The sequence below is a fragment of the Edaphobacter sp. FHG110511_03 genome, from assembly GCF_059115365.1.
In genome coordinates this window covers 2182668-2292019 of record NZ_JBZYWL010000001.1, presented here as the reverse complement: position 1 = coordinate 2292019, position 109352 = coordinate 2182668, and the positions used below count along the sequence as shown (strand labels likewise).

Below are 109352 nucleotides of genomic sequence, written 5' to 3'. Positions count from 1 at the left end.
CGACAACACCTTCGTAATCGCCGCCGTCAGCGTCGTCTTGCCGTGATCAATGTGCCCAATCGTCCCAATGTTCACATGCGGTTTGGAACGATCAAATTTCTCCTTCGCCATTGCTCTCTCCGTATTTCTTGAACTTCTTCAGTTCTTCAAAACTGCGTTACCGACTGATGACTCAACCGTCGAACTAAACCTTGGCTTCCTTGCCCTGTACCTTGGCAATGATCTCTTCCGAGACCGACTTCGGAGCCTCTTCGTACTGCTTGAACTGCATTGAATAATTTGCACGGCCTTGCGTTGAAGAACGCATGTGGGTCGCGTAACCAAACATCGTGCTCAGCGGTACCGTCGCCTTGATTGCCTGAGTTCCGCCAACCATCTCCATGCCTTCGATACGACCACGGCGAGAGTTCAAGTCACCGATGATTGTTCCCATAAACTCTTCAGGAACCGTAACCTCGACATCCATCACAGGCTCAAGCAGAACCGGCTTCGCCTTGCGGGCGGCCTCCTTGAAGGCCATGGAACCGGCGATCTTGAATGCCATTTCGTTCGAGTCGACGTCGTGATAGCTTCCGTCGTACAGCGAAACCTTGATGTCGACCATCTCGTAGCCGGCAAGCACGCCGCGAGTCATTGCGTCCTGAATGCCCTGGTCGATCGGCTTGATGTACTCCTTGGGAATCGTGCCGCCCTTGATGTCATTCGAGAACTCGTACCCTTTGCCCGGCTCATTGGGCGAAATGCGGATCTTGGCATGACCGTAGTTACCCGAGCCGCCTGTCTGACGGATGTACTTGCCCTCCGCCTCAGCGTTCGAGCGGATTGTCTCGCGATAGGCCACCTGCGGCTTACCGACGTTGGCCTCGACCTTGTACTCACGCATCATGCGATCGACGATGATCTCGAGATGAAGCTCACCCATTCCGGCGATGATTGTCTGACCCGAGTCAGGATCGGTGTGTACGCGGAAAGTGGGATCTTCCTGCGCGAGCTTCGCCAGCGCCATACCCATCTTCTCCTGATCAGCCTTGGTCTTCGGCTCAACCGCGAGCTCGATAACCGGGGCCGGAAAGTCGATCGACTCGAGCACAACCGGAGCCTTGTCGGTGGAGATAGTGTCACCGGTAACGAGATTCTTGAGACCAACTGCCGCGCAGATATCGCCCGCAAGGATCTCGGTGATCTCTTCGCGCTTGTTGGCGTGCATCTTCAAAAGACGGCCGATACGCTCGGTCTTGCCAGTGCGGGGATTCAAAACCGAATCGCCGGTCTTCAGCGTGCCCGAATAGACACGGATGAAGATCAGCTGGCCGACGAACGGGTCGGTCATGATCTTGAAACCGAGCGCAGCAAAAGGCTCATTGTCGTCGGTCTTGCGGATGATCTTCTCCTCCATATTGTCGGGGTTCGAACCCACGATCGGAGGAATATCCAGGGGACTGGGCAGATACTCAACCACAGCGTCGAGCAGTGTCTGCACGCCCTTGTTCTTGAAGGACGAGCCGCACAGAACCGGGAAGATCTTCATCCCGATGGTCGCTTTGCGGATGCCAGCCTTGAGCTGCTCCACCGTCGGCTCCTGACCCTCGAGATAGAGAGCCATAAGATCATCGTCATGCTCAGAGACCGCTTCGATCAGGAAGTGACGCGCTTCGTTGGCCTTCTCGAGCAAATCAGCGGGAATCTCTTCAACCGAATACTCCGCGCCCATCGTCTCGTCGTGCCAAAGAATCGCCTTCATCATGACCAGGTCAACAACACCGGCAAACTTCGCCTCCGCACCGATCTGAATATTGATCGGCACCGCGCGAGCGCCCAAGCGATCAACGATCGTCGAGGTTGCATAGACGGCATCTGCGCCTGCTTTGTCCATCTTATTGATGAAGCAGATACGGGGAACCTTGTACTTGGTGGCCTGGCGCCACACCGTCTCCGACTGAGGCTGCACACCAGCAACCGCGTCGAAACAAGCAACCGCACCGTCGAGCACACGGAGCGAGCGCTCCACCTCGGCCGTGAAGTCCACGTGGCCGGGGGTGTCGATGATGTTGATACGGGTGTTCTTCCAGGTGCAGGTCGTCGCAGCGGAGGTGATTGTGATGCCGCGCTCCTGCTCCTGCTCCATCCAGTCCATGGTCGCAGTGCCCTCGTGCACTTCGCCGATACGGTGGGTAATGCCCGTATAGAAGAGAATGCGCTCGGTCGTCGTCGTCTTACCGGCGTCGATGTGCGCCATAATCCCGATGTTCCGGCAACGATTTAGAGGTGTAGTGCGTGCCACGATTGATCTCTCATCTGCGGGATTTCCCCGCGGTAAAACTGCGTTGAACCTAAAACTTCAAACAAAACGAATTCTGCCCAGAGAATCTTTCTTTACCACCGATAATGCGCGAAGGCCTTGTTCGCCTCTGCCATACGGTGAACGTCTTCCTTCTTCTTCATCGCCGCGCCACGGCCATTCGCCGCATCCAGCAGCTCGGCAGTCAGCTTTTCAACCATGCCCTTCTCTCCGCGAGCGCGACCGTAGGTCACCAGCCAGCGAATCGCCAGCGAGGTGCGGCGCTCGGGGTTGACCTCGATCGGTACCTGATAGTTGGCACCGCCCACACGACGGCTCTTTACTTCAAGCAAAGGCTTTACATTCTCGACGGCCTTCTTGAAGAGCTTCAGGGCCTCGTCTCCGCCCTTCTGCTCGAGGTTCTGCATCGAGGTATAGAAGATGCTCTGCGCGGTTGACTTCTTTCCGCCCCACATCATCGAGTTGACGAACTTCGTCACCAGGGTGGAGTTATAGACCGGGTCGGCAGCGACCTCACGCTTTGCGATGTAACCTTTTCTCGGCATTCCTTCTTCTCTTCTTCCTCCAGGACCGTGAACCTCTCAAGACCTGGACCTGTTATCTATGTAGAACTTCAAAACTTCTGACAACTACGACCTACTTCGCCGCAGCCTTAGGACGCTTCGCTCCATACTTCGAGCGGCTCTGCTTGCGATTGGCCACACCAACCGAATCCAGCGTTCCACGCACAACGTGATAACGAACGCCCGGCAGATCCTTCACACGACCGCCGCGGATCAGCACAATCGAGTGCTCCTGCAGGTTATGGCCGATGCCCGGGATGTAGGTCGTTACTTCGATGCCGTTGGTCAGGCGAACACGGGCAACCTTGCGGAGAGCCGAGTTAGGCTTCTTCGGCGTCTGGGTATAGACGCGGGTGCAGACGCCACGGCGCTGGGGCGAACCCTGCAAAGCTGGGCTGGCAGTCTTATAACGAGTGGGCGTGCGGCCCTGCTTGACGAGCTGATGAAACGTAGGCACTCGAACTCCTTGATGTTGCAAAACCTAAACATTTGTCAGGCGCACACATAAGTCTCTCGCGCCACCCTGCGACACACACGCAAAAGTGACTCGCGAAGGACCCTGCTTCGCGTCTGTAAAAACCCTTTACAACCAGACGAAAACAGTCGACGGTGGCCGGGTCTGCCGACACAATCAAGGCCTTAGCCTCTCAGGTCTGCCCAACTCCGTTTCGCTGCTCCGGCCCGCATAGCCCATCCTAGGTGGAGGGTGTCGCAGGCACGTAATCGATGGGCCGCAGGCCCTTTGCTTCCTAAATTTAGGTCGCCCCTGCGGTTTCTCTTTATTCTTGTATCCAGTATAGCGCAAATCTGCGTTTCCCATCCTTATACGAGACGGGGAAATCGTTGGACTTGCCTGGGCTTTTCTCCGCCCCCGCGCTTTTGTTGCCTTCTGCGCGTTCCGGATACTCGCGGAACCTTATGAGAATAGCAACTTCCTCGTGTAGCGTCAACTTTTCCTTCCTTCCGCAGCTGCGGAAGGATAAGCCAGCCCTCTTTCCCGATATCTGTGACGGTCTAAGCCAGCGGGAACGGGACCCCTCCCCCATACTTTTTTTCGCAAAGTCTTATATCAAAACAATTTAGCCTGGTACTTCCTGTTGCCTGGATGGGCGAGGCTCCCGGTCGGCGAGGGGCAGGGGCACCCTTTTTCGAAGAGGTGTTTTGTCAAGTTTCGCGGATCTGGTCCGTGCTAGCCTTCGTGAATGGTTTTCGTACGTTCTCGCACCAGCTTTCTGCTGTCGTCCTGTCTTCTCTTTGCCTCTGCAGCCAGCCTTTCAGCCCAGAAAGAAAGCCTTCCTCATCCTAGAGATGAGCGCATCGGCTCTCTCCTGGCTCAGCTGGGAGCTACGCGCAATCCTATGGAGGCGGCTATCTCGCCTGACGGCAAGACTGTTGCATGGTCCTTCCACAGCTCCGAGGGATACGAGCTCCATTTAAGCCAGACTGATAGTTCAGACCCCGCGAAGAGCACCGTGATTAAACCTGCGGGTGGAACTTCGAGCTGCGGCAGCGATTCTCCGGTATGGTCGCCAGACGGCAAGACACTTGCGTATGCCTCAACCTGTACGTCCGAGCAAAACAGTCAGCCACAGATCTTTCTGTGGTCGAAGAAGACTGGAGAGTCGCGACAACTAACCCACGTGATCGGAACCATCGATGACATGGCGTGGTCGCCCGATGGCAAATCGATCGCGTTTCTGTTTGTAGAAAACGCAACACGCTCCGCTGGAGCGCTTGCAGCTATGAAGCCGTGGGCAGGTGTCATTGGCGAGGATGGCGTCGAAGTGCAGCATGTCGCTGCGGTCGAAGTCGCCAGTGGCTCTTTTGCACAAGTCACCCCGGCGAAGCTGCATGTCTATGAATTCTCGTGGTCTCCCGATTCAAAACATCTGGCCTATGTTGCAGCTGCACCGCCTGGCGAAAATAACTGGTGGGTTGCAAAGCTGTACACCTCAGACTTCAATCACGAAATAACAAAGAATGGCGACGTCAACCTTCATCCCGTAGACCCAGATGTGCGCGCGATTCTGGACACGCAACATATCTCCGGCCCGCTTCACGGGCTGCAGATCGCTCTTCCGCGCTGGTCTCCTGACGGCAGACAAATTGCTTTTATCGGCGGCCTGATGAGCGATCAAGGCTCGACCGGCGGCGATATCTGGGTCGTTCCTTCGAACGGTGGTGAGCCGAAGGACTTGACGGCGAACCGTCCTTCGACGCCGGCTTATTTTGGATGGATCAACGACAAGACGCTCAGGATCTCGGAGCATGTTGGCGGAAGCTCGCGCATCGTGGTTTATCACATCGACACCGGCGAGGATGATCCTAAGGAGACGGTGACCTTTCCTGAGTCGATCGGTTCGGGAACCTCGGTGATGAGCGTCTCGATTGCGCACAACGACGATATCGCCCTCGTTCGTAGCTCGTTCGAGCATCCGCCTGAGGTGTGGGCAGGGCCGATGGCAAATCTAAAGCAGATCTCTCATCTGAATGACTCGGTAAAGCCCCTGTGGGGCAAGACTGAGAATGTGGACTGGACGAACGAGGGCTTTCACGTTCAGGGCTGGCTTCTTTATCCGACGAACTACGATCCCTCGAAAAAATATCCTCTCCTTGTCAGTGTCCACGGTGGCCCGTCCTCCGCCGTCACTCCCCACTGGCCGGGGGTCGGCTATGGCGCGGTTCCCTTCTCGGCGCTCGGCTACTTCGTCTTCATGCCCAATCCTCGCGGCAGCTACGGGCAGGGTGAAAAATTCACGCAGGCCAACGTCAAGGACTTCGGGTACGGCGATCTGCGCGACATCACTGCCGGCATGGACACCATCGAAGCTCGCCTTCCCATCGACAAAAATCGCGAAGGCCTCACCGGATGGAGCTATGGAGGCTTTATGACCATGTTTGCCGTCACGCAGACAACGCGTTTTCATGCCGCCGTTGCCGGGGCCGGGATCAGCAACTGGAAGAGCTACTACGGAGAGAATTCCATCGACCAGTGGATGATTCCGTTTTTCGGTGCAAGCGTCTACGACGATCCGGATGTTTATAAAAAGAGTTCGGCGATCGAGTTTATCCAAAAGGTCAAAACTCCAACACTGGTCGTCGTCGGAGACCGCGATGGAGAGTGTCCGGCTCCCCAGAGCTTCGAATTCTGGCACGCTCTCCGAGCGGAGGGAGTAAAGACGCAGCTCGTCGTTTACCCCGGCGAAGGCCATGCCTTCCGTGCTCCCGAGCATCGAAGAGACGTGCTCGAACGCGCCCTCGACTGGTTCGAAACCCAGATGCCGGCGAACTGAAAGACACAAACTACGCGGCAGCCGAAACGAGCGAGTAGCTGCCGCGTCCAAAAAGACAGCTCTGTCATTTGCTTCCGGGACTTTCGCTTTATACACTGAAGCCTCGGGAATTCCAGCGTCTGCGGTGAAACCGTTCAGCTCGTGTTCCGGTTGAACGGGGAGGTTCAATGCGTCGGTTTGTTACTCTAGCAAGTTTGTTTCTCTTCTCAATCCCATTCGGCATCTCTATCTCGGGCTGCGCCAAGGGCGGTACCAAGGCGGTCTTCTGCGGCGGCGGCGACACTGGCCCCATCGTCGGCACGGTCAATACAATCACGCTGACCCCCAGGATCTTCGGCATCTCGCTTAACCAGGGACAGATCGGGCAGGTCACCTCGCCTCAGGCAACGGACTGCAACGGCAGTTCGGTTACCGTGTCCTCGTATACCTATGGTGTCTTCGACGCCAACGGTCATCAGTCGAACGATCTGTTGCAGATCGCTGACGTCGTTCCGTCCGGTGTCAACGCTGGCAAGCTTTGCGGCGGCAACTGGAACCGCAATACCGGCGGCGGAATTCCTGACTTCACCACCTGCAACCAGACCGGAAAGTCTGGCCAGGTTTACATCGTTGCCAGCGGCGGCGGCGCCACCAGCAATCCACTGCCGATCTTCGTGCATCCGAAAGTGACCAGCGTCGTCCTGGGCAATCCAACGACCGCCTGCGCCGCCACCGACAGCGACGTTGAAGCCCAGAATCAGTCTTCTAACTGCTGCGCTCTCTCGAAGCAGGCGACCGTCACGGCCGCTCCTTACGATGGTGTCTCCTGCATCTCACAAGGCCAAAGCCGCCAGCTGGTCGGTCGTGCCTTCGATATCAATGGAGCTAACATCACCTGCAGGGTAGGCCATCTTAACTTCGCAGCGCAGTTAGCGACAACCGCCACGATTGACGAAAATGGTATCGTCACCGCGCAGCAGCCCGGCTCTACCGTCATCAGCGCCGACTTGACTCAAGCAGGTTCCAGCGCAGGATTCTTCTCCACCTGCCCACCGGTTTCCATTGATCTCACGGTTCCCGGCGCGAGCGGAGGCGTACGCAGTGCGACCGTTAACCAGAACACCCCGCAGCCGCTCAACGCAATCGCCACAGATCAGAACGGTACGATCCTGACCGGCCTTAGCCTGAACTTCGTCTCCACCACTCCGATCACCATTCCAGTCGCGTCTACTGGAATCATCACCCCCGCCTTTCCTGGAGCGGCATCGATCACAGCAATCTGCCAGCCTCCTACCTGCAATCCATCGCCCCAGAACGCGATCGGACTCTTAGGGAACGGCAAGCCCATCGCGTCGGGTCCGGTGAACATTACGACGCCGGGCGCTAACAGCACCCAGCTCTGGATCGGAAGCACTCAATCGCGTTACATTCTGCCGATCGACTTCACCAACCCCACGCTCGGGGCTCCGGTACGGCTTCCCTTCGCTCCCAACTCGATGGTGATCTCCAACGACGGCTCATCCATCTATATGGGAACCCCAACCGAGTTGATGATCTTCAACGCCGGAACGAACAGCCTCTCGCGCGAAGACGTCTCCGTGGCCGGTCAGGTACTGGCGGTCTCCCCGGATGGCTCCTCGCTGGTGATCTCCGACCCGCGCAAGCAGCTTATCTACCTCTACTCAACGGCCGCAGCAACCGGAACGGGAACTGGGAGCGGAACAACAACGACACCCACGGCTACATCGAACTATGGCGGCGTAGCCACACACGCGCAGTTCACCCAAGACAACCAAACCGTTTACATCACGATGGGAACGCCCGACCCTACCGATCCCACGAACCCCGATAAGATCACCCCAACGAATCAGATGCTGGTCCACTCGACCTTCACCGGCTGGTCGCAGATCACGCTCCCTAACCCCGCCTCAGATGTAGCCATCACCGTTCCCAACGTTGGAGCCTATCTCGCCGGATCGCCCACCACCGGCCGCACCTACTGCTCCAGCACCACCATCTCCGGAACCGGCTCAAATCAAGTCACCAGCAACGACTTCTATCCGCTGGCTGACACCGAAAACGCAACCACTGACCGAGTTGTTGCAACCAACGATGGATTGCACATCCTAGGCGCGACCATCTCCAATGGCGGTACCTTGTCCGATCTCACCTTCAACAAGGCACTCCCTCCGCCACCGCCGGACAGCGCGAACGGCACCATAGGCGCTTGCCCATCCGGAGTCGTAGACCCCGCCTACTTCACCCCGAACCGTGGCTCCCTGAATACGCATCCCCTGGGCGTGACCGCTGACAGAATCACCAGTCTCATTCCCACTTCGAGCTCCAATCTGGCCTTCATCACTTACACCGGCAGCGGATCGCTTCCGGTTTACACTCCGGCCAGCCAAGCTGTGACCCAGGTGACCCTGACGGGGGCAACCGCACCCGTGGCAGGCACCATCAGTTCGGACAACCTGACCGTCTACATCGGCACATCGGGTGACAACAAGGTTCACCTGATCAACACCCAGAACCTCACGGACGATCCAACCAAAGCCATTACCCCCAACCTGCAGCTCTTCATCAACAATAACGACGTTCCGTCCACCATCGTGACTCCCAACCTGATTGTCCAGCATCCGCGTAAGGCGACCTCGTAAGAGGTCACCGCACGCAGTCACAGAAAACAAAAAGCCCTCTCATAACGAGAGGGCTTTTTACTGCTTCTGCTCTGAATGCGTGCTCGTCAGGCGAGTCGCTGTTTCAGTAGATCGCGCGCAATTGCATCCAGCACGCCATTCAGGAATTGGATCGACTCCGGCGCGGCATACCGTCGTGCCACTTCAAGCGATTCGTTGATGATGATCGCCGCCGGTGTGTTTGGGCTACCGAGCATCTCGGCCACAGCGGCGCGGATCAGGTTGCGGTCGACCACCGCCATACGCTCAAGCCGCCAGTTCTGTGCATGCGCCTCGATCAGCTTATCGATCTCCGGCTGCTTCGCTGTAGCCACGCGGTAGATGTCTTCGGCAAATGCTCGAGTATCGTCGTCTACGTCATCTCTGGTATCCCAGAAGAGCTTCGCAACCTGCTCCGGCGTCTGCTTGCCCAGGTCACCCTGAAAAAGCATCTGCATGGCTAGTTCGCGGGATTTGCGTCGTGTCCCCATTACTTCCCGTCCTCTTCCGCGCGAATCTTCCGCTGAATCGAGACCATCTCGATAGCTGCAATCGCCGCCTCAAATCCTTTGTTCCCCGCCTTGACTCCGGCGCGGTCCAGCGCCTGCTCGAGGTTTTCGCAAGTCAAGACGCCAAAGGCGTGAGGAATGCCTGTCTCCTGCTGCGATTGTCCGATTCCACGTGCGACCTCGTTGTAAATCGCCTCATAGTGCGCCGTCTCTCCGCGCAGCAAACAGCCCAGGGTCACGATGGCGTCAAATCGTTTCGTCTCTGCCAGCGTTCGGGCCGCCGAAGGAATCTCCCACGCGCCAGGCACACGCACAATCTCGACGTCCGCCTTCACAGCGCCGCTGCGGTACAGACCATCCAGCGATCCCTGCAGGAGACGATCCGTGATCACCGCATTCCAGCGTGCAGTCACAATCGCAAAGCGCATTCCCTGCGCCGAAAGATCTCCCTCAATGGCCACTGGCTTGCCGTGCAGCGGATTCTCCGACTGCCAGAAGCCAAGCACCAGCCCATCCGAAGGCCCATCCTGCAGTTTTACCGTGAATAGCCTGCTGTTCCAGTCCGTCAGCTCGGGCGAGGTCAAAAGCATGGGGACCTCTTCGCTGCGATAGTTGGCCAGCATCCACCTCTCCACCTCTGCATGAATTGCGTCGAGCCCTACGACCTCGATCAAAACAGGGGGCACAGCGGGTGTTCTTCCCGTCATCAGTTCCAGATTTCCCATAGGAGCCAGAAGCGCCGTCCCGCGCCCAGTCTCGTCCTGCCATCCCTTTCCCTGTTCAAAACCGAGAGCCAGCATAAGGCGGCCAAATTTGTCGAGAGCGTCGGCGGAGGCCACCTCGCGAACCAGCGTCATTCCCTTGATCATGAATTCGATTGTATCGTTATCGTTCAAAGGCCCGGTGCGCTCGCGGCCAGGCATCTCAGACGCTCACAAATGCTCGAAACTGGAGGAAATCCATGTCCCACGCCATCATCTCTGAAACCCTCCTCTGCGAGATTGAAGACCGGGTTGCTCTCGTCACTCTGAACCGGCCACAGGTCCTCAACGCCCTAAGCGCCCAGGTCTTCACCGATCTGAAGAGCATCTTCTCCGAGCTGGCCGACGACGACGAAGTCCGCGTCATCCTTCTCACCGGCAGCGGAGAAAAAGCCTTTGCCGCCGGCGCCGATATTAACGAGCTCGTAGGGACCAATCGGGCAACGGGACAGGCGTTGTCACGCCGCGGGCAAAGTATCTTCAACGAGATTGAGACCTGCGGCAAGCCCGTCATCGCTTTGATCAACGGCTTCGCACTCGGAGGGGGATGCGAGCTTGCCCTTGCCTGCACCTTTCGAATCGCAGCCGATACGGCGAAGCTGGGCCAGCCGGAGGTCAGGCTGGGATTGATCCCCGGCTATGGCGGAACGCAGCGCCTCCCGCGGCTGATCGGCCCCTCGAATGCCCTTAAGCTGCTGCTCACCGGTGCTAGGATCGACGCCGAAGAAGCATTGCGGCTGGGACTGGTCGACGAAGTCGTTCCTCTCTCGGATCTCCTTGCTCGGGGAAGAGAGCTTGCCCGCTCCATCCTTCCCATGGCCCCTCTCGCCGTCGCTGGCTGCCTCGAGGCTGTCTACAAAGGCGCAGGCCACGAGCTGGACGCCGCACTCCGCACCGAAAGCCGAATCTTTGGCCGACTTTGTAACACCTCCGATAAAGCCGAAGGAACCCGCGCCTTTCTTGAGAAGCGGCCTCCTTCCTGGACTGGCCAATGACCGGTACCCGGTGCCAGATGGGCAAAAAAAGCCCGGATCTTGGTATGCTGATACTCGATATGCAGACTTTCACTGGCCGATTCTCTCTTCCGATCGTCCTCGCCAGCGCCCTCGTCTTTCCAGCCGTCCTGATCGGCTGCAGCCGGAACTCCGCCTCCGCCCCCCCTACCTCTGCCGTGACCGAACCGAGACAGGATGCCCTCGATGCGGCGCGCCAGCAGCTGGATCTGATTCCGCCACCGTCGAAGACCCGCTATATGGCCGTACACAGTCTCACCTCCTGGGAGAATCCCTACATCACCGTGCAGGGCGGGATGGTCACGCTTCACGTCCTCATGGCGGATGCCAACACGAGCGCGCTCGGACAGGGTGGAATGCTGCGGCCCGTAGGCGCTCGCCGCCAGAATCTCGACATCCGCATCAGCGATCTTCCTACAGCGCTCAACGCCATCCCCCAGAGCGCATGGCCCTACGGTCGAGTCATCGCCGTCGAAGAGGCCCATGAGATCCCGGTAAAGGCCCGGCCTCCGGTACGACGCAACGTCGAAACGGTTCTCAAAACTCTCGGCGACCTCGGTGTCGTCGCTTACGAATGGACCGATAACGGCCGTGGGCTTTAGCCCATCCTCGTCTCGAGAAGCTCGTCCTCTGAGCGAAGTCGAATGGGAATCTCTATATTTTCTGCCCTTCGCAGATTTTCCAGCTTTGAAGAATCCACGAATGATCATCCCTTCCCTAAAGCGTGAATGCTTTGATGGGATAGGATTCTTGTTAGTTCAATTCACACGGGAGTACCGCTGATTGCACTCAACCGCGCTCGCTGTCTTCTGCCTCTTCTTTTTTCTGGTCACCCTGGCAGGCTTCTGGGCAGCGAGGTGGCGGCGTCCCGCCTCCGGCATCGCCTCGCTTGAAGAGTGGGGACTGGCAGGGCGCAGCTTCGGGACCTGGATCACCTGGTTTCTCATCGGCGGCGACCTCTACACCGCCTATACCGTCATTGCCGTGCCGGCAGCGCTCTACGGAGCCGGGGCGATGGGATTCTTCGCGGTACCTTATGCCGTCATCGCCTATCCCTACATGATGGTGGTGCTTCCCCGCCTGTGGCGCGTCTGCCATCGTCATGGCTATGTGACCTTCGCCGATTTCGTCAGCGGCCGCTACGGCAATCGCTGGCTGACCATCGCCATCGCCCTTACAGGCGTTCTGGCTTTGATGCCCTATATCGCACTGCAACTGGTTGGAATGAGGGTCGTCATCTCCGCCATGGGTCTGCACGGCGAATGGCCTCTGGCTGTGGCCTTCATCATCCTCGCCGCTTACACTTACTCGAGCGGCCTGCGCGCACCGGCCGTCATCGCCGTCGTCAAAGACGTGATGCTCTACATCATGGTGCTGGCCGCGCTGATCGTCATCCCGATCAAGCTTGGCGGCTACGCACACGTCTTTCAGCTCGCGAATCAGGCGCTCGCGACCCACACTCCCGCAGCGACCATCTATCTGAAGCCCGGCCAGTTTTTAGGTTATTCCACGCTTGCGATCGGATCGGCGCTTGCCCTCATGCTTTATCCGCACACCGCGACGGCAGTCCTTTCGGCGAACAGCGCCAACGTCGTCCGTCGCAACGCCGCGATGCTTCCCGCTTATAGCTTCCTGCTCGGACTGATTGCCCTTTTGGGCTATCTTGCACTCGCCGCAGGCATCCACACTACGGATACCAGCTCTGCGGTCCCGCTGCTCTTCCTCCAGTCCTTCCCTGAATGGTTCGCGGGTTTCTGCCTCGCTGCCGTCGCGATAGGCGCGCTGGTTCCGGCAGCAATCATGTCGATTGCCGCCTCCAATCTCTTCACCCGCAATCTCTACGGCGAATTCGCAAGCCGCAAGATGAAGCCCAGCGAAGAGTCCGCCATGGCCAAAATCGTCTCCCTCGTCGTGAAATTTGGAGCCCTGGCCTTTGTCCTCTATCTCCCCACTCCTTACGCCATCGAGATGCAGTTGCTGGGCGGCATCTGGATGTGCCAGCTGGTTCCGTCCATCGTCATCGGCGTCTTCTCGCGGTGGTTCCATCCCTGGGCTCTGGTCATCGGATGGGCCGCTGGAATGGCCTCGGGAACCGCAATGGCCGCCTCGCTCCACCTCAAGAGCTCAGTCTACCCCTTGCATCTGCCTGCGTGGCTCGGTGGCACCTGGGCGATGTACGCGGCGATTCCTGCGCTGCTGCTCAACTTTGCGATCTCGGCGCTCCTGACACTCGTCTTCCGCGCTGCGGGCCTACGTTCCGGCATCGACTCCACCGATGCCTCCGCTTACGTCGGATAAACTGCGATACGGCAAGTTTCAACCCCATGCACAGCCAGTACAATCGCCAACGCATCCTACTAGCCTGATATCGCCTGTCGAGGTGAACACCAGTGAGCACACGAAACAGATCCATAGCTAAAGGAGCCATCGCCGGGCTCCTGGGAGGACTTGTTGCAACGGCGGCCAAATCCTACGTCGAAAAGATCTTTCCTCCCCGCACCCATCGCGAGCCAGAGCCGCCCGCCATACTCACGCGCAAGCTTGGGGGACGGGAGCTTACGGTTCAGCAAAAGCGTGTAGCGCAGGAGACGATGCATTGGGGCTTCGGGGCGACGATGGGAGCCGCCTACGGAGCGCTGGCCGAGTTCTACCCTCCCGCGACTTCGAAACAGGGAGCCAGCTTCGGCATGGCGCTTATCGCGTTGAGCCATGACAACGCGCTTCCGATTCTCGGCCTCAAGGCAAATCCGGAGGCGCAAACCAGACGCGAACGCACCAGCGAGCTCGCCTCTTATGTTGCCTACGGTGTTGTCACCGAAACCGTACGCAGCATCGTCCGCCGCATGATTAACTGACCTCTTCCCGCGGGATCACTGCGCTGGAAGATGATCTCTGGTGTCGCTCCAATGGGCGACGAGCGCATCCACCACAACATGAGCCACTCTGTAGGCCGAGTCCAGCGACGGCATATACGCGCTGTACTGTCGAATCTTCGTCTCCGCCAGACTCTCCGCCGCAGTCGCGCCTTCGCGCTGCTGGTCATAGTTTGAAGCAGTTCGAAGCACCAGCACCCGGTTGATGTCGACCTTGCCCGCCCTTGCCAGCCACGTAAGCGACTGCAGCGTTCCTGTGTCTTCCATCCCGCAGACCGCGTATGTGCTCTCTCCATCTGTCTGGTACTTCACCCAGTCGTGCGCCCACTCGCTCATCAGCTTGCCATGCCAAAAAGTAGAAGCCGAGAGATTACCTCCCCGCAGCACAAAGGGAGCACGCTTCGCCGCCTCCGGCGCAAACTGTTGCCTTCTCTCGCGCATCGCCAGAGTATCTTCCAGCTTGATCTCCTTCGTCATCGCGAAGGCCCAGTCCACCAGGCTGGAGTTCAAACGATAGACGTTTCCATCGTCGCCGAATCGCGCCTGCCGAGGCTCTTCGTAGGGTACTGACTTCCCCAGCGGGACATACCCGGTCTTCCATTCCTTCGGGATCTCGCGGGCGTCGATCTCATGCGCCAGGTCGCCATCGACGACGTAATCGGCCCACACCGCAGATCCCAGCGAGCCCATATGCGGATCAATCCCTGCGATACCTGCAACCACAAAATAGGCATGGCTCAGATCGAAGCGAGAATCGCTTCCCAGCGCCATGATCGTAGCCGCCGCTCGTGCCGTTCCCACTCCTGTCAGCACACCCAGCACACCGTCTCGATTCATCCGCAGGTCGTGATAGCCCGCCGGGAAGGGCAACACGGTATCGAGATGCTCGCGCTCCACCCAATACTGGTGCTCCCCGGGAACGTCGCCGGTATCGGCACCTACCTCAAACATATTGACGACAACCACTTTTACTTCAATGGGCTTCGTCGGAGCCTGTGCAAGAGCGCACGAAGTCGCCGCAATCAGCAGAACAGTAGAAAATATGCGCATAAAGACAATGCTAGCGCATGAATCCTGTGTATTCCTCTCGCGAAAATAACAGAAAACAAACTTTTGGCCGTGATCCCGCGGCATAGACTGTCGCCATGTTTTCAGGATCGCGCAGCAGGGACATCGGTCTGATACCGTTTTTGTTTGCGCTGCTCTGCATCAACCCCATGCTTTTTGCACAGGGTACGCCGAGAACCGCATCGGACATGGAACTGCCGCTGGCGGCGGAACAGACCGCCCAGGCCCTCGGTCTCAAGCCGTTGTTCGACCGACTGCACATGCTCTCAGCTCAGCCAAATCCTTCCGACCGTTGGGAGTTGCTCTTTCTGCAGCAGCAAGCCCTTTTGCAGGTTACCTCCGCCTCATTGCAGGTCGATGCGTCAGCCGAACAGGTCGACTCGGAGATCGCCGAGATCAGGGAGCTGGAAAACTACATGAGCTCGCGTCGCGACTCCAGAATCGCCAGGCTGAATCTGACCGCCTTGATCATCGGGGGCGCAGCCGGTACAGTCAGCTCCGCCCTGGGCTTTACCTCGCACGACTACGCAGCAGCGGCGATCGGCGTTGCGGGAGGTCTTGCCGCCACAGCCATCTCTTTGACGGGCCTTCATGTCAGCCGCGGAGAATCGCGCGAGTTGCTCGCCCAGAGCAACATGCTCAGCAAGGTCTTCGCGCATCCCTCGGATGCGAATAATGTCTATCCGCAGGTCGTCGTCTCCTTTATGGACTCTATTGCTCCAAACGATGAAGACGGCCTGTCGCGGCAGGATCGGCTGATTCGCAACTGGGTTGAGGTAGGAAGAATCCCCGATCCAAAGTCCTCCCGGGGCCAGGAGAAGATCGACCGCCTCACCAGCCTGCCAGGGGAGAAGGTTAAACAATCCATCTCCGACCTGGAGGACCGACAGGCGATGCTCTACGACCTGCGCGTCCGGCTGAACTATATGAAGCTGGACCTGGCAATCCTGTTAGCCAGTCTTCCTACGATCAAGCTTCCTGCAGAGACGGAATCTACCCTGCTCACGCCATCCCACACAACGGACAGCCACTAAACGCCCTTCTTCTGCGGCTCCCAGATGAACTTGTGAATCTGCAGCGAAAGCCGCGCCGGCAATCCGTCCTCCAGCATCCAGTCGACCAGCTTGCGAGGATCGAGCGTCATATTGTCGGCGGTACGCAAGGGGCTCGGAAGCTTCTGAAACGCGGGAGAGAGCAGAATCTGCCCTGCTTTGTGCTCAAGCGCATGGTCGCGAATGAACTCCCGTGCAAACTCGTAATCAGCGCGATCCGAAAGGACGAACTTCACTTCGTCGCTCTTCGTCAAAGCATCCAGATTCTCGATACGGAAGCTGTTCGCCGCACTGCCCGCACCGGGACACTTCACATCGACAATCTTGTGCACCGCCTCGGGAACCTCTCCCAGAGGACGCTCGCCAGAGGTCTCGATCATCAGGGTGTACCCCTCGGCCAGAAGACGCTCCATCAGCGGAAGAAGCTCACGCGACTGCAGCATGGGCTCTCCGCCGGTGAACTCAATCAACTTACACGGGGCAAGGGCTTCAATCTCAGCTACGATCTGGTCCTGCGCAAACGGCTTGCCGCCGGTGAAGGTGTACTCGGAGTCACACCAGGCGCAGCGCAGGTTGCATCCGGCCAGCCGCACAAAAATGCACGGAACCCCGGCGAAGGACGATTCGCCCTGGACGGATTTATAGAGCTCAATCAGGTACATGGTGTAGCTACTCTTCCCGGCTATTCGTAGAAACGCGCGAAGCTCGTATCCGTCTCGTAGAGCGTGCAGTCCTTCACCTTCACACGGCCGGAGGTCATCTCGCGAAGCTGCTTCGCTGTCTCGTGGTAAAAATACCGCGCCAGATTCTCGGCGGAGGGATTAATCGTCGTAAACGGCTCCAGATCGTTGATCATCTGGTGATCGAGATAGTCCACCACCGGCCGCATCACCTGCTTCAACAGCTTGAAGTCCAGGAGCAGGCCAGCCTCATCCAGCTCCTCGCCAATCAACGTGACGAAGACCTTATAGTTGTGGCCGTGCGGATTCTCGCACTTGCCGCGATAGTTGCGCAGGTAGTGGCCGGAGGAGAAGCCGGCTTCTACGGTAACCTCGAACATGGTGTTTCCAATACCTTTCAGCGGGCTGCTGGAAAGAAGACAGAGCAGTCTGGCCTCTTCCCATTGTACCGGTTCCGCGGCTGGCTCACTGTTTGCGGCGCCGAAGGCGGTCTTCGTCGGCACGTCGCTCCGCCTGCTCGAACAGCGAGGAGAGGATGCCTGCGAGCGCAACTACCAGGCCCACCACCATCAGCGCGAGGCCGGTTGTTCGCCATAACGACATATCCCCCGGAGAGCCCGGCTGCTGCGCGATATTGGTGTACGCGATGCCGCAGGAGACGAGCGCGAGAACGAAGAGCGTTGCGGCGAGAATGTACAGGTTGCGTCCCATCGGTGTCTCTATTTTACGGCGGGATCAAAGAACCGCTCGACCTCGCCGATGTCATCCGTTCGACGATACGGAGGCAGACTGTCGAGAAAGATGCGCCCGTAACGCTGCCGCTGAATGCGCGGGTCCAGCAGCATCAGCACTCCTCGGTCCTCAAGCGAGCGAATCAGACGTCCGAAACCCTGCTTCAAAGTAATGACTGCATTTGGAACCTGGTAGTCGAAAAACGGCTTTCCTCCACCTTCCTCGATGGCGCGCATCCGTGCCTCGACCACAGGGTCGGTCGGGACCGCAAATGGAAGCCGGTCGATGATCACGCAGCTCAGCTGCTCGCCCTGCACGTCCACTCCCTGCCAGAAGCTCGATGTGCCGAAGAGGACTGCGTTCGGCGTCTCACGGAACTGCTGCAGAAGAACATGGCGCGGCGCTGTGCCGTGCAGCAGCAGCGGATAAGGCAGCTCGGCCAGCATGCGCTCATAGATAATGCGCATCTGGCTGTAGCTGGTGAACAGGCAGAAGGCGCGGCCCTTCGTGATCTCAAGCACGCGACGGATGCGCTCCGCGGCACGATCGGTGAAGTCAGGGTCACGAGGATCCGGCATCGTTGGCGGCAGATACAGCAGAGCCTGCCGTTCGTACTGGAAATGCGAGGGCACGATCAGCTCGCGAGCCGTCAGCAGGCCGAGACGCTTTCGGATGTGATCGAAGCCACCCGAGACCGTCAAGGTTGCCGACGTCAGCACCACGCTTGAATAGTTGTCGAACAGCGCGGTAGAAAGCAGCTCGGAGACATCGATCGGCGTCGCCTGCAGATGCGTATTCAGCGCAGCATGGCCGTGGCCTCGCGCCAGGCTTCGTACTCCGCCGACCGCACGCCGCTCGATCCAGAAGACCGTGTTGTGGTCGGTCGACTCAAGCAGGAAGGCTAAATGCGCGCGAATATCCGCGGTGCGCTTTCGCAAACCGGAGGATTCTTCGACGTTCTTCACGCGCTCCAGCTCCCCTTCGAGCCTCGTGAGCGCGTTGAGCGTTGCGGTGTAGTAGTCGCCGCTCTCCTCAAGGAAATCCGGACGATTCAGGAATGGCATTCGCCCCGCACCATTCGTGCCTTCCGGAAGTGCCGAGAAGAACATACGCGAGCGATTCTGCAGGGTCGAGCAGGCGCTCTCGATGGCTGACGTGGAAGCCTGCTTCGCCCGCAGCATGATCTCAACATCGCGCACCAACTCATCCACGCGCTGGGTGCTCAGTCCGACCCCGAAGTAGTTCGACGCCACTTCTTCGAGCTCGTGCGCCTCGTCGAAGACTACCGCTGCGGCCTCCGGCAGAATCCCGGCATCCGGCGCGTTCGCGGCCTGCTGCTTGATGCTGAGGTCGGCGAAGAAGAGGTGATGATTGACGATCACGATGTCCGACTCAAGCGCCTTGCGTCGCATCGCCGTGATGAAGCAACGCTCCCAGTCCGGACAGCTCTGACCGAGACACGCTTCCGTGCGAGCATCGATCTTGTGCCACAGTGCAGAGGTCTCGGGCAGGGCGTCGATCTCGGCGCGATCCCCGGTCTCGGTCGTCTTCTCCCACGCCGCGATATGGTGAAACTGCTCGATTTCTTCGAGGCCGTTGAGCAGCGGATTGTCGCGCAGAGCATAGAGTTTGTGACGGCAGAGATAGTTTCCCCGGCCCTTCATGTAGCAGACCTTCAAGGGTCCCAGCAGTGACTCAAGGAAGGGGATATCTTTGAAGAAGAGCTGTTCCTGCAGGTTCTTCGTTCCCGTCGAGATGATGATGCGCTGCTGATTCTCTCGCGCCTTGCGCAGCGCGGGCAGCAGGTAGGCCAGCGTTTTCCCGGTTCCGGTTCCGGCCTCGACGATCAGGTGACGCTTGTCTTGGAAGGCCTTCTCGACAGCGCGGGCCATCTCGTACTGCCCCTTGCGGTGCTCGAAGGCGAGCGAGGAGCGCGAGAGGATTCCTCCGGGCGCGAAGAATTCGTGCAGCGACGGCAGCCGCTCTCCGGGTTCGAGGGGCGGGGGGAGGATCGTGATGGGCGAAGGCGCGGACATAAATGACTGAATCAGGGGCGAAGAAGCGGCAAAAGGCGCGCTGGTTTCTATAATAGACAGGTTGCATTGCGCCGCTACCTAAGTGGCGATTTTGGAATGGTCTCGCCGCGACCTGCGGCGAGGAGAAAGCTGGAACCACGGTGGCAAATAAAGATCAGAAGCGGCTCGGCAAAAAGCACCGTCAGGCCAGTACACGACCCAAGAAGGGTCGGGCTCCCAAAGCCACCCCAACCACCGGCGCCGTCGATCCCCGGAAGCGGAAGCAGCTCTCTGCCAAGAAGGCTGCGGCGGAGAAGCTGAAACGCGTTCCGAAGAAGTCTCCCGAGCGCGAATCGCGTGTGACCCTACGGGGAGACCAGAGGCGGCCTCCAGCGAGCGTAAGGCCGGCACCCGCCCGTCCCGCAGCCAGCGAAGATGCGGACGACCAGCGCGACTGGCGTGAGGCCGAGTTCGAAGCGACGCGTTACACCACGAGTGCCGCGCGCAGCCAGGATTCGGCCGACGTGACGGACGTTAAATTACCGCTGATTGCAATCTGCGGTCGTCCGAACGTCGGCAAATCGACGCTCTTCAATCGCCTGACCGGCTCGCGACGTTCCATCGTCGGCGATGAGCCGGGCATCACCCGTGACCGCATCTACGGCGAGATCGAGTGGGCGGGACGCGATGTTCGCGTCGTCGATACCGGCGGCGTGGTTCCCGATGACGAGGCCCTGATTCCCAGCGAGATCTTCCGCCAGGCCCAGGTCGCGCTGGGAGAAGCCGACGCCATCGTGATGGTCGTCGATGGCCGCACCGAGCTGGTCGCGCCCGACATCGAGCTGGCTCGTCTGCTGCTGCGGGGCGGCAAACCGGTGTTCCTTGCCGTAAACAAGATGGATTCGGTCGAGCTGCTGGCTGGAGCGGAGAACTTCCGCAGCCTTGGCTTTCGCAACGTGCTTCCGGTCTCGGCGGAACACGGAACCGGCGTGGGCGACCTTCTGGATGAAGTCTTCGCAGCCTTGCCTCCTGAGACCGTTGCCGAAGAACCAACCGAAGTCATGCTTACCGCCGAGGACGAGATGGCGGAAGACGAGGACGGCCCGGCGCCTGCCCGCAAGCTGCGCACACACGGCGAGTACGAGCAGAGGGAGACGAAGATCGCCATCATCGGACGTCCGAACGTGGGCAAGTCCACGCTGCTGAACGCGCTGACGGGGACGAAGCGCGCGATTGTCTCGCCCATCGCGGGGACGACGCGCGATGCCGTGGACGAGGTGGTCGAGCGCGGAGGCCACAGCTTCCGCTTCGTCGACACGGCGGGAATTCGCCGCAAGGGCAAGACGAAGCTGATGGCGGAAAAGCTTTCGGTCATCATGGCGCGCAAGCATCTGGAGGCTGCGGACGTCTCCCTGCTGGTGATCGATGCCACCGAGGGCGTAGCTGCGCTTGACGCCAACATCGGCGGCTATGCGCACGAGAGCGGACGATCCGTCATCATCGTCGTCAACAAGTGGGACGCGGTGACAACCGGAAGGGCCGACGGAAAGGAACCAGCGGATAAGAAGGTCTACGAACAGCAGGTTCGAGACGCTTTGAAGTACCTCGACTACGCTCCGCTGCTATTCATCTCGGCGGCGGAGGGCAAGGGCATCGACCAGGTGTTCAAGAAGGTCGAGCTGGTGGCTCGCGAGCGGCGCAAGCGCGTCTCAACCGGGAACATGAATCGCTTCCTGGAACGGGTGGACTTCCAGAAGGCTTCGGTTCCGATGTCAAAGCGGGTGAAGATCTACTACATGACGCAGGCTGCCGTCGCTCCTCCGACCTTTGTGCTGTTCACGGACAAGGATGTGAAGCTGCATTTCAGCTTCGAACGATTCCTGGCCAACCAGATCCGGGACAGCTTCGGGTTTATCGGCTCGCCGATCTGGTTCAAGGTGAAGGCACGGAACAAGAAAAAGACGGAATAGGAGGGTAGACCGGCCCCCTACCAAACTTGCGCAAAGTCTTCCATCCAGATGGTTTAGCTTCGGACCTCTGATTCAAGTTCTTGCATTGACAAGGCTTACATGCAAAGTATTGGAATCAGAGGTTTTATTTCACCCCATCTCATCTTCTCGATTCGACTTGGGATAGTTTTATTTTAGCAATCGTGGCGAAACCGATCGGCAACATTATCCTGCTTCTTATCTGCACTTTAGGTGCAATCTGCCCTTGACAGCTGCAATACGTCCCAGGAACAAATGGTTGCAGTCCTTAGGATTCCGTGGATAAATGGTTCAGCTTTGAGGTCTTGAGGCTCCCCGCCTTCCAAGCCTCGCTGAAACCTCAAAGGCGCGTGTGTCTTACCGGGCCCGGGTTCTATTCCGAATCTCCAATCCTTTGAGGTAGGCAGATGAATTTTGCAGGTCTTGTCACGGAGTTGATCGCAGGCGGCGTAGGCGGAAACATCGCCGGGGTTGCGCTGAAGAAGTTCAATCTTGGGCCGGTTGGAAACACAGTCGCCGGGCTGGTAGGCGGAGGTCTGGGCGGACAGCTGCTGAGCATGATGCTCTCCGGCGGAGGTGCGGCAGCCACAACGGCGATGGCGAACGGCGGCGGGATGGACATGTCGTCGATGCTCTCGAGCATAGGCGGAGGCGGCGTGGGCGGAGCGATTGTGATGGTGATTGTCGGCCTGATCAGGAACCAGATGGCCAAGAGCAGCACGTAAGCAAGAACGACTGCGGAGTATCCTTCGATTCGCATCCGACCGACCCAGGTTCCTGAGATGGGACTTGGGTCTTTAAGGAGACTACAGATTCGAACGAGGGAGACAAGCAACGGCAAGAACAAAGGCGAAATACAGGGATCTCTCCGCTGCGCCGCGCGATGAAGCTGCGCGGCTCCGGTCGAGATGACGTGGTGGTTGAGTTAGGTTATCTGCTGTGTGATGAAGCTGCGCGTCTCCGGTCGAGATGACGTGGTGGTTGAATTATCTGCTGTGTGATGAGGCTTCGCGACTCTGGTCGAGATGACGAGATTTTTTGAAGTATTGAACAGCTCGTAAAAACAGGGATACAGGAGCTAACCGTTATGAAGAGAGTTCGGATGCTGTTGTTTGCGATGGGCATCGCCTGCGCACTGCTCCTGGTTTGCACGGCAGCAATGGCACAGGACACCGCCATCGATGTCTCCGGTACATGGACGATTCATTCGCGTGGAGAAGAAGGTAAAGAGGCGGAGCAGACCGTGATGCTGAAACAGAGTGGCACCGCTCTGACGGGACACTTCAAAGGCCCGCACCAGTCAGGAGCGGTTTCAGGAGAAGTCACCGGAAATCATGTTTACTTCATGACGAAGACTCGCGAGGTGCTTCACTTCCGAGGCGTATACGAGAACGGCGGGATGCATGGGACGGTGGGGATTCGCGGAAAGACCGGAACGTGGACGGCTACGCGTACGGAGCCTGCCTCGAAGTGATGGTTTTGAGTGAGGGGTATAGGTTCGAGCTGCGCTCACATGCCTGCGTTTCGTGACGGTAATAAACCGCAGGTCTCGTTCGGCTTCGCTCAAGGCAGGCTCTTCGACTGCGCGGCTTCGCCGCTTCGCTCAGGATGACACTTTTATGGCAGGTGGGGTGGGTTGAAGTGCTCATCTTTTTTGGCGGATGGGTGTGCCCTAATTCTTGTGCAATTCACGTGCAGTTTTCTAAATGTTTAAGCAACCCATTGCATACTTGTCGCAGAAAGCCCAAATCCTGCACGAGGTGACCGACATGCGTGAAAGCAGAGTTCGTGTGATCGTGGTGTGTCTGCTTGCAGTGATCTCCGTTAGAGCATCGTGGGCGAAAGACATGCCTGGGAAGCGAGATCTTTCTGTTGTCGATCCAAACCCGGAGGAGCTGATTCGGGATACGGTTTACAACGAGCTTCACGACCATGAACGGCATGGATATTGGCAGTATGTCATTCGCAAACATACCTCGAATGAAGTGGATTCCTTGAAACAGGTGGAGACCACGGACGGCCCTGTGCAGAGGTTGATGGCCGTCGATGGAGAGCCGCTGACAACGCAGCGTCGACACGACGAGGAGCTTCGGCTTAAGGAACTGCTGTCGAACGCAGGAAAACAACGCAAAGTGCGCGAGCAGTATGCCGAGGATGAGAAGCGTATTGGACGCATCATGCAACTGCTACCGGTTGCTTTTCTGTACGAGTACCTGGGCGTTGAGGGAGAGAACTATTGCCTGGGCTTTCGGCCGAATCCTGCGTTTCATCCACCGACGATCGAGGCCAGAGTGTTCCACGCGATGCAGGGAAAGATCTACGTGAATATTCGTTGGAAACGTCTCGCGCGCCTGGATGGACATCTGGTGGACAACATCGACTTTGGCTACGGTCTTCTGGGGAGACTTTACAAGGGAGGCTGGTTTAACCTGGAGAGAGTGCAGGTGAGCGAGACGGACTGGAAGACGAAGGTGCTCGAGGTGCATGTGGCCGGCCGCGCCGTGCTCTTCAAAACCATTGCGAAGGATACTCGTGAAGAACGTTCGGGATTTCGCGAGGTGCCTCGGGATATCACGATGAGTGAGGCCAAGCGGATGCTGGATATGGACTACACCATCGTAAGCAGAACGGATCCTAAAATCTGGCTGGCGCCATAGAACAGAGAAAGCATCGTTCTACCATCCTTCTGAACTGTTTCGTAACGACCTGATGATAGAGTGGTGCGCATCTATGCGGAACATCGTAGTTGGATTGCTGGCGGGAGTGATGGTGGGCGCGCCCGTGGTGGCGCGGGCTGCGGATTGTGCTGGATTAGCGAACCTGAAGGTGCCACAGGGCGAGATCACGATGGCCGCGGTGACGGAGGCGGGCCGGTTTGTGAGTCCGTATGGACAGCCGCTGCGCGCTGAGGTACCGACGTTCTGCAGGGTGGCGGGTGTGCTGCGGCCGACAGCGGATTCCAACATCCGGTTTGAAGTCTGGATGCCTGCTTCCGGCTGGAATGGGCGATTGCTGGGTGTGGGGAACGGTGGCTTTGCCGGGTCCATTGGTTATGACCAGATGGGTGGCGCACTGAAGCAGGGATATGCGACGGCGGGCACGGATACCGGACATGAGGGACAGGCGGAGGATGCGAGCTGGGCCTATAAGCATCCGGAAAAGATCGCTGACTTTGGCTGGAGAGGGCTGCACCTTACGGCAGTGGCTGCGAAGGCGGTGATTGCTGCGTACTACGGCGATGGAGCGAAGAAGAGCTACTTCGATTCGTGCAGCGATGGCGGGCGCGAGGCGCTGATGGAGGCACAGCGGTTTCCGGAGGATTATGACGGGATACTGGCGGGTGCTCCGGCGAATAACTGGACCAGGATGCTGAGCAGCGGTCTGGATATTACGAAGACCGTTGTCGATCCGGAGGCGTATGTGAGCTCGATGAAGCTGCCTGCGATTACCAAGGCGGTGCTGGAGCAGTGCGATGCGCAGGATGGGGTGAAGGACGGCGTGCTGAACGATCCGCGGACGTGCCACTTCAATCCCGCGGTGCTGCTGTGCAAAGGTGGAGATTCGCGGGAGTGCCTGACGGAGAAGCAGGTCAGCGCAGTACGGAAGCTCTATGCAGGTGGCGTGGATGCAAAGGGGCATTCGCTCTTTCCGGGATATATGCCCGGGGATGAGTGGACGAGCTGGGCAACGTGGGTGTTGGGGCCTTCGGCGGGAAGCGGGAGCGGTGTGTCTTATATGCAGAACTACTTCCGCTATATGGTTTTTGACGACCCGAAGTGGAACCCCTTGACGGCCGATGTCGATGCGGCGCTGCGGACGGCGGAGGCAAAGACGGGGAAGGATGTGAACTCGGTGAATCCGGACCTGACGGCATTTGCGGCTCGGGGCGGGAAGCTGGTGATGTATCACGGATGGGACGATCCGGCGATCTCTCCGCTGAATTCGATTGCGTACTACGAGAGTGTGCAGAAGAGGATGGGCGAGGAGAAGGCGTCGAGCTTTGTGCGGCTGTATATGGTGCCGGGGATGGAGCACTGCATCGGCGGGCCAGGCGCGAATCTGTTTGGGCAGTTAGGCGCTCCGAGCGCGAAGGGGCCGGGGACGGGCGCGCTGTCGGATTTGCAGGAGTGGGTAGAGACGGGGAAGCCTGTAGGCGAGATGACTGCCGTGAAGCTGGGGGCTGACAATAAGCCGGCGATGACGCGGCCGCTGTGCCCGTATCCGCAGGTGGCGAAGTACAAGGGCGACGGAGAGGTGAAGGACGCGGCGAACTTTGCTTGTGGAACGGAGTGAGCGTTCTGCGGAAGCGAAACTGATACCGATATTTTAAAGGCTCGCATGGAGCCACTGATCCCATGCTTCGAGAGCGCGCTCGCACTGGATGCGGTGGCGCTCTTTCTTGTCGCGGACTTTTTTGCGCAGCTCCTCTTCGAGCGGGAGGAGGAGGTCGAAGGTGATGTTGGCGGGCTGGAAGTTTTTGGCCTCGCTGTGGGTGATGTAGTGGATCAATGAGCCATGCGCGGTGAGACGCGGCGGAGGAATCGGGGTGCGACCCTGCGCGAGGGCGGCGGCGAAGCGTCCGGCGAGGAGGCCGCCAGCGATGGATTCGGTGTAGCCTTCGACTCCGCTGAGCTGTCCGGCGATCAGGATGTGCGGATGGGAGCGGAGCTCAAGGGTTTCTCCCAGAACTGTAGGGGAGTTGATGTAGGTGTTGCGATGGATCTGGCCATAGCGAAGGAACTTTGCGTTTTCGAGGCCGGGGATGAGGCGAAGGACACGGGCCTGCTCTCCGTACTTCATGTGGTTCTGGAAGCCGACGAGGTTGTAGGAGTCGGCACGGAGATTCTCCTGGCGGAGCTGGACGGCGGCGTAGGGCCATCGGCCTGTCTTTGGATTCGTAAGCCCGGCGGGCTTCATGGGACCGAAGCGTAGAGTGTCGCGACCACGGCGGGCGGTCTCTTCGATGGGGAGGCAGCCTTCAAAGTATTTCGGTTGAGGGCCGTCGCTTGTGGCGCTTCCACCGGGTTCGGGGAGTGAGGTGGGGATCTGCTCCCACTGCTTTGCCGGGACGGTTTCGGCGATGGAGAGGGCGTCGATGAAGCGGTCGTACTCTTCTTTGGTGAAGGGGCAGTTGATGTAGTCGGCGGTGCCCTTGTCCCAGCGAGCGGCGAAGTAGACCTTCTCCATGTCGATGGTGCCGGCATCGACGATGGGGGAGATGGAGTCGTAGAAGGCGAGGTGCTGGGAGCCGGTGAGTCGCTGCAGTTCGGCGGTGAGGGCAGGAGAGGTGAGAGGGCCGGTGGCAAGGATGGTGATCTCGTCGGCGTTCTCGTTGAGCGTGGTGACTTCTTCACGGACTACGGTGATGCGGGGGTGCTGCTCGATGAGCTTGTGGACGCGGGCGGAGAACTCGGTACGATCGACGGCGAGGGCGTGGCCGGCGGGGACGGCAGAGGCGTCGGCTGCGGCGAGGAGGAAGGAGTTGGCGCGGCGCATCTCCTGCTTGAGCAGCCAGGGTGCGGAGTTTTCGCTCTCGGACTTGAGGGAGTTGGAGCAGACGAGCTCGGCGAAGTTGGAGGTTTCGTGGGCTTCGGTGGAGCGTGTGGGGCGCATCTCGTAGAGAGTGACTTCGCAGCCGAGCGATGCGGCTTGCAGGGCTGCTTCGGGGCCGGCGAGGCCGCCGCCGATAACTTTAATCTTCTTCATTGGTTCTATTGTCTCGCGGATGCGAGGATGCTTGCCGGTGTGCTGAGTAAGGAACCCCTTTAGACGCTCGAGTCGAGCATCCAGCGATGGCATGCTACTCTGGCATTCCTCTCCAACTTCTCCGGGCCCCGTATTTATCCTCAGGAGGAAATAATGCATTCCTTTAGCGAAGTTCCGGCTGCCATCGTGGCAGCCCGGCCTAGTAAGCGTGTGTTAGCGCGCTTGAAGTTGCTCGCATTCACGGCCGTAACCATTGGCCTTGTTGCGGCGCCGTCTGTGGCGAGAGCCGATTCCTATGCGTTCTCGTTTAATGGTGGGGGCCTTAGCGGTTCCGGCATTCTTACGATTTCGACAACAGAGGTTCCCGGAGTTCCGGGCGGGTATCAGATTACCGGGATCAGCGGCACCTTCTCGGATGCAAATGCAAACTTCTCCGGCGCGATTACCGGGGTTCAAACAACGTCTCTTCCTTCCGGCATCGGCGCAGACGGTACTTTCATCCCTCCCGGCAGCCAGGCGGATGGATTTGGATTTTCTTACGACAACCTGTTCTTTCCGGGTGGAAACTCTCCCGCGGTGTGCCCTCCTCCGCTCCCGGGTGACCCACATGATCCTTACCCGTTTGGTGGCGGCCTGTTCGACATCTACGGAGTGCTCTTCAACGTAGAGGGCGGATACACCGTAGACCTGTGGAGCAATGGCGTGCTTCCAGGCTTCGGTTTGACTTACGGAGTGGGCGATGCGCTGAATGGCACTGTGCTCAATACCTGGGGAGAGCCGTTTGACGGAACCAGCGTGAACGTGAGTGTCGCCGCGACTCCTGAGCCGGGTTCGCTGTTGCTGCTAGGCACGGGCCTGACTGGTCTGTTCGTAGGGCTGAAGCGAAGGATCAAGTCTTCCACGATGCTCGACGCGTAGACTCTGCGCGGCTGAGGGATGGATCACGGATTTTCACGGACAGATACGAAACCAGCTTCTCTTTCTTTTTGTCCGCGGAATCCGTGATCCTGTTTCTGCAAAAGAAATCGGTTCAGGTGAGTCTTATTGGGTTCCGTATTTGTTGCGGAGATAGCTTTCCACTCGCGCCGCCTCCTGGCTGGAGAGCACGCGGTTATAAACCAGGATCTCGCTGATCTCACCGTTGAAGTACTTGTTGTTGATCCCCAGGCCGATTGTGCCGGCGCCGGTTACGCCGCTGAGTGAAGATAGTTTTCCACCCTGCGAGAAGACCCGAAGGCCGTTGACATAAATCTGGTCGGTATCGTTGTTATGCACGGCACGGGTGATCGTAAAGTCCTGGCCAATGCCGCTTGCCGGCCTTGTGTAGCTGAGATTATTGCCGACCTGGGTGGTTCCGAAGCGCGAATAAACGTGCGTCTGGTAGGGGCTTACAAAGGTATTCCCCCAGAGTGCATCCTCGGTCCACAGGATAGCGGCGGCTTCTGAAAAGTAAGTGTCGCCGGGAGGGTCTTTTGCGGCGTTCGCAACGAGAAAGACGGTCATCTCTCTCCAACCCGCGATCGGCAGGCTGAAATCAAAGGAGGACGAGCCATTGAACTGCCAGGTAAATTGGCAGGTTCGACCGTCCGCGGTCAAACTGGGTTCGTGGCCGAGTGTGGGCGTGGCATCGTGGCCATTGCCCGACTGATCCTGCCAGATGCGCGTACCGGATTGGGAAAAGAAATTGAAGTTGGTGCCCTTGTCTGACCGAAGCCACTGCTTGAGGCCGTCGGTTGGAATCGAGCTTGCGGGGTCCGGTGCCGACGTCGATTGGACGCGTACGTTGGAAAAAGTGACAGAGTGAAAAAACTCCGTCGGGGATCCCGGGAACGCTAAGGATGCCGTCTGAAAGGTCGTGTCCAGCCCCACCATTTGAAGGACCTGACTCCGCGGAACAAATATGTCAGAGGTATATCCGCCGGCTGTTGTGGTGAAAGCAGGCAAGTTGATTGGGCCTCCACCGTCACCTTGCTGCAGGTTATAGGCGTATTGGAACCGGCCCTGAGGGTTTTGGGCATTCACACCAAGGCCCATAATGGGCTGGCTGAAGTTGAGTATCAGTGCGGTTGCCCCACTGCCTGGTACGCCTGGGAAACCGTTCAGAGTAAGCGTCCCACCGTTTACTGAGTAGGCTGGCGTCACGGGCGCTGTCGGGTTTGCCGCGGTTAGCGGAGGAATCGTAATTGTGACCGTAAGTCCCGGCACACCAACGACCGGCAGAGTAGCCGTAACCTGAGGCGATGGCGAGCTTCCTTGAAGAGGAGGTGCCGCCGGGAGACTTGAGAAGTCGATGTAACCATCGGGATGAAGGCCCGAGGCGCAATAGAGTCCGTTGGGCGGAACCTGTCCATATGCGGGGTTGTAGTTGAGCAGAAAGCTCGCGATGAGAATGAGGACGAGAAGCGTTGATTTGCGCACGGCTGTCTCCACGGGTGGAATGCAATCTGTAGGGATTGGGCCCAGAGCCGGACTGGGAGGGGAGGTTGCACTTCAGCGGGTCAACACTGCGAAGGCCTGCTAAGCAGCGCCTCAAACGTAGAGTGGTTGGGAATTTGCGTCAAGCGTCATCTTCCGCCGTGTCTGTCGTGCCGTGGGTAATTCAGCGGCTAATCTGCGGCTATGTGGAGACAGGGCGAACGGAGTGCGTCATGCAGGTTGCTCCTGTTGTCGGGACGCCATGCGAGGTGACCTTGCTCGCTAAGGCGTGAAGCGCTTCGCAGCCAAGGGATACGGCCTGGAGGGTTGTTTCCGGACCGTCGAGACCTCCGCCGATAACTTGATCTTTTTCGTTGGTTCTGTTGTCTCTCGGATCGATCTTGAGCTTCTACGGATGCGATTTAAGGGAACCGGTGCGGGAGGGAGGACGTATTTCTGTACCGTGCGCATGATTATGCGCCGATTACGAGGTCGTTATGCTTTGCCTGATCTTACTGATCCTCTTTTTGAGCACACGCCGCCGCTGGTACGGTTACGGGTACTATCCCTACGGCTACGGAGCTTACCCTTATCCATATCCGTATGGCCATTACACGCCGTACGATCCTTACTGGCGGACGCGGTATTACTGGGATGGATACGGATACCGCAGGCGCTACTGGTAGACGGCAAGTCAGGCATCTGAGCTGGCTAAAGCTTTGAGAGCTTCGCCGTCGATGCGCATGATGCGCCACTCACTTAACATGTGGGCTCCCATGGATTCGTAGAAGTCGATGGCGAGCTGGTTCCAGCCGAGAACGTGCCACTGGAAGCGGTCGCCGCGTTCGAGCGTGATCTGGGCGAGGCGAGCGAAGAGGGCTTTCGCGATGCCCTTGCGGCGAAACTGCGGGCGGACGAAGAGGTCTTCGAGGTGGATGCCGGCGTTGCCGCGCCAGGTGGAGTAGAAGGGGAAGTAGAGGGCCATGGCCGCAGGCTTCCCTTCCCATTCGGCGATGAGGCACTGAAAGAGCGGATGTGGACCGAAGCCGTCGCGGAGGAGGTCTTCAGCCGTGGCTACGGCGGCTTGGGGAGCGCGCTCGTACTCGGCGAGCTCGCGGATGAAGGCGAGCATTTCGGGAACGTCATCGGGTGTGGCTGGACGGATGAGGAGTTGCGCGCCGGAAGGAGTGGCTGAATCGGCTGTGGGACGCTCGGAAGTGTTCATAGGAGATTTAGGGTGTGGCTTTCGAGTCGGACTTCGATGCGGCCTGGGCGGTCTTCTGAGCGGTGAGCCACTTGTTGAAGGGGATGGAGAAGGCAAAGAGCTCCTTGCCGCCTGAGGTGTGGATCATCTTGATGTAGATCTCGGCGTCTTTGAGGGGCGGTTCGTCGAGGTCTTTGATGTCGTAGAAGAGGTAGCCGGCCAAGGTGGAATGAGCGGTTACCGTGGTCGATTTGAAGCCGAAGTCATCGTCGTCCGCGGTGATCTTCTTGTCGATGGGGGTGCGGCGCCCGGGAATGGGGATGGGAACGATGGGGACTTTGCGGCCTGCGGCCTTTTCGGCGGAGAAGAGACGGCGGTTGAGGTCGTCGAGGGTGGCAGCGGGAAACTTGTCGTGGTTGGCGGAGATGAACTGCATGCGGGCGTCGTTAAGGTCGAGGGGAGAGTCGGAGTCGTTGGTGATGATGACTCGGACGGGAATAAGGGAGTGGCGAATGTAGGGGAGGCGGAAGAAGTCGCAATCGCTGGGATTGGTGCAGGGGTCGATGGCGACGGTGACGTGCTCCTGGGGGTGGGAGTCGACGGCGACATATTCGCGTGCGGGGCGTGGGGGTGGGGCCTTTTTACCCCCTGCGTGGATGGGCAGAGGAAGGGTGCCAGCGAATAAAACAAGCAGAAGTAACGTTCGTAACCTGCGGAAAGTGTGGGACTTCATGGGTAAGTTGATTATCATCTTCGCTGGGATACCTGGTAAAGCGCTTCGCTGGGACACCCGGAAACAAGGGGACGAATTGTTTGATTCTGGCGGTCTATAGCACTCTGCTGGCGTTGGCGTTGGTGGCTGGCGCACCGTGGTGGCTGGCCCGCATGGCAACCAGTGGACGATATCGCGCGGGCCTGGCAGGGCGGCTGGGCGTCATACCCACCGGCATGCAGGAAGCGGTCGCCGGGCGTAAAGTTGTGTGGTTGCATGCGGTTTCCGTAGGCGAAGTGATGGCGGCGACGGAACTGGTGCGGGAGATGCGCAGAGCGCTGCCAGGATGGGTTATTGCTGTCTCCACTACGACTGAGACGGGGCAGCGGCTGGCGCGTGAGCGGTTCGGCAGCGAGTCACCGGTGTTTTACCTTCCGTTGGACTTCGCGTTTCTGGTGCGGCGGTATGTACGAGTGCTGCATCCGGAGCTGCTGGTTTTGATGGAGAGCGAGCTGTGGCCGAACCTGATGGATGTATGCGAAGGGAAAAATGTGACGGTTGCGGTCGTGAATGCGCGGGTGTCGGACCGGTCTCTTCCGCGCTATCTGCGCCTTAGGAGGCTATGGAAGCCGATTCTGCGGCGTGTCTCGCTGTTTCTGGCGCAGAGCGAGGAGAATCAGGCGCGACTGGCGCGCATTGGGGCTCTGCCGGAACGGATTCGTATAAGCGGGAACCTGAAGTATGACGTGAGGGTTGCGGGCGAAAGCGAGATGACCGCGCTGCTGCGAAAGAAGATTCCGGAGGGCGCTGAGGTCGTGGTAGCGGGAAGCACGCTGGAGGGCGAGGAGAAGATTCTGCTGAAGGCATGGCCGCAAGTGCTGGAGAGGGAGCCGAATGCGGTGCTGGTGATCGCCCCTCGGCGTCCGGAACGATTCAACGTCGTGGCGGGGCTGGTGGAAGGAGCCGGGTTCGACGTGGTGCGAGCGAGCGAGTTACGGTCTGGCGCGCATGTGATCGGGCGCGAAGGAGTTGTTCTGCTGGACACGATCGGAGACCTTGCCTCGGTGTATTCGCTGGGTACAGTGGCGTTTGTGGGAGGGAGTCTGGTGCCTGCGGGAGGACACAATCCTCTTGAGCCGGCGCGGTTCGGGATTCCGGTGGTGATGGGACCGTCAAGCGAGAACTTTCGCGAGATCGTGGAGGCAATGCGAGGCCCAGGAGCGATACGGATCATCGAATCTACAGGACTGGCGGAAGCGATGATCGATTTGCTGACGGACGGAGAGAAGGCCCGGGAGATGGGCGAACGAGGGTGCAAGGTGTTTGCGGAGCAGGCGGGGGCGACGGCGCGGACCGTGGATGCCCTGCTGGGTCTGCTGAACAGGACATCGGCATGAGCGCGCGCAGGGGCTGGCTGCTCCCACTATCGCCGCTCTATGGAGCGGTGGTGGTGGCGAAGCGGTGGATGTACGGGTTGGGCTGGCGAAAGCAGAGGCGGCTGCCATCGCCGGTGATCAGTGTGGGGAGCGTCTCGGTTGGAGGCGCGGGGAAGACCCCAGTGGTGGCGATGCTGTCGGGAATCCTGCGACGAAGGGGCTATGCGGTCAGCATCCTGACACGAGGATACGGACGAACCTCAAACCTGACCGAAAGGGTGGATCCCTATGACGATCCGGCGTGGCATGGGGATGAGCCGGTTCTGCTGGCGCAGCGATCGGGATCGCCGGTGTTCGCCGGCGTGGACCGCTACCGCGCGGGCCTGCTGGCGGAACAGGACAAGCGCGGCGACAGGGTTGGGGTGCACCTTCTCGATGACGGCTTTCAGCACCTGAAGCTGGCGCGCAGCGTGGATATCGTTCTGCTGACGCTGGAGGATGTGGAAGATTCCCTGCTGCCAGCGGGAAACCTGCGCGAGCCGATCGCTGCCGTCAGCGAAGCAGACGTGGTTATTGTGCGGGAGGATGAAGCGTCGCGGATGAAGGGCGTACTCGAAGCACTGCAGGAGAAGGGCGACGGATTTTCGGTATGGATGATCCGCCGCAGCCTGGTGCTGACGGAAAACGACGAGAAGCTGCCTACCCTTCCCCTGGCGTTCTGCGGAATTGCCCGGCCGGACAACTTCACGCGGATGCTGACGGGATCGCGGTACGAGCCGCTGGAGACGGTGACATTCCCGGATCACCACCCTTACAGTGAGCGCGATATGACGCGGGTGCTGGAACGCGCTCGGGAGCGCGGCGCCAACGGTTTCGTGACGACCGAGAAGGATGCGGTCAAGCTGACGCCGGCGATGCGTGAGCGCCTGGAGACGGTGGGACCGGTGATCATCGCACGGCTGAAGATAGAGCTGGTCGATGAGAAGGAGGCCATGGCGCAACTGGTGAGAATGGTCTCGGAGATGGACCGCAGAAAGGCCCCGGAGCGGCCATGAGAAAATGAGCGCTTGGCGACACGGGACCATTCTTTAGCCGACGTTGGCGAGGGCCGGCGAGTACTGATCGTGCGCATCGGCGCGATGGGCGATGTGTTGCATGCGATGCCGGCGGTGGCGGCGCTAAAAAAAACGCATCCGGAGTGGAGGATCGGCTGGGTGGTGGAACCGAGATGGATTCCCCTTCTGAAGGCCGTCAGCGGGGATTCCGCAGCGACACCGCTGGTGGACCAGACCTATATCGCCGCTACCCGAAGATGGAAGCAACGGTCTGTCTCCCGGGAGACGCTGGGGGAGATCGCTTCCTTGCGGCGAGAGCTACGGGACGGCAGATTCGATCTCTGTGTGGATATGCAGGGATCGATCCGGTCGGCGGTGATCGGAAGGATGGCGGGAGCACTAGAGTTCGCGGGTCCTGCCGATCCCCGGGAAGGTCCGGCGCGATGGCTGTATAAAAGAGCTTTCGGCGTGACTGCTCCGCATGTGATCGAGCAGGGATGCGAGTTGCTGGGTGCCGCGGCGGGATTGAAGCTGCGGCCGGAGCCGATTGGTTTTCCTATCGATGTGGCAGCGGAGCAGACCTGCGACACGACGCTGGAGCGATTGCTCCCCCAAGGCGGACCCTTCGTCCTGATCGCCCCTGCGGCGGGATGGGGAGCGAAGCAGTGGCCGGCGGAGCGGTTCGGCGCAGTTGCGGCAGAGCTGGGGCGTCGAGGGATCCGCGCTCTGGTGAACTCGGCAGGCGGAAGCGATCCCGTTGCCGACGAGGTGGTGCGATCGAGCGAGGGCTATGCCGCCGCGACTGGAGGAGACCTTCCGCAGTTGGTCGCGTTGACGAAGAGAGCGAGCGTGGTGATTGCGGGGGATACGGGTCCGCTGCACCTGGCTGCGGCTCTGGAGCGACCTGTGGTGGCTCTGTTTGGGCCCACCGACCCTGCACGCAATGGGCCCTATGGAACGCGAGCGTGGGTGCTTCGTCACGGTGAGGAGCGGCGGGATCATCGGCGGCTGGCCGAGCCGGAGGCAGGCTTGCTGGCGATTACTGTGGATGAGGTTGTGGCGGCTGCTTTGGAGCTGCTGAGGGCCCCCAACTCACGATAGGTTTGGTTGCTTCGGTCGGCGTGGCGAAATACAACCGCAGGTCCCGTTCGGCTTCGCTCAGGGCAGGCTCTTCGACTGCGCTGCGCTCCGCTCAGGATGACACCTTTGTGGTGCGAGTTTTTTTGTGGTGCGAGTTTTAGCAAAACGGAGTTTTTCAGCATGGTCCTATGCCTGGGGGTCGGGACTGGCAGTAAACGAGATAAGGTAGAGGAGTGAGCGAACGAAGCAGTTGGCAGCGCATCGCCCGGCGGATCCGCGTGCCGCTGGGGTTTCTGTTTGCGGCAATGTTCCTTTGGCTGGCGCGGCCGACATGGAAGCTGATGCTGCTGAGTCTCCTTCTGGTGGCGCCAGGAGTATGGTTGCGCGGCTATGCTGCGGGGTACGTGAAGAAGAACGCGGAGCTGACGCGCACAGGGCCGTATGCATATACGCGCAATCCGCTGTATCTGGGCTCGATGATGATCGCTTTCGGATTTGCATGGGCGTCAGGGAGCTGGGTGATCTTCCTCGCGCTGGCGGTGGGCTTTCTGGCTATCTATCTTCCGACGATCCGGTCGGAGGAGGAGTATCTGAGGACGCACTTTGAAGGATTCGACGATTATGCCCGGCAGGTTCCCCGGCTTCTTCCTCGCCTGACCCGGGCGAAGAGCGACCTGCCTCCGGGACGGTTCTCTCGCGAGAGATATCTCCACCATCGCGAGTACAATGCATGTATGGGCGCTGCGGCACTTTATGCGGCGCTGGCTGCGCGTCTCCTGCTTCCGCGATAGCGGAATACGGGACGCCCTGAAGACTGCCAGAGAGCAGCCTGAGCCTGATCTGGAATTTTAATTTGCAAGCGATGCCGGTAGACGAATTGCACAGCGGGTTTTATCTTTAACCGTTCCATTCCAAATCTGTGAGTTAGCCCTGTCGAAACGTTCCCCGGTATTTTGTCTCCCGATTCTTCTCTGGCTGTCGTGTCTGGCATGCACGGCACAGTCGCTGTCGCAACGATTCTTTCCTCCTCCACAGCCGGTTACGATTCCAACGCTGGAGCCTCCTCCTGCGGGGTACACCTTTCCGACGAAGCAGGCGCTTACCTACACGGTCGACTGGCGCGTGTTTACGGCCGCCGTCGCGACCTTCCAGGTGGAACAGCAGGGGACAACGCAAAAGATTACGGCGAGCGCCGATACGGTCGGCGGAGTCACGATGCTGTTTCCGGTGGCAGACAAGTTTCAATCTGCCTTCGATAACAAGACGGGCTGCTCCACGGGATTCTCGAAGCAGACTCTTGAGGGGCGCAGGAAGATCTCAAGCGATCTGAGCTTCAACTACAGCCAAGGCAAGCAGACGCTGGTTGAACGCAATCTTGTAAAAGGCACGACCAAGCAGCTGACGGCTTCGATTCCGGCGTGCGTGACCGATTCCCTGTCGGCGATTTTTTATGCGGGGTCGCATCCGCTGGTGGTGGGTCAGGATTTTCGGTTCCCGCTGGCTGACTCGATGCGAACAGTCACGGTGACGATGAAGGTGGAGGCCAAGGAGGAGATCAAGACCCCGGCCGGAACCTTCCAGACGGTACGGGTGCAGCCGACCGCCGATGAAGGCGTGGTGAAGAACCGGGGAAAGATCTGGATCTGGTATACGGACGATGCCCGGCACATCCCGGTGCAGGTGCGGGCGAGCCTGTTCTGGGGCACGATTACCGCAAAGCTGCAGTCGTATGAGACGAAGTGAGGGACAGCGATGGATGATTTGACCACAACAGAAGCGTTTGAGCCGGACCGGATGGTAACCGTGGCTCGGTTCGAAGACCCGGTGGAGGCGCAGATGGCGAAGGGAATGATCGAGTCCGCCGGGTTTGAATGCTTTCTGCAGGGAGAGAACGCCAATCATCTGCTGGGCGCCGCGTTTCGCGCGAGACTGCTGGTGCATAAGAAGGATGAGAGCGCGGTTCGCGAGCTTTTGGCAACCCGGGATGCAGAGGACGGGGAGCCGGAGGAAGCTTCGGAAGAGTCGGAGGACGAGGCAGAATGACGGCTGCAAACGATACGAATCTGCGCCCCAAGGCGGTGCTTTGCCTCTCCGGAGGTATGGATTCCACGGTGTGCGCAGCGCTGGCGGCGAAGGAGTATGACGTCTATGTGCTGCACTTCAGTTATGGGCAGAGAACCGAGGAGAAGGAGCTGGCGTCGGCGGAGCAGATTGCGCGGCTGACCGGAGCGAAGGAGTTCCTGCCCCTGAAGATGGATCTGTTCCGGAGGATTGGAGGATCGGCACTGACGGATGAGACGATTGCCGTCCCGGACGCTCCAGCGGAGGAGGCGGCCATTGGAGCTGAGGTCCCGGTAACGTATGTTCCGTTCCGCAATGCGCACTTTCTTTCGGCGGCCGTGAGCTGGGCCGAGGTTGTGGGAGCGGGAAAGATTGTTATCGGTGCTGTGGAGCAGGACAGTTCGGGCTATCCTGACTGCCGCCCTGCGTATTACGACGCATTCAACGAGTTGATTCGTCAGGGGACGAAGGCGGGCGATATCCGGGTGGAAACACCGCTGATTCATATGAAGAAGAGCGAGATCGTGCGGCTGGGAGTTGAACTGGGCGCTCCCTTCCATGTAAGTTGGTCATGCTATTCCGGTTCGCGGGAGGCATGCGGGGTCTGCGAAAGCTGCGTCCTGCGCCTGAGGGCATTTCGCGAGGCCGGGGCCACAGATCCTATACCCTATGCCGGCTCAAAAGCGGCATCTAACGTTTAGCAACAATCCGCAAAGTTTTGAGAATCAACCATGACCGGCTAATGGCAGGTCAGCCGAGAACTGAAACCAGGAGAACGAACGATGAATCGTATTGGAAGAAAGTGGAGCGTGGGGCTGGGAGCCTGCCTGGCGCTTGTGCTCGCTGTCGCGGCACAGAACGGATGGGCACAACCGGCACCGGCCAGTGTTCACGGACATGTAAACAACGCTGTCGGCTCTCCGTTGCCCAAAGGCCAGGTCAAGCTGACGCAGGATCGAAGCGGCGACGAGAAGAGCCGCAAATATACAAACACCTTTGAGATCGACCCGTCGGGAAATTTCAAGGGTTCGGGGATTGCGCCGGGAAGCTACGTTGCGATCGTCTTCGTCGATGACAAGAGCGTGGATTTTCTCGACAACATCACCTTTGCCGCAGGCGAGGATCATCCCCTGAATTTCGATATGACCCGTAAGGAGTACCTCGACAAGATGACTCCGGAGGAGAAGAAGCAGCTGGAGGAGTTCAAGAAGAAGAACTCCGAGGCGTCGGCAGCCAATGCGAAGATCGCGAATCTGAATACACTTCTGACCCAGGCGCGCGCGGACACGAAGGCGGGGAACTTTGAACCTGCCATTACCGCAATGCAGCAGGCGACCACGCAGAAGCCGGATGAGGGCATCCTGTGGGTAGCGTTGGGCGATGCGCAGCTTGGCTCGGCTGATGCGGAGGCGAAGACGGCCAAGGCAGCAGGCAAGCCGACGGATCCGGCGGTCCAGGCCAAGTACACGGAAGCAGCCGCTTCGTACAAGAAGGCCGTCGATGCCAATGCGGCGTCGAAGAAGCCGAATATTGAAACCGCTGCTGCCGCCTACAACCAGATGGGACAGGCGCTGGCGAAGGGCGGCGATGGTGCGGGAGCTTCCACCGCGTATGAGGAAGCTGCCAAGGCTCAGCCCGCGAACGCCGGCATGTACTTCTACAACGAAGCGGCCACCCTGTATAACGCAGGCAAGCTGGACGAGTCGGCCGCGGCGGCCGATAAGGCCATCGCTGCCGATCCAAAGCGCGCCGATGCGTATTACATCAAAGGCCAGGCGCTGATTCCAAAAGCCACGGTGGATCCGAAGACGCAGAAGATCACTGCGCCTCCGGGATGCGTGGAAGCCTATCAGCAGTATCTCGAGCTGGTGCCGGACGGTCCTCGCTCGGAAGAGGTAAAGGGCATTCTTTCGGGAATTGGAGCTGAAGTTAAATCCAGCTACAAGGCAGGCAAGAAGAAGTAGATTCCTCGACTGCAGAACAGAGGCCTCGGCGCAAAGCCGGGGCCTTTGCTTTTGCGATAAGCTGGGCTTTGCCAGGGAAGGATTTGAGGATGCGATCGGCCAGTGTGCGCGGCGGGGGGCACGATGAGCGCGTGGTGAGCTTCGATGAGGCCATGACCACGGTTTTGTCGCAAGCGGCAAACGTCGGGCGACAGGCGATTGAGACCGTGGCACTCACCGAATCCATGGGGCGCGTATTAGCCACTCCTGTGTTGGCGGATCGCGATCAGCCGCCCTTCGATCGTTCGACGCGAGATGGCTACGCCGTCCGAGCCGAAGAGGTTATGACGGGAATGTGGCTGGAGGTGGCCGGCCAGGTTCAGGCGGGGAGGCGGTGGGAGGGCTCGCTGGCTCCCCATCAGACGCTCGAGATTATGACGGGAGCACCGGTTCCCACTGACCTGGATGCGGTGGTGATGCTGGAGCACGTGGAGCGAAACGACTCGCTGGAGAGGAAGGCGATTCGCTTGACGGACGGTCGTCGAACCGTTGCGGGCGAGAATATCGTTCCCCGCGGAAGCGAGGCGAGGGCAGGCGATATCGTGCTGGCAGCAGGCACGGAGATGGATGCTGCTGCCGTTGCACTCGCCGCAGCGTGCGGAGCGGCGATGCTTGAGGTATTTCAAAAGCCCGGCGTATCCATCCTCGCAACCGGCGATGAGCTGGTGGATGTGCTGGAGACCCCAGGCCCGGAGCAGATACGCAACTCCAACAGCTATGGGCTGGCAGCGCTGGTGGGCCGGGCTGGAGGACGCCCCCTGCGGCAACCGGTCGCTCCGGACCGCCGCGAAGAGCTGGAGCATGCGATCCGGAGGGCGCGAAGATCCGACCTGATGCTGCTTACGGGAGGCGTCTCGATGGGCGAATACGATCTTGTGGAAGAGGTGCTGCTGTCGTTTGGAGCCGAGTTCTTCTTTACCGGCGTGCGAATGCAGCCGGGCAAGCCCGTGGTCTTTGGGCGCCTGCCCGAGCTGGATGGAATGCCCCCTGTACCCTTCTTCGGACTGCCGGGAAATCCGGTCTCCACGCAGGTCACCTTCACCTGCTTTGTAGAACCGATGCTGAGAGCGCTGCGTGGAACGAAGGTCGAAGGACCTTGTTTTGTGCAGGCAACACTGGCCGACGATGTTCCGGGCAAGCCAGGATTGACGCGGGTTCTGCCTGCAAGGTTAACCCCAAACAGAATACGACCCGAGGTGAGGCTGGTGGTCTGGCAGGGCTCGGGGGATATGGCGGCGAATGCTCGAGCAAATTGCTATGCGGTCCTGCCTGATAAGGTCGAGAGCTTCAAGCCCGGCGATGTGATTACCGTTCTTCTGCGCTAAGCGATCGCAGCTGGCATCCCTGTACTCTTACGATGTTTTGGAGGCATTTCAAGAAATGAAGTTATCGCACTATGACGATGAGGGCCAGGCTCACATGGTGGACGTGGGTGCGAAGCCCGCGACCCGGCGCGAGGCGAAGGCCCGGGCTTTCGTGGAACTGTCGCCGGAGGCTCTCGCGGCGCTGCCCGAGAACCCGAAGGGAAACCCGCTTGAAGTAGCGCGATTTGCGGGAATCCAGGCCGCGAAGCAGACCGCCTCCCTGATTCCGATGTGCCATCCTCTGGCGCTGAGCTTTGTCGACGTCGAGGCAAGGATTGTTGAGGGAGGCGTCAAGATTGAAGCGACCGCAGCAACTGTGGCAGGCACCGGCGTGGAGATGGAGGCGATGACTGCCGCCTCCATCGCCGCGCTCACGGTCTACGACATGACGAAGGCCCTCGACAAGGGAATCCGGATTCGCGAGGTTGAACTCGTCAGCAAAAGCGGCGGCAAAAGCGGAGAGTGGCGAAGAGCGTGAAGCCCTAGATCGCCGTCGCCAGACTCACCGCGAAGAGATGCCTGGAGTTATCCCAGGTTTGGGTTAGCGCGAAGCCTGCTGACTGGAGCAGTTCGCGGATACGGCCGGGAGTGAACTTATGGCTGTTCTCGGTATGAATCGTTTCTCCGGCGGCGAAATGGATCTTGAGCGCGGGACCTGCAGAGTTGGCCGGGATATGGACCCGCTGTTCAGCGCGGGAGACAAGATGCATCTCGATGCGGGATTCAACGGCGTTCCAGCGCGCATCATGTTCGAAGGCATCAAGTTTGAAGTCACAGCCTAACTCGCGATTGAGCCGGAGGAGCACATTGTGGTTGAAGTCAGCGGTTGTTCCCGAGGCATCGTTATAGGCTGCGAGGAGCTGGGCAACACTCTTTCCCTCTCCAGGAGCCAGATCGGTACCGAGCAGAAGTTTGTCTCCGGGAAGAAGCTGCGCGCGAAGGTTGCGGAGAACGTCGCGGGCGTCACGCGGTGAGAAGTTACCGATGCTGGAGCCAATGTAAAGCGCGAGCGTTCGGGTATTGGGAAGGCGATTCAACGGCAGGGCCTGGGTTGTATAGTCGGCGACCTGGCATCGCACGGTCACCCCGGGAATATTGGATCGAATATTTTCGGTGGCTTCGGCAAGCGCCGTATCGGAGACATCGACCGGCTGATAGACGACGGTGCGCTGGCGGCGAACCGCTGCAGCGAGAAGAATGCCAGTCTTGGTGGCGGTACCTGCTCCGAGCTCGATGAGTGTAAGCATCGGCGCGGGATCGGTTCCAGTAGGTTCGGCTGCGAGCCCGATGATCTCATCCGCATGTGAGGTGAAGAGATGGCGCTCGGCGCGCGTGAGGTAGTACTCCGGAAGCTCTGTGATCTGCTCGAAGAGACGGGAGCCTTGCTCGTCGTAGAAGAGCCAGGGAGAGAGAGTCTTTGGAGTGCTGGTGAGACCGGCGCGAACCTCGGCGGCGACAGCGTCTGCGGGCGATGGGGAGAATAACGACTCGCGAAATGGAGAAAGCGAGTCAGAGACCGCTGGGGTAGTAGGCACTATGAAAAATTCCCTTCCCTATGTTCTGCGGTCTGAACCGCTCAGTCGTTGGATGCAGGTTGGTACCAGGAGGCAACCAAAAATCGGCATCCTGCTGACGCCAGGTGTCAGCAGTGCGTCAGGGATGTTGCAAAGCCGTGAAAGGAGAGCCGCCGAGGTTCACGGAGAAGGCCTCGTGCGTGGATGGGTTGAACGCGATGGCATAGGGATGATCCAGATCGCGATAGGTCCGGCTGACGAGGCGCGTCTTTGTATCGATTACAGTTACGGTATTTTGCTGGGGGCTGGCTGCATAAAGAAGACCCGTGTCTTCGTCCAGCGTAAGTGCCTGTGGATGAGCTGAAACCGCTACGGTGGCTAATCTTCTGTCCTTGTCGAGGATACTGACTGTACCGTCGGCATAGTTGGCGACGTAGACTAGCCCCGTCGTCTTGCCGACTGCAATCGCGCATGGCATGGCTCCGGCAGGCAAATCAAGTACTGCATGGCTTTCCAGGTCGATGGCGGCGATATTCGCATCCTGAACGTGGGATATGTAAAGGGTCTTCCCTTGCCGAGCCATTCCCCAGAGATGCATGGCTCCGCCTGGAAGCTTTGTCAGGGCTCCTGTAACAGAATTGAGCTCTGTGAGGGTATCGCTCTCGTACCCGAGGAGATAGACGCGCTTACGATCAGAGTCCACAAGAATGGCATCGGCTGAGCCAGTCCGAAGATTGGTTGCCGTATCGTTCTGGCCATCGATCACCGTAAGCATGTCGCTGAAGGTATTTGAGACGTAGACTTTGTTTGCTGCCTCGTCGACCGCGATTGCATAGGGACGTGCCGCGGTGGGGATCGTAGCAATCGTTTTATCCGTGCGGCCATCGATGACCGATACAGAACGGCTGGCGGAGTCGACCACATAGATCTTTTCAGTGCGAGGGTTCAGCGCGAGGGCAATGGGCTCGCTGCCGACTTTGATCTTCACTGGAGGTTTTGCGGGAGCAAGAACGACCACTGCGTCGTGAGAGGAATCGACGAGATAAATCTTTCCGGTCTTCTGATTGTAGACCGAAGCATCGCGGTTGATGAGCCCGGTCTGCGGTGGAGACATCTGCGCGGAAGCAGCGCCGCCAGCCAGCATGCACAATGCCATCAAAACGCTCAGGGAACGATGCCGCATCCAGGTCCTCTCGTTGCAGACGCGGAGATTGTGTTTATGAAGCAAACGTTTGTCTACAATGGAATACGATTTTAGCAAGTTATGATCCTGCTTGACCGCCGTCTTGCAGCTGAAGCTTATCTCACCCCATGAGGTCTCTCGAAAGATGCGAGGGTTTTGCTGGCGCGTGACCGCCTTGATGATGATCGCCTGTGCCGCCTCGACGGTTGCGCAGGGGAACGACAACGCCACTGCTCACGCACAGCAGGCGAAGTTTCATGTGCTTGCGTTTTATTCGGAGACCGTTGAACACGATCACGTGGACTTTGCTCATCAGGCGATCCAGTTCTACAAAGATGCTGGCGAGAGAGACAAATTCGAGTTCGCGACAACCACGAACTGGGACGACATGAATGCCGCAAAGCTGGCGGGATATCAGCTGATTGTTTGGCTGGATGATTTTCCACATACGCCACAACAGCGAAGCGCATTCGAGCAATACATGGAGCATGGCGGGGGATGGCTCGGGTTTCATATCGCCGCCTATAACGACAAAGATACCCACTGGCCATGGTTCGTCAGCTTTCTTGGGGGCGGAGTCTTCCATGGCAATAACTGGCCTCCGATGCCAGTTACTCTTACAGTCGACGATCCCAAGGATCCGGTGACACGGCATCTTCCCGCGAGCTTCGCCGCGCCTGCGAACGAGTGGTATATCTGGCAGCCGTCACCGCGCCAGAACAAGGACGTGAAGGTTCTTCTGACCCTGTCGCCGTCGAACTATCCGCTGGGCATGAAGGATGTCGTACGCGGCGGAGATCTTCCGGTGATGTGGACCAATACGCGCTATCGCATGCTTTACATGAACATGGGGCACGGCGACAGAATCTTCACCAACGATATTCAGAATCGCCTGATGGAAGATGCGATGGTGTGGGCAGGAACGACGCCGCACAAATAATCCATGAGGCCCGGGCCGGAACGAAGTCCGCCCCGGGGATATCGAGTTTTTCTGTTTTAGCGATTGACCGCGGCGCCGACAAGATCGAGAACATCGGCGATGACGCGCGTGGTCGGGTCATAGGCTACAACATAGCCGTCGTAATAGCCATATTGATAACCGGGTGGCGGCGGGACCTGTGCGTAATAGGAACGTGGAACAGCCTGGAAGTGATAGTTACCTGGGATGCGCTCGCCACGTTCGAAATGGGGCCGCCCATGAGAATTGTGCTGCCAACGGTTAACGTCTTTCTGGTAATGCGGAGCGAAGTGACCCCGATCCTGGTCGTGAAACCGGAAGTCCTGGCCGTGTTGATCATGTTGATTGTCGTGCTGATCGTGATGGTCGTCGTGATCGTCATGATGATCGTGGCCCTGGCCCTGTGCGACGCTGGTGGAGATGGCGAAGACCAGAACTGGAATGCACACACCTTGTAGAAGCTTACGCACGATGAAACTAGCTTTCATTTATTCCCCTTTAGCGACATGGGTATGTCCCTGTGTTGAGATGCTAAAGGAGGTGAGGAAAACTCCCGTAAAAATTGAAATATATTCAGTTACGGGTTGCATTGCCTTTTTTAAAGGCAAAACGGCATCGAGTTACGATGCCGTTTGAAAATAAAGACAGATCGGTGTGACTTACCTGGCGACGTCCCGGGCCAGGCGGAGACCCGAGAACTGCCAGCGAGTGACCGGCGCGAAGAAGTTGCGGTAGGTGGGGCGGATGTGCGTTGCAGGCGTAACACAGGAGCCTCCACGCAAGACCATCTGCGAGCTCATGAATTTTCCGTTGTACTCGCCAAGGGCTCCGGGCAACGGGGCATACCCGGGATAGCCCGTGTAAGGGCTGGCCGTCCACTCCCAGACATCGCCAAACATCTGCTGGAGGCCCGCAAGATGGCTTGCAGCGGAAGGGTGGAGGTTGCCGCTGTCGAGCAGGTTGGCCTGCGTCGTACCGGAGGATCTTGCTTCAGTCTCAGATCGAGAAGATTCCCTGTGAAGCGGCGAGGCCTGCACCGCTGCATATTCCCACTCAAACTCGGTGGGGAGACGATGACCGATCCAGCGAGCGTAGGCATCGGCTTCGAAGAAGCTGAGATGGCAGACGGGGGTCTCGGAGAGGTCTTCAAGAGGGATGAGGCCACGCAACGTATAGATCGACCAGCCGGATTTGGTCTCCGAATCGCGCTGCCAATAGAGAGGCGCCTGCCATCCTTCGGAGTGAACCGTGGTCCATCCTTCTGAGAGCCAAAGCTCGGGCCGGTTGTAGCCGTTCTGGTCGATGAAGGCGAGGTATTCGGCGCAGGTGACCAGTCGCGTAGCGAGACGGAAGGGCGCAATGTAGACCGGGTGGCGCGGCACCTCGTTGTCGAAGGCGAAGAGTTCGGTCGAGGAGGCATCGGGGGTGAGGCCGATTTCCGTGAGGCCGGGAGCAAAGTCGATCCATTCAAGCGGTGGAGCGATGGTTGTGGCGGACGCCGGCACGAGACGTTCGATGTAGGCCGGATGGAGCGGATTGGTGAAAAGCCCATGCTTGATATCGGTGGCGATGAGCTCCTGATGCTGCTGTTCGTGCTCGATGCCGAGGGAGATGCGACGGGCGGCTTCATCTTCTACAGGGTGCTGGAGAAGCTGCTCGATCGAGGAATCAACGTGAGCGCGATAGGCGAGGATGAGATCGAGAGGGGGGCGGGAGAAGGAAGAGCGGAGCTTCTTTTCCGGCATCTCTCCCAGGGAGTTGTAGTAGCTGTTGAAGAGCCAACGGAAGTCTGCGTGAAAGGGAGTGTAGGTGGCGAGGAATTCGGAAAGTACAAAGGTCTCAAAAAACCAACTGGTATGAGCAAGATGCCACTTGACCGGGCTGGCTTCCGGACAGGACTGCACCATCATGTCTTCAGGGGAGAGGGGTCGACAGAGCGCTTTCGTAGTATTCCGGACCGCCTTGAAACGGTCGAGGAGAGGGGGGGCGGCATTTTCGGTGAAGGCTGGCATATTGGTCCTTTTACGTAATCATGGGATGGGTTCGGAGCGGCTTTTGTTGCTTTTTTCTGCTCAGCGCGGCATCGAACGGCCAGCTCGATTTATTCACTCTTATCGCGAGATCGCCTTAAGTCGAGTGATTGAGAAGGCTGGCTAACAGGTAAGCAGCAGCCGCAGCTGTTCCTCCAATAAGGACAGTCTGGGTGGCGCTGCGGAGCCCGCCGGTTCCGACGATTCTTCCCTTCAGCGCGCCGAAGACCGCGAGAGCCACCAGCGTGATCACAACGGAGAGCCGGAGCGCAAGTCCGTTGTTCGAGACCAGCATGTAAGGAAGCAGGGGAACCAGTCCGCCGGTAATGTAGGACGCTGCGATGGTAAGGGCGGAACGGGGAGCGCGGCCAGGCTTTGGCTCCTCAAGACCGAGCTCGAAACGCATCATGAAATCAACCCATGCGGACGGATTCTGCTTGAGGGCTTCGAGAACAGGGGCGGCATTGTTACGGGGGACCGAGTACTGCTCGAAGATTTCGTAGATCTCTTCTTCCTCGTCGCGAGTGCGCTCCACCACTTCACGCTCCTCACGCCTCTTCTCTGAGACGTAGTGCTCGGCATCGCTGCGCGCGGCAAGATATCCACCGAGCCCCATGGCGATGGATCCAGCGGCGATCTCGGCAAGACCCGCGACGACAACGATGCGTGAAGAAGCGACGGCGCCGGAGAGTCCCGCCGCGAGCGCGAACGGAACGGTCAGACCATCGGAGAGTCCGATGACGATATCTCGGACAGTCGCGCTGGACTCGAAGTGGCGTTCTACGTGGGGCGGGGTGCTGTGCGGAGAGAGGGCTGAGCCTTCGGATGGGCTGGCGTATTCAGGCATGGCCGTAGTGTAGACCGTGGGCTCTGATGATCCTGTTGGAATGTGGTTTTTTGTCACTTCACAGCGTCTTTCAGCGCAAAGACGCGTCTGTATCAACACAGGTCGGATCGGCGAGGATATACGCAGATGAGAACGAGGTTGGGGCGGTATCTTTTGACCGCTGCGGTTGTTGTTGCAAGCGCTGGAACTTTGGTTGCGCAGGACGGTCCAGCAGGCGACGGCGCTGCCTTTGCGCGTGGCCCCATGGTCCGCGGAACCGTTACGGCCACGGCGGCGGACCAACTGACCATCAAGACCGATTCGGATGAGATCTATGAGATTGCACTAACGCCGAATACACGCCTGATGAAAGACCGACAGCCGGTTCCGCTTGCCGAGGTAAAGGTGGGCGATGGCGTAGGGGCGATGGGCGAGCTGGATGCACCGAAGAAAACTTTGCACGCCCTGTTCGTAGCAGTAGTCGATGCCGAGCAGGTAAAGAAGATGCGCGAGGACCTGGGGAAGACCTACATCACAGGGAAGGTTACGGCAATCGACGAGGTGAAGCTGACCGTGATGAGGCCCGACCACGTAAGCCAGGTGATCGAGGTCGACGAGACAACCTCGTTCCGCAAAGGGAGAGGCCGCCGCCGCGGCGCGACGACGCCTGACGGAAGTGCGTCGATGGCACAGGGCAATGCCGCAGCTGCCGCGGATGGCAGCGGAGAGATGGTTACGCTTGCCGATGTAAAGGTGGGCGATATGATCGCGGGCCGAGGTTCTGTGAAGCATGGCACGTTTGTTCCGACGAACCTCGCCATTCTGCCGCCAGGTGCGGCGGGAGCGATGGGAGTGCGACCACGGCGTAGCGGAGACGGCACATCAACGAGCGAGACCGCAACGCCGGCTCCTCCAACGAAGCAATAGTTTGTCCTCTTGATGGTCTGGCGATTCGGCTTGAAAGATTGGAGCGAGGTCTCTGTGGAAAGAGCGTTTCTAAAAGCAGCACTGTGCGTGTTCGCGGCGGGCGGGATGTGCCTGGGAACTTTGAAGGGTCAGGCGCAGGATGCGCAGCCTGCTGCCGTAACCGCACAAGCTGCGCCGAACGGCGGCACACTCAAGGGGACAGTGAAGGCGGGCGCGGTTCCTCTGCCCGGCGTTGCCATCACCGCAACGAATACGCTGACCGGAAAGAAGTATGCGACGACGACCGACATTACGGGCTCGTTCGCCATGGTTATTCCACGAAATGGCCGTTACGTCGTGCGGGCGGATCTCGCTGCCTTTGCCGGTGAGACGAAAGAGGTGCTGATTAACGCTGCGGGAGAGAACGGCGGCAAGCCTGATCAAGCCGCCGATTTTACGATGCAGCTGGCATCCCGAGTGGAACAGCAGCAGGAGCAGCAGCAGAACCAGCAGGGCGCCACGGCGAGCGCTCTTGCGGGAGCCCTCGGACGCGGCATGCAGTCGCTGAGCGTGACAGGGGGCGGCACCGACCTGGCCGATGCAAGCGCTGGCATAGGAAACACGGGAGCCCAGATGCCGACGATGGCGGGCCCAGGCAGCGATGCTGCGTCGACAGATTCAGTCGCCGTAAGCGGGCAGATGGGTCAGACCAACGGACTCGCAAATTTGAGCGAGGATGAGATTCGACAGCGCGTCGAGGAAGCGATGTCACGGGCACGACAGCAAGGTGGCGCGAATGGGGACGTGGCCAATGCGGTAGCGGGAATGCTGGGCGGGATTATGGCAGGTGGCGGTGGTGGCGGGCGCGGCGGATTTGGCGGAGGCCCGGGTGGTGGGGGCGGAGCCTTCACGGTACGTGGAGGAGGGCGAGGAGGCAGAGGCTTCAACCCGACCCAGCCGCACGGCGCCATCTTCTATCAGGGAGGGAATGGCGCACTCGACGCGACGAACTACTCTCTTACAGGAGCTCCGGTTGTAAAGCCTGCTTACAGCACGAATCAATTTGGCGTAACTTTTGCGGGATCGCCCTTCATTCCTGGCTTGATCAAGCCCAGCACAAAACAGTTTGTGTTTTTCAACTTTACCGGGCGCCGCAATACAACTCCTCAGAATCTGTATGCGACGGTTCCTACTGAGGCCGAACGCAGCGGCGATTTCTCGCAGCTCAATACGCCGATCTACGATCCTGCAACCGGACAGCAATTCCAATGCAATGGCGTGGTGAATGTCATCTGCGGCAATCGCATCTCGTCGCAGGCAAACTCCCTGCTGAAATACTATCCAGCACCGAACATAGCCGCCGTGGGCCAGCAGGGGTACAACTACCAGACCATCACGTCCGCCGGGCAGAACAGCACCAGCCTGTCCAGCCGCTACGTTCGCAACTTCGGCCAGAACGCAGGGATGGGCCAGTTTGGAGGACGGCGTCAGCAGGCCAATGGACCGAAGACATTGCGCCAGAACATCAACCTTGGCTTCAGCTACAGCCATTCGGCCAGTGACCTGCCGAATGTCTTCCTGCCGCTGGGTGGATCGAGCGCATCGGAGGGCTACAACGTCTCCGCGGGATACACCATCGGCTATGGAAGACTTACGAATAATGCGACGGTTACCTGGAATCGCTCGCACGCAACAACGCTGAACTTTTTCACCAATGGCACTCTCAGTCCTGCAGCAGACGCGGGTGTGCTGGTCGGCAATGCCTCAATTGCGGCAAACCCTTTCTACTATGGCGTCCCTTCGCTTACCTTCTCGGGACTTACCGGGCTGAACGAGACTTCACCCAGCGATGCCATCAACCAGACCATCTCGATTACGGATTTCGTCAGCTGGAACCACAAGAAACATAACTTTCGGTTTGGCGGAGATTATCGCCGCGTTCATGCCGACAGTCTGACGGCTCCTGGAAATCTACAGAGTGGCGCGAGCCCTCTGGGTGCATTCACCTTTACCGGCTACGCGACGCAATCCGCGCAGGCAGGCGGCTTCAGCTTCGCCGATTTTCTGCTCGGGCTGCCCCAACAGGCCGCCGTGCAGGCCGGACTTGCGAAGAGTTATCTGCGAGCGAACGTGTGGGATCTCTATGCGAATGACGACTGGCGCATTCTGCCAAACCTGACTCTGAACTATGGCCTTCGTTACGAATACTTTTCGCCTTATGCCGAGAAGTACAACCGCCTGGTCAACCTCGACCACAATGCGGATTTCACGCAGGTTGTACCGGTAACTCCAGGAGAGAGCGGACCCTTCAGCGGAGCGTTTCCGAATACCCTGGTGAACCCCGATCGCACGATGTTCTCTCCGCGATTCGGCTTTGCATATCGGCCAAAGGGGAGCTGGTTCAAAGAGACTGTCATTCGGGGCGGATACGGCATCAACTACAACACGCAGCAGTACAGCAGCTTTGCGCGGCAGCTTGCGTTCCAGCCTCCGTTTTCAGTAACGCAGACCAATATAGCTACTCGTCAGGGTTGCGGCGTATTGCAACTGGCTAATGCTTTCAACTGCTCCACGGCAGCGGTGCAGAACAACTACAGCGTCAATCGGGACTATCGTCTGGGCCATGTCCAAATCTGGAATCTCGACATTCAGCGCACGTTGCCGATGGATATCGTCCTGAACATTGGCTACAACGGAGCGATGGGCGGAGATCTCGATATCGTGAGAGCGCCGAACCGCACTGCCGCAAGTGTCCTCAATCCCACGGCGCAGCCGTTCAACTATGAAGACTCGTTGGGGTTCTCCCGATTTCATGCTTTGAGCGTCAATGCGCGTAAACGCATGCAGAAAGGGATCTCGCTGCAGGCCACGTATCAGTATGGGCACTCCATCGACAACGCCTCCTCCATTGGAGGGTCAACGGCGGTGCCGGCGCAGAACGATCTCAATTTGAACGCCGAGGAAGGCAACAGCTCCTTCGACATCCGTCAGAAGCTAACGGGCAACTGGGTCCTGGAGCTTCCCTTCGGCCCGAATCGGGCGTACTTTTCGAAGGGTGGATTCTGGTCGAAGGCGCTGGATAATTTCTCCCTGTCAGGCGACTTCACCTTCGCCACGGGAACGTACTACACGCCGCACTACGTTGCGACGGTTGCAGAGACGGCTACTGGAACCAACAACTCTCTGCGCCCGGACCGTATCTTCTCGCAACCGATCTCCGGGTCGGGAACGATTCTGAACTGGTTCAACCCAGCGGCGTTCACGACCCCGGCGAACGTCTTTGGCACCGCCTCACGCGGCTCGATTATGGGCCCCGGAACGGTCGCCGTGGACGCTTCGCTCTCGCGGACGATTCCCCTGGGCGAGACTCGCTCCTTCGAGATGCGGATGACCGCCAATAACGTCTTCAATACAGTGCAGTACTCGGGCATCGATACCACCCTAAACTCGCGCACCTTCGGGCAGGTGACATCGACAGCGAATATGCGACGTCTGACCTTCATCGCACGATACAGGTTTTAGGAGAGGCAAGAAAAATGCGCCGAATCACGGCAGCGATATTGGCGGGAATCTTAGCTGGCATTCCTGGCTATGGCAGACCGGCAGCAGCGCAGCAAGCTGCTGCCGACGGCACCTTCACACTGAAGGTGCAGAGCAATATCGTGCTGACGAATGTCGTGGTGCGCGACAAGAAGACAGGCGCGGTGGTGAAGGGTTTGACGACCAAAGACTTCACCGTCCTCGAAAACGGCAAGCCGCAGAAGATTGAGAGCTTTGATTTTCAGAGCGTCGACGAAGCAGTTGCGCTGCATGAGAATGCAACCGTCAGCGGCAAGAGCTCTATCGCAGACCTGGTCAATCGCAACTTTGCCGCTAATCCTGCCCAGCTCAAAGACCACAGGCTGATCGTCATGTTCTTCGACCTGAGCAGCATGCAGCCAGAGGATACCGATCGCGGAGTCGAGGCCGCGCAGGACTACATCAACAAGAAGATGCAACCGGCCGATTTGGTGGCGGTGGTCAGCATGGGCACGGGATTGAGCCTCGATCAGGATTTCACAGCCGACAAGGCCGCATTACTGAAGGCGGTGGGAAAGTACAACGGCACCGAAGGCACGGGCTTTGCCAATGGAAATGAGGGCGGCAACTCAGGCGGAACGTCGGATGACGCATCCAGTTTTACCGCGGACGATTCCGAGTACAACGCCCTGAACACAGATCGCGAGCTGTATGCGATTCGCACGATTGCCAAGAGCCTGGAAGGCGTCGATCAGCGCAAGAGTATGCTTTATTTCTCCGGCGGCCTTACGCGTCAGGGGGTCGAGAACCAGGCCAGCATGCGTGCCGCGACCAACGCCGCGGTTCGCGCAAATATGGCGATCTACAGCGTGGACTCCCGTGGCCTGCAGGCGCTGCCGCCGGTCGGCGATGCCTCGAAGGGAAGCCTGCGCGGAACCGCCGCCTACAGCGGAGGCGCGATGCAGAGCCAGCTGGATGCCAACTTCGGCTCGCAGGAGGTGCTGGCCACGCTCTCGACCGATACGGGAGGCAAGGCGTTCTTCGACTCCAATGACTTCGCCCCGGCCTTCGAGCAGATTCAGCACGACACGGAGGCCTATTACATTCTTGGTTTCCGCTCCACCGACACGGCCCGCGATGGAGGCTACCGCAGGCTGACGATCAAGCTGAATCGCAATGATGTGAAGCTGGATTACCGTCCGGGATACTATGCGCCGGCAGACTTCCAACACCAGAAGAGCGAAGATCGTGAGCTGGCGCTGACGGAGCAGATGCGCAGCGACCTTCCCGCCACCGACGTTTCGATCTATCTGCAGGCGCTCTACTTCCGCACCGGGGACAACCGTTTCCTTGTCCCGGTATCTCTGATCGTACCGGGCTCCCAGATCCCGTTTCTAAAGAATGGCGATCGCGACAAAGCGAGCCTGGATATTCTGGGACAGGTAAAGAACGCCCAGGGCATCTCGGTCGGAGACGTGCGCGACACCGTGAAGCTGGCGCTCGATTCCACACAACAAGTGTCTCGAAAGAACATTCAGTACTCGACGGGATTCAGTCTTGCCCCCGGCCGATACCATCTGAAATTCGTCGTGCGCGAGAACCAGACAGGGCGCATGGGAAGCTTCGAGACCGACCTGCAGGTCCCCGATCTGAAGAAATCGCCTCTAAAGCTCAGCTCCATCGTGCTCGCAAGCCAGCAGACGCCCAATGCCGGAAAGAAAACGACGAATCCCCTTGTTCGCGATGGCGTCGAATGGATCCCGAATATCGCTCACGTCTTTCGCCAGGATCAGCATCTCTACTTCCTCTACGAGGTTTACGATCCTACGCGCGAGAAGGAAAACGGTTCCTCGCCGAAGCCTTCGCCAGGCCTGACGCGGCGGCCCTCCGGATCAGTAAAAGTGCTTACCAGCATTGAGTTTCTGAGCGGTGGAGTCAAAGTCTACGAGACGCCGCTGATTTCGGCGAATAGTGTCAACGTACCGGATCGCGGAGCCGTGGCCTTCCAGTTCGATGTGCCACTAACCCAATTGAAGCCGGGAACATACGTGTGCCAGGTCAATGTTATCGACGACGCGGGCGGCAGCTTCAGCTTTCCACGACTCGCTCTGCGAGTTGAGCCTCCAGCCCGGCCCGCGCAACAGACTGCTGCAACTGGCGCTGGAGGGCAGGAATAACCCGATTCCGGTGACGAGTGGACATTGACAGTCGTGCATCCGAAGCAGATGATGTGGGCGTACCTCGTGGAGGTATGCCATGGGACGCCCGGGTCGCTTCTCTCTCTTCTCAATCTTCCTCGTTATTCTGCTGCTCATCAGCGCAAAGGGACTCGCGCAAAGGACGATAAGCCATGAAGAGGCGCGCGCACTCGATCACCAGAATCCAACCTGGAGTTCTGTTCGCGCCCATCTGCCCGATCCGGGCATCGCGTCCGCGGAAAAATTGGAATCAGCGGCCGATATTCTGCGGGCCAGACGATTCCTCGAAGATGCACTCGACTATTACGGATTCGCCCTGACGCGCGGCGGTGATCCGGTCCATCTTATGAACAAGATGGGCGTAACCCAAATGGAGCTGCGCGATATGACGGCGGCACGCGCCTACTTTCAACGCGCAGTTAAGATCAACAAAAAAAGCCCGGAGGGCTGGAACAATCTTGGAGTGATCGAATACCTGGGCGGACGCTACGATCGAGCCATCGGCAACTACAAGCGTGCGATCAAACTGGATAAGACCTCTGCCACCTATCACTCCAACATGGGGACTGCCTTCTTCGACAAGAAGGAGTTCGATCGAGCTCGCAAAGAGTACGACACCGCGTTGAAGCTTGACCCGGAGATGTTGCAACATCATGGAAGCCTGGGCATCACCACGCGGATGCTCTCTCCCGAAGACCATGCGCGGTTCTGCTTCGAGTTGGCCCGGCTCTATGCGCAGCGCGGCGACGAGACGGCAATGCTGCGCTATCTGACAACCGCGAGCGAGTCCGGTTTTGATATCGCAAGCGCCATGAGCGCCGACTCGGTACTCTCGCAGTACCGCAAGGACCCGCGAATCCTCGTGATCATAAAGAACGGCAAAGACCTACACAGCAAGGGCACGAATATCGCGGAAGGGCTGGGCCCGCTTCCCCCACTGCCGCCAGAAAAACATTGATTCGCCTGCTTATTTATAAGGACAGTGACGACAGTTCGAGTTGCAGCAGTAGCCCCGCTTGAGATGGTAGGCCGCTGTGAAGACGAGATAAGGTCCCTCGTAATAGAAGTCCTCCGGAGCAAGCGATTGCGCTGTATCTCGTTCCTCGCCAGGCAGCGAAGGTGAGTTCTTGTCGGAAGAAGGCTCGCGATTCGACATGATCAGAAGAGCGGAGCAATCGCAGCGGCCTGTGGCTGCGGCATTGCTGCATAGATAGAGTCGGTGGGGATCGGTTCAGGGTCTGGGGAACCTTCGCCGAAGAGCTTTCCGTTGCAGTAGCGAACCTGCCTGCCGGGGATGGAAGGAACTCGCTCACCTGGCAGGACGATTCCCGCGAGGTTCGTGGGGTCGGCGCCCGCAACGGCGATCACGGTTTCACTTTCGCGAGAGCGGGAGGCGCGCAACGAATCCGCAGCCTCAGGCAGAGCATACTGCTCACCGCCGAAGCCTGTGACAAAACGTCCGCCGCGAATCTCACCACGGGCCTCCAGGCGGCGCAGAATGCCCAGCAACTCACGCCATTTAGGAGCGTTCGATTCGCGCGCCAGCAGATCGCGAAAGACAACTCCATAACGGGCGAGCAGCATTCGTGCGTACGATTCGAGCGCTTCGTCGTTGCGCTTCGCCTGTTCGATCGCGCTCGGCGCTGCATGAACCACTTCGTTGAGCAGAGACCATCGGCCCGCGGTAGAACGCACCGGACGGCGAGTGGAGACAGGCTGGGCCGCCGTTTTACGGCGCGGGTCCATCATGGCCCGGAGCTGATCGAAGCCATCCGCGGAAGCAAGGCCGGCAGTGGCAAGCTCCCACAGAGCCAGCTGGGTAGATTGCCGCGATAGGCCGAGGATTCGTCCGATATCGTTCGCGAAGCAGGCGCCGCGCTGTTCGAGCAAGGCGCGCACCTTGAGCGCCTCGGCACTCAAGGCCTGACTGAGCCGCGACTCTTCAATGCGCTCACGAGCGAGGGCATGCGGAAGCCAGTCCGCCGACTCACGGATGTAGAAGGTAATCGGAGCTGCGTTGGTAGGGATGACACGGCGGGGACCGGCACCGTCGACGCTGGACCAAGCTGGATGCGGAGAGATGCGTCCCCAGCCTACGGCTCCAGAGAGACATAAGGAATCGAGCCAGCGGGAGTCGTAGTTCGCGATTCGCGCCGGGAGCAGGGTTCGCTCCCACTCGATCGCCGGAGCCTCAAATCCTTCTAGCTGATGCAATGCTTCGAGAACACCCTCTTCGCCGCTCAGCTGCGTCTGGGGCGCAAGGTGTTGCCAGCCGAGCAGCCAGCGCATGTAGACTGCAGGCGAGACAGGCTCGATTTGCTTCCGCAGCGTATGCAGAGTCCGGCGGTGGATTCGTTGCAGGATACGGCGCTCGCACCATTCGATCTCATGATCCTCTGAAGGCCTGACGCGCTCGAAGATGCCGCGCATCAACAGACCCTGCATCTCCATCGCAAGAAATACCTGAAAGACATCGGAGGCGTTTAGACCGAGACGTTCCGCAAAGACATTCGCCGTAGTGGGACCAAGAACCTGAACCCACCCTTGTGCGCACTGGCGAAGAGCCTGCTCCCTGCTAACGGAGTTGGTCGCATCCGTCCGGAGTGCTTCCAGCCAGAGTGCTGCCAGATGCTCTGCTCGCTCAGCAGAAGCCCAGCAGGCGATCCCGTTGCACTCGACCGTCTGAACCCGGCCGGAACGCAGCAGGCGATCAAAGAAGATGGGCCAATCGCGCGCTTCGGACCGACCGATAAAGAAATCCAGCGGCAGGACCACCAGCGAGTGAAGCAGATCGTGGAACTCATGCTCGTCGCGGATATCCGGCCAGCATTCGCGGCGAATCTCATCGATGGCCTCGGGATCGAGGCGGCCAGCCTCTTCCATCACGCTCGCGGGCAGGGTGCGCGAAAGGGAGACGGCGCGGGCGCGGCGCTCTTCGAGGCCAGCTTCATCGAGATAGGCATAAGGATTGGCGTTCAGCAGCTCGTGCGCGAACTGCGACGGCACGGGAGTATCCACAGCGAGGCAGCGGATGCTGCCATCCTTGATGCCGCGAAGAACTTCGATCAGGCCTTCGAGGTCCATCGCCTCGCCAAGCACATCCTTCATCACCTCGTCGACAAGTGGATGCTCGGGAATCTGGATGTCGCCCTCGATGTTCTCAAAGCAGGCAGCGGCCTGCGGGAAGACGCTGGCGAGCAGATCTTCGGAACGCATGCGCTGAATCTGCGGAGCGACGCGCTTGCCCTTGGAGAAGCGCAGGAGTTGCAGGCTGCGATTTGCGGCCCAGCGCCATCGTGTCTTGAAGATGGGAGACGCAAGCGAAGCCTGCTCGAGCAGTTCCTTCGCCGTATGCTCGGTGAGGAACTGGAAGACATCGGCGAGTGGAAAGCTGTGCTGTTCCGCAAGCGAGATGTTGATGCCGTTATCGGTGGCGGCGGCCTGCAGCTCGAAGTTGAAGCCACGGCAGAAGCGCTTTCGCAAAGCCAGTCCCCATGCCTTGTTGATGCGGCCGCCGAAGGGAGCGTGCAGGATGAGCTGCATGCCGCCGCCTTCATCGAAAAAACGCTCGGCGATGATGGTGGTCTTCGAGGGCACCGAGCCCAGAACGGCTCTCCCGGTCACAACGTATTCGATCAGTTGCTGCGCACCGCCCGCACAGACGCCGCAGTGCTCCATCAGCCATGCCGTCGCTGCGTTGACCTCTGGTTCAGCTGGAGAGATGTGGCCGGGCGAAACCTTCGCCGTGAGCGCAGAGATCTGTTCCCGCAGCTCGCCTACGCCTGTCGAGAGGACTGCCGTTCGCTGCGGCGCTTCTCCCTCCCAGAAAGGCAGGCTTGGCGGCGCGCCGTGAGCATCTTCTACAAGTACGCGACCGGCCGCTTCAATTCGCTGGATTCGCCAGCTGGTATTGCCGAGAAGAACGACGTCGCCTGGAGAGGAATCGACGGCAAAGTGTTCGTCCAGTGTGGCGATCTGCACGCCCTCGGGCTGGAGGATGACCGAGTAGAGGTTGGTCTCCGGAATTGCGCCTCCGTTCGAGATGGCGATCATGCGTGCTCCACGACGCGGATGAAGCTGGCCGTGAATTCCGTCACGCAACAGATAAGCTCCATAGCGTCCGCGGCTCGATTCGATGCCGGAGGCAAGCAGAGCGACAATCTCGTCGAAGCGAGCGCGCGTCAGATCCCGATAGGGCCATGCCCGCGTGAGCATGGCATAGAGCGATTCCTCGTCCCACGGCTCCGCGCCACAAGAAGCGACAATCTGCTGCATCAAGACATCGATCGGCTGCGGCGGAATCTCAAGCTGATCGAGCATACCGGCGCGCATGGAACGAATCAGCGCGGCCTGCTCCATCAGATCGTCCCGTGTGGTGGCGAAGAAACGACCCTTGGGGATAGCTCCACGCCAGTGGCCTGCACGCCCGATGCGCTGCATTCCGACGGCGACCGATCGCGTTGTGGCGATCTGGCAGACGAGGTCGACGTCGCCGATATCGATGCCGAGCTCGAGCGATGCCGTCGCGATAAGGATCTTGATCTGCCCATTCTTCAATCGCTGCTCCGCATCGAGGCGAAGCGTGCGCGAGAGCGACCCATGATGTGCAGCGACGTTCTCCGCTCCGACTCTCTCTGCAAGCGAGAACGCGATTTTTTCCACCAGGCGCCGGGTGTTGACGAAGACCAGCGTCGATCGATGCGTGTGGGTGAAGGCGGCGAGCTTGTCGAAGATCTCCTCCCACATCTTCGTGGTGAGAACGGAGCTCAACTCGTCGGAGGGAACCTCAATCGCAAGATCCAGCTCGCGGCGCTGACCGATCTGGATGATCGTAGCGCGCGGTCGTTCGGGGTGGACTCCCGTGAGGAAATCTGCAACCAGTTCGATCGGATTCTGTGTGGCCGAAAGACCGATGCGCTGTGGCGCCGTGGAGCGACCTGTCACAAACTCGCCGGGAGAGAGCCGGTTTTCACCGCGCACCAGGGCGTCCAGCCGTTCGAGCGAGAGCGAGAGATGAGCGCCGCGCTTGTCGTCGGCAACTGCGTGAATCTCGTCCACGATCACGGTCTGCACGCGCCGCAGGTGTTCGCGCGACTTCCCTGCCGTGAGCAGGATATAGAGAGACTCCGGTGTGGTGACGAGAATGTGCGGCGGATTGCGCAGCATCGCTGCGCGCTCCTTTGGCAGCGTATCTCCGGTGCGGACACCGGTGCGGATCTCCGTCGAGAGATAGCCACGCTCCAGCGCAAGCTGCTGGATCTCGCGCAGCGGCTGATCCAGATTCTTCTGCACGTCGTTCGAGAGTGCCTTCAGCGGGCTGACGTAGACTACCTGCGTCGCGGGAGCTAGGTTTCCCGCGATGGCATCGCGCAACAGCTTGTCGATACAGACCAGAAACGCGGCGAGTGTTTTGCCGCTGCCTGTGGGGGCGGAGATGAGGGTCGCGTTCCCGGCGAGGATGCTGGGCCAGCCATCCTCCTGCGGCTCGGTTGGGGAGCCGAACCGGCGCAGAAACCACTCCGCTGTGACCGGATGCGCCCAGGCAAGGGAGGTCGGAATTTCGAGCGCTTCAGCGGCCACGGGCATGCGCTATTCTAGCGCGAATCTGTTCGATCTTTGTTCGCCAACGACTTAGCGAGACGCCCCGTACCTCTTGCTCAGGCGATTACATATTTCCTACACCTACATCCGCAATCTCGGCTGCCTGGTTGTCCTCGTCCAGATATAGTTCGATAACCCTGTCGAGACTTCCCTGGATGGAGAGGATGAAGTCGATCGCGTCGCGCCCAGCTCCCTGGCCGCCGCGGTTCGGCGTGATGTAGTGAGCCACATCCTTGACCTGCTGGCGCGCGTTCGCTGTGGCGATGGCGAGACCGCACTGCCGCATGACAGGAAGATCGATGATGTCGTCTCCCACATAGGCGAGCTCGTCGATGGAGCAGCCCGTCTTCGCCAGGATCTCGCGGATGGCGTTCATCTTGTGCGCCTGGCCCTGGTAGACAAACTCGAGCTTGAGGTCGCGGGCCCGAATGGCGACCGTCTGGGAGTTTCGCTTGGTGATGATGCCGATGCGGAGGCCCCCGAGGCGTCCCAGCGTGATGCCGAGGCCATCGTGTGCGGCAAATCCTTTGGCCTCGATCCCTTTCCCGTCCGGACCAGGGATGACGAAGATCTGTCCGTCGGTAAGAACTCCGTCTACGTCGAAGATAAGAACTTTGATCTTTTGTGCGCGTGCTTCAGCAGTCATGGTTCGATGATAGCTTGCCGGAAGCGCGGGAGCGTGAATTCACCTCTCCCACGCCGGCTCTCAGATCCAACGACCCTCGACCCACACCCATCCGTGCTGGGTCTGACGCCAGCGACCTGGGAGCCAGCGATACCCTACATGCGGCGGCCGCAGATAAGCTCCTGGAACCCAGACATAGCGACCTCCATGCCAGCGGTAGTATCCGCCGCGCCAGGCCCAATTGGGATGAGCGGCTGGAGTAGCGGGAATCACCTCGCTGGGCGGCGGCGGCGGCGCCATCCGCGGAGATGGAGGCGGCGGCTGAGCATGCGCAGTGGAAATGGTGAGGGCAACAGCGCAGGCTGCAACCAGCAAAGGACTTCTCATCGTTTCTTTTGGTCTCCTCGTGGGACTGAACCCAGTTCAGAAGGATAGACGCGGCGGCTCGGGGGTAAGGTGCGCAAATTCTCCGCGCTCAGCGGTGACCGCGCTCCTTTGACATAAACCGATTCGAGCAGTCGAGGCACTTCCAGGGGAAGTAGCCCAGACGCACCCAGAAGGTCCTCTGAAGCAGCGACCTGCGATGGGCTCTCACCGTGCGATAGTTTCCGCAGCGTTTACAGACGACGGGAGAGAACGAAGCCGGTCGCCGAGGTTCGACCGCTTTGAGTTCAAACGAAGGAACAGCATCGGGGACGATTGGAGTGAGCGAGGGGGAGGTATTTACGGACATTTACGCGGGGCCTCAAAATCCGGAGGTAAAAAATGGAAAAATTTAGTTCAGCGAAACTTTTAGCATAACGCCTATAGGGCTGGATAGATTCCAGAAGGAGTATCTGCAACCAATACCTTGGGGTCCCCCGTACTATTTTGCGCAAAGTATTCAAAAATAAAGACATAGGTCCGGACCAAGTCTAACACTTCCCCTTTTCAAGAAGGTTAGTGAAGCACGGCCATATCCTGTTCTTCGTTCTCCACCATCCGTACAATCGTTGTCCGGCCTACCAGAAGCACGATGAGCGCGACAACGGCTGTGGAGGAGAGCAGGGAGATTACCGCGCCAGCTCCCAGCATGCCGATGCCCATGGAGATGAGCGCTCCGGTTCCGGTCTGGAGACATCCGAGCAGCGCCGAGGCCCGGCCGGCATGGCGCGAGTACGGAGCCAGAGCCAGCGCGGCGGAGTTGGGATAGGTAAGCCCGATGCAGGCGAGGAAGACGAAGAACAGGACCATCGTTGCCTTAAGGCCGATGAGATGACCCCACATTCCAGCGAAGAAGACAATTCCTGTAATCACCTGCACCACTAAAGCAACGAGGAAGATCCTCTGGCTCGTGAACCGCCGCAGAAGGAAGACATTCATCTGGTTTCCGCCAATGAAGCCCATCACCAGGACCGCGAAGACGATGCCGAAGGCCTTCGTTCCCATGTGAAAGCCATCCATGAACAGGATGGGCGATCCGGCCACGAATGCGAAGAGTCCAGCGAAGGAAAAGCCGCCTGCGAGCGTGTAGGTGAGGAACTGCGGCTCCTTGAAGATAGCCCAGAAGCCGCTCGCCATGGGGCCCGGACGCAGCGAGATGGAGGGATCCGGCTGGTGTCCCTCCGGCAGGAAGAAGAAGGTAACGGCCAGGATGGCAGACGCGATCGCAGCCAAAAGGACAAAGATCCATCGCCATCCGACAGCCGCGAGCAGCAGGCTTCCAATGGTCGGCGCAAGCAGCGGGGAGACTCCGATCATCAGGAAGAGGAGAGAGAAGATCTTCGCGCTCTCCTTTACCGGGAAGAAGTCGCGAACCATTGCAATCGCTCCCACCTGCGCGACGCAGCCGCCGAGCGCCTCAAGAAAGCGAAGGGCAACGAAGGCATTGAGACTGTGAGCCGTCGCACAACCCAGCGAACACAGAATGTAGAGCGCGAGACCGATATAAAGAGGCCGCTTTCTTCCGAAACGATCCAGCAAGGGTCCGTAGATCATCTGCCCCAGGGCGAAACCCACAAAGTAGGTGGAGAGCGAGAGCGAAATCTGCGACGTGTTGGTCTTGTACTCCTTCGCAATGGTCGAGAAAGCCGGAAGGTACATGTCGACGGCAAAGGGAGTTACAACGCACAGCGCGCCAAGGAGCACAATAATCCATGGATTGGAGTGTTTCCGATCCGCCATCTGAACCCTCTCTTTTTGTAATGTTCCCGACTGGTGCGGTTGAAGATCTACCGCAGTGCAATAAAGATTAACGATTGGTTGTCAGCTACATCATTCGAGATCCCCGCACCCCAACCTTGCGGAAGACATCGATGGAGAGAATCTTTCTCTGGTGTATTGATCTGATGGCCGACAAGTCTGGATCGATCCATCGATCCAGATACAAACTATCCAATTACAAGGATAGCTTATGGACGCGATCTAATCGGCAGATACAAGTCTTTTACATTCAGGGTCTTGAATCTAAATCGGCTTGACAGAGATTTCTTCCCCTGTGATTTGATAGGGGAGATGAAAAAGATCCTGTGCAGCTGGAGCGGAGGGAAAGACTCTGCCTGGGCCCTGCATCTGCTACGCCAGTCGACGGAGTTCGAGGTTTGCGGCTTGTTGACGACGGTGAACGAGAAGTTTCGCCGGGTTGCCATTCACGGATTCCGGGAGGAATTGCTGGATCTGCAAGCTGAGAGAACCGGACTTCCCCTCTGGAAGGTGCCTCTTCCCTTCCCCTGCTCGAACGAAGAGTACGAACTTCGCATGTCAGAGGTCCATCAACGGGCAAAGCGAGAGGGCCTGGAAGGTATCGCCTTCGGCGACCTCTTTCTTGAAGAGATCCGTGCGTATCGCGTCGGGATTTTAAAGGGCACCGGCCTTGAGCCTGTGTTTCCTCTCTGGGGGATCCCAACCGAAAGGCTGGCCCGCACGATGATGGCAGGTGGACTTCGAGCACGCCTGACCTGCATCGATCCGCGAAAGCTTTCTGCCGAATTTGCCGGAAGGGAGTGGGATGCGAAGCTACTGAGCGATCTCCCACCCGGAACTGATCCGTGCGGAGAGAATGGGGAGTTCCACTCGTTCACGTATGCGGGTCCGATGTTCCGCACCACAATCCCGGTGGTACCCGGAGAGCGAGTCGAGCGGGATGGATTTATCTATGCGGATCTTCTGCATGAGATTGGGTGACCCCCATGGAGCTTTTGGATCGTTCGGTTCATGCCGATGTGATCGCGTAGTACGGCTGATTGCTCAGCGTGGGATTGAACGGCGGATGCAAAGTGGCCTGATCTTTCGTATGCAGCTCAAAGTAGTACTGCATCGGATAAGGTGAGTCGGTATAGCTTGCAGGAATGGAGAAGCTGCATGAGCTTCCGGACTTCTGCATCGGTGCCGTGGACCAGCGCTCCCCCTGATTGACGTGGCGATACCAGACGATCGATTCCGTTACAGATGCCGGCACAGTGATTGCGAGATGCAGCTCGCTTCCGGGATGAAACGAGGCGGGTGGGGTGTGCTTTGCGGCGATGGCAGGTCGCGGCAATGGCTCGATTGCATTCTGAACCGCCGTTGTGGCCGAGTGCGACTGCGTGGTGGAGGCATCCGCAAAATGCTTTTTGAGCGCTGCCACGTCTTGTTCAATGAGTGGCACGCGGTCGGCCCAGTGGCCCCGGCGAACATCCACATCGCCGTAGCTGATGTCAGCCGTGTAAATTTTGGCCGCCCGTTCCGCCATGCGGGACCAGGCGTCGCACGCTGCCTGGTACGCGCTGAGAGACCTTCCGGCTGCAGCCGGATCGCCAGTCTGCTGGTGAATGGAGTAGAAGAGGGCTGCGCGGAAGAGACCAACGTAATAAAGCCCGAGACCGTTGAGGATGAGGATGTCTTCTTCAATCTGACGAAACTCAGGCGACTTCGCCTGCGAGCTGTCTGCTGCACGTGCCGTTGCGAGCGACTGGTTCGACGTTCGGATCATTGCTTCGAGCCACTCGACGACCTCAACCGGACTGTAGCGAGCGTTTTTCGTGCCGCTCACCAGGTCCTTCGCGTGCTGGTCGATCGTATTGAAGAGCTGCGGATCGAGCGGACTGATTGCGCTTACATTGTGCGGCGCGGGCGAGTCGCTGTAGAGCGGCTTGCCGGTTGGAGGAAGGATGGAGATCGGGCTGTAGAGCTCCGGCCAGAAGCTGTGATTGGAGGCCGAAGGCAGCCACGCAGTCGTAATGAGAGGAAGGATGCGGCTCGAGTTCACCAGAGCGGCTTCGAGCGCCGGTCCCGCTGCTCCAAAGTCCTTGCGGAAGTAGCGATGATGCACTTCGGCAGCGGTGTCGGGATTGTAGAGATAGCGTCCCCACACCAGATAGGTGAAAGCGAATTTTCTGCTATCCGCATCGACCTTCGCAAGCGCTGGATCCGCATAGGAGCTGCGTCCTCCGGGATGGCCCGAGCCCTCGCGTCCCTTGAAGGTGAGCGGTTCGCATAGCTCCATGCCGGCGGCGCCACAGAAGTTCGCTGCGTGTCCATATCCTGAGGCAAGTGCGGGATCTCCCCACAGCAGATGCTTCTGTGTGCCCGGCCATACGCGATAGAGAACCTCGATCTTCGACCGCTGTCCGTAGAAGTCGCCATAGCCATAGCGCGTGAAGTTGCGCTCTCCACTGGAGACGGCAAAGGTTCCGGTCACGCCCTTGCGCGGATATTCGGCAGCTCGAATGTCGGCCTGGTGATATCCCAATCCCTGATGCTCCGCCCAGAACTTGGCGCCCGCTTTCACAGGCATGCCCGTCTTGTGAGCGATGTCGATCATCTCCTGGTTCAGCCCCTTGGCATGCATCTCGATCTCGAGAGTGCGTCCTGCGCGCGGTATGGCCTCGAAGAGCGTCTGCCAAAAGGGGTAGCTTCCTTCGGGGATGCCGCTCTCCCCATGAATGCGCAGCGTGAGACCGGTGATCTGCGGACATTCCTTCAGCAAAGCGGAAAGGGCATCACGACAATAGGCTGCGTGATTCTCCGGCGTCAGGCCGACGATGTGATGGTCGCTGTGCGGGCTGTCGGTCCACTGATAGGCATGGGTCCAAAGCCCAAGCTGAAAGTCGAGGCCGCGGCGCGCAGTCTCCGCAGCGATGAACTGCAAGGTCTCCAGATTGCGCTGGCGCTCTCCCGGCTGCAGAGAAGGTTCCACATTTACCTGTTCGTATCCCGGCAGCTCCACCAGGTAGGGATAGGGAAAGTGAAGATAGTCTCCCGTAACGCCGCGGGGAAAATCGTAGCCGAAGCCGAGCGCGAAGTTGAAGCGGTTGAATCGCGCCGAGGCAATCGTATCCAGGTAATCCTTCCAGAAGCCGCGATCGTAAAACCATGACTTGTCCTCGATCTCGGAGAGGAAGGGCCGCGCCACGCTGCGAACCTTGTTGGGCGTGACTTCAACCAAGGGTGCAGAAAGATGGAGCGCCGTGAATGGATTGCTGTTGAGGCTCACTCGCTCGGCGAGTTCCGTGATGCCGTAAGCGAACCCTCGAGCGTCCATGCCCGTGACAAGAATCGCAGGCGCGCCTTTGTAAGTGCCGGGAATGAGCGCGGTGGTCTCGGCCCGCGAGATCTTCGGAAGATTGCCGAAGTTCTTTGCCAGGGCGCCGCTGTTCGGCGATACCAGAATGCACAATCTCCGGCTGGCATCGGACAGACGAATTCCCTTCGCCGTAAAGGCGCCTCGAAGCTGCTCCACGGCCCATTGAACTGGCTCGCTTGTAGAGAGCGGCGAGTCGCGGTCAAGGATCAGGGCAACTTCATCGCCGACGGGCGCAGCGCGTGAGAGCTCGACGGCGGTAAGAGAGGTGGCTGCGGTTGTAAGTTTCAGGAAGCTGCGACGAGTGGTCTGCGACATAGAAGGAGACATTTTCCTAACGCCGGACATTATCTCGTGAATTTGGGATCGCGTGTGAATCGATAATTTTTATGTAAAGGTTGAACGCGCTCGAATCAAGGTAGGGAGGCTGCCTGTAGCACTCAACCCTGAAGATTAAATTTTCACCTCGCATCACAGGCAGCAGCTTCTTTGACGGCTGGTGCCCGCGATGCGATGGGAGCCGGTGATGGGGCGGAGCGATTCATCAGGGCGAGGCCGGCGATGACGATGAGGACTCCAAGGTAGGCCGTCCACAGGATGGGTTCGTGCGCGACGTAGCCCCAGAAGAGTCCCCAGATGGGTAGCAGGTAGGTGACTGCAACGACGTGGGTGGATGGGATACGGCTGAGTAGATCGTAGTAGAGCAGATAGGCGAGGCCGCTGCCTGCGACTCCCAGCAGGCTGGCGGCGAAGATGGAGCTGCGCGCGATGGCGCCGGGGTGCGGGCCAAAGGTTGCGACAGGCAGGATCATCAGCCATGCAAGGGAGAGCTGCGTGGTGGCCAGGCCGATAGGATCAAGGCCCTGGAGGCGGCTCTTGGCGATGACGGTGGCGATAGCGTAGCCGAGCGTGGCGATCACGATGAAGGTGACACCGAGGGAGAATTGCGCTGCGGTCACGCTGCCGTTCGCCTGACTGCCATGACTAAGCACGACGGTGAGGACTCCGGCGAAGCCGAGGACAATGCCAACTACGACGTGGCGCGCAGGACGGGTGCTCTGCACGGCGAGGGTCAGCAGCAGAGTCCAGATTGGCATAGTGGCATTGAGCACGGCGGCGATGCCGCTTGGGACAGTCTGCTCGCCGAGAGCGAAGAGGCAGAAGGGTATCGCGTTGTTGAACAGCGCTACCAGCAACAGCGGGACGATCAGCCTGCGCGGCGGAAGCGTGCGACGGCGCAGCCACAGAACGCTCCAGAGAAAGGCCGCGCCGAAGCTGAGGCGCAGCAGCGCGACCCAGGCGGGCGGAAAGCTGCGGCCGGTGATCTCGATGAGAATGAAAGACGCTCCCCACACGGCAGAGAGCAGAAGAAGCTGCAACAGATCGCGTCGGCCCATGGATGCGGCTCCTTGGTCATACACGTACTGAATCACAGAGAATGCGAAGTCGTTGGCGACACTTGTCGGCTGCCTGACTGCATCGTTGTGACCTTTGGATGAGCAGGTTGTTCATGGGATTTTAAAAATCAACATCAGCCAACATCTGTAGTCGGAGTATCGTTTGCCTGTGGGAAGAGGAGGCAAGATGCAGCTTGAAGGAAAAGTGGCGGTTGTTACTGGTGCAGCCTCGGGGATCGGGTACGCGGTTGTCCATCGCTTTGCGAAGGAGGGTGCGAAGGTCGTGATCGCCGATATGGATCGACAGCGGTCGGAGGACGCGGCTGCGGAGATTCGCAAAGCTACCGGCGGAGACGCGCTTGGCATCGCGATGGATGTAACGGATGAGGAGTCTGTCGAGACGGGGATCGAGAGAGTGCTTCGGGAATATGGAGCCCTGCATATTCTCTACAGCAACGCGGGTGTGCAGCACATTGCCGGCGTTCACGAGGTTAGCTTCAGCGATTGGAAGAGAGTGCTCGCGGTGCATCTGGATGGAGCGTTTCTGACGACGCGGGCTAGTCTGCGGCACATGTACGCGTCCGGACAAGGTGGGTCGATTCTTTATATGGGTTCTATCCATTCGAAGATGGCTTCGGTGTTAAAAGCACCCTACGTGGCCGCGAAGCATGGAATCGTCGGGCTCTGCCGCGCTGTCGCCAAGGAAGGTGCTCCGCATGGCGTGCGAGCCAACGTGATCTGTCCGGGATTTGTGCGGACGCCGTTGGTCGAGAAGCAGATTCCGGAGCAGGCGAAGATTCTCAACCTCAGCGAGAAGGATGTGGTGGAGAAAGTCATGCTTCGAGAGACGGTGGATGGACAATTTACAACTACGGACGAGATTGCAGAGACCGCGGTGTTTCTTGCCGGGCAGAAGACGCTGGCGCTGACGGGTCAGAGCATCGTCGTCAGTCACGGGGTTGCGATGGGGTAGGCTCTTCCTTGGGAGGTACCCCTTATCTTTTTTAAGAATTATGCCCTTCACTCATGCGGGACCGAATATTTTTAGAAATTCCTTGATACAGCTAGGAGTTTCTACATGTCCAGAAAATGGACGTTTCGCTTTCTGTCTTTATGTTGCTTTGTTGTGCCCGGGAACATATGTTCCGTTCACCCTCCACTCTTCCTCCCCGGAAGGAGTGAAATACAAGCGGTGACAAAATTCAGTGGTGTGGGAATCCCCGAAAGCATCTTCGTACCTAATTAATCCCCAATAGTAAAAAGCCCTGTTGTTTGTTGCGGTCATGACCGAATTAACGTCCTGAGAATCGATGAAGTCGTCAAAAAGCGCAGTAATCTGGAATGTTTGGCTCATTCCGAGCGCGTAACTTCCGATTTCTTCCTGTCCAGCGGCGAAAGAGAAATTGGGCGGCAGAGGTTCTCTCAAAATAGCCGCATTAGTTCTGTATCGCACGTTATGAGCGGGAGTTCTTCCTATGTTCGTCAAAATAGGAATTCCAGAGAACTTGATGTTTTTATCCCTCTCTTGATAAGTCCCACTATTTATCGCAACCGAGAGATAAGCGCGAAGTTCCGTTTTGGAGGATTTTTCGGTAAGAAGAATGGCTTGCCGAGTGAGCATGGCTTGCCATCCAATGAAGAACAACGTCAAGATCACAGCGAGGGCCGTGACACCATCAGGCCAGTGAAATACTTTGAGCCAAAATGGAGGGCGCTCGGATGTTTGTGCATTTTGGCCGGTTTGAGTTGTTTGATTTGCGGTAACCCTTGCAGTGGAAGGAATATACTCTGTGCTTTTCTGCTTTGCATTATTGCTTGGATCTGTATAGCAGGACACACCGATAACGGCGAGCAAAGCGACAGCAAGCAACAAGATTGGCCAGTTTCTTAACATCCGGAAACCTTCAATTAGGACAGGATTTTGTTCGCCTAGAATATTCGCATGAATAAACCCAAAATAGATGGAAACAAATTCGATGCCGTATTGCGTCGAATGCTGGATATGAGGCCTGCTTTCTTAGGTTTGCATCCGATTGAGGGTTGACAGCGGTCCGACCCACGCATGCGAGCCCTTCTCCAGCAAAGCTTCTCGGGGTTACGACTGCATACGAGTGCTGGCGTCACGGAGGTGGCCGGTGGCCGGCTCGTGGGTTCCGGCGCGGGCGAGACCGTAGCGCGGCATGTTGGCGTAGATGCACTCGGAGTGTCCCGCGGCGACCTGATAGGTCTCGTGCCAGATGCCGACGACGCCGTCCGCGTTTCCCGCGCTCTGGTTGAAGGCCTTCCACGCGGGAAGGTGTTTGGCATCGTTGGCTTGGGAGTAGGCGAGGAGGTGGTCGAAGCTGCGCCAGTACTGGATGAGGTTGACTCCGCGCCAGACGAGGCTGTACTCGGCGGAGAGGAAGCCGAGCGAGGGGTTGGCGGAGAGCTCGCGAATCATAGGCGGCATGGCCTGGAAGGTGGCCCACCATTTATGCGGGGCCAGCAGGCGGTTGATGCGTATGCCGATGAGGAAGACGACGAAGGGGCCGTCGATGCGGGAGGTGTAACGGCCTTTGAAGATAGTGGCCATAGTAGGAGAAGGATACCGCGGGGGGAGCGTGGCTGTGGGAGGAGCGAAGGATCGGTTGGGAGTTTTGTGACGGATCATTTTTGCGGAAATTGCGCACTCACCACGAGGCTCGAGCTAAAGCTCGAATTCGTACAAGGCTGGTTATCGGATATCGCAAGGGCGCTGGCGTCCGGTCATGCCGTGAATCGCATGACCGGGCGCACACTGGACGCCTACTGTCTCCTGACTGTCACAGGAGTCTGGAAGCAGGCCTGCCAACCACCCTCCTCATAGACTGTCTTCTGGCAGTAGGTGGCGTTGGGATAGTACGGTCCCATGACGTTTGCGGTACATGTGGCGCTGTCCTCGGTGGACATTCCCTCTTGAGTGCATTGAGTATTGGCCGTCTGAGTGGTCATGGTGAAGTTGGTGCCGGGGAGCATGTTGCGGAAGATGAGGGCCTTCGTGAACTGGGTCCGCCCCCATGGAAGCAACGTGACTGTCGGGTCGGTCTTTGCGTTGGCAGGGACATCACGCGGCGCGGCGATGACATAGGTGTAGTAGCCGTCGTGGTCGAGCGGCGTTTGATCGTCCGCGGCACAGGCGGTCTGGCTCCCCTGAGTGACGACCGGGTAAGGAAAGATGTGGTCGTAGTTACACATGGACCAGTAGCGTAGTTCCTGATCCGGTTGCAGGAGCGGATAGTTGTTGGACCCGTTTGAAGGCACCGTAGCAGCGCGGCCACGCACTACGGCGATGACTCCTTTCTGATAGGTCATGCCCGTGACAACGTACTTGTTGAAGTCGTTGGGGAAGGCTCCGCTGGCCTGATTGCCTACGGGAGGGCGGAACATGAGCTGAGTGGGCTCGGTGGCTCCGGGTGCGTTGAAGTTGCCGTTCCAGGAACGAATCAGCGCGTTATAGAGGAGCAGACGGAGACTGTTCGAGAGGTTCTTGCACGGAGGAACGGTCTTGAGTGGATGACCGTCGAAGAGGATGGTGATCTTTGGAAGGACGCTTTGACTTACATTCGGGTCGAAGGGGATGTAGGCGCGAATGACGACGTATCCCTGGGCAAAACCAAACTGGTTGGTCTGCGGGCCATAGAGGATGTCGGGGCTTGTAGGAGGTGATGGCGGAATTGGGGTAGGGCTGGGAACGATGGTTGCGTGAAAGCTACCGCCGGAGGCGCTGGGAGTGTTGAAGGGATTTTCGCTCCCCTTGTCGAGCACAAACTTAACGTCGTAGATGGAGCTGAGGGAGTTGCCTTGCGAATTATAGGTGTTGATGGAGAGGAAGCGCGCGGGAAAGAAATCGCCTCTGATCTCGAGGCTGCTGCCTGCGAGCTGGATGTAGGGAGTGGTCCAATAAATGGCGTTCGCATCGGGATACATGACGTTGAGGGTTTCAGGGGTGGTTTTGAAAGGCCAACCACAGCCCAATGTGAGAGGCAGGGAAAGCTCAGCCTGCGCAACGGGAATCAGTCCTATCGTAAGCAAGAGAGCCCAGAGACAACGCAAACCTCTTCTACGATCGCGGAGAAGGATCATGTCAGGAACCTCGTTGGATCTTTTTTTGGGGGGAGCCCTGGGCCGGATGCCCAATATAACCCGTCGCAGGTCGATGTACAAGGAAAGTGATCCGTTGAGGACACCGTCGGTGCACCTGAATCGATTGGCGAGGCATGTTAGCCTTTTCGCTTGAAGATCAACGAATGACGAAGACCAACAACGGCATTCAAAATTGAGAGGTTTCTGTGAACAGACGGGATTTCTTCACGGCGGGCGTAGCCGCAACTCTACCCCTTGGCACCCAGCTCCACGCGCTGGCCGCAGAGGTGACGCAGGGACTGAAGATTACCGGCATGGAGACCGAGGTTCTGAAGATGCCTCCCGGAAAGTACTTCATGGATGCAATCCATCGCTTTGGTGCCGAGAGCGGCGGCGTCGTTTTGAAACTTACGACAAACGCCAACATTACAGGCTGGGGTTACATCTCATTTGGTTTTGAATCGGGCGGCCCCAAAGTGGTCGAGGACATTCTGCAAGGGATGTTGAAGCAGGCGCTGATCGGGCAGGACCCCACTCTGTCGAAAAAGCTGCGCAAAGACATGTGGCGTGCCGCTGAGTACAGCGGGACGTCTGGCCTTGTGACCTGTGCGATGGCCGCGGTGGACATGGCGCTTTGGGACATCGTCGGAAAGCTCGCAAAGATGCCCGTCTATCGTTTGCTGGGTGGATACCAGACCAGCCTTCCGACGTACAACATGTGCGGCTGGTACTACGACAACGACGACGATCTATCGGAGTACAAGAAGCAGATTGAGGGCGCTCTGACGGAAGGCTTTCATGCGGTGAAGATCAAGGTAGGCCGCTCTTCGCTGGACGACGACATCAAGCGAATCAAGGCAGCGCAGGAGCTGCTGGGGAAAGATCGGCGGCTGATGGTCGATGCCAATCAGGTGTTTAACTTTACCGATGCGCTTGCACGCGGACGTGTCTATCAGGAGATGAACTGCTTCTGGTACGAAGAACCGATGATGCCTGACGCGATGCGACAGTTCGGCGAGCTGGCGCATGAGCTGGATATTCGAGTGGCCACGGGGGAGAATCTCTACGGCAGGTATGAGTTCCTTGAGCTGCTCCGTCTTGGGGGCGCCGACGTGGTGCAACCAGACAATCGACGCGCCGGCGGAGTTACGGAGTGGATGGAGATTGGAGCTATCGCGGATGCTTTCCATGTGGAGCTTGCCAGTCATGGAGGAGCGCCTACGAACATGCACATGCTTCTGGCGATGCCGAACGCGATCTATATGGAGTCGGGGAGTCTGAAGAACGATACATCGCACGTGGAGACATTGCGATTAGTGAATGGAGTGATCCCCGCTCCAGAGGAGCCCGGGATGGGCAATGAGCTGCGGCGAGAATTCATCGACAAATATAAGGTGAGAGGGTAGTGAGACGAGCCGTTTAGCTTCGCTCGGATGATCCCACCTTAGGGCCTTCGCGCCGAAGATGGTGGCACCCGATTATGTTAGGTCAGATCGGGGCCACCCGTCCTATCAAGCAGTTGCCCTCCTGGTTCGCGGAGAGCTGTGATTCCGCATCTAACTAGCAGGTCGCTACTGAGACCACGCCCACCTGCAGGGGCCTGACCCCAGCGCGCTTCCATCCGGAGGCCACCATGAAGATTCAACATCTCACCCTGTCGATTGTGCTCACGACACTCTCTGTTGCCTGTACAGGACAATGCCCGAAGGCTGGTACGAAACCGATCTGGGATTCGAACAAGGACCAGTTCCGTTGCGCTGATGCGGCTGCAACGGGTGAGTCAGCGCAGAGCGCTATCGTATCGCCCACGGGCGACAAAAATTATTGCAAGAGCATTCGCGAAGACCTGCAAAGGGCGTGTCCTTCGCCCGACGAAGGCAAGACCTGCAAGAATGCTGCGAAGTCCATCTTCGAGGCGTGCTACAAGGATTCCGAGAGCAGCAGCGGATCGGCAGCTTCTTCGTCGCGAGCCAGCCGGACCGACGCTTCCACCTGCATGACGACTTATCAGCAACAACAGCAGGCGTGCCGGACGCAGGCGCCGCCTCCGCGGTCCCCAGGGCAACCGTACGTTCCGGACACGTGCCTGTCCGATGCGCTCGCGGCCCATAACAAGTGCCTTGCGAATGCACGGTGAGCGAGAGGGAATATAGCGCTCTACGCGGGTACAACCTTGAACTCCGGTGCCGGGCCGTCCGCACCGTCCGCGCCTGAGCCCAGGTTGTTCGGTACATTGCCTTGTCCACCCCACTGCGCTTGAGGTCCCTGGTCCTCGCAGTCGCTGCTCGTGGAGAACACTCCCGTCGTCGATCCGTCGTCTCCGGGAGCGCCGCGCCCACCCGGCGTGCCGTTGTCCCCGGGAAGGCCGCCTTTGCCCCCTGACACACTGAAGGACATAGCCGTCGGGTTCGCCGCCTGCTGCATGATCACGCTGACTTTGCCTGCGCGGCCGCCGCGACCGCCCTTTCCACCGGCACCAGCATCTCCGCCTCTGCCACCGTTCCCCCCGTGTCGGCCGAGCTCGCAGTCGTTACCGTTTCCACCGCGGCCTCCCTTGCCGCCAGCTTGGCCATCGCCGCCTTTGCCGCCTTTGCCGCCCGCGCCGCCGCGCAAGGTAACCGAAACGTCGAAGTCGAACTTCGTCACTTCGATGACGAGAAAAGAGGGCGCATCCGCTCCGGGGCCGCCCTCGTTGCCCGGGCCGCCGTTCAATCCATCGGCACCCGGTTGCCCGACGCGAGCACAATCGTCGTCGATCCAGTTGCAGTTTGCATCCTGGCCGTTCAGACCATTGGGCGCTACACCCCCGACTGAAAATCCTGCTGCACCTTCGGAGCCGGTTGCGCCACTCTTGTCGATGTTGATTGCCATGTGCTTACCCTCCGACCAGCGTCCACTTCACTTCTTGCTGCACGATGATGGATCCCCAGTCGATGTATCGCTCGATCGAGGAGGCCCAGATCCGCAGGTACGATCCCTTGTGAATCAGGGATCCGGTTTGATGAATGTAGACTCCGCGAGCATAGAGGACGGTCGTACCGGGGTCGAGGACGAGGCGCGCCCCGCGCCCGATGCGGATGTCCTGAAAGAGCGCCGAGATCAGGGACACTTCGGCCGCCAGCTGACTGGCGCGCGACACCCAGCCGCGTACGGATTGCAGATGCACGCTGTCCCAGCTGAACTCCGTTTTTTGGTGCCGTGACAGAAGCTCGGCGAGTGCGGGGTTATAGGCTTTTCGAACACTCGAGTAGGTGCGCGCCAGCTGATCTCGGAAGGATGGCGGCGATGCCGACTGGTTGGCGTCGCCACCGCAGCCGCAATGGCTCGAGCTGGATCGCGACAGCAGTTCGCGCCCGCTCTGGAGCGCCGCATCGTCATCCTTCGCGATGGCTTTTTTGAGGTCTTCTTCGCCCACGCCTCGCGGCACGAGGCCCAAGTTCTGAAGATCTTTGATCGACTTTGCCTTCACGCGGGCGAAGTATCGTGCGTACTCCCGTCGGTCGGGTGAGATGACAACCTCGGTGTCATCTTCGACGAACAAGTCCTCCGTTTGACGGCTTAATGCTTGTTCGGGTGTGAGCACGTGAATGCCCTGCTCATAGGGATTCGCCATCTTTGCTCCTTTCGGCGCGGACGATGTCCGCGTGCCTGTGTCAGCTTCATTGGACAGTCGGGAGGAGTGCTTCAAAGTAAGACTGGAAACCTAAGGGGGAGGATCCTCTACTTGGTCGCAGAGTATTGCCCTATTCAAATACCCTGTCAAGTGAATATTGACGCGTCGCTATTCCTGGTTAGACCTTATGTGTGGGCCACCCACCCTGATGACCATGAAGATGATCAGCGGTCCGAGAAGGATGTCGATGAGTGGGTGATGCTGATTTCGGTGCGGAGTTCCCTGCTGCTGCCGGATGTTATGGAGATGGTGTGGCCCTCCATGTGTGCTTTGACACTTATGGTGAGAGCGATGTTCCAGAAATCCGGTTTATCTTGAATGGGCAGGATGAGGAGGCGAGATGAAGAAGGGTTATTGGGTAGTTGCGTACAGGAGCGTTGGTGACGAGGCGATGATGGGCCGCTATCTGACGCTGGCGGTGCCTGCGTTGGACAAGTTTGGGGCGCGGACCCTAGTGTCGCCGAAGAGTGAGGTGACGGCTTACGAGGCAGGGTTGAAACAGATGACGGTGGTGGTGGAGTTCGACAGCTACGAGGCCGCGCTGGCGGCGTATGAGAGCGAGGATTATAAGAAGGCGTTGGCGGTGCTCGGACCCGAGGTGGAGAGAGATTTTCGAATCGCTGCGGGGGCTTAGGGATTCCCACTCCTACGATGAAAGCCGCATGAATACGGCACCGGCAAAGGCCAGCACTGCCAGGTTTTGTGCAGCGCGCCCTTGACACGGCGGTAGTGACAATGCAACCTGCGTAATTGTGGGAATCGACGAATGCAGGAGGGGCCATGGGTGACGAATTACATTCCGCTGTCGGTCCAGGCAAGGCGAATCGGGTCGAGGATGTGCGCGTGGTCCAACGGCTGTTGGATCGACAAGCGGCGCGCACGGGTATCGTGGTGCAGATCACTGGTCAGTTCGATCGTTCCACACGAAATGCATTAGAGGCATTTGAGCACCGCATCATGCGATCGCCTTTTGCGCGTGCCACTGTAGAGCCGCGCAGCGAAATCTTCCGTCAACTCACGAGCACCACAGCTCAGCGGCTGATGGCTGGAGGCGCTGGTGGATTACAACTGCCACGACGCACAGGAGCGGCCAAGCTAATAGAAGATGATTTCACAGCCGCCGCCGAACTAAACTGCGAGGTGCGCGCTATCAAGGCTGTCACAAGGCAGGAAGCACCTCGCGGTGCTTACGACGAACTCGACCGGCCCTCAATTCTCTTTGAGCGCCATCTCTTTCATCAGTACACGTTCGGTCGTCACGACAGTACCGATCCGGGTATTTCGAATCCTGTGCAGGGAGGATATGGCCGATATGCAGCGCAATACGATAGGTTGCAACGCGCCTATTCGCTGGATGCCACAGCGGCAATTCGAGCTACATCGTGGGGAGCATTTCAAATTCTGGGCGATAACTTTTCCCGCTCCGGGTTTGGCACCGTTGATCTTTTTGTGGATGCAATGTGCCAGTCTGTGCAGCAACAGCTTCGCGCATTTGTGGCCTATATCAAATTTTCCCCAGCCTTGACGCGAGCATTGCAACAGAAGCACTGGGCCGATTTTGCACTCATGTACAACGGCCCCTCCTATCGCAAGAACCACTACGACACGAATCTGGCGACCTACTATGAACAAGAGACACCCTAGATACCTGGCTGGATGGCTTGCGATCATGGTCTGCGTTGCTGCTCTACAATCGGCTGCGCAGAGCCTGAGTCGTGTCGCGCCAGAGAAGGTTGAGAAGATCAGCTCTTCACTGGACAAGCGTCTGCTTCCTGAAGGGGCAGGCAACCTGGAGGTGGAGCGGAGCCAGGTGGTCGTTGCACCGGGGATTACCTTCGTGCCTGTGCGTTTTCAGGCAGAGGACAAGAGCCACGGTGGCGGTTCACCGATTATGGAAGGGCCGCCGCGAAAGAAATTCTACTGCGGGATGTACCAGCTTGCGGACGATGCGCCAGCAAAATTTCTACTCGTCTTCGGAGTGGGGCACACAGAGTCAGAAGAGTGTGGCGGACTGCAGGCCATTGGAGCAGCAACGCCACGTACCAAACATAGCGATCTGATTTTGATTTACAAGGCTTCCACGCTTCGTGACGAGTTCCCTGAGCCGGTGATTTTGAGCTGGGACGATTCGCAAAAACAGTATGCCGTGAACGACGATCTCACCCAATTTGTAAATACACACTGCAAAAGCTACACCATTCTCAACATTCGCAGCCTGCTCGCATCGCGAGCAGCTAAGCCATAAACACAATCAGGAGGCAGATCCAATGGCTAGTCCTTCGAATACGACTATCACTGTCGACGGCGTAACACTCAATGCATTTTCGACACAGATAGGTATTTCAACCACAGATCCTACGTACGGCATGCCCACCATGGCTACGTTAAGCTACGCGATGGATTTTTCGGCGGATATGCATGACACGACAAATGTTCCCTTTGCAACGGTGAAGAAATACTTCGATCTGGCAAACGTGCCGACAAAAGACAAGGTCAAGGACATCAGGATCGAGTTCTGGAAGGACGAGCATAAGCAGGACGCTATCTGCACTCTTTCGTTCAAGGGATGGATCAGTTCCTGGAATGTATCCAGCGGCGGCGGAAGCAATCACGTGCTCTCCGTGAGCATTCAACCTGCTATGGACCAGCAGAACTACAACAATCTACAGCTCGGAAACTGATTCCAGACAGCAGAAGAGCATTCCTGCGGGTTTTTGCCGCACTGCTCGCATCTGTTTCTTTGCGTTGGTTTGGCTACTCCCATGTAAGGTGAAAAGCTAACGGGGACGTAGCGAACCCAATCATGCGACAAAGCCGCATGATTGGGCACCCTGGTATCGACTCAACTTTGGCCTGGGCGACCGTCCCGTCTCAGGCGCTTTGCGCTGGCTTGAAAGGGTGATCGAGATCCAGTGGGTCTCCCAGCTCCTTTTGCTTTGTTTTGAGCTTTTGAATTAAGTCCTGCTTCACGGATGCGTATGCGGGATCGTCGACGAGGTCATGCATCTCCCATGGATCTTTTTCAAGGTCGAAGACCTGGAAGCGGTTGATTGGCGGATAAAAAATCAGCTTGTGACTCTTCGTTCGAATGGAACGCTGCAGGTCGGTCAGACGGCCGTACATCGCATCGTTGATGGGTTGGGGATTGTCGGTGTTGAGCATCGACGCCAGCGAAGGAAACTCGACGTGCTTCGGAATGGGCACCCCGGCCAGGTCGCAGGTTGTGGCGTACATCGAGTGTTGGTACACCATCTCGTCGACGCGTTTGCCAGCCTTGATTGCGGGGCCGGTTATCAGCAGCGGCATTCGCATCGAGCACTCATACTGGTTCTGCTTTCCCATCAATCCGTGTTCCCCGACTGCAAGTCCATGGTCGGCGGTGACGATCACGTAAGTGTTATCCGCTTTGCCTGATGCCTTCAGGGCGTCGAGAATACGGCCGATCTGAGCGTCCATGTGGGTGATGATCGCGTAGTACTCGCGACGATGGACGCGAACGTCGTATTCGGTGCGGGGAAACGGCGCCAGCAGTTCATCTCGAGTCTTGTGTTGTCCCTGATCGAAGGGATGTTCCGGCAGGAAGTTTGGGGGAATAGCGATCTTCTCCACTGGATACATGTCGAGATATTCCTGGGGTGCCTGCCGCGGGTCGTGGGGCGCGTTGAATCCGACATACATGAAGAACGGGTTCTTTTTTTGCGGCACGACTTTGGTCAGGTGCTCGATAGTTGCGTCGGCGTAGAGCTCGCTCGAGTGCTGGATGGTCTCGTCGTTGCGCTGGTTGAGCCATAGCCCGCGCTTCAGCCAATGTCCGAAGAGAGCCTTGTTCGTCGGCTGCCAGTTGTTGCCCGGTGCGGGGCGGTTGTACATGTCCGGTGTCGACGGCAGAAAGCCGGGGGCGACGGGACCCATCTCGCTGAAGGAGCGTTGAAGAGTTACGGCGTCGAGATGCCACTTACCGGCGATGTAGGTGTCGTAGCCGGCTTCGCGCAGGGTCTGGCCCCACACCGGCGTGGCGATCGCCTGATTGTCGGAATCGCTGCGGTTGGCTCGGAAGCTCGACAGGCCGGTGTTCAACATCGTTCTGCTGGGAACACAAACGGCGCCGGACCATCCTCCCTGATGGAAGCAGTGGGTGAAGTGGCAGCCGGAGCGGACCAGCTTGTCGAGGTTCGGGGTGCGGACCTCGGGGTTGTTGATGGAGTGGATGGTGCGGAACATGAGATCGTCCGCGATGATGAAGAGGAAGTTGGGACGCTGAGAGGCGGGGGCCAACGGGAGCGAACGGGCTGGATGCTGCTGCACCGCGGCGAGGGCGACCGACGAGCTTAGTCCAATAAACTTTCTTCGGTTCATCTTCAAGACTTTAGCACTAGCCCTCCCGCCGTATATGGTTGCGCAAAATCTTCAAAGATCGTTTTAGCAGGATCTTGAAATGCGGCTAGAACTTTACGTCGGTGACCTTTCCGCTCTCAAAGACGACCTGCATGCCCTTGTAAGTCCATTGAGACTTCGTTCCGAAGTTCACCTTCTTCTGCGGATCGCCGAGAGCCTTGGTGACTTCGTCGGCGGTCATGCCGGGGTGGATGGTGGCGTTGGCGGTATCACCGGAAGGGCCGGCAGACGGCGGCGGCGCATCGTTCTGCGCGGACGGTGGTGGAGGCGCAGCGTTGCCGCCTGCGGTGCGGCGTGCCATCAGCCGGGCGTTGTTTTCCTTGGCCCAGCGCTCGATCTGTCCAGCGATGTTGTCGGCAGCGAAGCGCCAGCTCATCTCGCTTTGGGCGTCGAGTGCCTGGGTGAAGTCGCCGGCGATCAGGGTGGCGTGAAGATTGCGAACGGTCTTGTCGTTGGAGGTGGTCGTCTTGGTGCTCGATCGTCCGTCGTCGCTGCGATTGGTGTTGGTGGTGTAGCCGTCGACCTCCTTATGCGAATCGCGGGAGTCGATGCGAACGACGATGTCGGCCTCCGACGGGGAGCTGACGACGCGTAGGGTTTTCTTGTTGGCGAGGGATTTCTGCAGGTCAAGCGCAGAGTCGTTCGCGCCTGCCGCGCTGAAGCCGTTGTTATCGCCCGTGACGAAGACGTTGACGAGCTGCTGGGCGAAGGCGGACGGTGCCGCGAAGAGAGCAAGGCTGAGGACTGACAGAATAAGGCGGCGCATAGGGCGTTTCTCCATACCGCGAAATAGAAACCAAAGGGGGACGGAGTTTAGCTTAGTCTGGGCGGGATAGGGGCGGCAAGCGGGTGTTGATAACAGGGGGTTCCGCTTAACCAGCGGGGTTGCGACTTCCGCGGCACGGCCGAAGCCGTGCCCTTAACGAGGTGGTTCGATTGCTCCGGCGTTTCCTTTGCAGTAGCGCTGTCCTACAGAGGTGCTTGCGCAGCGAGAGGCAAAGACAAGATTGCCTGCTCCTTCAGTAGCCGCTTCTGCAACTCCGGAATCGGAATCTTTCCAACCGGCAAACTATGGTGCACGGCCATTGCTGCTGCGACGCCTGCCGCCTGACCGATGATCATATATTGTGGCTCCATGCGAATGGTGGAATACGCTACATGGCTTGCCGAGAAACAGACGGGAACGAGAAGATTGTCAGTCTCACCAGTTTTTGGAAGGATCATTCGATAAGGGATTTGATATGGTTCGGTTGCATCGGACATTTCGCCTTCGTTCTCTACATCGCCTGCCGGAGTAGGAACCCTCTGCACGTGATGCGAATCGCTCGGATAGGAGCCCATTCCAATCGAATCCGGCTTTGTAAGATCATGCTCAATATCTTTTTGCGTCATTACATACTGTCCAACCATGCGTCGGCCTTCGCGAATGTAAAGCTGCCAGGGCCAGTTATGGTTGTCGATAAACTCGTCTTTTGCAAGACCGTACTCATTGACCTCGTTGCGGAGAGACTCGGGAATGCTGGGATCGTTGGCTAAAAAATAAAAGAAGCCAGCATCGTAGTTGTAGTGTTCCTTCCATATTTCGGCCTGACGCCTGAAGTCGGCCGTAGGATACTCCCAGCTTGCGCCGATATCGTCAGTAGAAAACCCGCCAAAGTTGTTGATGTCGAACTTATTTCCCTTAAGCGGTGACATGATCATCATCTCGCGCATGACTGGCGGCCGTCCTTTTGCCTTGCTGAGTGCCGCGATCAGACGCTTCAGGAGTTCGTATCGATAGGGGTTGTAGTTATCGGGTCTGGGATAGGGAATCTCGTTACTCTTATCGTTCGTCAGGCACATTCTGAAGCCATACGCCTGAACCTTCTTATCGCCTTGTCCCATTTCTCCTTTGGGCCCAGCAGACACCTCATGCAACAGAGAGCCGTCGGCGGCATAAGGAGAAACGCGAACGTTGAAATGGTGATCCGGCCTCTGCTTGCCCCGAACTCCTGCAAACGACTCACCGTATTCGGAGGTACTTTCACGGCCCCAGGTATAGGTCACCCCGGCCTGAGCCATCAAATCACCTTCATACGTGGTATCGGCAAATACAACGGCGCGCAGGATCTCTCCACTCTCCAGCGTGATGGCAACAATCTTCTTTGCGGTTTTTGTAACACCCTTTTTTTCGCGAACTTTCTGGTCAAAGATCGTCGTGATCTTTGCCTCGCGCAACATCTCGTTGAAGACTTCTTCAGCGACATGAGGTTCGAACTTTGTCTCAACGGTCTCACCGTAATGGCGGCCAACGCGCTCGAAAAACTCCATCGCCATTCCGCCAATCACTTCCTGTCTTCCCATATCGGATGAACTGAGACCTCCAGAGACCATGCCACCCACGTGATGCCCCGAATCGACTAGAGCAACGTTTAAGCCTTCGCGGGCCGCGGCAACCGCCGTCATTACGCCGCTGGCGGTCGCGCCATAGACAACGAGATCGAAGGATTTGGGATTCGCTGCACAGAGCTCCATTGGCAGAAGCAACGGCGCGGCGATCAACGCAAATAAGACAACCTTCAGTCGTACTACTCGGTTCATAACTTCTTTTCCTCAAGTGCTACCCACGTCACGGTCTCTGTACCTCAGACAGTGACGTGGGTGCATGGTGTTTAATTGGAGCTGTAGATGTTCGCCAATTTATGGCGCGAAATACGGGATTACTACCAGCCGAGGTGCATCCCAAGTTGGATCGTTCGTGGATCGAGCGCGCTGTTGATGGTACCGAACAGGGAGTTCGTATTTACGCCGCTGGAATTTGGAGAAAACCCGGTATTCGGCATGCCGAGTTGGGGGTGGTTGAACACGTTGAATGCCTCTGCTCTGAACTGCAGAATCGTATTCTCCCGGAGCCTGAAATTCTTGGTGAGCGATGCGTTCGCGTTGGTGTAGTTGGGCCCGCGGGTTGCCGGCAATGTTCTAGGCGCATTTCCAAGTGTGTAATCAGCGGGTTTTGCAAAGGCGCTGGTATTAAACCACTGCTTTATACTTCGCTTCGATGCGGGAAGCGTCGGATTCCCCGCAAGGTTCGGATAAGGCGTACCCGTGAAGTTATTCGAGCCAGTGACAGTTAATGGAAACCCGGTCTGCCAAGCCATTAGTCCGTTCAACTGCCATCCACCGATGGCGAGATAGCGCCACCCATGCGCTCTTTCTCCAAAAGGTAGCTGCCATACGCCGCTAACAGCGAGGTTCTGAGATACATCGTTGCTATCGAGCGAACGGTCAAGGTGAGGGTTATAGCGGCCGATTCTGAAGGCTCCATCGATGCTTTCGCCGCTGTCGCTCGAGCTGGAATCGTCGATTAGCTTGCTTTTGGTATACGACACCAGAACGGTCAACCCATGCGCATAACGATGCTCTGCAGTTGCCTCCAGAGCGTGCCAGATACTGTTGGCGCCATGACGGGCAAGAGTCGTAATGCTTTGATAATCGGGTAGAGGAAGCAACGCCTGGGTCTGGCTAATCGTAGGTGCTGCCAGGGGGCCGGTAAGGATTTTACCGAAGAATGGGTTGGGGACCTGATTCTGCAGCTTCGAGCCATACGTAGCCCAATAGCTTGGGTCTAGCTGGTTATACGCGTAGTTCGCGCCGATAAGCCTGACACCGTGACTGCCTACATATCCCGCCGAAACGGTCCACTGCCCGGGCAGAGCGCGCTGCACAGTCAGATTCCACTGCAGGACATAGGGAACAGTCGTATTGTGCTCCTGGAAGTAAACGCTCTGTCCCCGATACGCCGTAGGACCTCCGGCCGCTCCAACCGGAGCAATCAACGAAGATGGTCCCTGATTGAACTGGAAAGCTGCATAAGGTCCGGATGAGGAGAAGGTATTCGTCGCGGAAAAGCCGATAGCATTGTTGTTGGTCTGATGAATGTCCGCCGACTCCACCGGGTTATAGATCATGGCGCTGCCCCCGCGCACAACCGTGCGAGAGTTGGGAGAGTACGCAAAACCAAACCGTGGCGCTAAATAGGGATGGCCATAACTTACAAAGCTCCTCGGCGCAGTTACACCGGCATAGACCATCTCTCCTAGCATGCCAGTCTCTGGATTGACCACTGTCGGGTCGAAGGTCGAGAACATATTGTGTCGTTCGGTCGGTGGTCCAAAGAGTTCGTAACGAAGTCCTATGTTGAACGTTAGATTGTTTTTGATCTTGTAGTCGTCCTGAACATAGACACCGCCGGCCCACGAGCTAACCGAAAAGCCTGGATTGATCGTTAGCTGTCCACTTGCCACCTGTCCGAGCAGGAAGTCGGCAAATCCAACACCGGTACCTCCCGATGCCTGCGGATTGGAAGTCTGCGCACCGCTAAAGGTGAATTGGCCGGAGGGATAATTTTGTTGCTGCTGATTGAAGCGTGAGATGTGGGACTCAAAGCCAAACTTGAAGGTGTGTCGTCCTCTCACCCAAGTGACGCCGTCCGCCACCTGAATCACAGTACCGACGCGAACTCCATCCGAGGGTGGACTGGTGTTGCCGGTGCTGATCATGCCGGAGATCGCCACCGAAGGAAATTCAGTGTCGGGAATGATGGAAGGAAAGCCCAGTTGCCGCGGCCAGCCGCCACCTACGCTCGGTGCCACATAGGTGAGATGCTGCCGCACGAAGCTTACCCTTAGCTCGTTGAGAATGGTCGGTGAGATGGTATGCGTCTCCCCGATGGCCAGGTTGTAGTTCTTGCGAGTGTCGTTGCGCGCCGCAGGGTCAGAGATTCCGAGCCCGTTTCCAGGGGTGTGGGTTACGTTAAGATTGCTCGCATAACGAACGAAGACGCTGTCATTGGGGCTGATTCGATGGTCGCCGCGAATGGCAATTACATCCTGATCGATGGCCCCGGCGGCATTCGAAAAGAAATTGTTTGCGTTTGTATATGGGTTCTGTGGAGTGACGTTCGGCAGCGGAATGTACTTGAGCACGGCAAGCGAGAGCGGATCCATTCTGTTCGACTGAATGGTGTTGCCTGTGAACTGGGCGCGGACGAAGCCGTTACCGGCCGGATTCGATGCGGTCGAGTTCGGATCGTAAATTGGGATCAAAGCGCCGGTGCTGGTGCGGGTCTGTGAAAAGTCTCCGGAACGTTGTAGCTGTGTCGGTACGGTGGTATAGCCGATGCTCGCGCTACGCTGGTGCCACTGCTCGTAACCGAAGAAAAAGAAGGTTCTGTCGTGCCCGTTGTAGATCTTGGGAATCCACACCGGCCCTCCAATGGTTCCTCCGAACTGGTTGTAACGCAGTTTGGGTTTTGCCGAACCCGTCGCTGCGTTCACTACCGCGAAGCGATTGATCGCATTCAGAACATCGTTGCGAACAAATTCATATGCAGTTCCATGCAGATCGTTGGTTCCGGTTTTCGTCGCGAGGTTGACGATTCCTCCGGAGGTCAGGCCGAACTCGGCGGGCGGGGTGTTGGTCATGACCCGGAACTCCGCGATGGAATCGACCATGGGGACGACTGAAACTTCATTGATCGTAGGCAGGGTGTCCATCGCGCCATCGAGCAGGAACTGGTTTCCGGTGGTTGAGCCACCGTTTATCTTCAACCGCGAAAAGCCCTGGTTGCTGGCATCGGCGAATCCATTCGAACTAAGGGAGGTCGTCTGAACTCCGGGAATCAGCAGCACCAATGTGAAGGGCTGACGGCCATTCAGGGGAAGCTCACGGATACTATGTCCTCCCATGACGTTGCCGAGTGAGGACTCCTCCGTTTGTAGTGGTGGCTCTTCGGAGGTGACCGTGACCGTCTGGGTTGCTGTTCCGATCACTAGTCCTGCATCGATTCGAAGGCGTTGCGCCACATCGAGTGTTGCCGAGGTCTGGCGAAAGGTCTGAAATCCCGGCGCGGCGACGGTAATTTCATAGGTGCCAACAGGCAGGAGTGGAACCGTATAGGTGCCATCCTGGAGACTCTGCGCCTTGTATACCAAGTGGGTCGCCTGATCCTGGACAGCAATTTGAGCATTCGCAACGACGCGTCCGCCAGAATCAGTGACAGTCCCTGTAATTGTTCCGGTGGCAGTTTGTGCCCAGTTCATGGCAGGGCCGAATACGACGAGCAAGACGAAGAGTAGCAACAGTCTCAATCGCTGCAGGAGGAAACTGTGGAGTTGCATTGACTATCTCCCTTTGTAGTCCGGTCTTTTTGCAAGTGCGAGATTTGCATTTGAAATCGACCGCTGCACAGTCTCCAGTCGTAAATGTTACGGCTGTTACTTATTAGTTTCAGTAATATAGGTCACCGACTCCATTACAAATCAGCGAAACTGGGCACGAAGGGCCTTTGAAAAGGAAGGAAGCAGCATGCCGGAAACCATGGTGAATCTGCCGCGACAGGTCGCACATTTTCCTGTTGACGAAGAGAAGAGCGAACACCTATTGTTTGGGAACGCCAAAAACAAAGAGAGTTTCACTCCATTGAAGACAATGGCCGAGGACTATCTTGAATGGGCCGCGAAGGGATCCGATTTTCTGTGTCAGTATTAGCTGAAGATTGGGTGGACCCAAAATCGAAGATTCCAGACGCTCGACCTTTGGAGGAAGTACTCCAAAGCAAGTGTTTTGAACGAGCGTCGAGACTGCGCGCTCTGCTGCTCTATCTCTGGGAAAACCGGAACCTGGAAATCAGCGAGTACGCTATCGCGGTGGACGGTTTAGGTAAGGCTCCGGATTTCGAATCAAAGATCGATGCCACGGTCCGTGTTCAAATTGCCAGACTTCGCGATCTTCTCCGAAAATATTACGAAGGAGAAGGGAGTCGCTCCACCATTAGGATCGTTATTCCGCTCGGTACCCACCAGGTTCAATTGGTTGAGGCGATCCCGGAGAGTGAAGTTGCAGGGGGACTGCAATCCAATCCTGCGATCGATTTGGCAGGCGACACAAGTAGAGATGCAGTTTCCTCTGTGGCTGTTTTCCCCATCTCCAGATTGGAAGAAAGTCCTAATCGCTTCCTGACTCCGGTGCTGGTCGCCGTCATTGTTGTGCTCCTCTCCTGTTTAAGTTGGCTACTCTTGATGCCAAAGCGCTATAGCGGGAAGAACAGCGCATCCATGGATCAGGAACTGCCACTTTTCTGGAAGAACATCACAAATAATGGAAAGGCGACCCGCATCGTCCTGCCTACTCCTGTATTTTTTGCATGGCGGCCGGGCGGAAGTGCCAGTACATTAGTCGCTCGCGACATCTCGATTAATGAGTCGACCAAGCTGGAAGACTCACCTCAGCTAGCCGAGATGGAAAAGCGGCTTGGCAAACCGGCGGCCTGGCAGAATTACACTTTTGCTTCGGACACGTTCGCGGCACTTCGGCTTGAACGATTTCTCGACACCTATGGAGTGCACACCTCGGTCTCAAGCTCAGTGGAATCTCCCCATCAAATCATTGACTACGAAAATGTGGTTGCGTTCGGTACGACTTCGTCCCTTACTGCCTATCAATCGGATATCGATCGTCTTAGCTACAAGCTGGGCCGTATGAGAAGTACGTTATTGATAAGCGAATGCCGGCTGGGAGTCCTCCACAATTTCCGCTGGATAGTGAATCTGCTTCCAGGATGGTGTCGCCTGGAATCATCGCGCTACTGCCGCGACAGGCTTCTGTAAGCCGGATTCTTTTGGTGCAGGGCACGCAGACTGCCGCACTGATCTCGTATCTGACCTCTGAGACCGGTATCAGGGAGATTACGCAGGCCGAGGCGGAACATGGTCACAACCCATTTTTCGAAGCGGTCGTGTTGTCAGAGGTAAACGGGGAGAATCCGATTCAGAGCCGATTAGTAGCATTCCGACCGTTCACAAAGGACTCCAAGTCGACAAAATAGATGTCGCCCGGAATCTTGAAAACCGCTGGATACGCGCGACGTTAGTTCCGCCCTTGTTGTGAAAGCATTTCACATATCCTCGGCAAGTCGTCCGATCAACCACCAAACTAAGACTTCCTTGTAGAGGCGAGAACTGTGGACTTTACTACGCTGTTATGCGGAAGTTGTCCTACTTGGAGATTTCGAGTTCTAGAAGCGGCGGCGGCTTTGGATATCAAAAAAATGGGGGCTTCGCGGCCTTCTATCTCGAATAACCTTTCATCTTCTTGAATCTAATAAGTAACAACGTAACATTTACAGCTTGAGACTGGGCAACAGATCGTTTCAGATGCAATCTTCGGATCCGGTAGGAGGGTGTTATGAAACGACTGTTTATGATCGTGCTCATATTTGCGGGTGTAACACAGGGCTATCTTACAGCTGCTCTGCAGGAGCGGGGAATGTCTTCTTTGAGGATGCACAACTTACGCGCACCAGCTTTTGTACTGGACAGTCGATCTATGCCCGCGGATTAGACGATGAGTCTGAGGGCCAGTTACTTGCAGTAACAGGTGTAAGTTATGTTTCCGCAACCCAGACCCTTACGCTTACGCTTGCGGTTGATCCCGGAATGACGATTGGATCGTACATATACTTCGCGGGAATCTCACCTGCAAGCTGGCTTAATTCCACTCCAGCAGTCGTAACTGCTATTTCTGGAAGCACGGTCACAGCTACGTGGTATGGAACTCATGCCGATTATCCACCAACAGCGCAGACGGCTGGTAACTACCGCGTGCAATTCGACAAGGTCACCGGCACCGGAATTAACCTGTGGGTTTTGGGGTGGAAGTCTGAGAAGGCCAGCACAGACCTGAATATTGTTAACGGAAATGTTGAAATTGATGGGTTCTTTCAATATCCGATAAGACCTTCCCCTCCTGGATGGACTGGATTTAAATTTACCGACACCAACTACTTCATCACCGGTCAGTCGTTTTTCGGAGGCGGGCATCAAGGGCAGTATCTTGCAACGGAGACTCGTTCCGGGGTTACGCTTAACTTAAATAACCCGGCCTACGGGACTAGCAATAACGCCAGCCTGAACATGCTGTATTCCACAGGCGCCGTTCCTGGGGCGATCGTGCCAGTATTCAATCCTGCGGCCGGAACCTACCCCATACCACTAACAGTGACCATAAGCACCACGACTCCATCCGCCACCATCTACTACACAAACGACGGAACGACACCAACGACAAGCTCGACCGTCTACTCGAGTCCCCTCAATGTCTCCACAACAGAGACGATCCGGGCGTTTGCGGCCGCTCCTGGACTTTCCGACAGCTCTGTCTCCTCCGGCGCGTACACAATTGAACCTACGGCTTCTACACCGACCTTCAACCTTGTGGCGGGAACCTATAGATCGACGCAGACGGTAGCCATAAGCACCACAACTCCGTCAGCTACCATCTACTACACAACCGATGGATCGATACCAACGACAAGCTCGAATGTCTACTCAAGCCCAATTACTGTCTCTACCTCAGAAACAGTGCGGGCGATTGCGACCGCCTCAGGCTACCTGACCAGTACCATTGCATCCGTGGCCTACATCATCATCATTCCCAACTCCAGCTATCCAGTCACGGATGCGTTCAGTGGATCGGGTGCGTTGTCAGCTAACTGGACGAATACGACCTCTTCCGCTTATGTGTCCCTGATACAAGCGAGTGGGATGGTCGTGCCCTCCGTCTCCGCAAAGCAGGGGCTGGCAATCTATACAGGCCTCGCATTCACAAACGACCAGTACTCCCAGGTAAAGTTCGTGAGCCACACCTCAAATACTGATTCCACCGGTCCTTGCGTTCGCATGAGTGCAGCAGCAAGCGGGGTCTGCTGGATCGCAGATTCAGCCAAAATTTACGTGTTGACGGCAGGCTCGGGCGTCCGCAGCGTAGTGACCTGTCCATTACCCGCAAGCGGTGACACGTTGCAATTATCCGTCGTCGGGTCGACCTACACCTGTACAGATGTCACCACTGGACTTTATGCGTCTGGAACAGATACTACGTATTCTGCCGGCAGCCCAGGCATCCTGGTGGACCAGAGACCTTCCACCAGCTATGCGCTGGCGCAATTTCAGAGCGATTGTCTTCCCTCTTGCGGCGTAACATCGATGCTTACCGCTGCGCCAACCTTCAGTCTCACGGGTAAGACGTCTAACCCAGCGCAGATTGTAACCGTCAGCAACACAACCTCGTCAGGCACCAGGTTGAAGCGGAATCGATATTCACAGTTACTGGACGCCCCGATGGAGTGAGATTCGAGCTTCGCTCGAATGCCCCACCTTAGTCGCTTCGCGACGAAGGTGGGGCACCGCGTCAGATCTTGATGTCAGCTTCCTATCAAGCTGACGGCTTCCTTCTTGCTCTCTGCGATCGTGGATTCGACAATTTTGGAAGTCGTGGCGAGCGAATCATATTTTGCAAAGCTCTTCGCCAGTTCTTTCGCTCGTTCGCGATATTTGCGGTCAGCCAATATCTCATAGACGGCTACGCGAATCTGTTCCGCGGTAGGTGTTCCCGTTTGCAGGTTAATGCCCGCACCGGACCAAGCAACTCGCGCCGAAACAAAAGGCTTGTCTTCCGTAGTACCGCCCGAAATCACAGGAACTCCAAAGCTCAGCGCCTGCTGAACTCCGTTGTATCCACCGTTGGTAATAAAAATATCGGCCTTCGGCAGTACGTGGTGATAGGAAACATAGCGCTCCACACGAGCATTCGGAGAGCTGTGAATGGTGGACACATCTCCTCCGCCGGCCGTCACAATCACTTGCACGTCGGCATCCGCTAACGCCTGGATCGCAGGGTTCACAATCTGGTTGAAGTCGCTATTGGAAATGGTTCCCTGCGTCACGAGGATGACCGGCTTGGAACCGTCGATCTCTTTGAGCCAATCCGGTTCTTCCGCGCCACCTTGAACCTTTGGAGTAAGCGGCCCGACAAAGTGCAGGTTCTTCTGTTTGTTTTTGATCGGATACTCGAACTCTTCCGCGCTGTATTCCAGAAAAACTTCGGGCCGCGTGCAGGTTGCATCGAAAAGTAGCCCGACGGACTCGGTCGCGCCGAAGGGCTTCAGAATTTCATCGACGTAGGCGGTACTCCCAGCCAGCGCCTCTCCCAGCTGCCGATTATGCTCCGCGTTACGAATGAGACCCTCGGGAGTGGAATCCGGTCCGGTGAAGGGGGAGGTCTCGGGTGTTCGCAACCAGTACACAATAATCCCGCAGCTAATGACCGGCGGTCTCGATTCCTTCGGCTTCATCAGCAACGGGAAACTGCCCAAAAACAGAAGATCCACCAGGACCAGATCGATGTTCTGCTGGTCAATGATCTCCTGCATGCCACGATATTGATCCGGGATCATGTCGCCGAAGATATGCTTCATGTCATAGTCGACTTGCTGAATTCCTGGGAACGTTTTTCTCTCGGGGAAGTCCTCATCCAGCCGGTGGAAGTCGAAGTTTGCAATTCCCTGTAGCGGAACGAAGCTCAGACCCGCAGCCTCTGCCTTCTCTCGAAAGACTTCGCCTGTGTTGAATGTGACCTCGTGGCCCCGTTTGGCCAGGTCTTCCGCAATAAGAAGCATGGGATTCACATGACCTGGTGCAGGAGTAACGGATACAAGAATTCGGCTCATGACATCTCCTGATGACCGGGTCTATGTCTATATAGATCCCAATAGATCCCAGCATCGGCTGATAACGAACAAATAGAGGGGTAGGGTAGGAACGCAGCATTCTGCCTTTCCACCCCATGTGCATTCCAGTGGTTTTGGGAACCATCCGAGCTCACCCGCCCGCGGACGTTTTCCTGAATGGCAGTGTGTGATCGCTCTTCCATGAGATTCCGGTAGTCATATGGAGTAACACATGGAATGAAGAATTATTCCCCTAATCCCGTGAGATCGCGGTGAAAAAACGGTTTTTCGCGACGTTCGTAGTTCTGACTTATGGTGTCCGGTCACCCCCGTCTTTTTTGCGCAAAGTCTTCCAAAGATTGGGCTTAAGTCCGGACTTCCATTTCGTGTTGTTTGGATAGGAACTTCCGGGTCCCTATCTCCCTCTATCTCTCCGTCTCTTTCCTTCTCTATCTATTCTATGGGGTTAGGGCAAACTGATCGGCAGCGCAGTTCTCCTCTATTTTCATAGAGTTGCGCTGGATTCGAGCTTGACAGGGTCTCTGAAGCGGGAGATCGTCCGAGGAGTGATGATTCCGATGTTGTCGACGCCGGCCTGATGGCCGTAGTCGATGACTTCGGCCACGAGGGAGAAGTCGAGATCGGCGTCGCCCTGGATGAACATGGCTTTGTCGTTGCGGGTGGCGAAGATTGCGGCGAGCTTCGATTCGATCTCGCGTTTGTCGAGGGTGGTCTGGTTGATCTTGTAGGTGACGCCGTGGTCGCGGTCGCCGAGGAGCTGGACGACGATGGCCTGCGGCTGGTCGGCGCGGTCAGGAGATTTGGAGGGCTGGGGGACGAAGGCGTCGAGGCCTTGGAGCGCGGTGGGCTGGATGACCATGAAGATGATCAGCAGCACGAGAAGGATGTCGATGAGTGGGGTGACGTTGATCTCGGTTCGGAGTTCCCTGCTGCTGCCGGATGTCATGGACATGAGGTGAGTCCTCCATGTCTTCCTTTGACACCGTGGATAGGATGGATGTTCCTGGAGGGTTCGAGCTTCGCTCGAATAGCTTGCGCGCACCGCTTGGGGCACAGCTTTGTTAAGGGCACGGCTTTAGCCGTGCCGCAACTTTTGTGCCTGGAAAGCGGCTTTAGCCGCTGAGGTACTCGTCGAGGCGGAGCTTTGGGTTGGCGGAGGAGAAGGAGTATGTCTCCGGCGTCGCGCAGATTCCCGCCGCGACTGGATTGCGATGAATGTAGTTCTGACGGATGTCGTAGTCGGCGGCGTCGCGGATGCGATGGTCGGTGAAGCCTCGTTGCCAGACGGGGAGCTTCGAGGCGATGCGGTGGGAGAAGCCACCTTTGATGAGCTGCATGGCTCGCTCGAGCGCGATGTCGGTTGGGGTGAGGAGCAGGTGAAGGTGGTCGGGCATGACGACGTAGGCGTGCAGGAGATAGCTGGCGCGGTAGTGGTCGATAGTTTCGAGGAGGAGGGCGGCGTTGCTTTCGACTTGAAAGAGTCTTCGGCGGTTGTGGGTTGCGGTGGTGATGAAGTAGGTGCCGGGCTTGGCGGTGCGGCTCGGGATCGCCATGCGGCGATTGTAAGCGTACCTCAGCGGCTAAAGCCGCTTTTCATGGTGCGACTTTTGTGGCACGGCTGAAGCCGTGCCCTTAACGAGGCGTTCGAGCTGAAGCTCGAATCAGTCTAAATACATGATCTAGCCTTAAGTCACGAACCAAATACCACTTCATGACGAGCAAGAATAATAGGAAACAATGGACGAGGAACATAGTCAGAAGCGGGCTCCTCTGTCGCGATGGAATATTTGATCCCGGCCTGATCAAGACTATCAAGAAGAGCCTTGGTATCTGGATCATCCTTGCCATTCGGACCGATAATCACAGTTTCAAAGCCACCACTGCCCTTTTCAAATTTCAAGGGAATATCGTTGATGTCCTGTCCAACGCTCCAACCAGCAGCAGAAAAAAATTCTCGTAAGTACATGATATCTGGCTCAAAGCTATCAACCTTATCGCACCTAAAAGTAACGGAATGTCGACCTTTTGAACGAAGAATGTCTTTAAATTTTTGTTGACGTTCACCTACTAGGCCTAAGACCGCAAAGCGGGATTGAACAATCCTCTTTGTTTCATCGATTGTTGTCGTCCTAATAGTTGGTTCCAACCCGGTAACAATTTGTTTCGTTTCGTTCGAAACTATCTCTCTGATCTGCGGTAGTTCCGCAGCGAACTGTTCTCTTACCTGTTGAGTCACTTCAGTTTTGACTTTTGTTCCTACTTGATCGGCCACTAATCGCTGAAGTTCAGCGTCGGTTTTCTCTTTCAATATTTCGCGTACAGCTTTTCTTATTTCCGCCGGTGCAATCTTATCTGCGACCTGCCTCTTGATTTCCTCACGCATCTGCTTTTGAGCGGCAGCAATTGCAAGGTCACGCAAATTCGAATAACCAACCCACCCCAGCAATCCAATTACTAAAACGCCTGCCCCTGCACTGATGTTCAACCCAATCAGCGTTCTCTTGTGAAGGCTATCAATTCGGTCAAGTTCATCCTTAGCCGTATCACGCGCAAACTTTAGAGCAGCTTCAATCGAACTATCTGGCGCTTGCATCTCAGACAATTTGATCCTCTTTCACATCAAATTTATCGATGACGGAGTTCGCGGCTAGTGTTTTAGGAGCTACGCTAGCCGCGATGATCATTCCTAGCTGCAGCCGCTGGTGCTTCCGCATTCCATGCAGCGGTAGCAGGAGCCGTTGCGGGTCATGATGGCTCCGCAGGTGGCGCAGCTTGGGGCGTCGCCCATGTCGTACATGCTCTTCATGGCGTTGGCGGCGTGGTAGATTCCGCGGTCTTCCATGGAGATGGGTCCGGACTCGGCTGTGTAGGTCGGGTCGGGGGCGATTCCCTGCTGGGGTGGGGTGGTTCCGGGGTAGAAGTCAGCCACAGATCCTTCGACTCCGGCTGCGCCTCCGCTGAGGATGACACCTCTGTCCTCGCCACCAGCGTTGAGCGACGGGATGACGTGGCTGCCTGCGCCCTGAACGGTTCCGATGACGGGAACGGCATGCTGGGCTGAGCTCTGGCTGGAGCCTTGCGGGGTGAGTCCGGCGAAGAGCGAGAGCTGCTGGCCGGAGAGGAAGCGGATCTGCATCCAGCGGAAGAGGTAATCCATGATCGACTTGGCGTAGCCGATCTGCTCGTTGCCGGTCCAGCCGGAGGGCTCGAAGCGGGTGTGGGCGAACTTTTCGCAGAGCACCTTGAGGGGCACGCCGTGCTGGAGGGCGAGGGAGACGGCGGTGGCGAAGGAGTCCATGAGTCCGGAGACGGTGGAGCCTTCCTTGGCCATGCGGATGAAGATCTCACCGGGCTGGCCGTTGGGGTAGAGGCCGACGGTGATGTAGCCCTCGTGTCCGGAGAGGCCGAACTTGTGCGTGATGCTGGCGCGCTCGGCGGGGAGACGGTGACGGACGGCGCGGGGCGGCGACTGCGCATCGGCGGCGTCGCTGTTCTTGCTGGCGGCCTCGGTGATGGCGAGGATCTGGGACTCGAGCGCGGAGATGCGGACGTTGGCGGCTGCCTTGGCGGCGGCTACGGCTTCTTCGATCTCGATGGAACCGGCAGCGATGGCGGAGGTTGCCTTCTCCTTCTGGGCCTTGCCGTCAGCCCCGGAGACGTTGAGCGGCTGGGAGCCCTTGGAGTTGTCGCGGTAGATGGCGACGGCCTTGAGGCCCTGACGCCAGGACTCGATGTAGGCCTCGGCGATGTCATCGACGGAGGCGTCCTGCGGGAGGTTGACGGTCTTCGAGATGGCTCCGGAGAGGAAGGGCTGGGTGGCGGACATCATCTTGATGTGGCCCATGTAGTGGATGGAACGGGTTCCCTTGGAGGCCTTGAAGGAGCAGTCGAAGACGGCGAGGTGCTCGGACTTGATGTGGGGCGCGCCTTCGATGGTTCCGGTGGCGTCGATGTAGCTGACGATGGCGTCGACTTCGGCGTTGGTGTAGCCGAGCTTGAAGAGCGCCGAGGGCACGGTGTTGTTGACGATCTTGATCATGCCGCCGCCGACGAGCTTCTTGTACTTGACGAGGGCGAGGTCGGGCTCGATGCCGGTGGTGTCGCAGTCCATCATGAAGCCAATGGTTCCAGTGGGAGCAAGCACGGTGACCTGGGAGTTGCGATAACCGTGCTTTTCGCCGTGAGCGAGCGCGCCGGTCCAGCTATCCTTGCTGGCCTCGATGAGCTCGTCGAGTTGCGGCGCGACGAAGGGTTCTGCGCTGTTGCGAGACTTGCCGATGTTGTTGACCTCGGCGCGATGCATGCGGATGACGTCGAGGAAGGGCTCGCGGTTGACGTAGAAGCCGGGGCAGGCTCCGCCAGCGATCTCGGCCTGCTGGGTGAGCGGGGTTGCGGCACCGAGCGGGGGGCAGAGCTCGGCGATGCGCGAGGACTGCCAGTAGGCGTCGCCGCAGAGGATGGAGGTGACGGTGGCGGCGAAGTCGCGTCCGGCGTCGGAGTCGTACGGCAGGCCGAAGGCCATCAGCAGAGCGCCGAGGTTGGCGTAGCCGAGGCCGAGCGGGCGGTAGTCGTGCGAGTTCTTGGCGATGGACTCGGTGGGGTAACCGGCGGCGTCGACGATGATCTCCATCGCGGTGGTGACGACGGCGATGCCGTGACGGTAGGCGGCGATATCGAACTGGCCTCCCGGAGTGAGGAACTTCAGGAGATTGAAGGATGCAAGGTTGCAGGCCGAGTCGTCGAGGAACATGTACTCGGAGCAGGGATTGGACGCGTTGATGCGGCCGGTGTTCTTGCTGGTGTGCCAGCGATTGATGGTGGTGTCGTACTGCATGCCGGGATCGCCGCACTGCCAGGTGGCCTCGGCGATCTTGTTCATGATGTCGCGGGCGCGATACTCCTTGACGGGAGTGCGGGCCTTCACGTTGCGGGTGGAGAAGGTGCCATCGGCCTCGACGGCGTGCATGAACTCGTCGGTGACGCGGACGGAGTTGTTGGCGTTCTGGAAGAAGATGGAGCTGTAGGCCTCGGAGTCGGGACCGGAGCCGTCGTAGCCCGCCTGGGTGAGGGTGTAGGCCTTGGCCTCTTCCTTCTGCTTGCACTCGATGAAGTCGATGATGTCGGGATGGTCGACGTTAAGGATGACCATCTTGGCGGCGCGGCGGGTCTTGCCGCCGGACTTGATGACACCGGCGAAGGCGTCGAAGCCACGCATGAACGAGAGCGGGCCGGAGGCGGTGCCGCCACCGGAGAGGGTTTCCATGGAGCCGCGGATGCTGGAGAGGTTCGAGCCGGTGCCCGATCCCCACTTGAAGAGCATGCCCTCGGTCTTGGCGAGGGTGAGGATGGAGTCGAGCGAGTCGTTCACCGAGTTAATGAAGCAGGCCGAGCACTGGGGCTTGCGGTAGCCGGTGACGGAGAACTCGACTTCGCCAGTGGCCTGGTTCCAGTGCCAGTTCTGGGCGTCGGAGTTGGGCTCGAGACGGTCGCAGCCGACGTTGAACCAGACGGGTGAGTTGAAGGCGACCTTCTGGTTCAGCAGCAGGTGGCAGAGCTCGTCGAAGAAGATCTCGGCGTCCTCGGCGGAGGCGAAGTAGCCACCCTCCATGCCCCAGTCGCGCATGGACTCGGCGACGCGGGTGATCAGGGCGCGGACGCCGGTCTCGCGCTCGGGGGTTCCGAGCTGGCCGTGAAGATACTTCGAGGCGACGATGTTGGTGGCGGTCATCGACCAGTCGGAGGGAACTTCGACGTTCTTTTGCTCGAAGATGATCTTGCCCTTGAAGTCCTGGATGACGGCGTCGCGCAGCTCCCAGGTGATCTCATCGAAGGGCGAGACTCCGGAGCGGGTGAAGTGACGCGAGAAGGCGAGGCCAGGGGTGTGTTTGGCTGCAGCCGAAGAGGTTGGTTCAGAAAGGACAGCGCTGGTAGTTTTCTTGGAAATCGTTGCCATGGGGGAGTTTGCTCCTTCTCGCTTTAAATTTGATGCCCCGGAGCTCGAGTGGTCTCCGGCTGTGCTGGGCCTCGGCTGGGCGGGGCGGGTCTCTTTTGGGGCTTCAGGGCGCTGGCTGATCGAAGCTGTGCCAACGTGCTGGCAACCGGAGCGAACGGGCTGAAGTCATGCAGTAACGAATTGTCCTAACTTTGACTTGCGTCTTTGCTGCAGTCGTGAAAGTACCGCCGCCTGTAGGGTATGTCAAGTATAAAGCACAACATGTTGTGTTGGCTGCGGCAATACTCCTGTAATGCGAGAGTAACGCAGGAAGGCCGGTGGAAATCAGTGATTTCGCTGTGGAAGTCTTGGAATCGACGCGCCGGGAGTGGCTCTGAAGCCTCGAAATTTGGACCCAATCTGGCCGATCCGGATGGCACTTTCGTTGTATGCGGTTGTCTGGGCCCGGGCCTGGGATTCGCAGCGGCGAACCATGGGGTTCCTTACTTCACCGCCATGGTGCCGGGACGGGAAAAATACAGGGATTTCTCCACTTCGCTGCGCTCCGGTCGGAATGACAAAATTTCGGGGCCGATGACGAGATTAAGTGAGTGATGGAGGGATTGGGCGCTGCTAACCGGGGAGAGCCGGCTCTTCGCGGCTGCCACGGAATTCCCCAGCCGGAGTTGGAACTTTCCTGTCTCGGAGTCGGGCGCGCAGTTTGGCGGTGGCCTCGCGGTGGCAGAGCAGGCAGAGTGTGCGGATGTTGTCCAGATCGCACTGGCCGCCTCCTTCGGCGACCGGGAGGATGTGGTCGGCGTCCCACAGGCTGCGCCGGCTCGCGATGCTCTTCATGCCGTATAGCCGGAGACCGGCGGCTCGCGCGGGGCCCCTCGCGCGCTTCAGCGCAGCATAGGCTGCCACGGTATCGATCTGGCAGATGCCGCAGCGGCCGCGATCGCGGGCAAAGACCTGGTCACGGAGGTAGCCGGGATCGGTGCGAAGACGCCACTGGTCCACGCAGTAGTCGCTACAGAAGGTTCGCCGACGCTTTGCGAGGACCTCAAGATCGCACCAACGGCAGAGAGGAAGGCCATTGGAGCCCGTGGGAAGGTCGTGGCGGCGCGCACGGCCGCCAGAGAGTGTGCGCGATGGTAGCGTGTCCCGATCCATGTCTGGTTCCTGATCCTGATCTAAGGATAGGCTCAGACCTCGAAGTCCACCTCAACCGGATCGATCAGGGGCATCAGCCACGCCAGCAGCCTTTGATGCACAGGATGATCGTTGTAAGCCTCAAAGGTCGAGAGATCGGTAAACTTCATCACTCCGCCAAGGTCGTATCCCTGGGCCCGCGGAGAGAGATTGTTGCCCACCAGAGTCTCCAGCAGGCCGGGAATCTTCCCCTGAAGAGCCTGGATCTCGTGGATCGCGCGCTTTTTCTGATCTTCGGTCGTGCCCGACTTCCAGCGGAACAGAAATGTATGGACGATCATGCGATTTAGTTTAATCGCCTCCGCTTAGAATGGTTCGACGAGATCCTTGAAAGATGGAGAATTTATGTCGCGAACACAATCAACGATGGTTGAGCTGGGAACGGTGGCTCCGCCCTTTGAATTGAAAGACGTTGTGACTGGAAAGGCCGTCGGACGCGATGATGCAGCCGCCGAGCGCAAGGGCCTGCTGGTGATGTTTATCTGCGTGCATTGCCCTTATGTGAAGCATGTCGAAGAGGAACTTGCCCGGATCGGCAAGGATTACGAAGGGAAGATCGGCATCGTCGCAATCTCCTCCAACGATGTCGCCGCTCATCCCCAGGATTCGCCCGAGGAGATGAAGAAGCAGGCCGAACGGCTTGGCTTCCGCTTTCCTTATCTCTATGACGAAACCCAGGAGGTTGCCCGCGAATATGATGCCGCCTGTACTCCCGACCTTTTTCTCTTCGACGGCAACATGAAGCTCGTCTATCGGGGACAGACCGACGACAGCCGTCCCCGGCGCGGAGACATCGGCAACGACATTGCCGTGGATGGAAGAGATTTGCGAGCGGCCATGGACGCTGTGATTGAAGGCAAGCGTCCCGATCCCAACCAGAAGTTTTCCATCGGATGCAACATCAAATGGAAGGAATAGAGGAGTAGACGATGGACGAGATTCTCGGAAAGCTCAAAGCAGGCATTCAACAATTCCAGACGAAGATCTATCCCGGACAGGCTCAGATCTATCACAAGGCAGCCAGCGAGCCGCAGCGTCCGGCAGCGCTGATCGTTACCTGCGCCGATTCACGCATCGACCCTGAGCTGATCACACAGTCCGGTCCAGGCGAGATCTTTGTCACCCGCAATATCGGCAACCTGGTTCCGGCCTACGGCGAGATGATGGGCGGCGTCAGCGCCGTTATCGAGTATGCCGTCGCTGCGCTCAAAGTGAGACACATTGCAGTGTGTGGACATAGCGATTGCGGAGCGATGAAGGCATTGCTGAATCCTGCCAGCCTTGAAAGCCTTCCGAGTGTAAAGAATTGGATGCGGAACGCAGAGGCGGCCTTGAGCGTGGCTGATTCGCTTACGCCGAAATATGAGACTCCGGTCGAGCGCCTGAAGCGGTTGACCGAAGAGAACGTGCTTTTGCAGATCCAGCACCTGAGGACCCATCCTGCGGTTGCCGGTGCGGCGGCGCGCGAGGAACTGACCTTGTCGGGCTGGGTTTACGACATCGGCACCGGCCAGGTCCGCATCTCCGAAAATGGGGACAGAACCTTCCATACGATCGCGGCTAAAGGCTCCATCGCATGATCGTTCCCCGGGGCAGACACCTTGTGCTGCGGACTGTTCAGTATGTGGGCCTGCCGCTTCTGGGGCTGCTCGCATACGACGTCGTGATCGTGATTCTCTATCAGAGAGGCTATATAAAATGGGCGGCCCTGGAAGAGATCCCTCTGTCCCTGTTCGGCTCCGCGATCGGCGTGATCCTCGCGTTCCGCAACAGCACCTCGTATGCGCGATGGTGGGAGGCCAGAATTTTGTGGGGCGCGATCGTCAATAATGCGAGGAGCTGGGCCCGCCTGGCGACGACCGCTCTCAAAAAGAAGGGTGAGGATGCTTCGGGTGAGTTCGAGCGAACCCAGAAGCAGATGGTGTACTACCAGATCGCATGGGCTCACGCTCTGCGGCAACATCTTCGACGGCTTGATCCGCTCAGCGAGGTTACGTCCGTGCTCACCGAAGGCGAGGTCGCGGCACTCCGCGACCAGAAAAATGTCCCCGTGGCGATTCAACAGTGGCAGAGCCTGCTCTTGAGAGATGCACTGGATCGTGGTTGGCTGGACATGGCGCAGTGGCATGCCATGAACCAGAGTCTTGACGATCTTGTCGATGCCCAGGGAGGAGCGGAGAGAATCAAGAACACGCCGATGCCAAGGCAGTACGACTATCTTCCGCAGATCTGCGCGCACATTTTCTGTTTTCTGCTGCCCCTGGCGATGGTCTCGAGCCTGGGATGGTTCACGCCTCTTGGATCGACGCTGGTCGGATTCATCTTCCTGGCGCTGGACAAGATCGGCCGCGACCTGGAAGATCCTTTTGACAACACGATGCACGATATCCCGCTGACATCCATCACTCGAATCATCGAGATCAACCTGCGACAGATGCTCGGGGAAACAACGCTGCCAGAGCCGCTCGTTCCCGTCGACGACATCCTGTGGTGATTCGATCGGCTTAGAACCAGCGCATGCGGCGAAGGACAAATAACAACAGCGCCGTGCAGCATATCACCATGAAGCCAACGAAGAGAGCTCCATGGGGAGATTCTTCAAACGGCAGGCCCTTCAGGTTCATGCCATAGATTCCGGAGATCGCAATGGCAGGCAGTGCAATCGTTCCCAGCACCGTGAGAACCTTCATCACGTCGTTGGTTCGATTTGAGACCGACGTTAGATAGATATCGAGAGAGTTATTCAAGAGGTCGCGCTGCGTCTCGACGGAGTCCAGCAGACGCGCGACGTGATCGTAGGTATCTCGAACGTAAAGCTGATGCTCGCTGTCGATGATGGTGTTGGGATCACGCTGCAGATGCAGGCAGGCATCGCGGGTGTTGACGAGCACTCGCCGCAGATCGATGAGCTCGCGCTTGATGGCAAAGACCTGTCCGAGAATCTCGGGGGAGGGGTTATCAAAGATGGCATCTTCCAGCGCATCGATACGATCGTCGAAGTGGTCGATGGCGGGAAAGTAGCGATCGACAATGGTATCGAGAATCAGATAAAGCAGCCGAGCAGGATGCTCCTCATCGCCATCCCGGCGCGCACGCTCCAGTGCGTCCGTCGTAGCAGGGCAAACCGGATCGACGATCGTAATCAGGAAATCCTTCGCTGCAAAGATATCGATCGTCGAGAAGGCCGGCATCTGTTCCGTCGGCACCTCGGGATCAGTCTTCAGGTAGACCGGTTTAAGCACAGCAAAGGTGTATAGACTTCCTGAGTCGACCTTAACGCTCTCGTCTTTACTGCGCGCATCTTCAACATGTAGAGGATGGAGATTGTATTGACGCGCAAGCTCATCGAGCTTCGGATCGTGCGGATCGTCGAGTTGATACCACGGCATGAGATTGTTTCTCCCGTTTTACGACTTGATCTCTTCTTTTTTGAAACTTCCAGAATTCCGATGCGCCAACGCCATCGCTGAAGTGTGTTTCGGCATTTCCTTTGAGAAAGGGTAAAGCAGCGGCGATAGGGTAGTGATGAGTTCCGGATCTGGCATAGGGGTAACTTCGCGATTTTTGGGTGCAACCGAAGTCAAAGTTTGTCTTGCGTCCATCGTATCGGCTTCAACGTCTATTTCAGGTAAGAGCTCACCCAAAATTCTGAAATGAGGAACTTCCCCTGATGTGGAATCGCTGCCGTGCCTTCGTGTTTCTTGTTGCCGCAGCCGGACCGTTTGTGTACGCGCAGGGCACTTCGCCCTCGGCCCCCGCCTACGATCCGGTCCAGACCTTCGCTCCCCTTACCCTGCCTGACCCTGTGAACGCGTACCGTTCCAGCAATGGCGCGCCCGGACCGAGCTATTGGCAGAACGAGGCCGACTACGACCTGCATCCCACCATTGACGCTGAAAACAAGCAGCTCACGGCCACAGAGACCATCACCTACACCAACAACAGCCCGGACAGGCTCACCAGCGTGTGGCTGCATGTGGAACAGAACATCTATCGCAAGGATTCACGCTCGCGGGAGGCCTTCGGCGCTGCTGCGCGCGGAAGACGCGGCAAAGAAGAGAGCGGGCCTCGGCCTTCGTCCGAAGGCTATGCATTCGATTCGGTCGAGATCGAGTCGGGCAAGCAACGGGTCAAGGCCGATTACCTGATCGCCGACACCCGGATGCAGATTCGTCTTGCCGAGCCTCTCAAGCCGCATGGCGGCCAGCTGAAGATCCACATCAAGTACCACTACCAGATTCCCGGCGTCTGGGGCGGACGAACCTCGTGGGGGAAATCGCAGCAGGGCGAGATCTACGACATGGCGCAGTGGTATCCGCGCATGTGCGTCTACGACGACCTTCGCGGATGGGACACGCTGCCCTACCTTGGCAGTGAGTTCTACCTGGAGTACGGGCAGTTCGACTACTACGTCACCGTGCCATCGAGCTTTATCGTCGCCGGCTCCGGAGAACTGGTGAACCCGAAGGAGGTTCTCACGGCGCAGCAAGCAGCTCGACTCGAACAGGCGCGCAACAGCGACGCGACGGTGATGATCCGCACTCCTGCGGAGGTGGCCGATCCAGCCAGCCGCCCGAAGAAGGACGGCACGCTCACCTGGCACTTCCACATGGACCACACCCGCGATGTCGCTTTCAGCGCGTCGCCGGTCTTCGTGTGGGACGCCGCGAAGATCAATCTTCCCGATGGGAAGAAGTCGCTGGCGATGAGCGTCTATCCGCCTGAGAGCGTGGGCGACGATGCGTGGACCAAATCCACCGAGTACGTGAAGAATTCGGTCGAGAACTTCTCCAAGCGCTGGTATCCGTATCCCTACCCCGCGGCCATCAGCGTCGCCGGCTTCTCCACCGGCATGGAGTATCCCGGCATCGTCTTCGACGGTATCCCGGACAAGGGGGCGTTCCTATTCTGGGTGACGGCGCACGAGATCGGCCACGACTGGTTCCCCATGATCGTCGGCTCCAACGAACGCCGCAACGCCTTTATGGACGAGGGCTTCAACACCTTCATCGATATCTTCGAATCCGACGAGTACGCCGGTGGCAAATACGGCCCCAAGCGCGACTCTGAATACTCGGCTGGCGGTGAGCCCCCGGATACGATCCTGAAGGTGATCGACGACCCCGCCGCTCCTCCGGTCCTCTTCCCTGCCGATGGCTACCCTGGCCGGCTTGGGCATCCGGTCAGCTACTTCAAGGGAGCTTACGGAATGGTGCTTCTGCGCGAGCAGATTCTCGGGCCCGAGCGGTTCGACTGGGCCTTCCGCAAGTACATCCGCGACTGGGCCTTCAAACATCCGTCGCCTTCAGACTTCTTCCGCGCCATGCAGAGCGAGGGCGGCGAGGACCTGGGCTGGTTCTGGCGCGGCTGGTATATGAACAACTGGAAGTTCGATCTGGCGGTAACGAAGATCGATGGGGCTGCCCTCACTATCCTGAATAAAGGGCAGCTCGTGCTTCCAGCGACGGTCGAGGTGAAGTTCAAGGACGGTACGACCGAACGCATTCACCTTCCAGTCGAAACCTGGCTCAGCAAGGGGGAGTACGTCTGGTCATCTGACGACAAGAAGCCGATTGCCTCGGTCGTGATCGATCCGGATCACAAGCTTCCCGACGACGATCGCAGCAACAATTCGATTTCAGCGGAATAACATTTTCACTGCATTTCGTTCGCGGCCTGCGTCGGATCTTCTTCTTCAATCCATCGCAGGCCGCAATTGTTGCAGAGCCACGACTCAGAGCCGCGAGGCAAGGGCAGCGAGACGAGATAAAGAGCAACCAAGGCTGCTTTCCGGCCCTGGCGTTCCCAAGCGATATTGATCGAATTACAACGAGGACAGTGCGGTTGCTCAAACGAGGGCTGATCGGGCAGAGCGATCGCCTCAGGGAATGGGTTGTTCAAGGATTGCTTCAGCAGCGTCGACATCCGCAGTTGCAACCTGAAGGCGAATGCCTCCAATCAGGTTCGACATCTGCCAGTCCAGCCGGACAAAATTTTCGTCTTTGAGAAAGCAGAAGATACCTGCTGATTCGATAACGCCACGAGCAACGATGGCCTCAGACAAGTCGCGATACCGGCGGATCGTGACCAGATTGCGATAGCGCGATGATGGATCTTCCTCCACCTGGAGTTCAGGCGCACGAAACGCGATTCCGCGTCGAGCAAACTCTGCCTGCAGGGCGATCTGCGCAGACTCGACCAGGGAGTGCCAATCCTCTGCGATCTTAGAAGTTCAAAATCAGATTGCGAATGATAGAACTCCTCAAAGGTCGGCTCGGACATGTCCGGAATCATAGCAGCGTGCCGGGAGCCCTATAACGCCTCGTGAACGACGCGTCCGGTTCCCTTCTCGATATTTCTGATTTCGCCATCGCGCATATGGATAATCCGGTCGGCAATCTGTGCAGCCTCGAGATTGTGCGTGATCATCAGGACCGTCTGGTTCATCTCGCGACTGGAGTGGCGCAGCATGTCGAGGACGGCATCGGAGTTCTTCGTATCCAGGTTGCCGGTCGGCTCATCGGCCAGCACAATGGAGGGGCGCGAGATCAGGGCCCGGGCGATGGCGACACGCTGCTGCTCGCCTCCTGAAAGCTCGCTGGGCCGATGGTCGAGCCTGCCCTTGATGCCCAGAAGGTCGGCCAGGTGATCGAGCAGGGCTCGATCGAGCGGCTTCTTCTCCGCCGCTCCCAGGTTGGCGATGTCATGAGCGATCTCGATATTGCCCAAGGCCGTCAGGGTTGGCAGAAGATTAAAGCGCTGGAAGATAAACCCGATCTTCGCACGGCGCATGCGTGTCCGCTCCAGGTCCGACATCCGTGAGAACTCGGCCCCGCCGATAAAGAGCGACCCCGAGGTGGCCTGCGTAAGCCCGCCGAGGATATAGAAGAGAGTTGATTTACCGGAGCCGGAGGGGCCGACGATGGCGACGAACTCCCCAGGATCGGCCGAGAAGCTGACCTTTCGCAATGCCGTAACTTCGAGCTTTCCGGAGTGATACGTCTTGCCGAGGTTCTGGGCGGTAATGATCGGCTGGGTTGGACTTGCCACGCCCAAAGGTAGGGAAGAAGGAGTCGCCATGAGTTACCTTTGAGTCTATCGTGACTGGGACCTCTGCATGCGAATGGGGATGAGTTGGGCCGAGCTTCTATTGCTCATCCTTGCCGGATGGAGCCTCGTCGGCTTCTTCGGCGTGACGCTGTCTTACCGTCGGCAGGAACGCCGTCAGGCACGTCGACACCTGATCTGGATCGGCGGAGTCTGGCTTTTGTACATCGGCGTACTGTTGGCGATCTCCCTTACGGCCAACCCGGGTTCCATCGCTCGCGGCCAGGAACAGTGTTTCGGCACCCGTTGCCTCGCTGTCATCAAGACCGAGATCATGCCGGGTTATCTGGCGAGTCATGGCGAACAGGTGCTGCGCGTCTCCGTGCGCATCACCAACCACTCTCGCAAAGACCGCCAGGGCGACCAGCGCTTGAAAGCCTACCTTGTCGATTCTCAAGGCCGTCGATGGTACGAAGTCCCGGGGCTTGAAGGGGTGCGTCTTTCGACGATCGTCGCGCCAGGCAATTCAATCGTCAGCCAGCCGGTATTTAAAGTCGCGAGCGATGCAACCGGTCTCCGGCTCATCTTCACGCACGGTCGAAGACTTCCGTATGCGCTGCTTCTCGGTGATCGCGACAGCCTGCTGCATCCTTCCGTCAGCGTTCCACTCGAGCGGTAACCTTTGCACCTCTAAAATCCTTGCAATTTCCGTGATCTTTCATGAGCAATTTTTTGCTAAACACCTGAGAGTTCACTTTTCCATGCAAAAGGTTGCGACCTTGTGCAAAAGATGCCTCAAATCTGCACATTTGAAAGCTTCGTAATTGGTATCTCGATTGCACTAGTGCGAGGCCGTGTTGTATCGGCCTCATTCCACAGGCGTCGGGCCGGCGTGATGTGGAGCTGATTTTCATGAACGCTTTAATGCACTTGGGCTCTTTCTAGTTTCCGAATACCGCTGGTCTCTCCGAGGTGAGCAGCGGTGTACGGTCTACTCGCTTCCTTCAGGAAGCTTCCTGGGACTCAATCAGCGATGCTCGCCAAGACCCTGCCGTCAGGGTAAGTCAGGCCAGCGTCAAAATTGCCCACTATGCAGCGTGATCTGCGTAGACGGCGGAATATCGCTAACCCAACCGTGTGGAGGAAGAAAAGTGAAAACCATTGCAGCTACTCTCGTTACAGTCTTAGTCGTCTCTGGACAGGCTTATGCCCAGAGCAACACGAACAAGTCGTCGGACAAAAATGATAAGAAACAAAACAAGACCCGTACGCTGCGTGACAACCAGATGGACAATGTCACTGCCGCCGGTGAGGAGAACTCCGCACTCGCGGCGAACAACTCCACGGTGACCGTGTACAACAATGGATCTGTTGATCTGAGCGGCGCCGCCTTGAGCGGAGCCTCGGGCGTCAACATCGTCAGCTCGTCAGACGCGCTGGTAGGTAACGGTGTGAACGTCTACAGCGGCACCATCTCGGCGCCTTATGCCAACAGCGGAGCCGACGTTAACCAGAGCAATGACATCACACAGAACACAGCTCAGAAGGCAAAGATCGACGGCTACTACCGTGGAGCGAACTCCCAGCTCAGCGTGTCGGCCTCGTCCGATGTCAACAAGAGCGCTTCAAGCAGCAGCAGCTTCGACAGCTCTCTCGATACCTCGAAGACCCATGACCAGAGCTTGGATCTCAGCCACACGAAGACATCCTCGCTCTCGAAGGACTACAGCAACAGCCACGATCAATCGCTAGATGCCAGCCTCAGCAAGTCCGCCTCGCTTTCGACGGATTATTCTTCGTCCAAGAGCGCAGACGCCTCGCTGTCCACCAATCACACGTCTTCGAAGGACGCCAGTGCTTCTCTGTCGACGGATCACTCGTCTTCGAAGGACGCCAATGCTTCCCTGTCCACGGCTCACTCGTCGACGAAGAACGCCGATGCTTCCCTGGCGGCGAATGCTGCGCTTTCGGCTACCAGCTCTTCGCTGGACGCAAACGCAGCGCTGGATGCTTCGGCAAGCAAGTCATCCACCAAGAACAGCTCGCTCGACGCGGCGGCCAGCAAGTCGTCCGACAAATCGAGCTCGCTCGATGCCGCAGCCAGCAAGTCGTCTGACAAGTCGAGCTCGCTTGATGCCTCAGCCAGCAAGTCGTCCGATAAGTCGGCCTCACTCGATGCCGAGAAGTCGTTCGATGCTTCGCTGAGCACCAGCAAGTCCTCTACGAAGACCTCCAGCCTGGATGCAAACCACTCCACCGAAGATACGTTGTCGGCGACGGACCACAAAAACTCCACTCTCTCCGCAACCGTATCGAAGGAGAAGTCCAACGAGTACTCCAACCACACCGTTCAGACTCTTGACCTGACCTACGACAAGCAGGGCGCAGTCGCTTTTGACTCTGCCAGCGGAAAGTATGTCGCGGTCGATGGATCGACGGTAACGGCCAGCAACATCTACACCGTGGCCCTTTCCGATAACGCTCTCCAGAACGCTCAGGCACTCAACATCGTCAACGCTGCCGGCGGCATGGTTGCCAATGGCGTAAACATCGCTCGCACGTCGAACATGAACTCGGCGCCGACGATCTATCAGACCAACAGCATCTATCAGGTCCGCTAAGAGCGAACCGGCGCGAGTGGATCCGGCAGTTCACCCTGCCGGGTCCGCCAGCGTTCCGTTCGCTCCTTCACTGGATTCAAGGAGTATTTTTATGCGACGAATTCTCGTGATAGCGGCTCTGGTCCTGCTGAGTCCGGCAGGTCTGACGCTGGCTGGCGCACAAACGCCAGTCCGCGACCAGGCTCAGAGCCGGATCCAGGTCAAGGCAAAACCCCTGAGTGATGCTGCGCTCGATCAAGTCACGGCCGGAACCGTCTCGGCCGGGATGTCGGACGGCGTAGTGCGCTTTCAGGGTCAAGCGCCAACGGCCAACGGTCTGGTCTCGAGCTCGGGCTCGCTTGCGCTTCAGAGCGGTCCCCTCGGTGGCAACACCATGGGAACCCTCAGCCTGAACGGCAACGCGCAGCAGAACCTGAGTTCGCTGGTAAACATCAACGCAGTGAACTCGCAGGTCAATGTCCTGCTCAACCTCAACGTCAACATCAACTCTACTGTGGGCACTCTGACACAGGCGAACCTCGGGAAACACTGATGATGCTCCTCCCTGTTCATTGGTTAAGGTCCGGGTGTAGAGCACTCGCGCTGCTTGTGGCGAGTGGTCTCTTGTACCCTGCCTCCGCGTCCTCTCAAACCAGAGACGGCGCGGACGCGCAGGGAGGCGGAAAAAAAATTCGCAGCCTCAAGGAGATTCGCGGCGAAGATGTCGTGCGCCAGAAATGGGACATGAGCTGCGGAGCAGCCGCTCTCAGCACACTTCTCACGTACGAGTTCAAAGACAACACTCCCGAGACCGCTATCGTCGTCTGGATCCTTCATCGCGTCGATCCGATCCGGGTACGAGCCCGCGGCGGCTTCTCCCTGCTGGACCTCAAGCGCTTCGCACAGGCGCGCGGCTATCAGGCGGAAGGCTTCTCCGGAATGTCCATCGAGGAGCTCGCCTCGAAGAAGACCGCGGTCATCGTGCCGATACGCGTGAAGGGCTTCGACCACTTCATTGTGGTGCGGCGCATTACGGGAGGCCATGTCATCATCGCCGACCCCGGCTTCGGCAACCTCACGATGAGGGTGGACCGCTTTCAGTCCCTGTGGAAAGAGGGCATTGTCTTCGTCGTGCGTCCGCCAACCGACCTGATGATCACCGAAAAACCTCCTACCGTCGCCTCGCGTTCCATCCCCGATCCAAGCATCATTCAACGGGGAATCGGCGTGGCCATCCCTCCCAACTATCTCTATTGAACTTCTTGAGACCCATGCATAGCGAAAGGCTAGATCGATGCAGTCACCCACGATGAAGAGATATTGCACCGCACTGATCTGCTGGGCCCTTGCAGGTTCGGCCACGGAACTCCAGGCCCAGCAAAACCAACAGGCTCCGGCCCAGGGTTCACAGCAGCCTCAGTTGCAGAATCGCCCGCAGCCGTCGAATCAGCCGATCTCCCAGCAGGACTCCCTGCTCCTGGCCGTGAATCAGCGCCTGAACGACGCGCTACGCGAGCGCGACGCCATCATCCGCAATCTTCTCGAACGCGTGCAGGAGCTGGAGTGGCGCGTCAATGGAGGCTTTACCACCTCGCCGAAGGAACTCGTCTCCGCCAAATCCATTCCTGCGTCCGCTCCTGCCCCTGCACCCGCTTCACGTGGAGCCGCCTCGGCGGTCAACTCGGTTGTTACCAACTCCGGCTACGACATGGAGGAGCGGCAGGCAAGCCAGGCTCTCGATCAGGCTCTCATCGTTCGTGGCGGCTTGTTACTGCCGCCCGGAACCATCGAGCTCGACAACACGACCTCTTACTTCAGCTCGACCTCCGACCGCATCAACATCGACGGCTTTGCGATTCTGCCCGTGCTCGTCGTCGGCGATATCGCCTCGCAGCGCGTCCGCAAAGATCTTCTGCTCCCCACCTTCTCCTCGCGCCTGGGTCTTCCCCACAAGCTGCAGTTCGATACCTACATCCCTTATGGTTACCAGCTGAATCGCACGGTCGATGTCAACAATACCCAGACCTCTCAGAGTACCTTCGGCCTTGGCG

Annotated in this window: 95 protein-coding genes (1 of these 95 only partly in view); 48 read left to right on the top strand and 47 right to left on the bottom strand. The window is 58.2% G+C overall.

Annotation, left to right across the window (positions count from 1 at the left end; translation table 11 throughout):
* The 4 genes from AC5S26_RS09380 to rpsL form a co-directional block, all read right to left on the bottom strand.
* The coding region (locus AC5S26_RS09380; RefSeq protein ID WP_494184631.1) for a GTP-binding protein at positions 1-111 on the bottom strand (111 nt) is incomplete at its 3' end.
* 73 nt (positions 112-184) lie between these two features.
* Positions 185-2281 (bottom strand): elongation factor G, encoded by a 2097-nt coding sequence (gene fusA / locus AC5S26_RS09375; protein WP_494184584.1) that lies wholly within the window; start codon positions 2279-2281, stop codon positions 185-187.
* A gap of 92 nt (positions 2282-2373) precedes the next feature.
* Positions 2374-2844: a 30S ribosomal protein S7 gene (gene rpsG, locus AC5S26_RS09370; RefSeq protein WP_494184583.1), complete on the bottom strand. Its 471-nt coding sequence runs from the start codon at positions 2842-2844 to the stop codon at positions 2374-2376.
* 91 nt (positions 2845-2935) lie between these two features.
* A complete protein-coding gene (gene rpsL / locus AC5S26_RS09365; RefSeq protein ID WP_014263802.1) occupies positions 2936-3319 on the bottom strand; it encodes a 30S ribosomal protein S12 in 384 nt (127 codons plus the stop codon).
* 745 nt (positions 3320-4064) lie between these two features.
* Between rpsL and AC5S26_RS09360 the strand changes: the two genes are divergently transcribed.
* Together AC5S26_RS09360 and AC5S26_RS09355 are read left to right on the top strand one after the other, a co-directional pair.
* Positions 4065-6155: a S9 family peptidase gene (locus AC5S26_RS09360; RefSeq protein WP_494184582.1), complete on the top strand. Its 2091-nt coding sequence runs from the start codon at positions 4065-4067 to the stop codon at positions 6153-6155.
* A 167-nt stretch (positions 6156-6322) separates the two neighbouring features.
* Positions 6323-8794: a hypothetical protein gene (locus AC5S26_RS09355; protein WP_494184581.1), complete on the top strand. Its 2472-nt coding sequence runs from the start codon at positions 6323-6325 to the stop codon at positions 8792-8794.
* An 86-nt stretch (positions 8795-8880) separates the two neighbouring features.
* Here AC5S26_RS09355 and nusB read toward each other — a convergent pair whose 3' ends face one another.
* Positions 8881-9303, bottom strand: a complete 423-nt coding sequence (gene nusB / locus AC5S26_RS09350; protein WP_494184580.1) for a transcription antitermination factor NusB — start codon at positions 9301-9303, stop codon at positions 8881-8883.
* Positions 9303-10190 carry a 6,7-dimethyl-8-ribityllumazine synthase gene (ribH, locus tag AC5S26_RS09345; RefSeq protein ID WP_494184630.1) on the bottom strand — a complete coding sequence of 296 codons (888 nt, stop codon included), beginning with the start codon at positions 10188-10190 and terminating at the stop codon, positions 9303-9305. The genes nusB and ribH overlap by 1 nt, the downstream gene beginning before the upstream one ends.
* A 92-nt stretch (positions 10191-10282) precedes the next feature.
* Here ribH and AC5S26_RS09340 point away from each other — a divergent pair, with 92 nt between their 5' ends.
* The 4 genes from AC5S26_RS09340 to AC5S26_RS09325 all read left to right on the top strand — a co-directional run bounded on the left by AC5S26_RS09340 (position 10283) and on the right by AC5S26_RS09325 (position 13950).
* Positions 10283-11077 (top strand): enoyl-CoA hydratase/isomerase family protein, encoded by a 795-nt coding sequence (locus AC5S26_RS09340; protein ID WP_494184579.1) that lies wholly within the window; start codon positions 10283-10285, stop codon positions 11075-11077.
* A 59-nt stretch (positions 11078-11136) separates the two neighbouring features.
* On the top strand, positions 11137-11697 hold the full coding sequence (locus AC5S26_RS09335) for a hypothetical protein (protein WP_494184578.1): 561 nt from the start codon (positions 11137-11139) through the stop codon (positions 11695-11697).
* Positions 11698-11878: 181 nt separating this feature from the next.
* On the top strand, positions 11879-13393 hold the full coding sequence (gene mctP, locus AC5S26_RS09330; RefSeq protein WP_494184577.1) for a monocarboxylate uptake permease MctP: 1515 nt from the start codon (positions 11879-11881) through the stop codon (positions 13391-13393).
* 92 nt (positions 13394-13485) lie between these two features.
* The gene (locus tag AC5S26_RS09325; RefSeq protein WP_494184576.1) at positions 13486-13950 is read left to right on the top strand and encodes a DUF1440 domain-containing protein; all 465 of its coding nucleotides are present in this window, start codon (positions 13486-13488) and stop codon (positions 13948-13950) included.
* A gap of 15 nt (positions 13951-13965) precedes the next feature.
* Here AC5S26_RS09325 and AC5S26_RS09320 read toward each other — a convergent pair whose 3' ends face one another.
* On the bottom strand, positions 13966-15018 hold the full coding sequence (locus AC5S26_RS09320; protein ID WP_494184575.1) for a purine nucleoside permease: 1053 nt from the start codon (positions 15016-15018) through the stop codon (positions 13966-13968).
* 167 nt (positions 15019-15185) lie between these two features.
* Here AC5S26_RS09320 and AC5S26_RS09315 point away from each other — a divergent pair, with 167 nt between their 5' ends.
* Positions 15186-16070, top strand: a complete 885-nt coding sequence (locus tag AC5S26_RS09315) for a hypothetical protein (RefSeq protein ID WP_494184574.1) — start codon at positions 15186-15188, stop codon at positions 16068-16070.
* Here AC5S26_RS09315 and AC5S26_RS09310 read toward each other — a convergent pair.
* The 4 genes from AC5S26_RS09310 to yoaA form a co-directional block, all read right to left on the bottom strand.
* Positions 16067-16750 (bottom strand): 7-carboxy-7-deazaguanine synthase QueE, encoded by a 684-nt coding sequence (locus AC5S26_RS09310; protein WP_494184573.1) that lies wholly within the window; start codon positions 16748-16750, stop codon positions 16067-16069. The genes AC5S26_RS09315 and AC5S26_RS09310 overlap by 4 nt on opposite strands.
* Before the next feature lie 20 nt (positions 16751-16770).
* A complete protein-coding gene (gene queD / locus AC5S26_RS09305; protein ID WP_494184629.1) occupies positions 16771-17148 on the bottom strand; it encodes a 6-carboxytetrahydropterin synthase QueD in 378 nt (125 codons plus the stop codon).
* 85 nt (positions 17149-17233) lie between these two features.
* Entirely contained in the window at positions 17234-17479 is a 246-nt protein-coding gene (locus AC5S26_RS09300; RefSeq protein ID WP_494184572.1) for a hypothetical protein, read from the bottom strand.
* 8 nt (positions 17480-17487) lie between these two features.
* Entirely contained in the window at positions 17488-19536 is a 2049-nt protein-coding gene (gene yoaA, locus AC5S26_RS09295; protein ID WP_494184571.1) for a DNA repair helicase YoaA, read from the bottom strand.
* 140 nt (positions 19537-19676) lie between these two features.
* On the opposite strand from yoaA, the gene der reads away from it, so the two are divergent.
* From der to AC5S26_RS09270, 5 genes are all read left to right on the top strand, one after another.
* On the top strand, positions 19677-21485 hold the full coding sequence (der, locus tag AC5S26_RS09290; RefSeq protein WP_494184570.1) for a ribosome biogenesis GTPase Der: 1809 nt from the start codon (positions 19677-19679) through the stop codon (positions 21483-21485).
* 425 nt (positions 21486-21910) lie between these two features.
* Positions 21911-22228, top strand: a complete 318-nt coding sequence (locus AC5S26_RS09285; RefSeq protein WP_494184569.1) for a hypothetical protein — start codon at positions 21911-21913, stop codon at positions 22226-22228.
* Between the two features lie 362 nt (positions 22229-22590).
* Complete coding sequence (locus AC5S26_RS09280) at positions 22591-22977, top strand: hypothetical protein (protein ID WP_494184568.1); 387 nt, start codon at positions 22591-22593, stop codon at positions 22975-22977.
* A gap of 295 nt (positions 22978-23272) precedes the next feature.
* A complete protein-coding gene (locus AC5S26_RS09275) occupies positions 23273-24160 on the top strand; it encodes a hypothetical protein (protein ID WP_494184567.1) in 888 nt (295 codons plus the stop codon).
* A gap of 73 nt (positions 24161-24233) precedes the next feature.
* Positions 24234-25796 (top strand): tannase/feruloyl esterase family alpha/beta hydrolase, encoded by a 1563-nt coding sequence (locus AC5S26_RS09270; protein ID WP_494184566.1) that lies wholly within the window; start codon positions 24234-24236, stop codon positions 25794-25796.
* A 33-nt stretch (positions 25797-25829) separates the two neighbouring features.
* On the opposite strand, the gene trmFO is transcribed toward AC5S26_RS09270, so the two are convergent.
* Positions 25830-27209, bottom strand: coding sequence for a methylenetetrahydrofolate--tRNA-(uracil(54)-C(5))-methyltransferase (FADH(2)-oxidizing) TrmFO (gene trmFO, locus AC5S26_RS09265; protein ID WP_494184565.1), 1380 nt, complete (start codon positions 27207-27209; stop codon positions 25830-25832).
* A gap of 153 nt (positions 27210-27362) precedes the next feature.
* Between trmFO and AC5S26_RS09260 the strand changes: the two genes are divergently transcribed.
* On the top strand, positions 27363-28127 hold the full coding sequence (locus AC5S26_RS09260; RefSeq protein ID WP_494184564.1) for a PEP-CTERM sorting domain-containing protein: 765 nt from the start codon (positions 27363-27365) through the stop codon (positions 28125-28127).
* A 123-nt stretch (positions 28128-28250) separates the two neighbouring features.
* Here the strand turns inward: AC5S26_RS09260 and AC5S26_RS09255 are convergent, their stop codons facing one another.
* Entirely contained in the window at positions 28251-29627 is a 1377-nt protein-coding gene (locus AC5S26_RS09255; protein ID WP_494184563.1) for a hypothetical protein, read from the bottom strand.
* A 494-nt stretch (positions 29628-30121) separates the two neighbouring features.
* On the opposite strand from AC5S26_RS09255, the gene AC5S26_RS09250 reads away from it, so the two are divergent.
* A complete protein-coding gene (locus tag AC5S26_RS09250; protein WP_494184562.1) occupies positions 30122-30310 on the top strand; it encodes a hypothetical protein in 189 nt (62 codons plus the stop codon).
* 8 nt (positions 30311-30318) lie between these two features.
* Here the strand turns inward: AC5S26_RS09250 and AC5S26_RS09245 are convergent, their stop codons facing one another.
* Both AC5S26_RS09245 and AC5S26_RS09240 read right to left on the bottom strand, forming a co-directional pair.
* The gene (locus tag AC5S26_RS09245) at positions 30319-30849 is read right to left on the bottom strand and encodes a GNAT family N-acetyltransferase (RefSeq protein WP_494184561.1); all 531 of its coding nucleotides are present in this window, start codon (positions 30847-30849) and stop codon (positions 30319-30321) included.
* A 7-nt stretch (positions 30850-30856) separates the two neighbouring features.
* Positions 30857-31561, bottom strand: a complete 705-nt coding sequence (locus tag AC5S26_RS09240; protein ID WP_494184560.1) for a hypothetical protein — start codon at positions 31559-31561, stop codon at positions 30857-30859.
* A gap of 80 nt (positions 31562-31641) precedes the next feature.
* Between AC5S26_RS09240 and AC5S26_RS09235 the strand changes: the two genes are divergently transcribed.
* The 10 genes from AC5S26_RS09235 (at position 31642) to moaC (ending at position 40957) form a co-directional block, all read left to right on the top strand.
* Positions 31642-32937: a 3-deoxy-D-manno-octulosonic acid transferase gene (locus AC5S26_RS09235; protein WP_494184559.1), complete on the top strand. Its 1296-nt coding sequence runs from the start codon at positions 31642-31644 to the stop codon at positions 32935-32937.
* Entirely contained in the window at positions 32934-33971 is a 1038-nt protein-coding gene (gene lpxK, locus AC5S26_RS09230) for a tetraacyldisaccharide 4'-kinase (RefSeq protein ID WP_494184558.1), read from the top strand. Before AC5S26_RS09235 ends, lpxK begins: the two co-directional genes overlap by 4 nt.
* A 12-nt stretch (positions 33972-33983) precedes the next feature.
* Entirely contained in the window at positions 33984-35072 is a 1089-nt protein-coding gene (gene waaC / locus AC5S26_RS09225; RefSeq protein ID WP_494184557.1) for a lipopolysaccharide heptosyltransferase I, read from the top strand.
* 212 nt (positions 35073-35284) lie between these two features.
* Positions 35285-35842, top strand: a complete 558-nt coding sequence (locus AC5S26_RS09220; RefSeq protein WP_494184556.1) for a methyltransferase family protein — start codon at positions 35285-35287, stop codon at positions 35840-35842.
* A gap of 184 nt (positions 35843-36026) precedes the next feature.
* Positions 36027-36794, top strand: a complete 768-nt coding sequence (locus tag AC5S26_RS09215; RefSeq protein WP_494184628.1) for a DUF3108 domain-containing protein — start codon at positions 36027-36029, stop codon at positions 36792-36794.
* Between the two features lie 9 nt (positions 36795-36803).
* The gene (locus AC5S26_RS09210; protein WP_494184555.1) at positions 36804-37094 is read left to right on the top strand and encodes a putative signal transducing protein; all 291 of its coding nucleotides are present in this window, start codon (positions 36804-36806) and stop codon (positions 37092-37094) included.
* Positions 37091-37813, top strand: coding sequence for a 7-cyano-7-deazaguanine synthase QueC (gene queC / locus AC5S26_RS09205; protein ID WP_494184554.1), 723 nt, complete (start codon positions 37091-37093; stop codon positions 37811-37813). The genes AC5S26_RS09210 and queC overlap by 4 nt, the downstream gene beginning before the upstream one ends.
* A gap of 81 nt (positions 37814-37894) precedes the next feature.
* Positions 37895-39076 carry a carboxypeptidase-like regulatory domain-containing protein gene (locus tag AC5S26_RS09200; protein ID WP_494184553.1) on the top strand — a complete coding sequence of 394 codons (1182 nt, stop codon included), beginning with the start codon at positions 37895-37897 and terminating at the stop codon, positions 39074-39076.
* Positions 39077-39165: 89 nt separating this feature from the next.
* Positions 39166-40440 carry a molybdopterin molybdotransferase MoeA gene (locus AC5S26_RS09195; RefSeq protein WP_494184552.1) on the top strand — a complete coding sequence of 425 codons (1275 nt, stop codon included), beginning with the start codon at positions 39166-39168 and terminating at the stop codon, positions 40438-40440.
* Positions 40441-40495: 55 nt separating this feature from the next.
* Positions 40496-40957, top strand: coding sequence for a cyclic pyranopterin monophosphate synthase MoaC (gene moaC / locus AC5S26_RS09190; RefSeq protein WP_494184551.1), 462 nt, complete (start codon positions 40496-40498; stop codon positions 40955-40957).
* A gap of 4 nt (positions 40958-40961) precedes the next feature.
* Here moaC and egtD read toward each other — a convergent pair whose 3' ends face one another.
* Together egtD and AC5S26_RS09180 are read right to left on the bottom strand one after the other, a co-directional pair.
* Positions 40962-42014, bottom strand: coding sequence for an L-histidine N(alpha)-methyltransferase (egtD, locus tag AC5S26_RS09185; protein ID WP_494184550.1), 1053 nt, complete (start codon positions 42012-42014; stop codon positions 40962-40964).
* 118 nt (positions 42015-42132) lie between these two features.
* Positions 42133-43176, bottom strand: coding sequence for a YncE family protein (locus AC5S26_RS09180; protein ID WP_494184549.1), 1044 nt, complete (start codon positions 43174-43176; stop codon positions 42133-42135).
* 145 nt (positions 43177-43321) lie between these two features.
* Here AC5S26_RS09180 and AC5S26_RS09175 point away from each other — a divergent pair, with 145 nt between their 5' ends.
* On the top strand, positions 43322-44116 hold the full coding sequence (locus AC5S26_RS09175) for a ThuA domain-containing protein (protein WP_494184548.1): 795 nt from the start codon (positions 43322-43324) through the stop codon (positions 44114-44116).
* Between the two features lie 56 nt (positions 44117-44172).
* Here the strand turns inward: AC5S26_RS09175 and AC5S26_RS09170 are convergent, their stop codons facing one another.
* From AC5S26_RS09170 to AC5S26_RS09160, 3 genes are all read right to left on the bottom strand, one after another.
* Positions 44173-44622: a hypothetical protein gene (locus AC5S26_RS09170; RefSeq protein WP_494184547.1), complete on the bottom strand. Its 450-nt coding sequence runs from the start codon at positions 44620-44622 to the stop codon at positions 44173-44175.
* A gap of 171 nt (positions 44623-44793) precedes the next feature.
* Positions 44794-46146 carry an ergothioneine biosynthesis protein EgtB gene (gene egtB, locus AC5S26_RS09165; protein ID WP_494184546.1) on the bottom strand — a complete coding sequence of 451 codons (1353 nt, stop codon included), beginning with the start codon at positions 46144-46146 and terminating at the stop codon, positions 44794-44796.
* A 115-nt stretch (positions 46147-46261) separates the two neighbouring features.
* Positions 46262-47068 (bottom strand): VIT1/CCC1 transporter family protein, encoded by an 807-nt coding sequence (locus tag AC5S26_RS09160; protein ID WP_494184545.1) that lies wholly within the window; start codon positions 47066-47068, stop codon positions 46262-46264.
* 69 nt (positions 47069-47137) lie between these two features.
* Here AC5S26_RS09160 and AC5S26_RS09155 point away from each other — a divergent pair, with 69 nt between their 5' ends.
* The 4 genes from AC5S26_RS09155 (at position 47138) to AC5S26_RS09140 (ending at position 54571) form a co-directional block, all read left to right on the top strand.
* Complete coding sequence (locus tag AC5S26_RS09155; RefSeq protein WP_494184544.1) at positions 47138-47917, top strand: hypothetical protein; 780 nt, start codon at positions 47138-47140, stop codon at positions 47915-47917.
* 54 nt (positions 47918-47971) lie between these two features.
* Positions 47972-51418 (top strand): outer membrane beta-barrel protein, encoded by a 3447-nt coding sequence (locus tag AC5S26_RS09150; RefSeq protein WP_494184543.1) that lies wholly within the window; start codon positions 47972-47974, stop codon positions 51416-51418.
* A gap of 14 nt (positions 51419-51432) precedes the next feature.
* Positions 51433-53592 (top strand): VWA domain-containing protein, encoded by a 2160-nt coding sequence (locus AC5S26_RS09145; RefSeq protein ID WP_494184542.1) that lies wholly within the window; start codon positions 51433-51435, stop codon positions 53590-53592.
* A 79-nt stretch (positions 53593-53671) separates the two neighbouring features.
* Positions 53672-54571 (top strand): tetratricopeptide repeat protein, encoded by a 900-nt coding sequence (locus AC5S26_RS09140; protein ID WP_494184541.1) that lies wholly within the window; start codon positions 53672-53674, stop codon positions 54569-54571.
* Positions 54572-54580: 9 nt separating this feature from the next.
* Here AC5S26_RS09140 and AC5S26_RS09135 read toward each other — a convergent pair whose 3' ends face one another.
* The 5 genes from AC5S26_RS09135 to AC5S26_RS09115 form a co-directional block, all read right to left on the bottom strand.
* Positions 54581-54769, bottom strand: coding sequence for a C1orf53 family protein (locus AC5S26_RS09135; protein WP_494184540.1), 189 nt, complete (start codon positions 54767-54769; stop codon positions 54581-54583).
* Between the two features lie 2 nt (positions 54770-54771).
* Positions 54772-59199, bottom strand: a complete 4428-nt coding sequence (locus tag AC5S26_RS09130; protein WP_494184539.1) for a DEAD/DEAH box helicase — start codon at positions 59197-59199, stop codon at positions 54772-54774.
* A gap of 79 nt (positions 59200-59278) precedes the next feature.
* Positions 59279-59860 carry a KdsC family phosphatase gene (locus AC5S26_RS09125; RefSeq protein WP_494184538.1) on the bottom strand — a complete coding sequence of 194 codons (582 nt, stop codon included), beginning with the start codon at positions 59858-59860 and terminating at the stop codon, positions 59279-59281.
* Positions 59861-59920: 60 nt separating this feature from the next.
* Positions 59921-60226, bottom strand: a complete 306-nt coding sequence (locus AC5S26_RS09120; protein ID WP_494184537.1) for a YXWGXW repeat-containing protein — start codon at positions 60224-60226, stop codon at positions 59921-59923.
* A gap of 552 nt (positions 60227-60778) precedes the next feature.
* Positions 60779-62002 carry a multidrug effflux MFS transporter gene (locus tag AC5S26_RS09115; protein ID WP_494184536.1) on the bottom strand — a complete coding sequence of 408 codons (1224 nt, stop codon included), beginning with the start codon at positions 62000-62002 and terminating at the stop codon, positions 60779-60781.
* A 330-nt stretch (positions 62003-62332) separates the two neighbouring features.
* Here AC5S26_RS09115 and AC5S26_RS09110 point away from each other — a divergent pair, with 330 nt between their 5' ends.
* The gene (locus AC5S26_RS09110; protein ID WP_494184535.1) at positions 62333-63001 is read left to right on the top strand and encodes a Dph6-related ATP pyrophosphatase; all 669 of its coding nucleotides are present in this window, start codon (positions 62333-62335) and stop codon (positions 62999-63001) included.
* A 28-nt stretch (positions 63002-63029) separates the two neighbouring features.
* Here the strand turns inward: AC5S26_RS09110 and AC5S26_RS09105 are convergent, their stop codons facing one another.
* Positions 63030-65696 (bottom strand): hypothetical protein, encoded by a 2667-nt coding sequence (locus AC5S26_RS09105; protein ID WP_494184534.1) that lies wholly within the window; start codon positions 65694-65696, stop codon positions 63030-63032.
* 143 nt (positions 65697-65839) lie between these two features.
* Positions 65840-66775, bottom strand: coding sequence for a DMT family transporter (locus tag AC5S26_RS09100; RefSeq protein ID WP_494184533.1), 936 nt, complete (start codon positions 66773-66775; stop codon positions 65840-65842).
* Positions 66776-66962: 187 nt separating this feature from the next.
* Here AC5S26_RS09100 and AC5S26_RS09095 point away from each other — a divergent pair, with 187 nt between their 5' ends.
* On the top strand, positions 66963-67748 hold the full coding sequence (locus AC5S26_RS09095; protein ID WP_494184532.1) for a 3-hydroxybutyrate dehydrogenase: 786 nt from the start codon (positions 66963-66965) through the stop codon (positions 67746-67748).
* A gap of 138 nt (positions 67749-67886) precedes the next feature.
* Here the strand turns inward: AC5S26_RS09095 and AC5S26_RS09090 are convergent, their stop codons facing one another.
* The 3 genes from AC5S26_RS09090 to AC5S26_RS09080 all read right to left on the bottom strand — a co-directional run bounded on the left by AC5S26_RS09090 (position 67887) and on the right by AC5S26_RS09080 (position 70876).
* Positions 67887-68648, bottom strand: coding sequence for a hypothetical protein (locus AC5S26_RS09090; RefSeq protein WP_494184531.1), 762 nt, complete (start codon positions 68646-68648; stop codon positions 67887-67889).
* Between the two features lie 222 nt (positions 68649-68870).
* The gene (locus AC5S26_RS09085; protein WP_494184530.1) at positions 68871-69425 is read right to left on the bottom strand and encodes a DUF4188 domain-containing protein; all 555 of its coding nucleotides are present in this window, start codon (positions 69423-69425) and stop codon (positions 68871-68873) included.
* Between the two features lie 134 nt (positions 69426-69559).
* The gene (locus tag AC5S26_RS09080; protein WP_494184529.1) at positions 69560-70876 is read right to left on the bottom strand and encodes a hypothetical protein; all 1317 of its coding nucleotides are present in this window, start codon (positions 70874-70876) and stop codon (positions 69560-69562) included.
* 206 nt (positions 70877-71082) lie between these two features.
* On the opposite strand from AC5S26_RS09080, the gene AC5S26_RS09075 reads away from it, so the two are divergent.
* Both AC5S26_RS09075 and AC5S26_RS09070 read left to right on the top strand, forming a co-directional pair.
* Positions 71083-72282 (top strand): mandelate racemase/muconate lactonizing enzyme family protein, encoded by a 1200-nt coding sequence (locus AC5S26_RS09075; RefSeq protein WP_494184528.1) that lies wholly within the window; start codon positions 71083-71085, stop codon positions 72280-72282.
* 227 nt (positions 72283-72509) lie between these two features.
* Positions 72510-73013 carry a hypothetical protein gene (locus AC5S26_RS09070; protein ID WP_494184527.1) on the top strand — a complete coding sequence of 168 codons (504 nt, stop codon included), beginning with the start codon at positions 72510-72512 and terminating at the stop codon, positions 73011-73013.
* Positions 73014-73033: 20 nt separating this feature from the next.
* Here the strand turns inward: AC5S26_RS09070 and AC5S26_RS09065 are convergent, their stop codons facing one another.
* Positions 73034-73747, bottom strand: coding sequence for a hypothetical protein (locus tag AC5S26_RS09065; RefSeq protein WP_494184526.1), 714 nt, complete (start codon positions 73745-73747; stop codon positions 73034-73036).
* Between the two features lie 4 nt (positions 73748-73751).
* Entirely contained in the window at positions 73752-74489 is a 738-nt protein-coding gene (locus AC5S26_RS09060; protein WP_494184525.1) for a hypothetical protein, read from the bottom strand.
* Positions 74490-74889: 400 nt separating this feature from the next.
* Here AC5S26_RS09060 and AC5S26_RS09055 point away from each other — a divergent pair, with 400 nt between their 5' ends.
* The 4 genes from AC5S26_RS09055 to AC5S26_RS09040 all read left to right on the top strand — a co-directional run bounded on the left by AC5S26_RS09055 (position 74890) and on the right by AC5S26_RS09040 (position 77230).
* A complete protein-coding gene (locus tag AC5S26_RS09055; RefSeq protein ID WP_494184524.1) occupies positions 74890-75183 on the top strand; it encodes a DUF1330 domain-containing protein in 294 nt (97 codons plus the stop codon).
* Positions 75184-75329: 146 nt separating this feature from the next.
* Positions 75330-76193, top strand: a complete 864-nt coding sequence (locus tag AC5S26_RS09050; RefSeq protein WP_494184523.1) for an N-acetylmuramidase family protein — start codon at positions 75330-75332, stop codon at positions 76191-76193.
* Positions 76174-76794, top strand: coding sequence for a hypothetical protein (locus tag AC5S26_RS09045; RefSeq protein ID WP_494184522.1), 621 nt, complete (start codon positions 76174-76176; stop codon positions 76792-76794). The genes AC5S26_RS09050 and AC5S26_RS09045 overlap by 20 nt, the downstream gene beginning before the upstream one ends.
* A gap of 22 nt (positions 76795-76816) precedes the next feature.
* Positions 76817-77230: a hypothetical protein gene (locus AC5S26_RS09040; protein ID WP_494184521.1), complete on the top strand. Its 414-nt coding sequence runs from the start codon at positions 76817-76819 to the stop codon at positions 77228-77230.
* Positions 77231-77420: 190 nt separating this feature from the next.
* On the opposite strand, the gene AC5S26_RS09035 is transcribed toward AC5S26_RS09040, so the two are convergent.
* The 4 genes from AC5S26_RS09035 to AC5S26_RS09020 all read right to left on the bottom strand — a co-directional run bounded on the left by AC5S26_RS09035 (position 77421) and on the right by AC5S26_RS09020 (position 85102).
* A complete protein-coding gene (locus AC5S26_RS09035) occupies positions 77421-78905 on the bottom strand; it encodes a sulfatase family protein (RefSeq protein ID WP_494184520.1) in 1485 nt (494 codons plus the stop codon).
* Positions 78906-78990: 85 nt separating this feature from the next.
* Positions 78991-79710 (bottom strand): hypothetical protein, encoded by a 720-nt coding sequence (locus AC5S26_RS09030; RefSeq protein ID WP_494184519.1) that lies wholly within the window; start codon positions 79708-79710, stop codon positions 78991-78993.
* Positions 79711-79913: 203 nt separating this feature from the next.
* Entirely contained in the window at positions 79914-81524 is a 1611-nt protein-coding gene (locus AC5S26_RS09025; RefSeq protein WP_494184518.1) for an FAD-dependent oxidoreductase, read from the bottom strand.
* Between the two features lie 122 nt (positions 81525-81646).
* Entirely contained in the window at positions 81647-85102 is a 3456-nt protein-coding gene (locus tag AC5S26_RS09020; RefSeq protein ID WP_494184517.1) for a TonB-dependent receptor, read from the bottom strand.
* Between the two features lie 330 nt (positions 85103-85432).
* Between AC5S26_RS09020 and AC5S26_RS09015 the strand changes: the two genes are divergently transcribed.
* Positions 85433-86590: a hypothetical protein gene (locus tag AC5S26_RS09015; RefSeq protein ID WP_494184516.1), complete on the top strand. Its 1158-nt coding sequence runs from the start codon at positions 85433-85435 to the stop codon at positions 86588-86590.
* Positions 86591-87418: 828 nt separating this feature from the next.
* Complete coding sequence (locus AC5S26_RS09010) at positions 87419-89110, top strand: chitobiase/beta-hexosaminidase C-terminal domain-containing protein (protein WP_494184515.1); 1692 nt, start codon at positions 87419-87421, stop codon at positions 89108-89110.
* A gap of 74 nt (positions 89111-89184) precedes the next feature.
* Here the strand turns inward: AC5S26_RS09010 and AC5S26_RS09005 are convergent, their stop codons facing one another.
* The 7 genes from AC5S26_RS09005 to AC5S26_RS08975 all read right to left on the bottom strand — a co-directional run bounded on the left by AC5S26_RS09005 (position 89185) and on the right by AC5S26_RS08975 (position 97935).
* A complete protein-coding gene (locus AC5S26_RS09005; RefSeq protein ID WP_494184514.1) occupies positions 89185-90489 on the bottom strand; it encodes a glycosyltransferase in 1305 nt (434 codons plus the stop codon).
* 505 nt (positions 90490-90994) lie between these two features.
* The gene (locus tag AC5S26_RS09000) at positions 90995-91462 is read right to left on the bottom strand and encodes an ExbD/TolR family protein (RefSeq protein ID WP_494184513.1); all 468 of its coding nucleotides are present in this window, start codon (positions 91460-91462) and stop codon (positions 90995-90997) included.
* Positions 91463-91622: 160 nt separating this feature from the next.
* Positions 91623-92063 (bottom strand): REP-associated tyrosine transposase, encoded by a 441-nt coding sequence (locus AC5S26_RS08995; RefSeq protein ID WP_494184512.1) that lies wholly within the window; start codon positions 92061-92063, stop codon positions 91623-91625.
* Positions 92064-92200: 137 nt separating this feature from the next.
* Positions 92201-93112: a hypothetical protein gene (locus tag AC5S26_RS08990; protein ID WP_494184511.1), complete on the bottom strand. Its 912-nt coding sequence runs from the start codon at positions 93110-93112 to the stop codon at positions 92201-92203.
* An 84-nt stretch (positions 93113-93196) separates the two neighbouring features.
* Positions 93197-96463, bottom strand: a complete 3267-nt coding sequence (locus tag AC5S26_RS08985; protein WP_494184510.1) for a vitamin B12-dependent ribonucleotide reductase — start codon at positions 96461-96463, stop codon at positions 93197-93199.
* Positions 96464-97075: 612 nt separating this feature from the next.
* Positions 97076-97615: an HNH endonuclease gene (locus AC5S26_RS08980; protein ID WP_494184509.1), complete on the bottom strand. Its 540-nt coding sequence runs from the start codon at positions 97613-97615 to the stop codon at positions 97076-97078.
* Between the two features lie 32 nt (positions 97616-97647).
* Positions 97648-97935, bottom strand: a complete 288-nt coding sequence (locus tag AC5S26_RS08975) for a Dabb family protein (protein WP_494184508.1) — start codon at positions 97933-97935, stop codon at positions 97648-97650.
* Between the two features lie 64 nt (positions 97936-97999).
* Here AC5S26_RS08975 and AC5S26_RS08970 point away from each other — a divergent pair, with 64 nt between their 5' ends.
* From AC5S26_RS08970 to AC5S26_RS08960, 3 genes are read left to right on the top strand one after another with little or no spacing between them, the layout of a single operon-like run.
* Positions 98000-98572: a thioredoxin family protein gene (locus tag AC5S26_RS08970; RefSeq protein ID WP_494184507.1), complete on the top strand. Its 573-nt coding sequence runs from the start codon at positions 98000-98002 to the stop codon at positions 98570-98572.
* An 11-nt stretch (positions 98573-98583) separates the two neighbouring features.
* A complete protein-coding gene (locus AC5S26_RS08965) occupies positions 98584-99234 on the top strand; it encodes a carbonic anhydrase (RefSeq protein WP_494184506.1) in 651 nt (216 codons plus the stop codon).
* Positions 99231-100148 (top strand): bestrophin family protein, encoded by a 918-nt coding sequence (locus AC5S26_RS08960; protein ID WP_494184505.1) that lies wholly within the window; start codon positions 99231-99233, stop codon positions 100146-100148. Before AC5S26_RS08965 ends, AC5S26_RS08960 begins: the two co-directional genes overlap by 4 nt.
* Positions 100149-100158: 10 nt before the next feature.
* On the opposite strand, the gene AC5S26_RS08955 is transcribed toward AC5S26_RS08960, so the two are convergent.
* On the bottom strand, positions 100159-101043 hold the full coding sequence (locus AC5S26_RS08955) for a magnesium transporter CorA family protein (RefSeq protein WP_494184504.1): 885 nt from the start codon (positions 101041-101043) through the stop codon (positions 100159-100161).
* 281 nt (positions 101044-101324) lie between these two features.
* Between AC5S26_RS08955 and AC5S26_RS08950 the strand changes: the two genes are divergently transcribed.
* Complete coding sequence (locus AC5S26_RS08950) at positions 101325-103304, top strand: M1 family metallopeptidase (RefSeq protein ID WP_494184503.1); 1980 nt, start codon at positions 101325-101327, stop codon at positions 103302-103304.
* 5 nt (positions 103305-103309) lie between these two features.
* Here AC5S26_RS08950 and AC5S26_RS08945 read toward each other — a convergent pair whose 3' ends face one another.
* The 3 genes from AC5S26_RS08945 to AC5S26_RS08935 form a co-directional block, all read right to left on the bottom strand.
* Complete coding sequence (locus tag AC5S26_RS08945) at positions 103310-103579, bottom strand: hypothetical protein (protein ID WP_494184502.1); 270 nt, start codon at positions 103577-103579, stop codon at positions 103310-103312.
* Entirely contained in the window at positions 103536-103778 is a 243-nt protein-coding gene (locus tag AC5S26_RS08940; RefSeq protein ID WP_494184501.1) for a putative signal transducing protein, read from the bottom strand. Before AC5S26_RS08940 ends, AC5S26_RS08945 begins: the two co-directional genes overlap by 44 nt.
* 188 nt (positions 103779-103966) lie before the next feature.
* Positions 103967-104734, bottom strand: a complete 768-nt coding sequence (locus tag AC5S26_RS08935) for an ABC transporter ATP-binding protein (protein ID WP_494184500.1) — start codon at positions 104732-104734, stop codon at positions 103967-103969.
* Between the two features lie 49 nt (positions 104735-104783).
* Between AC5S26_RS08935 and AC5S26_RS08930 the strand changes: the two genes are divergently transcribed.
* The 5 genes from AC5S26_RS08930 to AC5S26_RS08910 form a co-directional block, all read left to right on the top strand.
* Positions 104784-105380: a hypothetical protein gene (locus AC5S26_RS08930; RefSeq protein WP_494184499.1), complete on the top strand. Its 597-nt coding sequence runs from the start codon at positions 104784-104786 to the stop codon at positions 105378-105380.
* Between the two features lie 472 nt (positions 105381-105852).
* Positions 105853-107322 carry a hypothetical protein gene (locus AC5S26_RS08925; RefSeq protein ID WP_494184498.1) on the top strand — a complete coding sequence of 490 codons (1470 nt, stop codon included), beginning with the start codon at positions 105853-105855 and terminating at the stop codon, positions 107320-107322.
* 91 nt (positions 107323-107413) lie between these two features.
* Entirely contained in the window at positions 107414-107854 is a 441-nt protein-coding gene (locus tag AC5S26_RS08920) for a hypothetical protein (protein WP_494184497.1), read from the top strand.
* Positions 107855-107925: 71 nt separating this feature from the next.
* On the top strand, positions 107926-108558 hold the full coding sequence (locus AC5S26_RS08915) for a C39 family peptidase (RefSeq protein ID WP_494184496.1): 633 nt from the start codon (positions 107926-107928) through the stop codon (positions 108556-108558).
* A 52-nt stretch (positions 108559-108610) separates the two neighbouring features.
* On the top strand, positions 108611-109352 hold the 5' portion of the coding sequence (locus tag AC5S26_RS08910; protein WP_494184495.1) for a transporter. Its footprint extends 596 nt past the window's final position; the window shows 742 of its 1338 coding nt (coding positions 1-742); the start codon lies at positions 108611-108613; its stop codon lies beyond the right edge, outside the window.

Bases quoted from the DNA above. Each gene is read 5' to 3' on its own strand.
- AC5S26_RS08960 (WP_494184505.1), top strand. From the start codon at position 99,231: ATGATCGTTCCCCGGGGCAGACACCTTGTGCTGCGGACTGTTCAGTAT.
- AC5S26_RS09175 (WP_494184548.1), top strand. From the start codon at position 43,322: ATGCGAGGGTTTTGCTGGCGCGTGACCGCCTTGATGATGATCGCCTGT.
- AC5S26_RS09200 (WP_494184553.1), top strand. From the start codon at position 37,895: ATGAATCGTATTGGAAGAAAGTGGAGCGTGGGGCTGGGAGCCTGCCTG.
- AC5S26_RS09280 (WP_494184568.1), top strand. From the start codon at position 22,591: ATGAAGAGAGTTCGGATGCTGTTGTTTGCGATGGGCATCGCCTGCGCA.
- AC5S26_RS09030 (WP_494184519.1), bottom strand. From the start codon at position 79,710: ATGCGCCGCCTTATTCTGTCAGTCCTCAGCCTTGCTCTCTTCGCGGCA.
- AC5S26_RS09335 (WP_494184578.1), top strand. From the start codon at position 11,137: ATGCAGACTTTCACTGGCCGATTCTCTCTTCCGATCGTCCTCGCCAGC.
- AC5S26_RS09180 (WP_494184549.1), bottom strand. From the start codon at position 43,176: ATGCGGCATCGTTCCCTGAGCGTTTTGATGGCATTGTGCATGCTGGCT.
- AC5S26_RS09050 (WP_494184523.1), top strand. From the start codon at position 75,330: ATGGGTGACGAATTACATTCCGCTGTCGGTCCAGGCAAGGCGAATCGG.
- AC5S26_RS09005 (WP_494184514.1), bottom strand. From the start codon at position 90,489: ATGAGCCGAATTCTTGTATCCGTTACTCCTGCACCAGGTCATGTGAAT.
- AC5S26_RS09095 (WP_494184532.1), top strand. From the start codon at position 66,963: ATGCAGCTTGAAGGAAAAGTGGCGGTTGTTACTGGTGCAGCCTCGGGG.
- AC5S26_RS09015 (WP_494184516.1), top strand. From the start codon at position 85,433: ATGGGCCGCGAAGGGATCCGATTTTCTGTGTCAGTATTAGCTGAAGAT.
- AC5S26_RS09355 (WP_494184581.1), top strand. From the start codon at position 6,323: ATGCGTCGGTTTGTTACTCTAGCAAGTTTGTTTCTCTTCTCAATCCCA.
- AC5S26_RS08985 (WP_494184510.1), bottom strand. From the start codon at position 96,463: ATGGCAACGATTTCCAAGAAAACTACCAGCGCTGTCCTTTCTGAACCA.
- AC5S26_RS08955 (WP_494184504.1), bottom strand. From the start codon at position 101,043: ATGCCGTGGTATCAACTCGACGATCCGCACGATCCGAAGCTCGATGAG.
- egtB (WP_494184546.1), bottom strand. From the start codon at position 46,146: ATGCCAGCCTTCACCGAAAATGCCGCCCCCCCTCTCCTCGACCGTTTC.
- AC5S26_RS09140 (WP_494184541.1), top strand. From the start codon at position 53,672: ATGGGACGCCCGGGTCGCTTCTCTCTCTTCTCAATCTTCCTCGTTATT.
- AC5S26_RS09275 (WP_494184567.1), top strand. From the start codon at position 23,273: ATGCGTGAAAGCAGAGTTCGTGTGATCGTGGTGTGTCTGCTTGCAGTG.
- AC5S26_RS08920 (WP_494184497.1), top strand. From the start codon at position 107,414: ATGCGACGAATTCTCGTGATAGCGGCTCTGGTCCTGCTGAGTCCGGCA.
- AC5S26_RS09055 (WP_494184524.1), top strand. From the start codon at position 74,890: ATGAAGAAGGGTTATTGGGTAGTTGCGTACAGGAGCGTTGGTGACGAG.
- rpsG (WP_494184583.1), bottom strand. From the start codon at position 2,844: ATGCCGAGAAAAGGTTACATCGCAAAGCGTGAGGTCGCTGCCGACCCG.
- AC5S26_RS09260 (WP_494184564.1), top strand. From the start codon at position 27,363: ATGCATTCCTTTAGCGAAGTTCCGGCTGCCATCGTGGCAGCCCGGCCT.
- AC5S26_RS09240 (WP_494184560.1), bottom strand. From the start codon at position 31,561: ATGAAGTCCCACACTTTCCGCAGGTTACGAACGTTACTTCTGCTTGTT.
- AC5S26_RS08950 (WP_494184503.1), top strand. From the start codon at position 101,325: ATGTGGAATCGCTGCCGTGCCTTCGTGTTTCTTGTTGCCGCAGCCGGA.
- AC5S26_RS09155 (WP_494184544.1), top strand. From the start codon at position 47,138: ATGAGAACGAGGTTGGGGCGGTATCTTTTGACCGCTGCGGTTGTTGTT.
- moaC (WP_494184551.1), top strand. From the start codon at position 40,496: ATGAAGTTATCGCACTATGACGATGAGGGCCAGGCTCACATGGTGGAC.
- AC5S26_RS09025 (WP_494184518.1), bottom strand. From the start codon at position 81,524: ATGAACCGAGTAGTACGACTGAAGGTTGTCTTATTTGCGTTGATCGCC.
- AC5S26_RS09340 (WP_494184579.1), top strand. From the start codon at position 10,283: ATGTCCCACGCCATCATCTCTGAAACCCTCCTCTGCGAGATTGAAGAC.
- AC5S26_RS09070 (WP_494184527.1), top strand. From the start codon at position 72,510: ATGAAGATTCAACATCTCACCCTGTCGATTGTGCTCACGACACTCTCT.
- queC (WP_494184554.1), top strand. From the start codon at position 37,091: ATGACGGCTGCAAACGATACGAATCTGCGCCCCAAGGCGGTGCTTTGC.
- AC5S26_RS09210 (WP_494184555.1), top strand. From the start codon at position 36,804: ATGGATGATTTGACCACAACAGAAGCGTTTGAGCCGGACCGGATGGTA.
- AC5S26_RS09315 (WP_494184574.1), top strand. From the start codon at position 15,186: ATGCTTTTTGCACAGGGTACGCCGAGAACCGCATCGGACATGGAACTG.
- AC5S26_RS09020 (WP_494184517.1), bottom strand. From the start codon at position 85,102: ATGCAACTCCACAGTTTCCTCCTGCAGCGATTGAGACTGTTGCTACTC.
- AC5S26_RS08975 (WP_494184508.1), bottom strand. From the start codon at position 97,935: ATGATCGTCCATACATTTCTGTTCCGCTGGAAGTCGGGCACGACCGAA.
- AC5S26_RS09130 (WP_494184539.1), bottom strand. From the start codon at position 59,199: ATGCCCGTGGCCGCTGAAGCGCTCGAAATTCCGACCTCCCTTGCCTGG.
- AC5S26_RS09110 (WP_494184535.1), top strand. From the start codon at position 62,333: ATGAAAAAGATCCTGTGCAGCTGGAGCGGAGGGAAAGACTCTGCCTGG.
- AC5S26_RS09045 (WP_494184522.1), top strand. From the start codon at position 76,174: ATGAACAAGAGACACCCTAGATACCTGGCTGGATGGCTTGCGATCATG.
- AC5S26_RS09010 (WP_494184515.1), top strand. From the start codon at position 87,419: ATGACGATTGGATCGTACATATACTTCGCGGGAATCTCACCTGCAAGC.
- trmFO (WP_494184565.1), bottom strand. From the start codon at position 27,209: ATGAAGAAGATTAAAGTTATCGGCGGCGGCCTCGCCGGCCCCGAAGCA.
- AC5S26_RS09300 (WP_494184572.1), bottom strand. From the start codon at position 17,479: ATGGGACGCAACCTGTACATTCTCGCCGCAACGCTCTTCGTTCTCGCG.
- AC5S26_RS09135 (WP_494184540.1), bottom strand. From the start codon at position 54,769: ATGTCGAATCGCGAGCCTTCTTCCGACAAGAACTCACCTTCGCTGCCT.
- AC5S26_RS09270 (WP_494184566.1), top strand. From the start codon at position 24,234: ATGCGGAACATCGTAGTTGGATTGCTGGCGGGAGTGATGGTGGGCGCG.
- AC5S26_RS08935 (WP_494184500.1), bottom strand. From the start codon at position 104,734: ATGGCGACTCCTTCTTCCCTACCTTTGGGCGTGGCAAGTCCAACCCAG.
- AC5S26_RS09195 (WP_494184552.1), top strand. From the start codon at position 39,166: ATGCGATCGGCCAGTGTGCGCGGCGGGGGGCACGATGAGCGCGTGGTG.
- queD (WP_494184629.1), bottom strand. From the start codon at position 17,148: ATGTTCGAGGTTACCGTAGAAGCCGGCTTCTCCTCCGGCCACTACCTG.
- AC5S26_RS09035 (WP_494184520.1), bottom strand. From the start codon at position 78,905: ATGAACCGAAGAAAGTTTATTGGACTAAGCTCGTCGGTCGCCCTCGCC.
- AC5S26_RS09145 (WP_494184542.1), top strand. From the start codon at position 51,433: ATGCGCCGAATCACGGCAGCGATATTGGCGGGAATCTTAGCTGGCATT.
- AC5S26_RS09060 (WP_494184525.1), bottom strand. From the start codon at position 74,489: ATGGCGAATCCCTATGAGCAGGGCATTCACGTGCTCACACCCGAACAA.
- AC5S26_RS08995 (WP_494184512.1), bottom strand. From the start codon at position 92,063: ATGGCGATCCCGAGCCGCACCGCCAAGCCCGGCACCTACTTCATCACC.
- AC5S26_RS09360 (WP_494184582.1), top strand. From the start codon at position 4,065: ATGGTTTTCGTACGTTCTCGCACCAGCTTTCTGCTGTCGTCCTGTCTT.
- AC5S26_RS08970 (WP_494184507.1), top strand. From the start codon at position 98,000: ATGTCGCGAACACAATCAACGATGGTTGAGCTGGGAACGGTGGCTCCG.
- AC5S26_RS08945 (WP_494184502.1), bottom strand. From the start codon at position 103,579: ATGTCGACGCTGCTGAAGCAATCCTTGAACAACCCATTCCCTGAGGCG.
- AC5S26_RS09170 (WP_494184547.1), bottom strand. From the start codon at position 44,622: ATGAAAGCTAGTTTCATCGTGCGTAAGCTTCTACAAGGTGTGTGCATT.
- AC5S26_RS09105 (WP_494184534.1), bottom strand. From the start codon at position 65,696: ATGTCGCAGACCACTCGTCGCAGCTTCCTGAAACTTACAACCGCAGCC.
- AC5S26_RS09120 (WP_494184537.1), bottom strand. From the start codon at position 60,226: ATGAGAAGTCCTTTGCTGGTTGCAGCCTGCGCTGTTGCCCTCACCATT.
- AC5S26_RS08980 (WP_494184509.1), bottom strand. From the start codon at position 97,615: ATGGATCGGGACACGCTACCATCGCGCACACTCTCTGGCGGCCGTGCG.
- AC5S26_RS09320 (WP_494184575.1), bottom strand. From the start codon at position 15,018: ATGCGCATATTTTCTACTGTTCTGCTGATTGCGGCGACTTCGTGCGCT.
- AC5S26_RS09250 (WP_494184562.1), top strand. From the start codon at position 30,122: ATGCTTTGCCTGATCTTACTGATCCTCTTTTTGAGCACACGCCGCCGC.
- AC5S26_RS09310 (WP_494184573.1), bottom strand. From the start codon at position 16,750: ATGTACCTGATTGAGCTCTATAAATCCGTCCAGGGCGAATCGTCCTTC.
- AC5S26_RS09115 (WP_494184536.1), bottom strand. From the start codon at position 62,002: ATGGCGGATCGGAAACACTCCAATCCATGGATTATTGTGCTCCTTGGC.
- AC5S26_RS09100 (WP_494184533.1), bottom strand. From the start codon at position 66,775: ATGGGCCGACGCGATCTGTTGCAGCTTCTTCTGCTCTCTGCCGTGTGG.
- nusB (WP_494184580.1), bottom strand. From the start codon at position 9,303: ATGGGGACACGACGCAAATCCCGCGAACTAGCCATGCAGATGCTTTTT.
- AC5S26_RS09080 (WP_494184529.1), bottom strand. From the start codon at position 70,876: ATGATCCTTCTCCGCGATCGTAGAAGAGGTTTGCGTTGTCTCTGGGCT.
- ribH (WP_494184630.1), bottom strand. From the start codon at position 10,190: ATGATCAAGGGAATGACGCTGGTTCGCGAGGTGGCCTCCGCCGACGCT.
- AC5S26_RS09040 (WP_494184521.1), top strand. From the start codon at position 76,817: ATGGCTAGTCCTTCGAATACGACTATCACTGTCGACGGCGTAACACTC.
- yoaA (WP_494184571.1), bottom strand. From the start codon at position 19,536: ATGTCCGCGCCTTCGCCCATCACGATCCTCCCCCCGCCCCTCGAACCC.
- AC5S26_RS09065 (WP_494184526.1), bottom strand. From the start codon at position 73,747: ATGGCAATCAACATCGACAAGAGTGGCGCAACCGGCTCCGAAGGTGCA.
- lpxK (WP_494184558.1), top strand. From the start codon at position 32,934: ATGAGCGCGCGCAGGGGCTGGCTGCTCCCACTATCGCCGCTCTATGGA.
- AC5S26_RS09085 (WP_494184530.1), bottom strand. From the start codon at position 69,425: ATGATCCGTCACAAAACTCCCAACCGATCCTTCGCTCCTCCCACAGCC.
- AC5S26_RS08930 (WP_494184499.1), top strand. From the start codon at position 104,784: ATGAGTTGGGCCGAGCTTCTATTGCTCATCCTTGCCGGATGGAGCCTC.
- AC5S26_RS09285 (WP_494184569.1), top strand. From the start codon at position 21,911: ATGAATTTTGCAGGTCTTGTCACGGAGTTGATCGCAGGCGGCGTAGGC.
- AC5S26_RS09125 (WP_494184538.1), bottom strand. From the start codon at position 59,860: ATGACTGCTGAAGCACGCGCACAAAAGATCAAAGTTCTTATCTTCGAC.
- AC5S26_RS08965 (WP_494184506.1), top strand. From the start codon at position 98,584: ATGGACGAGATTCTCGGAAAGCTCAAAGCAGGCATTCAACAATTCCAG.
- AC5S26_RS09245 (WP_494184561.1), bottom strand. From the start codon at position 30,849: ATGAACACTTCCGAGCGTCCCACAGCCGATTCAGCCACTCCTTCCGGC.
- AC5S26_RS09000 (WP_494184513.1), bottom strand. From the start codon at position 91,462: ATGTCCATGACATCCGGCAGCAGCAGGGAACTCCGAACCGAGATCAAC.